The organism is Burkholderia sp. Bp8986 (assembly GCF_003854225.1).
In the GTDB taxonomy this organism is placed as follows: Bacteria; Pseudomonadota; Gammaproteobacteria; order Burkholderiales; family Burkholderiaceae; genus Burkholderia.
The window spans coordinates 1-113,207 of the sequence record NZ_QTQM01000006.1 but is presented as its reverse complement, the minus strand read 5'-3'; the positions used below and the strand labels follow the sequence as shown (position 1 = coordinate 113,207).

102 protein-coding genes and 1 pseudogene (2 of these 103 only partly in view) are annotated in these 113,207 nt (G+C 69.0%); 58 read left to right on the top strand and 45 right to left on the bottom strand.

Annotated features, from left to right (window positions below; all coding sequences use genetic code 11):
- Positions 1-13, top strand: the 3' end of a protein-coding gene (locus DID99_RS08710) for a transcriptional regulator GcvA (protein WP_044846754.1). 977 nt of this gene lie to the left of the window's left edge; only the last 13 of its 990 coding nucleotides appear in the window; the start codon falls outside the window, past its left edge; its stop codon occupies positions 11-13.
- Here the strand turns inward: DID99_RS08710 and DID99_RS08705 are convergent.
- The 10 genes from DID99_RS08705 to DID99_RS08660 form a co-directional block, all read right to left on the bottom strand.
- A protein-coding gene (locus DID99_RS08705) for a YbeD family protein (protein ID WP_044846755.1) crosses the window boundary here: on the bottom strand, positions 1-305 show its 5' portion. It extends 4 nt beyond the left edge of the window; only the first 305 of its 309 coding nucleotides appear in the window; it begins with the start codon at positions 303-305; the stop codon falls past the left edge of the window. The two genes, DID99_RS08710 and DID99_RS08705, sit on opposite strands and share 17 nt — an antisense overlap.
- On the bottom strand, positions 305-1,231 hold the full coding sequence (locus DID99_RS08700; protein WP_124486555.1) for a D-amino acid aminotransferase: 927 nt from the start codon (positions 1,229-1,231) through the stop codon (positions 305-307). The genes DID99_RS08705 and DID99_RS08700 overlap by 1 nt, the downstream gene beginning before the upstream one ends.
- Positions 1,232-1,279: 48 nt before the next feature.
- Entirely contained in the window at positions 1,280-2,596 is a 1,317-nt protein-coding gene (locus tag DID99_RS08695) for a D-alanyl-D-alanine carboxypeptidase family protein (RefSeq protein WP_044846757.1), read from the bottom strand.
- A gap of 485 nt (positions 2,597-3,081) precedes the next feature.
- Positions 3,082-3,726, bottom strand: coding sequence for an alpha/beta hydrolase (locus tag DID99_RS08690; protein ID WP_124486557.1), 645 nt, complete (start codon positions 3,724-3,726; stop codon positions 3,082-3,084).
- A gap of 13 nt (positions 3,727-3,739) precedes the next feature.
- Entirely contained in the window at positions 3,740-4,057 is a 318-nt protein-coding gene (locus DID99_RS08685) for a ferredoxin (RefSeq protein WP_044846759.1), read from the bottom strand.
- A gap of 146 nt (positions 4,058-4,203) precedes the next feature.
- Complete coding sequence (locus DID99_RS08680) at positions 4,204-5,355, bottom strand: VanZ family protein (protein ID WP_124571348.1); 1,152 nt, start codon at positions 5,353-5,355, stop codon at positions 4,204-4,206.
- Positions 5,356-5,374: 19 nt separating this feature from the next.
- Entirely contained in the window at positions 5,375-5,998 is a 624-nt protein-coding gene (locus DID99_RS08675; RefSeq protein ID WP_044846778.1) for an ABC-type transport auxiliary lipoprotein family protein, read from the bottom strand.
- Between the two features lie 89 nt (positions 5,999-6,087).
- Positions 6,088-7,023: an MlaD family protein gene (locus DID99_RS08670; RefSeq protein WP_044846761.1), complete on the bottom strand. Its 936-nt coding sequence runs from the start codon at positions 7,021-7,023 to the stop codon at positions 6,088-6,090.
- Positions 7,024-7,050: 27 nt separating this feature from the next.
- Positions 7,051-7,980 carry an ABC transporter ATP-binding protein gene (locus DID99_RS08665; protein WP_124571349.1) on the bottom strand — a complete coding sequence of 310 codons (930 nt, stop codon included), beginning with the start codon at positions 7,978-7,980 and terminating at the stop codon, positions 7,051-7,053.
- Complete coding sequence (locus DID99_RS08660) at positions 7,977-9,101, bottom strand: ABC transporter permease (RefSeq protein WP_044846763.1); 1,125 nt, start codon at positions 9,099-9,101, stop codon at positions 7,977-7,979. The genes DID99_RS08665 and DID99_RS08660 overlap by 4 nt, the downstream gene beginning before the upstream one ends.
- A 331-nt stretch (positions 9,102-9,432) precedes the next feature.
- Between DID99_RS08660 and DID99_RS08655 the strand changes: the two genes are divergently transcribed.
- Positions 9,433-11,502 carry a bifunctional 2',3'-cyclic-nucleotide 2'-phosphodiesterase/3'-nucleotidase gene (locus DID99_RS08655; protein ID WP_124486561.1) on the top strand — a complete coding sequence of 690 codons (2,070 nt, stop codon included), beginning with the start codon at positions 9,433-9,435 and terminating at the stop codon, positions 11,500-11,502.
- Positions 11,503-11,516: 14 nt separating this feature from the next.
- The gene (locus tag DID99_RS08650) at positions 11,517-12,362 is read left to right on the top strand and encodes a tetratricopeptide repeat protein (RefSeq protein WP_124571350.1); all 846 of its coding nucleotides are present in this window, start codon (positions 11,517-11,519) and stop codon (positions 12,360-12,362) included.
- 43 nt (positions 12,363-12,405) lie between these two features.
- Here the strand turns inward: DID99_RS08650 and DID99_RS08645 are convergent, their stop codons facing one another.
- Positions 12,406-12,915, bottom strand: coding sequence for a hypothetical protein (locus tag DID99_RS08645; RefSeq protein ID WP_044846766.1), 510 nt, complete (start codon positions 12,913-12,915; stop codon positions 12,406-12,408).
- Between the two features lie 568 nt (positions 12,916-13,483).
- On the opposite strand from DID99_RS08645, the gene DID99_RS08640 reads away from it, so the two are divergent.
- The 3 genes from DID99_RS08640 (at position 13,484) to DID99_RS08630 (ending at position 15,665) form a co-directional block, all read left to right on the top strand.
- On the top strand, positions 13,484-14,404 hold the full coding sequence (locus DID99_RS08640; RefSeq protein WP_124520671.1) for a biotin--[acetyl-CoA-carboxylase] ligase: 921 nt from the start codon (positions 13,484-13,486) through the stop codon (positions 14,402-14,404).
- A complete protein-coding gene (locus DID99_RS08635; RefSeq protein WP_124666505.1) occupies positions 14,401-15,189 on the top strand; it encodes a type III pantothenate kinase in 789 nt (262 codons plus the stop codon). Before DID99_RS08640 ends, DID99_RS08635 begins: the two co-directional genes overlap by 4 nt.
- Before the next feature lie 233 nt (positions 15,190-15,422).
- Positions 15,423-15,665 (top strand): hypothetical protein, encoded by a 243-nt coding sequence (locus DID99_RS08630; RefSeq protein ID WP_124571358.1) that lies wholly within the window; start codon positions 15,423-15,425, stop codon positions 15,663-15,665.
- A 16-nt stretch (positions 15,666-15,681) separates the two neighbouring features.
- Here DID99_RS08630 and rfaE2 read toward each other — a convergent pair whose 3' ends face one another.
- From rfaE2 to DID99_RS08595, 6 genes are all read right to left on the bottom strand, one after another.
- Complete coding sequence (gene rfaE2, locus DID99_RS08625; protein ID WP_060110665.1) at positions 15,682-16,167, bottom strand: D-glycero-beta-D-manno-heptose 1-phosphate adenylyltransferase; 486 nt, start codon at positions 16,165-16,167, stop codon at positions 15,682-15,684.
- Positions 16,168-16,329: 162 nt separating this feature from the next.
- Entirely contained in the window at positions 16,330-17,208 is an 879-nt protein-coding gene (locus DID99_RS08620; protein WP_059451551.1) for a ferritin, read from the bottom strand.
- Between the two features lie 486 nt (positions 17,209-17,694).
- Positions 17,695-18,921 carry a patatin-like phospholipase family protein gene (locus tag DID99_RS08610; RefSeq protein WP_124666503.1) on the bottom strand — a complete coding sequence of 409 codons (1,227 nt, stop codon included), beginning with the start codon at positions 18,919-18,921 and terminating at the stop codon, positions 17,695-17,697.
- A gap of 24 nt (positions 18,922-18,945) precedes the next feature.
- Positions 18,946-19,698 carry a PhaM family polyhydroxyalkanoate granule multifunctional regulatory protein gene (locus tag DID99_RS08605; RefSeq protein ID WP_124666502.1) on the bottom strand — a complete coding sequence of 251 codons (753 nt, stop codon included), beginning with the start codon at positions 19,696-19,698 and terminating at the stop codon, positions 18,946-18,948.
- Between the two features lie 79 nt (positions 19,699-19,777).
- A complete protein-coding gene (locus DID99_RS08600; protein WP_124666501.1) occupies positions 19,778-20,605 on the bottom strand; it encodes an enoyl-CoA hydratase/isomerase family protein in 828 nt (275 codons plus the stop codon).
- Positions 20,606-20,735: 130 nt separating this feature from the next.
- Positions 20,736-21,728 carry a fumarylacetoacetate hydrolase family protein gene (locus DID99_RS08595; protein WP_059465886.1) on the bottom strand — a complete coding sequence of 331 codons (993 nt, stop codon included), beginning with the start codon at positions 21,726-21,728 and terminating at the stop codon, positions 20,736-20,738.
- A gap of 127 nt (positions 21,729-21,855) precedes the next feature.
- Between DID99_RS08595 and DID99_RS08590 the strand changes: the two genes are divergently transcribed.
- The 5 genes from DID99_RS08590 (at position 21,856) to metH (ending at position 28,805) form a co-directional block, all read left to right on the top strand.
- The gene (locus tag DID99_RS08590) at positions 21,856-22,731 is read left to right on the top strand and encodes an IclR family transcriptional regulator (protein ID WP_044846196.1); all 876 of its coding nucleotides are present in this window, start codon (positions 21,856-21,858) and stop codon (positions 22,729-22,731) included.
- A 137-nt stretch (positions 22,732-22,868) separates the two neighbouring features.
- A complete protein-coding gene (locus DID99_RS08585; protein WP_124666500.1) occupies positions 22,869-24,152 on the top strand; it encodes a DUF3108 domain-containing protein in 1,284 nt (427 codons plus the stop codon).
- Between the two features lie 244 nt (positions 24,153-24,396).
- Positions 24,397-24,654 (top strand): DUF3567 domain-containing protein, encoded by a 258-nt coding sequence (locus DID99_RS08575; RefSeq protein WP_006477667.1) that lies wholly within the window; start codon positions 24,397-24,399, stop codon positions 24,652-24,654.
- A 319-nt stretch (positions 24,655-24,973) separates the two neighbouring features.
- Complete coding sequence (locus DID99_RS08570) at positions 24,974-26,041, top strand: homocysteine S-methyltransferase family protein (protein ID WP_044846194.1); 1,068 nt, start codon at positions 24,974-24,976, stop codon at positions 26,039-26,041.
- 46 nt (positions 26,042-26,087) lie between these two features.
- Positions 26,088-28,805: a methionine synthase gene (gene metH / locus DID99_RS08565; protein ID WP_185733748.1), complete on the top strand. Its 2,718-nt coding sequence runs from the start codon at positions 26,088-26,090 to the stop codon at positions 28,803-28,805.
- Between the two features lie 121 nt (positions 28,806-28,926).
- Here the strand turns inward: metH and DID99_RS08560 are convergent, their stop codons facing one another.
- Entirely contained in the window at positions 28,927-29,250 is a 324-nt protein-coding gene (locus DID99_RS08560; RefSeq protein ID WP_044846191.1) for a DUF1840 domain-containing protein, read from the bottom strand.
- A 200-nt stretch (positions 29,251-29,450) separates the two neighbouring features.
- On the opposite strand from DID99_RS08560, the gene argS reads away from it, so the two are divergent.
- The 6 genes from argS to DID99_RS08530 all read left to right on the top strand — a co-directional run bounded on the left by argS (position 29,451) and on the right by DID99_RS08530 (position 37,618).
- Entirely contained in the window at positions 29,451-31,232 is a 1,782-nt protein-coding gene (argS, locus tag DID99_RS08555; protein WP_124520661.1) for an arginine--tRNA ligase, read from the top strand.
- 113 nt (positions 31,233-31,345) lie between these two features.
- Positions 31,346-32,257, top strand: coding sequence for an SPOR domain-containing protein (locus DID99_RS08550; protein ID WP_044846189.1), 912 nt, complete (start codon positions 31,346-31,348; stop codon positions 32,255-32,257).
- Positions 32,258-32,326: 69 nt separating this feature from the next.
- The gene (locus DID99_RS08545; protein ID WP_044846188.1) at positions 32,327-32,968 is read left to right on the top strand and encodes a thiol:disulfide interchange protein DsbA/DsbL; all 642 of its coding nucleotides are present in this window, start codon (positions 32,327-32,329) and stop codon (positions 32,966-32,968) included.
- A gap of 19 nt (positions 32,969-32,987) precedes the next feature.
- Positions 32,988-33,761, top strand: coding sequence for an SDR family oxidoreductase (locus tag DID99_RS08540; protein ID WP_044846187.1), 774 nt, complete (start codon positions 32,988-32,990; stop codon positions 33,759-33,761).
- A gap of 428 nt (positions 33,762-34,189) precedes the next feature.
- Positions 34,190-35,785 (top strand): ABC transporter substrate-binding protein, encoded by a 1,596-nt coding sequence (locus tag DID99_RS08535; protein ID WP_124666499.1) that lies wholly within the window; start codon positions 34,190-34,192, stop codon positions 35,783-35,785.
- Positions 35,786-35,977: 192 nt separating this feature from the next.
- A complete protein-coding gene (locus DID99_RS08530) occupies positions 35,978-37,618 on the top strand; it encodes an ABC-F family ATP-binding cassette domain-containing protein (protein ID WP_124666498.1) in 1,641 nt (546 codons plus the stop codon).
- A 175-nt stretch (positions 37,619-37,793) separates the two neighbouring features.
- Here the strand turns inward: DID99_RS08530 and DID99_RS08525 are convergent, their stop codons facing one another.
- Positions 37,794-38,870, bottom strand: a complete 1,077-nt coding sequence (locus DID99_RS08525) for an MBL fold metallo-hydrolase (RefSeq protein ID WP_044846184.1) — start codon at positions 38,868-38,870, stop codon at positions 37,794-37,796.
- 337 nt (positions 38,871-39,207) lie between these two features.
- Here DID99_RS08525 and aceK point away from each other — a divergent pair, with 337 nt between their 5' ends.
- The 9 genes from aceK to bioB all read left to right on the top strand — a co-directional run bounded on the left by aceK (position 39,208) and on the right by bioB (position 49,628).
- Positions 39,208-41,037, top strand: coding sequence for a bifunctional isocitrate dehydrogenase kinase/phosphatase (gene aceK, locus DID99_RS08515; RefSeq protein WP_124571788.1), 1,830 nt, complete (start codon positions 39,208-39,210; stop codon positions 41,035-41,037).
- A 62-nt stretch (positions 41,038-41,099) separates the two neighbouring features.
- Complete coding sequence (gene can, locus DID99_RS08510; RefSeq protein WP_124486578.1) at positions 41,100-41,867, top strand: carbonate dehydratase; 768 nt, start codon at positions 41,100-41,102, stop codon at positions 41,865-41,867.
- 243 nt (positions 41,868-42,110) lie between these two features.
- The gene (locus tag DID99_RS08505) at positions 42,111-42,788 is read left to right on the top strand and encodes an SDR family oxidoreductase (RefSeq protein ID WP_044846181.1); all 678 of its coding nucleotides are present in this window, start codon (positions 42,111-42,113) and stop codon (positions 42,786-42,788) included.
- 39 nt (positions 42,789-42,827) lie between these two features.
- Positions 42,828-43,265 carry a YchJ family protein gene (locus DID99_RS08500; RefSeq protein WP_044846180.1) on the top strand — a complete coding sequence of 146 codons (438 nt, stop codon included), beginning with the start codon at positions 42,828-42,830 and terminating at the stop codon, positions 43,263-43,265.
- A gap of 107 nt (positions 43,266-43,372) precedes the next feature.
- Entirely contained in the window at positions 43,373-44,632 is a 1,260-nt protein-coding gene (locus DID99_RS08495; protein ID WP_124520652.1) for a dienelactone hydrolase family protein, read from the top strand.
- Positions 44,633-45,301: 669 nt separating this feature from the next.
- Positions 45,302-46,648: an adenosylmethionine--8-amino-7-oxononanoate transaminase gene (gene bioA, locus DID99_RS08480; RefSeq protein ID WP_124666497.1), complete on the top strand. Its 1,347-nt coding sequence runs from the start codon at positions 45,302-45,304 to the stop codon at positions 46,646-46,648.
- Positions 46,645-47,856 carry an 8-amino-7-oxononanoate synthase gene (gene bioF, locus DID99_RS08475; protein ID WP_124571786.1) on the top strand — a complete coding sequence of 404 codons (1,212 nt, stop codon included), beginning with the start codon at positions 46,645-46,647 and terminating at the stop codon, positions 47,854-47,856. The genes bioA and bioF overlap by 4 nt, the downstream gene beginning before the upstream one ends.
- The gene (gene bioD / locus DID99_RS08470) at positions 47,853-48,572 is read left to right on the top strand and encodes a dethiobiotin synthase (RefSeq protein WP_124571785.1); all 720 of its coding nucleotides are present in this window, start codon (positions 47,853-47,855) and stop codon (positions 48,570-48,572) included. The genes bioF and bioD overlap by 4 nt, the downstream gene beginning before the upstream one ends.
- Positions 48,573-48,608: 36 nt before the next feature.
- Entirely contained in the window at positions 48,609-49,628 is a 1,020-nt protein-coding gene (gene bioB / locus DID99_RS08465) for a biotin synthase BioB (protein ID WP_124520646.1), read from the top strand.
- Positions 49,629-49,815: 187 nt separating this feature from the next.
- On the opposite strand, the gene DID99_RS08460 is transcribed toward bioB, so the two are convergent.
- Complete coding sequence (locus DID99_RS08460) at positions 49,816-50,541, bottom strand: copper homeostasis protein CutC (RefSeq protein WP_124520644.1); 726 nt, start codon at positions 50,539-50,541, stop codon at positions 49,816-49,818.
- A 76-nt stretch (positions 50,542-50,617) separates the two neighbouring features.
- Positions 50,618-51,904 (bottom strand): EAL domain-containing protein, encoded by a 1,287-nt coding sequence (locus DID99_RS08455; RefSeq protein WP_044846173.1) that lies wholly within the window; start codon positions 51,902-51,904, stop codon positions 50,618-50,620.
- A gap of 291 nt (positions 51,905-52,195) precedes the next feature.
- Between DID99_RS08455 and DID99_RS08450 the strand changes: the two genes are divergently transcribed.
- Entirely contained in the window at positions 52,196-53,863 is a 1,668-nt protein-coding gene (locus DID99_RS08450; protein ID WP_124486591.1) for a Na+/H+ antiporter, read from the top strand.
- A gap of 88 nt (positions 53,864-53,951) precedes the next feature.
- On the opposite strand, the gene DID99_RS08445 is transcribed toward DID99_RS08450, so the two are convergent.
- The gene (locus DID99_RS08445; RefSeq protein WP_124666496.1) at positions 53,952-57,524 is read right to left on the bottom strand and encodes an indolepyruvate ferredoxin oxidoreductase family protein; all 3,573 of its coding nucleotides are present in this window, start codon (positions 57,522-57,524) and stop codon (positions 53,952-53,954) included.
- A gap of 2,300 nt (positions 57,525-59,824) precedes the next feature.
- A complete protein-coding gene (locus tag DID99_RS08435; protein WP_124666494.1) occupies positions 59,825-60,382 on the bottom strand; it encodes a sugar O-acetyltransferase in 558 nt (185 codons plus the stop codon).
- Between the two features lie 464 nt (positions 60,383-60,846).
- On the opposite strand from DID99_RS08435, the gene DID99_RS08430 reads away from it, so the two are divergent.
- Positions 60,847-61,461 (top strand): glutathione S-transferase family protein, encoded by a 615-nt coding sequence (locus DID99_RS08430; RefSeq protein WP_044846169.1) that lies wholly within the window; start codon positions 60,847-60,849, stop codon positions 61,459-61,461.
- A gap of 74 nt (positions 61,462-61,535) precedes the next feature.
- Here DID99_RS08430 and DID99_RS08425 read toward each other — a convergent pair whose 3' ends face one another.
- Positions 61,536-62,504 carry an ion channel gene (locus tag DID99_RS08425; RefSeq protein WP_124486595.1) on the bottom strand — a complete coding sequence of 323 codons (969 nt, stop codon included), beginning with the start codon at positions 62,502-62,504 and terminating at the stop codon, positions 61,536-61,538.
- A 186-nt stretch (positions 62,505-62,690) separates the two neighbouring features.
- Positions 62,691-63,710: a sulfate ABC transporter substrate-binding protein gene (locus tag DID99_RS08420; RefSeq protein ID WP_044846167.1), complete on the bottom strand. Its 1,020-nt coding sequence runs from the start codon at positions 63,708-63,710 to the stop codon at positions 62,691-62,693.
- A 452-nt stretch (positions 63,711-64,162) separates the two neighbouring features.
- On the opposite strand from DID99_RS08420, the gene dapA reads away from it, so the two are divergent.
- Entirely contained in the window at positions 64,163-65,056 is an 894-nt protein-coding gene (dapA, locus tag DID99_RS08410; RefSeq protein WP_124571781.1) for a 4-hydroxy-tetrahydrodipicolinate synthase, read from the top strand.
- Between the two features lie 21 nt (positions 65,057-65,077).
- Here dapA and DID99_RS08405 read toward each other — a convergent pair whose 3' ends face one another.
- From DID99_RS08405 to DID99_RS08395, 3 genes are all read right to left on the bottom strand, one after another.
- Positions 65,078-65,458 carry a type II toxin-antitoxin system VapC family toxin gene (locus DID99_RS08405; RefSeq protein WP_014895868.1) on the bottom strand — a complete coding sequence of 127 codons (381 nt, stop codon included), beginning with the start codon at positions 65,456-65,458 and terminating at the stop codon, positions 65,078-65,080.
- A complete protein-coding gene (locus DID99_RS08400; protein ID WP_124486598.1) occupies positions 65,458-65,685 on the bottom strand; it encodes a type II toxin-antitoxin system Phd/YefM family antitoxin in 228 nt (75 codons plus the stop codon). The genes DID99_RS08405 and DID99_RS08400 overlap by 1 nt, the downstream gene beginning before the upstream one ends.
- 96 nt (positions 65,686-65,781) lie before the next feature.
- Positions 65,782-66,828, bottom strand: coding sequence for a LysR substrate-binding domain-containing protein (locus DID99_RS08395; protein ID WP_124666493.1), 1,047 nt, complete (start codon positions 66,826-66,828; stop codon positions 65,782-65,784).
- 107 nt (positions 66,829-66,935) lie between these two features.
- Between DID99_RS08395 and DID99_RS08390 the strand changes: the two genes are divergently transcribed.
- Positions 66,936-68,210 (top strand): MFS transporter, encoded by a 1,275-nt coding sequence (locus tag DID99_RS08390; protein ID WP_124666492.1) that lies wholly within the window; start codon positions 66,936-66,938, stop codon positions 68,208-68,210.
- Between the two features lie 55 nt (positions 68,211-68,265).
- Here DID99_RS08390 and DID99_RS08385 read toward each other — a convergent pair whose 3' ends face one another.
- Together DID99_RS08385 and DID99_RS08380 are read right to left on the bottom strand one after the other, a co-directional pair.
- Positions 68,266-70,467: a TonB-dependent siderophore receptor gene (locus DID99_RS08385; protein WP_124666491.1), complete on the bottom strand. Its 2,202-nt coding sequence runs from the start codon at positions 70,465-70,467 to the stop codon at positions 68,266-68,268.
- 305 nt (positions 70,468-70,772) lie between these two features.
- Positions 70,773-71,411: a glutathione S-transferase family protein gene (locus tag DID99_RS08380; protein WP_124666490.1), complete on the bottom strand. Its 639-nt coding sequence runs from the start codon at positions 71,409-71,411 to the stop codon at positions 70,773-70,775.
- Between the two features lie 111 nt (positions 71,412-71,522).
- Between DID99_RS08380 and DID99_RS08375 the strand changes: the two genes are divergently transcribed.
- Positions 71,523-72,443 carry a LysR substrate-binding domain-containing protein gene (locus tag DID99_RS08375; protein ID WP_124486603.1) on the top strand — a complete coding sequence of 307 codons (921 nt, stop codon included), beginning with the start codon at positions 71,523-71,525 and terminating at the stop codon, positions 72,441-72,443.
- Positions 72,444-72,458: 15 nt separating this feature from the next.
- On the opposite strand, the gene DID99_RS08370 is transcribed toward DID99_RS08375, so the two are convergent.
- From DID99_RS08370 to DID99_RS08360, 3 genes are read right to left on the bottom strand one after another with little or no spacing between them, the layout of a single operon-like run.
- On the bottom strand, positions 72,459-74,684 hold the full coding sequence (locus DID99_RS08370) for a xanthine dehydrogenase family protein molybdopterin-binding subunit (protein WP_124666489.1): 2,226 nt from the start codon (positions 74,682-74,684) through the stop codon (positions 72,459-72,461).
- A complete protein-coding gene (locus DID99_RS08365) occupies positions 74,681-75,682 on the bottom strand; it encodes a xanthine dehydrogenase family protein subunit M (RefSeq protein WP_124486605.1) in 1,002 nt (333 codons plus the stop codon). Before DID99_RS08365 ends, DID99_RS08370 begins: the two co-directional genes overlap by 4 nt.
- Positions 75,683-75,699: 17 nt before the next feature.
- The gene (locus DID99_RS08360; protein WP_124666488.1) at positions 75,700-76,455 is read right to left on the bottom strand and encodes a (2Fe-2S)-binding protein; all 756 of its coding nucleotides are present in this window, start codon (positions 76,453-76,455) and stop codon (positions 75,700-75,702) included.
- Between the two features lie 558 nt (positions 76,456-77,013).
- Here DID99_RS08360 and DID99_RS08355 point away from each other — a divergent pair.
- The gene (locus DID99_RS08355; RefSeq protein WP_124486607.1) at positions 77,014-77,298 is read left to right on the top strand and encodes a hypothetical protein; all 285 of its coding nucleotides are present in this window, start codon (positions 77,014-77,016) and stop codon (positions 77,296-77,298) included.
- Between the two features lie 57 nt (positions 77,299-77,355).
- Positions 77,356-79,476 carry a phosphocholine-specific phospholipase C gene (locus tag DID99_RS08350; protein ID WP_124666487.1) on the top strand — a complete coding sequence of 707 codons (2,121 nt, stop codon included), beginning with the start codon at positions 77,356-77,358 and terminating at the stop codon, positions 79,474-79,476.
- A 54-nt stretch (positions 79,477-79,530) separates the two neighbouring features.
- On the opposite strand, the gene DID99_RS08345 is transcribed toward DID99_RS08350, so the two are convergent.
- Positions 79,531-80,154: an alpha/beta hydrolase gene (locus tag DID99_RS08345; RefSeq protein ID WP_124486609.1), complete on the bottom strand. Its 624-nt coding sequence runs from the start codon at positions 80,152-80,154 to the stop codon at positions 79,531-79,533.
- A 256-nt stretch (positions 80,155-80,410) separates the two neighbouring features.
- On the opposite strand from DID99_RS08345, the gene DID99_RS08340 reads away from it, so the two are divergent.
- Genes DID99_RS08340 through DID99_RS08320 form a run of 5 tightly spaced genes read left to right on the top strand, consistent with a single transcriptional unit; the run spans position 80,411 to position 83,489 of the window.
- Positions 80,411-80,848 carry a VOC family protein gene (locus tag DID99_RS08340; RefSeq protein ID WP_185733747.1) on the top strand — a complete coding sequence of 146 codons (438 nt, stop codon included), beginning with the start codon at positions 80,411-80,413 and terminating at the stop codon, positions 80,846-80,848.
- A gap of 4 nt (positions 80,849-80,852) precedes the next feature.
- Positions 80,853-81,794, top strand: a complete 942-nt coding sequence (locus tag DID99_RS08335; protein ID WP_124666486.1) for a glyoxylate/hydroxypyruvate reductase A — start codon at positions 80,853-80,855, stop codon at positions 81,792-81,794.
- A gap of 29 nt (positions 81,795-81,823) precedes the next feature.
- The gene (locus tag DID99_RS08330) at positions 81,824-82,756 is read left to right on the top strand and encodes a hydroxymethylglutaryl-CoA lyase (RefSeq protein WP_124486611.1); all 933 of its coding nucleotides are present in this window, start codon (positions 81,824-81,826) and stop codon (positions 82,754-82,756) included.
- A gap of 23 nt (positions 82,757-82,779) precedes the next feature.
- Positions 82,780-83,286, top strand: coding sequence for a YbaK/EbsC family protein (locus DID99_RS08325; protein WP_044846152.1), 507 nt, complete (start codon positions 82,780-82,782; stop codon positions 83,284-83,286).
- Complete coding sequence (locus tag DID99_RS08320; protein ID WP_124486612.1) at positions 83,283-83,489, top strand: DUF1289 domain-containing protein; 207 nt, start codon at positions 83,283-83,285, stop codon at positions 83,487-83,489. The genes DID99_RS08325 and DID99_RS08320 overlap by 4 nt, the downstream gene beginning before the upstream one ends.
- Before the next feature lie 218 nt (positions 83,490-83,707).
- On the opposite strand, the gene DID99_RS08315 is transcribed toward DID99_RS08320, so the two are convergent.
- On the bottom strand, positions 83,708-84,610 hold the full coding sequence (locus DID99_RS08315) for a DMT family transporter (protein ID WP_124666485.1): 903 nt from the start codon (positions 84,608-84,610) through the stop codon (positions 83,708-83,710).
- 113 nt (positions 84,611-84,723) lie between these two features.
- Between DID99_RS08315 and DID99_RS08310 the strand changes: the two genes are divergently transcribed.
- The gene (locus DID99_RS08310) at positions 84,724-85,215 is read left to right on the top strand and encodes an Lrp/AsnC family transcriptional regulator (RefSeq protein ID WP_124666484.1); all 492 of its coding nucleotides are present in this window, start codon (positions 84,724-84,726) and stop codon (positions 85,213-85,215) included.
- Between the two features lie 62 nt (positions 85,216-85,277).
- Here DID99_RS08310 and DID99_RS08305 read toward each other — a convergent pair whose 3' ends face one another.
- Positions 85,278-86,174 (bottom strand): alpha/beta fold hydrolase, encoded by an 897-nt coding sequence (locus DID99_RS08305; protein WP_124666483.1) that lies wholly within the window; start codon positions 86,172-86,174, stop codon positions 85,278-85,280.
- Positions 86,175-86,454: 280 nt separating this feature from the next.
- On the opposite strand from DID99_RS08305, the gene DID99_RS08300 reads away from it, so the two are divergent.
- Complete coding sequence (locus tag DID99_RS08300) at positions 86,455-87,414, top strand: nitronate monooxygenase family protein (RefSeq protein ID WP_124486615.1); 960 nt, start codon at positions 86,455-86,457, stop codon at positions 87,412-87,414.
- Between the two features lie 112 nt (positions 87,415-87,526).
- Here DID99_RS08300 and DID99_RS08295 read toward each other — a convergent pair whose 3' ends face one another.
- From DID99_RS08295 to DID99_RS08285, 3 genes are all read right to left on the bottom strand, one after another.
- On the bottom strand, positions 87,527-88,489 hold the full coding sequence (locus DID99_RS08295) for a LysR family transcriptional regulator (protein ID WP_044846148.1): 963 nt from the start codon (positions 88,487-88,489) through the stop codon (positions 87,527-87,529).
- A 174-nt stretch (positions 88,490-88,663) separates the two neighbouring features.
- Entirely contained in the window at positions 88,664-89,740 is a 1,077-nt protein-coding gene (locus DID99_RS08290; RefSeq protein ID WP_044846147.1) for a porin, read from the bottom strand.
- A gap of 391 nt (positions 89,741-90,131) precedes the next feature.
- Positions 90,132-90,629: a hypothetical protein gene (locus tag DID99_RS08285; RefSeq protein WP_044846200.1), complete on the bottom strand. Its 498-nt coding sequence runs from the start codon at positions 90,627-90,629 to the stop codon at positions 90,132-90,134.
- Positions 90,630-90,987: 358 nt separating this feature from the next.
- Here DID99_RS08285 and DID99_RS08280 point away from each other — a divergent pair, with 358 nt between their 5' ends.
- From DID99_RS08280 to DID99_RS08250, 6 genes are all read left to right on the top strand, one after another.
- Positions 90,988-92,031 (top strand): bile acid:sodium symporter family protein, encoded by a 1,044-nt coding sequence (locus tag DID99_RS08280; RefSeq protein WP_124520621.1) that lies wholly within the window; start codon positions 90,988-90,990, stop codon positions 92,029-92,031.
- Between the two features lie 378 nt (positions 92,032-92,409).
- Entirely contained in the window at positions 92,410-94,248 is a 1,839-nt protein-coding gene (locus DID99_RS08270; RefSeq protein WP_124666481.1) for a phosphodiesterase, read from the top strand.
- Positions 94,249-94,599: 351 nt separating this feature from the next.
- Entirely contained in the window at positions 94,600-95,619 is a 1,020-nt protein-coding gene (locus tag DID99_RS08265; protein ID WP_124666480.1) for a LacI family DNA-binding transcriptional regulator, read from the top strand.
- Positions 95,616-96,896 carry an AGE family epimerase/isomerase gene (locus DID99_RS08260; RefSeq protein ID WP_124571765.1) on the top strand — a complete coding sequence of 427 codons (1,281 nt, stop codon included), beginning with the start codon at positions 95,616-95,618 and terminating at the stop codon, positions 96,894-96,896. Before DID99_RS08265 ends, DID99_RS08260 begins: the two co-directional genes overlap by 4 nt.
- The gene (locus DID99_RS08255) at positions 96,893-97,801 is read left to right on the top strand and encodes a carbohydrate kinase (RefSeq protein ID WP_124666479.1); all 909 of its coding nucleotides are present in this window, start codon (positions 96,893-96,895) and stop codon (positions 97,799-97,801) included. The genes DID99_RS08260 and DID99_RS08255 overlap by 4 nt, the downstream gene beginning before the upstream one ends.
- A gap of 98 nt (positions 97,802-97,899) precedes the next feature.
- A complete protein-coding gene (locus DID99_RS08250; protein ID WP_044849082.1) occupies positions 97,900-98,121 on the top strand; it encodes a hypothetical protein in 222 nt (73 codons plus the stop codon).
- Positions 98,122-98,224: 103 nt separating this feature from the next.
- Here DID99_RS08250 and DID99_RS08245 read toward each other — a convergent pair whose 3' ends face one another.
- Both DID99_RS08245 and DID99_RS08240 read right to left on the bottom strand, forming a co-directional pair.
- Positions 98,225-98,419 (bottom strand): DUF2905 domain-containing protein, encoded by a 195-nt coding sequence (locus DID99_RS08245; RefSeq protein ID WP_124486620.1) that lies wholly within the window; start codon positions 98,417-98,419, stop codon positions 98,225-98,227.
- A gap of 14 nt (positions 98,420-98,433) precedes the next feature.
- Entirely contained in the window at positions 98,434-99,624 is a 1,191-nt protein-coding gene (locus tag DID99_RS08240; RefSeq protein WP_124571763.1) for a class I SAM-dependent methyltransferase, read from the bottom strand.
- Between the two features lie 13 nt (positions 99,625-99,637).
- Here DID99_RS08240 and DID99_RS08235 point away from each other — a divergent pair, with 13 nt between their 5' ends.
- From DID99_RS08235 to DID99_RS08205, 7 genes are all read left to right on the top strand, one after another.
- Entirely contained in the window at positions 99,638-100,381 is a 744-nt protein-coding gene (locus DID99_RS08235; protein WP_124571762.1) for an SDR family oxidoreductase, read from the top strand.
- Positions 100,382-100,459: 78 nt separating this feature from the next.
- Positions 100,460-100,864: a dihydroneopterin aldolase gene (locus DID99_RS08230; protein ID WP_124486622.1), complete on the top strand. Its 405-nt coding sequence runs from the start codon at positions 100,460-100,462 to the stop codon at positions 100,862-100,864.
- The gene (gene ttcA, locus DID99_RS08225) at positions 100,861-101,856 is read left to right on the top strand and encodes a tRNA 2-thiocytidine(32) synthetase TtcA (RefSeq protein ID WP_124666478.1); all 996 of its coding nucleotides are present in this window, start codon (positions 100,861-100,863) and stop codon (positions 101,854-101,856) included. The genes DID99_RS08230 and ttcA overlap by 4 nt, the downstream gene beginning before the upstream one ends.
- Before the next feature lie 135 nt (positions 101,857-101,991).
- Entirely contained in the window at positions 101,992-103,353 is a 1,362-nt protein-coding gene (gene glmU / locus DID99_RS08220; RefSeq protein ID WP_124666477.1) for a bifunctional UDP-N-acetylglucosamine diphosphorylase/glucosamine-1-phosphate N-acetyltransferase GlmU, read from the top strand.
- Between the two features lie 54 nt (positions 103,354-103,407).
- Entirely contained in the window at positions 103,408-105,225 is a 1,818-nt protein-coding gene (gene glmS, locus DID99_RS08215) for a glutamine--fructose-6-phosphate transaminase (isomerizing) (protein ID WP_124520615.1), read from the top strand.
- Between the two features lie 50 nt (positions 105,226-105,275).
- On the top strand, positions 105,276-105,731 hold the full coding sequence (locus DID99_RS08210; RefSeq protein ID WP_124520614.1) for a hypothetical protein: 456 nt from the start codon (positions 105,276-105,278) through the stop codon (positions 105,729-105,731).
- Positions 105,731-105,949, top strand: coding sequence for a hypothetical protein (locus tag DID99_RS08205; RefSeq protein WP_040142345.1), 219 nt, complete (start codon positions 105,731-105,733; stop codon positions 105,947-105,949). Before DID99_RS08210 ends, DID99_RS08205 begins: the two co-directional genes overlap by 1 nt.
- 73 nt (positions 105,950-106,022) lie before the next feature.
- Here the strand turns inward: DID99_RS08205 and DID99_RS08200 are convergent, their stop codons facing one another.
- Both DID99_RS08200 and DID99_RS08195 read right to left on the bottom strand, forming a co-directional pair.
- On the bottom strand, positions 106,023-106,859 hold the full coding sequence (locus tag DID99_RS08200) for an FTR1 family protein (RefSeq protein WP_044849093.1): 837 nt from the start codon (positions 106,857-106,859) through the stop codon (positions 106,023-106,025).
- Positions 106,860-106,871: 12 nt separating this feature from the next.
- Positions 106,872-107,204 (bottom strand): cupredoxin domain-containing protein, encoded by a 333-nt coding sequence (locus DID99_RS08195; RefSeq protein ID WP_124520613.1) that lies wholly within the window; start codon positions 107,202-107,204, stop codon positions 106,872-106,874.
- Positions 107,205-107,537: 333 nt separating this feature from the next.
- Here DID99_RS08195 and DID99_RS08185 point away from each other — a divergent pair, with 333 nt between their 5' ends.
- On the top strand, positions 107,538-107,738 hold the full coding sequence (locus DID99_RS08185; protein ID WP_044849094.1) for a heavy-metal-associated domain-containing protein: 201 nt from the start codon (positions 107,538-107,540) through the stop codon (positions 107,736-107,738).
- A 60-nt stretch (positions 107,739-107,798) separates the two neighbouring features.
- On the opposite strand, the gene DID99_RS08180 is transcribed toward DID99_RS08185, so the two are convergent.
- A complete protein-coding gene (locus DID99_RS08180; RefSeq protein ID WP_124666476.1) occupies positions 107,799-109,289 on the bottom strand; it encodes an aldehyde dehydrogenase in 1,491 nt (496 codons plus the stop codon).
- 89 nt (positions 109,290-109,378) lie between these two features.
- A complete protein-coding gene (locus DID99_RS08175) occupies positions 109,379-109,930 on the bottom strand; it encodes a cupin domain-containing protein (RefSeq protein ID WP_044849101.1) in 552 nt (183 codons plus the stop codon).
- 468 nt (positions 109,931-110,398) lie between these two features.
- Here DID99_RS08175 and DID99_RS37780 point away from each other — a divergent pair, with 468 nt between their 5' ends.
- The 4 genes and pseudogenes from DID99_RS37780 to DID99_RS08155 form a co-directional block, all read left to right on the top strand.
- Entirely contained in the window at positions 110,399-110,581 is a 183-nt protein-coding gene (locus DID99_RS37780) for a hypothetical protein (protein ID WP_006402789.1), read from the top strand.
- 285 nt (positions 110,582-110,866) lie between these two features.
- A complete protein-coding gene (locus DID99_RS08165; protein WP_124486629.1) occupies positions 110,867-111,652 on the top strand; it encodes a gamma-glutamyl-gamma-aminobutyrate hydrolase family protein in 786 nt (261 codons plus the stop codon).
- Between the two features lie 29 nt (positions 111,653-111,681).
- Positions 111,682-113,019: a glutamine synthetase family protein gene (locus tag DID99_RS08160; protein ID WP_044849097.1), complete on the top strand. Its 1,338-nt coding sequence runs from the start codon at positions 111,682-111,684 to the stop codon at positions 113,017-113,019.
- Between the two features lie 37 nt (positions 113,020-113,056).
- Positions 113,057-113,207, top strand: a pseudogene (locus tag DID99_RS08155) (aspartate aminotransferase family protein); the annotation flags it as partial.

Sequence of the window (113,207 nt, the reverse complement as noted above, 5' to 3'; positions counted from 1 at the left end):
AGCACGACCTTGACCATCGGATGGCCGGTCAGTGCGCGGTAGATGTCGTCGAGCTGTTGCTGGCTCGTGGCGCGCACGGTGATCGTGAGGCCGGTGTAGTTGCCGCCGCTCGAGGCACGCTCCTCGATCTTCTCGACGTCGATCTCGTTGTCGTGGACGGCCACGACCTTGAAGATCGTATCCTTGAATTCCGGGTGCGCCTTGCCCATGATCTTGATCGGGAAATCGCACGGAAACTCCAGCAGCGACTCCTTCCGGGCATCGATCGCGCCGGTGACCTCGATGGTTTTGGTCGGTTCGCTCATCACTTTCTCCGGGTTAGGTCAAACTGTTCAAACTCGCGTGCCTTCGCACGCTGGTACGCGTCGTACAACGCCGCGAACACGGGGCCCGGCTTGCCGCCCTGCACGGGCAGGTCGTCGAGCGACGTGACGGGCAAAATCTCCTTCGTGGCCGACGTGATCATGATCTCGTCCGCCGAGCGCAGCTCGGCTTCGCTGATCTCGCGCGCGACGAACGGAATGCCACATTCGTCGGCCAGCTGCTCGACCAGCGCGTAGCGGATCCCTTCGAGGATCCTGTTGCTGCGCGGCGGCGCGTACAGCTCGCCGTTCTTCACGACCCACACGTTCGACGACGAACCTTCGGTCACGTTGTCGTCGCGCAGCTGGATCGTCTCGAACGCGTCGCGTTCGGCCGCATGCTGCGCCATCAACACGTTGCCGAGCAGCGAAATCGACTTGATGTCGCAATGCAGCCAGCGGCGATCCTCGGCCGTCACGCAGCGCACGCCCTGCGCGCGCTCCTCGTCCGACGGCAGGCGCAGCGGGCTCGTCATCGCGAACACCGTCGGCACCGTATTCGCCGGGAACGCGTGGCCGCGCTTCGCGACACCGCGCGTCACCTGCAGGTAGACGAGCGCATGGCCGTCGCCGAGGCCTTCCGCATTCGCGGCGACCACGCGCTCGATCAGCGCGCGCCAGCCGGCCGCGTCATGCGGATTGTCGATGCCGATCTTCTTCAGGCTGCGCGCGAGCCGGTCCAGATGCTGTTCGATCCGGAACGGCACGTGCGCGCCGTCATGCGCATAAACGGGGACGACTTCATACACGCCATCGCCGAAGATGAACCCGCGGTCGAGCACCGGCACGCGGGCTTCCGACAGCGGCACCAGTTCCTCGTGCGACGACACGCTGAGGTAGACGATCGGTTCGAATTCGGCTTGGCTCATGGCAATGACAGATGGGGATGAAGTCGTGAAAACAAAGGCCCGTCGCGCTTACTTCTTCTTGCTGAACATCAGCAGGATCGAGTCCCAGATACGGCCGAAGATACCCGCTTCCGGCACGGCCTGCAGCGCGACGACCGGGAACTCCGACAGCGTCTTGCCGTCGGCGACGATCTTCACGGTACCGACCTGCTGGCCTTCCGCGAGCGGCGCGATCAGCGGCGCGTTGACCTCGACTTCCGGCTTGACCTTGTCGCCCAGGCCGCGCGGCACGGTCACCCACTGGTCGCCCTTCACGCCGACCTGCACGGTGTTTTCCTTGCCCTTGTAGATGCGCGGCGTCGACATCGCCTGGCCACCCTTGAACAGGCGCACCGCGTCGAACGCGCTATAGCCGTAGTTCAGCATCTTCATGCTGTCCTGCGTGCGCTCGCCTTCCTTCTGCTCGCCCATCATCACCGACACGAGACGCCGCTGGCTGTCGACACCCGGGATCGCGCGCTTCGCCGACGCGATCAGGCAGTAGCCGGCCGCCTGCGTATGGCCCGTCTTCAGGCCGTCGACCGTCGGATCCAGCCACAGCAGGCGGTTGCGGTTGCCCTGGCGGATGTTGTTGTACTTGAATTCCTTCTCCGAGAAGATGCTGTAGTACTGCGGAAAATCGCGGATCAGGTGCGCGGACAGCTTCGCGAGGTCGCCGGCCGTCGTGTAGTGGTTCGGGTCGGGCATGCCGTTCACGTCGGCGAAGTGGGTGCCCTTCATGCCGAGGCGCGCCGCCTCGTCGTTCATCAGCGTGACGAACTGCCCTTCGCTGCCGCCGACGAGTTCGGCCAGCGCGATCGCGGCGTCGTTGCCCGACTGGATGATCATCCCGTACACGAGGTCGTGCACCGACACCGGCTTGTTCGCCTCGATGAACATGCGCGACTCGTCGGTGCCGACGCGGCGTACCGCGACGCTCGGCGTGACGATCTGCTCCATCGAGATCTTCTTCTTGTCGAGCGCCTCGAACACCAGGTAGGCCGTCATCAGCTTCGTCAGCGATGCGGGCTCGACGCGTTCGTCGGCGTTGCCCGAGGCGAGCACCGTGTTGCTCGTCGCATCGACGAGCACCCACGAGCGCGCGTTCACGCCCGGCGGCGGCACCGCGCCCGGCATGAAGGTCGCGGGCGCGCCGGTGAACTGCTCGGCGGCGGCGGCCGGCGCGGCATGCGCGGCCTTGGCCTTGGCGGCCGGCTTCGCCTCGGCGACGACGATCGTCGACGCGAGCGCGACGGGCAGCATCACGCCGAGCGCGACGTTGCGCGCGGCGGTGCCGAAGGCGATGGAAGAAGCGAGGGACTTGAGGCCTTGGGGAGACAGACGCATGATCGATTCAGGCTGATGGCAGAAAGTGCGGCGCGAAACGCGCAAGGGTTGAACGGCAAGGCGGCGGGCGTTCCGGCGTTCGTCCGACTGCGTCGGACGGCGCGAAACGCGCCGGTTGGACTCGTGCGGACGCGTTCGGTTCGCGGCCGTCGCGAGCGGGCGGACAGGCGGCGAAACGAGCGCCGCATGGGCCCAGCCGGGCCGCGGGCGACGCGAATTGCGGCCATTATACGTGGCTGCGAACGGCGTTTTCGGGAACCGTGGCCCGGGCGGCCGCACGCCGACTTCGAGAGGATGGCGAGGCTTCGCTGCGAGAGAGGGTGATCGAAGCCGCGCGAAAGGCGTGCGCAGGCGCCGTGCAAGTCGGATTGCGCCGCGCCGCAGCGGGCATGTGCGACCGTGCCGTGACACGATGCGGCGCGATGTCGCGCGAGCGGCGACATCGCACGCGTGCGGCAGCGGCGCCGCACGCCGGGTTCAGCGCATCAACGCCACGCGTCGACGATGATGCGCTTCAGCACGTGCAGCTTGCGATGGAAGAAATGCTCGGCGCCGGGGATCACGACGACCGGCAGTTCCTGCGGCCGCGCCCAGTCGTACACCGACGCGATCGGCACCGTGTCGTCGGTTTCGCCGTGGATCACCAGCGTGTTCTCCGGCACCTCGGCGACCTGCCAGCGGCTCGCGGCCGTGCCGACGAATACCATCCGCTCGATCGTCTCGCCCGCGTCGCGCAGCCGCTTCGCGACATGCGACAGCACGAAGGTGCCGAACGAGAAGCCCGCGAGCACGAGCGGCAGGTCCGCACACGCGGGCTGCGCGCGCATGTGCGCGAGCACGGCGAGCAGGTCGTCGGCCTCGCCGATGCCGTTGTCGTGCACGCCCTCGGTCGCGCCGACGCCGCGGAAGTTGGACCGGTACACCACGTAGCCGAGCTGGACCAGCGTGCGCGCAAGGGTTTGCGCGACCTTGTTGTCCATCGTGCCGCCGAACAGCGGATGCGGGTGCGCGACGAGCGCGATGCCGCGCGGCGCGGCGCTGCCGTCGCGCATGGCGTCCGGCAGGTCGACCGCGATTTCGATCTGCCCGACCGGGCCGGCGATCAGCGACTTCTGCGTATGAACGTTCATTCTGCCGGCCCGCTCAGATCTTCAGGCGCTCGACGACCTTGCCGTCGCGCAGGTGCGATTCGACGATCTCGTCGATGTCGGCCTGGTCGACGTACGTGTACCACGTGCCTTCCGGATACACGACCATCACGGGCCCTTCCTCGCAGCGGTCGAGGCAGCCGGCCTTGTTGATGCGGACCTTGCCGGGCCCCGCGAGGCCGAGTTCCTTCACGCGCTTTTTCGCGTATTCCTGCATGGTCTGCGCATCGCATTGCGCGCAGCTCGGACGCTCGGCGCCCGGGTCGCGCTGGTTCAGGCAGAAGAAGACGTGGTGCTGGTAGTAGGAATCCATGATGGTGACGAGCGGCCCGGCGCGGTGCCGGGCGGAAAGATGGGCGATCGCCGTTGCGCGCGGCAACGGATGTGCGGACGATTATAACGAGCGGCGCGCGCCGCTGCCCGCGACCGAACCGTGGCCGCCCTGCCCGGCGTGCCGCGTCAGCGCCGCGGCGCGGCCGGCAGCCACGCGTGCTCGACGCGCTGGCCGAGCCAGATCAGCGCCGCGTAGGGCCAGATCCACGCGAGCCAGCGCGCGATGCTGTTGAAGTGCACGTAGCGGCCCTGCCGCCAGCCCGACAGCGTGAAGTCGAAGAACGGGTTGACGGGCAGCAGGTTGACGAGCGCCACGCCGGCCAGCAGCGCGAGCGCCGCGAGCAGCGCGCGCCACGCGGCCGGCACGCGCAATGCGAGCAGGGCCGCCGCGAAGCCGAGCTCGATGCCGAGCCGCGCACCGGGCGTCGCCCACACGACGACGAGGCCGGTGCTCGACTGCATGAAGGTCGCAGCCGCCTTCAGCGCGAGCGTCGCGACGACGAACCCGATCAGGAGCCGCACGCGCGGCGCGCGCTCGCGCATCGCGAGCGACGCGATCGCCAGCGCGGCGAACAGCATCAGGCCACCGAGCGCGGCTTCCCACGCGGAGTCGGACAGCCAGCCGTCGACACGCTCGGGCCATTCGCTCACGCGCCACGCGGCCGGCAGCCACGCGAGCAGCGCGTCCTGCATCGAGCCGTCGGCGCGTTCCCACAGCGCGGCCGGCCAGTCGCCGATGCCGAACAGGAACGGCGACGGAAACAGGATCGCGAACGGCCACAGTCCGGCGAGCAGCAGCGGCGTCGCGCCGTCGGGCTCGAACCACGCGAAGCGCAGCCGGCGCAGCGCGCCGCGCTCGAGCAGCGCGCCGGTGGCCGGTGCCGCGAGCGCCGCGCCGAGCAGCGCGCCGAGCGCGTTGGCCGCGAGGTCGAGATTCGACGCGACACGCGTCGGCAGGTAGGTCTGCAGCGCCTCCATCGACCCCGACAGCAGCACGCCGAGGCCGCCGATGATCAGCGTCGCGACCACGCCGCGCCAGCGCGGATGCAGCGCGAGCACGCCGAGCGCGCCGAACGGCAGGTAGCCGAGCACGTTGGTGACCACGTCGAACGCGGTCACATAGCGCTGCATCGGCGCGAACAGGTAGTCGAACGGCCCGATGCCGAGCGACACCCAGCCGTCGAACGGATACAGCGATGCATAGACGACGAGCGCCGCATACGCGGCGAACGCCTGCCGCGCCAGCGACGACGCGCGCGACGTGCCCGGCGCGCTCATCGCGGCTGCGCGTGGTGCGTCACGGGTTGCCCGCGTACGCCTGCACGCCGACCCACGCGGCGATCTGCGACACGAGCTCGTCGCTCGCGGCCGCGAGCGCACGCGCGCCGCCTTCCGCATCGGGCGTGCTCGACGGCGCGCGCGCGACGAAGGTGCGCTGGCCGAGCACCTTGCCGTCCTGCATCAGCGTCGCGCGCGCGGTGACCGCGCCGTGGCTCTGCGACTGCCCGTCGAACACCTGCTCGAATTCGTTCAGGTCGACCTTCAGCGTCGGCGCGCGCACGCCGTCGGTACCTTCGAGCACCGCGCCGCGCGACGACAGCGCGCCGCGCAGCCGCTGCGTGAGCAGTTGCGCGGGTGGCGCGGTCCAGCGGCTGTCGCGATAGACGGCCATGCGCTGCGCATCCGCATACGCGAGGCGGTAGACGAACTTGTCCGTGTCGAGCGCGTCGGGCGCGGCGACGTCGAGCACCTTCAGCGCGGGCCCGGTGCCGGCCGTGACGACCGATGCGGCCGGCCCGAGGTCGTAGCGGACGTTCGACAGCGCCGCGGCGTTGCCGGCGCAGCCGGCGGCGAACGCGAGCGTCAGCACCGCGAGCGCGGTCGCTGCCGGACGCAGCGCGCGGTCAAGGATTCGTGGCATGGCATGTTCCTGCATGATGTTTCCGGTTTCGATGGCGTGATGGCCCGGTCTCGCGCCGGGCCGGTCGAGCGGCGGGCTGGCGATGCGCTTCATTTCCCGGCCGCGGCACCCGCCCCCGGCCAGACGAAGCCCGCCTCGCCGGGCCCGGGCGCGGAGCCGGGCGAGCCGAACAACAGACTGCGCGGGTTGCGGCCGAGTTCACCGGCGACGTCCTTCAATTGCCGCGACGCATCGCCGACGCTGCCGGCCAGCGCGTTGAAACGCGGCAGCGTGTCGTACTGGACCCGCGCGTTCAGGTCGTTCAGCGCGACGCCGACCTGCTCGGCAGCCGAGCCGGCCTTGTTCAGGTTCGACACGAGCGGCCCGTTCGGCTGCAGCAGCGTGTTCGCCGACGCCATCGCGCGATCGACCTGGTGCATCGTCTCCGGCAGCGCGGCCACCGCCGGCGCGAGCTGCTTCGACAGCGTCGCCGCGCCGTCCGCCGCGTGCTGCAGGCTTTCGGCCGTCGCGCGCAGCTGCTCGCGCATCTCCGGCGACATCAGCGCGTTCGCGCTTTTCGCCGCCAGCTCGAGCTGCCGCAGCAGCACGTCGCCGCGCTCCTGGATCTGGTCGAACAGGCTCGGCCGCATCGGGATCTGCGCGATCGCCTTCGGCGACGACGGCAGCGGCGCCAGGTCGCGCCCCGTATCCTCGAGCTGCACGAACGCGATGCCCGTCACGCCCTGGAAGCCGAGGCTGCCGTAGGTCGACTGCGTGATCGGCGCGTCGCGATCGACGAGGATCCGGATCCGGATCTGGCCCGGATGCGCGCGATCGAAGCCGATCGACTGCACCTTGCCGACGTCGAGGCCGCGAAAACGCACGGCCGCATCGGGGAACAGGCCCGTCACGTTGGTGCGCGCGAGCAGGTCGTACGGCACGCGCACGGTACGGTCGACGTTGAACCAGAACACGGTGCCCGCGATCGCGAGCGTCAGCGCGATCGTGAACAGGCCGGCCCAGAACGCATGTGATTTGTTTTCCATTCGCGGGTTCCTTGCTTCTTGCCTTGCTTACAGATCGACGCTCGACGGCGCCGGTTCGAGGGCCGCCTGCGGCAGCTTCGCGCGCCGCTCGGGCGGCAGCGCCTGCAGTGCGCGGCGCCCGCGCAGCCCCAGGAAATATTCGTGGATGAACGGATGGTCGACGTTCGCGGCCTCCTCGACGGGGGCCGCGACCAGCACCTTGCGGTCGGCCAGCACCGCGACGCGCGTCGACAGCGCGACCATCGTGTCGAGATCGTGCGTCACCATCACGACCGTCAGCCCGAGCGTGCGGTGCAGCGTCGCGATCAGCTCGACGAATTCGTCGGACGCCTGCGGGTCGAGGCCGGCGGTCGGCTCGTCGAGGAACAGCAGTTCCGGCTCGAGCGCGATCGCGCGCGCGATGCCGACCCGCTTCACCATCCCGCCCGACAGCGCGGCCGGCATCTTCGACGCGTGCTTGCACGGCAGCCCGACCATCTCGAGCTTCAGCATCACGATGTCGTGCAGCAGGTCGGGCGGCACGCGGCCGAGCTCGCGCAACGGCTGCGCGACGTTGTCGAACACCGTCATCGACGAAAACAGCGCGCCCTGCTGGAACAGCATCCCCGAGCGCGTGCGCATCATCCGCGCGGTCGCGTCGTCGATCTTCGACGTGTCCTCGCCGAACACCTTGATCGTGCCCGACGTCGGCCGCTCGAGGCCGAGGATCTGCCGCACCAGCGTCGTCTTGCCCGAGCCCGAGCCGCCGACGATCGCCACGATCTCGCCGCGCCGCACGTCGAAATCGAGCTTCTGGTGAATGATGTTGCGCCCGTAGCGCTTCGTCAGGTTGCGCACCTCGATCACGAGGTCGTCGCCGGGCACGGCGGCGCCCGGCGGCGTGCCGACCGAGCCTGCGCCGATTGCCGCGGCATGCGCGCTGGCGGCACCGGCCGCCGGTTCGTTCGACGCGTTCATCCGAGCCCCACGTTCTGGAACAGGATCGCGAACACCGCGTCGGCGAGGATCACGACCGTGATCGACGAGACGACCGAGGTCGTCGTCCCTTCGCCGAGGCTCTGCGAGTTCGCCTTGATCCGGAAACCGAAATGACAGGCGACCAGCGCGATCAGCATGCCGAACACGACACCCTTGCCGATGCCGATGTACAGGTTCGCGATCGGCACGACGCCCGGCAGCGAGCGCACGAAATAGTTGACGTCGATGCCGAGCACCAGCTTCGCGGCGAGCGCGCCGCCGGTGAGCGCGATGATGTTGGTCCACATCACGAGCAGCGGCATCGCGACGCCGAGCGCGAGCACGCGCGGCAGGATCAGCCGCAACCCGTGCGGGATGCCCATCACGCGCATCGCGTCGAGCTCCTCGGTCACGCGCATCACGCCGATCTGCGCGGTGATCGCCGAGCCCGAGCGGCCCGCGACGAGGATCGCCGACAGCACGGGCCCCAGCTCGCGGATCACCGACAGCCCGAGGATGTTCACGATGTAGCGGTTCGCGCCGAACATCTGCAGCTGCTGCGCGGACAGGTAGCTCAGCACGATGCCGATCAGGAACGCGACCAGCGCGGTGATCGGCAGCGCCTGGGCGCCGGCGCTGTAGATGTTCGCCGAGGTTTCCTTCCACGGCATCGTCTGTGGGCGGCGCAGCACCGACAGCGCATCGAGGATCACGAGGCCGAACATCGCGATGCCGCCCTGCAGGTGTTCGGCGAACGCGAAGATCGCCTGGCCGAGGCGCGTGACGGGATCGAACCGCACGACGCGCTCGGGCGCCTCGCGCTGGCTGTCGAGGCGTTCGATCCGCTCGAAGATCGTGCGCTGCGTGGCGGACAGCTCGACGCCGGCCGGCAGCTTGCGGCCCCACACGCGCCACAGCGCCTGGCCGCCGACGTGGTCGAGTCGCTCGATGCCGGACAGATCCCATTCGTTCACGCGCCCGGACGCGATGCCCGCGATGCGGCGCGCGACCGCGCCGCGGTTGCGCGCAAGCGCGAGTGCGGTCCATTGGCCGTACAGGCGCACCGTCTGACCCTGGCCGCCGGCGTCGACCGACAGGCCGGGAGGAGTCTCGAAGTCCAAGGGCGGATTGTTTGCAAAAGGATGACAGCGGCCATTGTAGCGAACCGCCCGGCGCCGCGACGTGAGGATTGCCGTCGGGGCGCGCGGCCGGGAGCGCGTGGCGGGGCACGCGTGGCCGGCGCGTCGGGCCGCGGGCATCCAGTTGCGGGTGCCCGGCCCGCCACGGCGCACCGTTCGCCGCCGGACCGGCATGCCGGGCGCGACCTTTCATTCTTCCGTCACGTTTCCTTTCGATACTCTCACGCGCCGCACATCAGGCCGTCGGCGCCCGCGCCGCCATCTCGCGGCGCGCCTCGCGATTCATAGAACAGAACACCGAACAGGACAATCGATGCGTCTCCCCCCGCTTTCCCGCCGCCGCGCGACCGCCGCCGCCGCGCTCGCCAGCCTCGCCTTCGCCCTCGCCGGTTGCGGCGGCGACGACGTCACCGCTCCGCCGTCGTCGCAGACGCAGGCCCAGGCGCCCGCCGGCACGACCGCCACGCTCGCGCTGCTCGAAACGACCGACCTGCACACCAACGTGCTGTCGTACGACTATTTCAAGCTCGCCGCCGACAAGTCGCTCGGTTTCGAGCGCGTGTCGACGCTGATCGCGCAGGCGCGCGCGCAGTACCCGAACACGCTGCTGCTCGACAACGGCGACACGATCCAGGGCACCGCGCTGTCGGACTACCAGGCGCTCGTGAACCCGATCGGCTGCGACCAGACGCTCGCGATCTACAAGGTGATGAACGCCGCGAAGTTCGACGGCGGCGGGATCGGCAACCATGAGTTCAACTACGGGCTGCCGTACCTGTCGCAGGTGACCGGCAACACGTTCGACGTCGACGGGCTGCCGGCCCCCGCACAGCAGAAGAAGTGCGCGGGCCCGAACTTCCCGCAGGTGCTCGCGAACGTGATCAGCGCGAGGACCAACGCGCCGCTGTTCACGCCGTACACGATCCTCACCCGCACGGTGACGGCCGTCACGCCCGACGGCAAGACCGTCAGCGCGCCGGTGAAGATCGGCATCATCGGCTTCACGCCGCCCGCGATCATGAGCTGGGACAAGCGCTGGCTCGACGGCAAGGTCTACACGACCGGCCTGAAGGAAGCGGCCGAGAAGTACGTTCCGGAGATGCGCGCGAAGGGCGCCGACCTCGTCGTCGCGATCTCGCACGGCGGCCTCGACAACACCGCGTACTCGCCGACGATGGAGAACGGCAGCTGGTGGCTGTCGAAGGTGCCCGGCATCGACGCGATGCTGATCGGCCACTCGCACCAGGTGTTCCCGGACGCGAACAGCACCGTCGCGCAGTTCAACCTGCCGGGCGTCGACAAGGCGAAGGGCACCGTCAACGGCGTGCCGACCGTGATGGCCAACTACTGGGGCAAGCATCTCGGCGTGATCAAGCTCGGTCTTGAGTTCGACGGCAAGACGTGGACCGTCGACAAGTCGCAGACGACCGTCGAGGCGCGGCCGATCCAGAACGCGGACAAGAGCTACGTCGCCGCCGATCCGTCGGTGTCCGCCGCGATCGCCGCCGAGCACCAGGCGACGATCGACTACGTGAAGACGCCGATCGGCTCGACCGACTACCGGATGAACTCGTACTTCGCCGACGTCGGCGATCCGGGCGCGATCCAGATCGTCAACGAGGCGCAGGCCGACTACGTGAAGACCTACGTGCAGGCGAACCTGCCGCAATACGCGTCGCTGCCGGTGCTGTCGGTCAGCGCGCCGTTCAAGAGCGGCTTCGGCGGCGGCAGCGACTACACCGACGTCGCGCCCGGCGCGCTCGCGATCAACAACGCGGCCGACCTGTACCTGTATCCGAACACCGTGTACGCGGTGAAGGTGAGCGGCAGCGACGTGAAGAACTGGCTCGAGACGGCCGCGAAACGCTTCAACACGATCGACCCGACCCAGGCGACCGTGCAGCCGCTCGTCAGCAGCTTCCCCGGCTACAACTTCGACATGTTCACGTCCGCCGATCTCGCGTACGAGATCGACGTCACGCAGCCGGTCGGCAGCCGCATCAGGAACCTGACGTACAAGGGCGCGCCGATCGACCCGAACGCGCAGTTCATCGTCGCGACCAACAACTACCGCGCGAGCGGCGGCGGCAACTTCCCGGGCCTCGACGGCAGCAAGACGATCTTCGCGTCGCCCGACGCGAACCGCGACGTGCTGATCGCATTCATCAAGAAACGCGGCGCGATCACGCGCGCGGCCGACGGCGCGCAGCGCAGCTGGCGCTTCACGAAGCTCGCGAGCTCGGTCGCGCACGTGCGGTTCACGTCCGCGCCGAACCGGCTCGGCGACGCGGCGGCTGCCGGCCTGAGCGGCCTCACGCAGGTTGCGGCCGACGACGGCTCGGGCAAGAACCTCGCCGTCTACGAGATCGACCTCACGCAATGACCATGAGACCCGCGATGCAACCGATCCGGACGATGCGGCCGGCCGAGGCCGGCTTCGCCGCCGCCGCGCGGCGCGTGCTGCGCGCGAAACTCCCGCCGGCCGCGTTGCTCGCGGCGGCGGCCGTGACCGTCGCGGCCGTGGTCGCCGCGACCGGCTGGCGCGCCGCCGGCCCCGCCCCGAGCGCCGCGCAGCTCGACGAATGGCAGGCGATGGTCGCGCAGGCCGTCGAGCCGCACGCGCTCGCGCAGTTGCGCGCCCTCGCGCGCCGCGGTTCGGGCGACGCGCAGGCGGCGCTCGGCATCGCGCTCGTCGATGCGCGCGAGCCGGGGCTGCGCGACGAGGGACGCGGCTGGCTGGAAACCGCCGCGCAGGCGGACACGAAAGCCGGCACGCACGCCGCACGGCGCGCGCGGCTCGCACTCGGCAAGGCATTGCTGCTGGGCAGCGGCGACATCCCGAAGGACTATGTGCGCGCCCGCGCGCTGCTCGGCGAAGCGGCCGGACAGGGCGATCCGGCCGCCGCGTATTACCTCGGGCTGATCTATCGCAGCGGCTACGGCACCGCCGCGGACGCCGTGCAGGCCGCGCACTGGTTCGAGCTCGCGTCGCGCGCGGACCTCCCGGCCGCGGACTTCATGCTCGCGAACGCGTACCGCGAAGGCAGCGGCGTGCCGCGCGACGAAGCGCGCGCGCTCGCGCTGTATCGCCGGGCGGCGGAACACGAGCTGCCGGAAGCCGTGCAGACGCTCGCGATGGCGTATCGCAACGGCGAGCTGGGGCTCAAGCCCGACGCGGACGAATTCCACGCGCAGTGGATCGAAACCGCGCATGCGCTGAAGCACCCGGTCATCGCGCCGTGATGCGCGCGAGCCGCCTGGCCGGGTGCCGTCGCGGCATCCGGCGTCAGGCGGCGCCGCTCCGCGCGGGTCGTTCCAGGCGCATGTACGAGTCGGACACGATCAGTCCGAAGACGATGTGATCGAGCGCGCTCACCCAGCCTCGCGCGTCGGCGAACCACGGAAACAACTGCGTCATCCCGTAGTAGTTGACGACGTACAGCAGCACGCCGAACACGGCCCCCGCCACGCTGGCCATCCCGATGCTCGAATCCAGGCTGAAACACGCAATGATCACGGCCAGGACCAGCGCAAATACGATCGACAACGCGAAGTGCACGCCCAGCGCGGCCAGCAGCGTCCCCACTTCGACCGTGGCCGACGGCGCGAGCGCGTCATCGCCGAAGTAGATGGCCGCGATCATGCGCAGCGGCGCCCACGCGTCGTGTCCGATGATTGCCGCCGCGACGACCTGGACGACGAGGAAAACCGCACCGGCCACGCACCCGCCGATCACGGCGGCTCGCCACACCGGAATGCGGCGCACGTAATGGTGCGAATGCATGTGGAGTTGCATGGCCACCTCCTTGAAAACGGTCGGCCGCCGCATCAGCGCCGGTGCCTATGCTACGTACCCGCTCGCACCGCCGACCATGCCGACTCGAGCGAGTTCATCAGCCGGCGACAGGCACACGTCGTCGGGAGCCCGGCGGCATCGGCGATCCGGCGCGTCCTGCGGTGAAGGCGCGCGAACAGGCTGGACGGGCTCGAACCCGAATGAAGCGGGTTCATCGCCATTTCCGTCGATGCGGCAACGACGAGGACGCGCCGGCGCGCGCCGATTCGTCTGCGTTACTGCCGGCAACACCGTCGAACGCGCCGCCAGAGCGGATACTTCGAACGTAGTCGTGCCGGTCTCCAAATTCAAGATGCCGGCCGGCGGCGGTACGCGACTGTGCCGGGTTCGGCAGGCGAAAGCGGCAACAGGCCCGCGGTCAAGCAGGACACCGACCGCGAGCATTCGCGCGTCCGTGCAAGCCGAGCCTGAAAAACAGGTAGCCGCGCCGGATGCGCGGCCATCATCGTCGATATTGCTGCCGGTGCTTCCACGCGCCCCTTGCGCCCCTGTCGCTACAATAGCCACCATGAACGCCCCCACCTCCTCCGACACGCCCGATTCCGGCGACGCGCACATCGCGCGCAACCGGCTCGAGGCGCACCTGGATGCCGCGCCGCGCGCGTGGCCGCTCGACATCGTTGCCGCCACCGGCTCGACCAACGCCGACGTCGCGACGCGCCTCAAGGCGCTGCCGCGCGCCGCGAACGCGCTGCCCGCGCCGCTCGTGCGCGTCGCGTTCGAGCAGACGGCCGGCCGCGGCCGGCAAGGCCGCCCGTGGTTCGCGCAGCCCGGCAACGCGCTGCTGTGCTCGGTCGGCTGCATCGTGCCGCGCCCCGTGGACGCGCTCGGCGGCCTCAGCATCGCGATCGGCGTCGCGCTCGCGGAAGGGCTCGCCGCGCTGCCGCTCGACGCCCGCACGCGCGTCGCGCTGAAATGGCCGAACGACCTGCTGCTGACGGTCACCGACGACGGCACGCCGCGCATCGTCGGCAAGCTCGCTGGGATCCTGATCGAAACCGTCTGGACCACCGCCGACGCGACCGCCGTCGTGATCGGCTTCGGCATCAACGTGCGCGGCGCGGAAGCCGTCGCCGCGCAGGTCGACGCGCTGCGCGCGCGCGAAGCGACGCTCGCGAGCGGGCTGCCGCCGGCCGCGCTGTCGGCCGCGTGCGCATCGGCCAACCTCACCGATACGCTCGCCGCGGCGCTGAACGCGCTCACCCCCGCCCTCGCGCAGTTCGGCACCGACGGGCTCGCGCCGTTCCTGCCGCGCTGGCACGCGCTGCACGCATACGCGGGGCGCGAAGTCGTGCTGCTCGAACAGGGTGTCGAACGCGCGCGCGGCATCGCGACCGGCATCGACGCGACCGGCCAGTTGCTGCTCGACACGCCCGATGGCGTGCGGGCGATCGCGGCCGGCGACGTATCGCTGCGCGAAGCGCAATGAACGAACCGCATCTGCTGATCGACGCCGGCAACAGCCGGATCAAGTGGGCGCTCGCCGACGCGCAGCGCACGCTCGTCGACACCGGCGCGTTCGGCCATACGCGCGACGGCGGCGCCGACCCCGACTGGTCGGCCGTGCCGCGTCCGCGCGGCGCATGGATCTCGAACGTCGCGGGTGCCGACGTGGCCGCCCGGCTCGACGCGCTGCTCGACGCCCGTTGGCCCGGCCTGCCGCGCACGACGATCCGCTCGCGGCCCGCGCAATGCGGCGTGACGAACGGCTATACGACGCCCGAACAGCTCGGCAGCGATCGCTGGGCCGGTTTGATCGGCGCGCATGCGGCGTTTCCGTGCGAGCATCTGCTGATCGCGACGTTCGGCACGGCGACGACGCTCGAAGCGCTGCGTGCGGACGGTCGTTTCACCGGCGGGCTGATCGCGCCGGGCTGGGCGTTGATGATGCGCGCGCTCGGCACGCACACCGCGCAATTGCCGACGCTGACCACCGACATCGCGAGCGGGCTGCTCGCGGGTGCGCAGGCCGAGCCGTTCCAGGTCGATACGCCGCGCTCGCTGTCGGCCGGTTGCCTGTACGCGCAGGCGGGGCTGATCGAACGCGCGTGGCGCGATCTCGCCGATGCGTGGCAGGCCCCCGTGCGGCTCGTGCTGGCAGGCGGTGCGGCCGACGACGTCGCGCGTGCGCTGACGCTGCCGCATACGCGGCACGATGCGCTGATCCTGTCCGGGCTTGCGCTGATCGCCGTGGAAGCGGCGGCGCAGGATTGACGTAAAACCGGCCGGCATCGCGCCGGCCGCATCGACGGATGCCCGGCTGCGGGCTTCGTCGCGGTGACGATGGAAAAACGGGCGCCGGTGCCTGGCGCCCCTGCGGAGAGCCCGGCCGCATGCGGCCCCGGCCGACGCGAACGATCGCCGGCGACGACGACGCCCGCCGTGCGACCGTCCCGACTGAACGACTGAACGACTGAACGACTGAACGACGACGAGGAGTGTCGACGATGCTGCGCTGGCTGATCGCTGTTCTCTTTCTCGCGAACCTGCTCGCGTTCGTCGCCGTGCGCGGCGTGTTCGGGCCGCTGCCGGCGGCCGGTCCGCGCGAACCGGGCGTGCTGTCCCGGCAGGTGCGGCCCGAGGCGCTGCATGCGATGCCGCTCGCGCAGGCGGCCGATCAGCCGGTGATCGGCGGCCCGATCGGCGCGCCGGCCGTCACGGCCGAGCCGTTCGCGGCATCCGCGCCCTGACGGCGCGGCACCCGCATCAGGACTGCTGCGCGCGCACCTTTTTCAGCAGCGCGGTGGTCGAGCGGTCGTGCTCGAACGGAATCGCGAGCGCCCGCCCGCCCCAGCCGCGCACGATCGCCGATTCCGGCAGCGCGTCCATGTCGTAGTCGCCGCCCTTCACGAGAATGTCCGGACGGACGGCCTCGATCAGCGACACCGGCGTCTTCTCCTCGAACTTCACGACCCAGTCGACGCTTTCCAGCGCCGCGAGCAGCGCCATGCGGTCGTCCTCGCGGTTGATCGGCCGGTCGTCGCCCTTGCCGAGCATGCGCACCGACGCATCGCTGTTCACGCCGACGATCAGGCATGCGCCGAGCGCCTTCGCATCGGCGAGATAGGTGACGTGGCCACGGTGCAGGATGTCGAACACGCCGTTCGTGAACACGACGGGCGAAGGCAGCGAAGCGCGCAGCGCAACCAGGGCGTCACGGGTGATCAGCTTGCGTTCGAAGGTAGCGGACATGATGGATTTCGGATGGCGTGAGCGGCGCGCGGTGCACGTCGCGACGGAACACGGCGGCGCCAGATAAAAAGCCCGCCGGATCGCCGGGCGGGCTTCATGCGGGAATACGGGGCGGCGAGCGCGGCCGGCGGCGCTTCACGCCGGCTGCGACGCCGCGCGGCCTCAGGCCGGTTGCGCGGCCGACGACGGGCCGCTTTCGGACTGCAGGCGGCCGGTGACTTCCTTGCGATAGCGGTTCAGTTCCTGCGCGGTCGCGAAGGTGCGCTCGAACAGGATCGACAGGTTGTGCAGGATCCGCTCGACGACCTTCTTTTCCCACTCGCCGTCGAAACGGATCTGCTCGTCGAGCCAGCGCTCGAGCCATTCCGGATCGGGCAGGCGCGACTGCACGGTGTCGCGCGGGAACAGCGCCTGGTTCACGTGCAGGTTGGTCGGGTGCAGCGGCTTCTCGGTGCGGCGCGCCGACGCCATCAGCACGCCGATCTTCGCGAACGCCGCGCGCGCGACGTCGCCGCAGTTGTTCAGCGCCTTCTTCATGTAGCGCAGGTAAGCGCCGCCGTGGCGCGCTTCATCGCGCGAGATCGTTTCGTAGATGTGCTTGATGACCGGCTCGGTGTGCCAGTCGGCCGCGCAGCGATACCAGTGGTTCAGGCGGATCTCGCCGCAGAAGTGCAGCATCAGCGTCTCGAGCGGCGGCGCCGGGTCGAACTCGAAGCGCACCGCGTGCAGTTCCTCTTCGGTCGGCACCATTTCCGGCCGGAAGCGGCGCAGGTATTCCATCAGCACGAGCGAATGCTTCTGCTCCTCGAAGAACCACACGCTCATGAACGCTGAGAAGTCGCTGTCGTGCTGGTTGTCGCGCAGGAACATTTCCGTCGCGGGCAGCGCCGACCATTCGGTGATCGCGTTCATCTTGATCGTCTTCGCCTGCTCGTCGGTGAGCAGCGAAGCGTCGAACTTGTCCCACGGAATGTCCTTCTCCATGTCCCAGCGGACAGCTTCGAGCGACCTGTAAAGTTCCGGATAAAGCATGGTGTTCATGATGGTCCCACCCCTGTTCTGCGCAATGCGACTTCTCTAAACGTGACTGTTGCCGCGCGGGCGCGCGAACGCGCTTTTTGCAGCCAAGACTGTAATTTTACGCGTGAATCCAGCCCCCGGACGCAGATTCCGCGTTCGGCAGCCGGGCGGCCGCGTAGCCGCCTTGAAGCACGCCGCGACCCCGCTCCGCTCGAACGGAACCGACCGCGCGTGCCTGATGTGGGGGCCGGCGCAGGCCGGCTCGGTGGCGAGCCCGCCCGGCGCCACGCGGTCCCCGGACGGGTTCCCGTGCGACCGCCGGACCGGCGGGCTGCTCGATATGGTGTATACGGCGGCGGCCATGATAGCACGCACACATGACGGTTCCGAGACGCGGAACCGGTCGCGGGCCGCCAACGGCGGTGCGGCGATCGGTCGCAGGCCCCGTCGCGAAAACGCAACCGAAATGTAAGCTGAGTCGCTTTCGGGCCTGCCCGGGCCTGTCGGTCAGACCCGTATTTCGCCTGTCGCGAGACCGCCTTCGGGCGGCGTGCCGGCCGCCGGCGCGCTGCCGCCGTCGGCCCGGGCGATCCAGTCCGCCAGCGTGTCGCGCTGCGCGCGTCCGTCGCGGTAGCCGAGTTCGATCAGCTCGCGCGTGAACGCCTCCTCGAACAACAGGTAGCTCGCGAACGACGCGCCGGCGGGCTGGCTGCCGCCGATCGCGCCGAGCAGCCCGCGCATCGTCGCCGGCATCTGCTTCAGGTGTTTCGCGGCGATCAGCTCGATGCGCTCGGACGGCGCGATCGCGAGCACGTCGACGTGCCGCCAGCCGCTGTCGACTTCGACCTGGTGCGGCAAATGCTCGATCATCCGGTTGATGTGCTCGATCCGCTCGATGTCCGAGCCGATCGAGTCGAGAAACACGCTCGCGAGCACCTGCTGGCCGATCTGCGCGGGCGTCGGGTAACCGCGCACCAGCCCCGAGCCGTTCGCGGCGGGAATTTCGGGCCGCGGATCGGCCGCGCCGACGACGACGATCCGGTCCGCGCCGAAGTGGATCGCCGGCGACAGCGGCGCGACCTGGCGGATCGACCCGTCGCCGAAGTATTCGATCTGGCCGTCGAGCACGAGCGGCACGGCCGGGAACACGAACGGAATGGCCGACGACGCGAGCAGGTGCGACGCCGACAGATCGACGAGCCGTGCGGTGCGCTGCGCGCGCCGCCATGCCTGGATCGGCTCGGCGGCCTGGTAGAAGGTCAGGTGCCGGCCGCTCGAATAGCTGAGCGCCGTCACCGACAGCGCATGCAGCAGGCGGGCCTCGAGCATCTGCTCGATCCGGTGGAAGCTCAGCTCGCGCTGCAGCAGGTGCGCGAGCGGCGCGTTGTCGAGCAGCCCGCGCGGCGAGCGGCGCGCCGCCCAGCCGAAGGTCATCGTCGCGAGCCAGCGTGCGCCCGCCGCGGCGATGCCGAGCCAGTCGGTGCGATACACGTAGTCCGCGCGCAGCGGCTCCCAGAATTCGAGCAGGCGCCGCACGCCGTGCGAAAAGTCGTCCGCGTGGCTTGCGATCGACGTCGCATTGATCGCGCCGGCCGATGACCCGCAGACCACCGTGAACGGCACCGTATGCCGGTTCGGATCGGCCTCGCGCGCGATTTCGGCCAGCGCCTTCAGCACGCCGACCTGATAGGCGGCGCGTGCGCCGCCTCCCATCAGCACGAGCGCGAGCCGCATGATCGACCTGCTATCCGGTTCGCATCACGTCGAGCGCTTCGGCGGACGCGTTTCGGGCGACGAAGCGGCTGCCGCGCGCGCCGCGGCCGAATCGGCCGGCTTCGCGCGCTTCGCGGCCGGCTTGCGCGGCGCGGCGGCCGCGGCCGGCGCGGGCTGTGCCGCCCGCGCGGCCGGTGCGGCCTGCTCGGGCGGTGCGGCGTCGTCCGGTGCCGTGGGCTGCGCCCCCGGCTGCGTCATCGCGAGGCTCGCGAGCTGGTTGAACTGCGCCTGCAGCAGATTCCACCAGCCGGCCGGATCGAACGCCTGTTGCTCGGCGTCGCCAGCCGGCGGCGCGTCCGCGGCGGCGGCGTCCGGCGCTTGCTGCGCGTCGGCGCGCGGCGCGGACGCCGCTTGCGCTGCCGCAACCGCGGCCTCCTCGGCCGCCGACATCGAGCTTTGCGCGAACGCGCCGAACGCGCGCAGCGTCGCGAGCGTCGCGCGCTGCACCTCGAGTGCCTGGATCGCGGACTGCAGCATCCCGAGATTGAGCTTGAGCCATTGCTCGACCGCACGCAGATCGGTGATCCGCTTGTCGAGTTCCTCGACGCTCGTGAGCGGCGCCATCATGTCGGACATGCTCGACAGCGAAGGCGGCAGCCCCGACGCGGTGCCGGGAAACGACGCCATCCCGCCGAACGGCGTCATCCGCATCATGTCCCACATCCGGTCGAGCATGTCGGCAGGCTTGAAACCGGCAAAGCCGGCGAAAGGATTGGAGCCGGGGGCATCGGTCGTCATACGGGCGTCCTGGTTGACTGGGGGAGCGAAGCGGCCGGCACGGATCGAGCGGCCGCCTTTGGTTCGATCATAACGCGCGTCAGAACGGTGCGTCGCCGGGGAAGTCGGGCGGGCGCCGCTCGCGCAGCGAGCGGATGCCTTCCTGCACGTCGGGCCCGGAGAAGCCCATGAATTCGAGTGCGAGCGACGTATCGAACGTCGGCCCGGCGCTGCGCAGCCAGTTGTTCAGCGCGTACTTGGTCCAGCGGATCGCCGACTGCGATCCGTGCACGAGCCGCTCGGCAACCTCGTACGCCTTCGGCAGCAGGTCGGCCGGCTCGACCGCGAGCGACACGAGGCCGATCCGCTCGGCCTCCTCGCCGCTCACCGGTTCGCACAGCAGCAGGTAGTACTTCGCCTTCGCCATCCCGCACAACAGCGGCCACACGATCGCCGCGTGATCGCCGGCCGCGACGCCGAGTCGCGTATGGCCGTCGATGATGCGCGCGTCCTTCGCCGCGATCGAGATGTCGGCGAGCAGCCCGGCGACGAGCCCCGCGCCGACGGCCGGGCCGTGCATCGCGGACACGATCGGCTTGCTGCAGTTGATCACGTTGTAGACGAGGTCGCGCGCCTCGCGCCACACGCGCGCGCGCACGTCGAAGTCGTTCGCCATCGCCTCGACGAGCGCGAGATCGCCGCCCGCCGAAAAGCCCTTGCCCTCGCCGCGGATCACCGCGACGCGCGTGTCGGGATCGCGGTCAACGTCGCGCCAGATGTCGGCGAGCTCGCGATGCATGCGCTCGTTCGCAGTCGCGAGGCCGCTGCGGTTCGCGCCCTCGCCGCTCATCACGATGTCGAGCACGCCGTGATCGCGGCGTGTCACCTTCAGTGCTTCGTAACCGCCGTATGCGGCGAGATCGGCCATGCGCAGCTCCCGGGTTCTCGAGACGCCTGAAGCGCCTGAATCGAGTGTAGCCAAGCCCGCGCGGGCAAACATCAGGCGAAACCCGGCGCGCGGGCCGGGGCAGGGTTTCGCGTCAACTGGCGCGTTTGCGTCAGGCCGCGCCGTCGGGCGGCGCGACCGCCTGCTCGATCGCGCCGAAGATCGACTTGCCGGCCGCGTCGAACATCTCGATGCGCACGGTGTCGCCGTAGCGCATGAATTCGGTCTGCGGCGCGCCGTGCTCGATCGTCTCGAGGCAGCGCTTCTCGGCGATGCAGCAGTAGCCGCGCTTCGCGTCCTTGTTCGACACCGTGCCCGAGCCGACGATCGAGCCGGCACGCAGGTTACGCGTCTTCGCCGCGTGCGCGATCAACTGGCCGAAGTGGAACACCATGTCGGTGCCCGCGTCGGGCTGGCCAACCTTCCTGCCGTTCCAGTGGACGATCATCGGCCGGTGCACGCGGCCTTCGCGCCATTCGTCGCCGAGCTCGTCGAGCGTCACCGCGACCGGTGCGAACGCGGTGGCCGGCTTGCTCTGGAAGAAGCCGAAGCCCTTCGCGAGCTCGGCCGGAATCAGGTTGCGCAGCGACACGTCGTTCACGAGCGTGACGAGCCGCACGGCCTTCAGCGCGTCGTCCGGCGACGCGCTCATCGGCACGTCGCCGGTGATCACCGCGACTTCGGCCTCGAAGTCGATGCCCCATTCCTCGGACGGACACACGATGTCGTCGCGCGCGCCGAGGAAATCGTCGCTGCCGCCCTGGTACATCAGCGGATCGGTCCAGAACTCCGGCGGCATCTCGGCGCCGCGCGCGCGACGCACGAGCTCGACGTGGTTCACGTACGCGGAGCCGTCGGCCCACTGGAACGCGCGCGGCAGCGGCGCCATGCAGTTCGCCGGATCGAACGCGAATGCGTTGCGTGCGCGGCCGTGGTTCAGCGCGTCGTAAAGGTCGCGCAGTTGCGGCGCGTAGAACGCCCAGTCGTCGAGGACGCGCTGCAGCGTCGGTGCGATCGCATCGGCGATCGCCGCGGTGTGCAGGTCGCGCGACACGACGATCAGCTGGCCGTCGCGCGTGCCGTCCTTCAGCGATGCAAGTTTCATGGGGTATCTGCCGTTTTAGTGACGATGGAGGGAATCTATTTTACGATGGTGAATCCGTGCGGCGCGCCACGATCGTGCGCGCCGTTTTCGTCCCGACCCTTGCCGCCTTGTCGCGCCCCCGTTGCCCATGCCTGCCAGCCCGCTTCCCGACGACGATCCCGCCGATTCCGACACCGACGACACCGGCGCCGGCGAACACGGTGAAGGCGGCGAGAAGCTCCGTTCCGGCATCCAGTCGATCGAGGTCGGCTTCCGCCTGCTCGATGTGCTCACGAGCGAGCCGCGCGCGATGATGCTGCGCGACCTCGCGCAGCGCGCGGGCATGAGCCCGGCGAAGGCGCACCGCTACCTGGTCAGCTTCTCGCGGCTCGGCGTCGTGTCGCAGGATCCCGTGTCGGGCCGCTACGAGCTCGGCGGCTTCGCGCTGCAAATGGGGCTCGCGCGGCTCGCGCGCGTCGACGGCGTGAAGCTCGCGCGGATCGCGCTGACGGAGCTGCGCGACCGCGTCGACCAGACGGTCGGCATCGCGGTGTGGGGCAACCAGGGGCCGACGATCGTGCACTGGATGGAATCGAGCCATCCCGCGAAGGCGTCGCTGAAGCTCGGCGACGTGATGCCGCTGCTCGGCTCCGCGACGGGCCTGCTGTTCGCCGCGTACCTGCCGCGCAGCAAGACCGCGGCGATGCTCGAACGCGAGCTCGCCGACACGCGCCGCTCGCCGCATCACGGCGGCCCGCGCACGCTCGACGAGGTCGAGGCGGTGCTCGCCGACGTGCGTGCGCATCAGGCCGCGCGCGTCGAAGGGATGCTGCTGCCGACGATCCATGCGTTCTGCATGCCGGTGTTCGACGCGGTCGGCGAACTCGCGCTCGCGATCGTCGCGCTCGGCCAGGAAGGCATGTTCGACATCGCGTGGGGCGGCGAAATCGACACCGCGCTGCGTGCCTGCGCGCAGAAACTGTCCTACGAACTCGGCTATAGTCCGGACGCGCGCGACGCCTGACACGCCTGACACGCCGGGCGCGCTACACACGTGCGACACCCGCGCGATGTACCGCGAACGCGCGGCGCATCCGGCGGTCCGACGGCTGTGACGCGCGCTGCGCGCCGCGACCGCCCCAACCCTGTACCGTTTCGCCGATGCCGCCTGCCGACACCCGTCCTCGTCACGCCCCGCCCCGCCGCTGGCTGCGCGTGGGCATCGCGCTCGTGGTCGTGCTGGTGCTGCACGCGCTTGCGGCCTTGTGGCTGACGCGCAGCCGCGACGCGTTCACGCCGCCCGCGCCCGCCGCGATACCGGTGCAGATCGAATTGCTGAAGCCGCAACCGATCGAGCGCCAGCCTGCACCCAAGCCGGCCGAACATCCGATAGAACATCCGGCCGAGCAGGCGCCGGCGAAACCGGCTCCCGCCACGCCGAAGCCTGCACCGAAGCCCGCGCCGTCGCCCGAGCCGGTCCTCACGTCGACGCAGACGGCCGAGCACGGCGAGCCGCCGCCGGCCGCCGCCTCCGCCGCGAGCGGCACGACAGGCGCATCCGGCGCGCACGCGGCATCGTCCGGCGATGCCGCCGGTGGCGCCAGTGCCGCGACGCCGGGCCCCGCGACGAGCGGCGTGAAGTTCGCGGCGCCGCCGCCCGGCGACCTGCAGTACGACACGTTCTACAACGGGATGCAGAACATGATCGGCACGATCCACTGGCGCACCGACGGGCGCACCTACGATCTGTCGGTGTCGATGCCGGTGCCGTTCGTCGGCCCGTTCTCCTACCACAGCGAAGGCCGCATCGACGCATTCGGCGTCGCGCCCGACCGCTATGTCGAGAAGCGCGGCAAGCGGCCCGAGGACATCGCGATCTTCAACCGCGAGATCCGCCAGGTGGTCTTCACGCGCACGCCGAACAACGCGCCGCTGCCCGACGGCGTGCAGGATCGCTTCAGCATGCTGATGCAGCTGTCGGGGCTCGTGCGCGGCAATCCGGCCATGTACAAGCCGGGCGTCACGCAACAGTTCTTCGTGATCGACAACAACAGCGGCGAGACCTGGCCGATCACGGTGATCGGCGACGAGGACGTGCAGACGCAGGCCGGCATCATCCGGGCACGCCATTTCATGCGGCTGCCACGCCGCGACGGCGACACGCGCCGCATCGACATGTGGCTCGCGCCGTCGCTCGACTGGCTGCCCGCGAGGCTCGTACAATCGGAACCGAATGGTTCGCAGATCGAGCTGCTGTGGCACGGCCGGCTCGCCCCGCCGGATGCACCGACCGCCGGCGCGACGCAAGGCGCAACGAAGGAAGGCGCAACCAACGCGCCTGCCAGCACACCGGCCGCGGAGCCGGCACAACCCGCGCCGCCGCCCGCCGTGCAACCGCCCGCGCCAGCGTCTGCACTGCCGGCCTCGGCGCCGTCCGCGCCGTGACGATCGACCAATCGGCAATTTCGACCGATTAAAGGACTCGCCGAAATGGCCGATGACACTCTTTAACAACTATTTCAGTCCACCGGATCACAATAAGAAACGTTTGATAGACATTGGTTTCTAACCGATACACCCCACGCAAACGGGAGAACGGGGTGTGCAGCGCAAGCCCCTTGAAACCGGCACAGCCCGCCCCACCTACGGGACAACAAGGCCAGATGCCACTGCGAAGAGGAGTGCCGCCATGCAAATGATCTACAACAGCCCCAACTACTGCGTCGTCGAATTTGCGCCGCAGGCCGGCCACCATCTGATGAATGCCGGCGGATACGAAATCGTCGACAAGAACGCCCAGCGCGAGATCTTCATCGACGGCGAGCTCGCCGAACGATTCCGCGCACACGTGAAGCAGCTGATCGAGGATGAACCGTCGCTCGACGAAGTGGACGAATTCCTCGGACAGTTCGACAGCCTGATGATGATGCCCGTCGTCCTGCACTGACGACCCGCGGCCCGGCGCATCGCCGGGCCATTCGCCGCACTGAAGCGGCGCCGCGAGCACTCCGATCCAAGCCCCCGTCCGGTTCGCCGGGCGGGGGTTTTCGTTTGATGCGGCCGGTGCGCGACCCGCATACGGGTACGCACGTTCATTGCGCGCAGACCGCACGCACGCAGGCATCGGGCCCGCACCGTTGCCTGCACCACGACCGTGCGCGCCACCCGCATGCCGCGCCGGCCGGCTGCGCGCCGCGCGAGGCCGGGCGGCGCCCCGGCGCACCGGCTACAATGACGGTTTTCCCGTCTTCGCCGGTCTCTCGCCCATGTCTGCGACTCCTCTCGCCGCTTCCGCCCCGCTCGACGCGCCCTACACGCGTGGCGCCGCACTGCCCGCGCTGCTGAAATCGCGCATCCTGATCCTCGACGGCGCGATGGGCACGATGATCCAGCGCTACAAGCTCGACGAGGCCGCGTATCGCGGCGAGCGCTTCAAGGATTTCCCGCGCGACATCAAGGGCAACAACGAACTGCTGTCGCTCACGCAGCCGCAGATCATCAGCGAGATCCACGACCAGTACTTCGCGGCCGGCGCGGACATCGTCGAAACCAACACCTTCGGCGCGACGACGGTCGCTCAGGCCGACTACGGGATGGAAGACCTCGTCGTCGAGATGAACGTCGAATCGGCGCGGCTCGCGCGCGAATCGGCGGCCCGCTACGCGACGCCCGACAAACCGCGCTTCGTCGCGGGCGCGATCGGGCCGACGCCGAAGACGGCGAGCATCTCGCCGGACGTCAACGACCCGGGCGCGCGCAACGTCACGTTCGACGAGCTGCGCGACGCGTATTACCAGCAGGCGAAGGCGCTGCTCGACGGCGGCGTCGACCTGTTCCTCGTCGAGACGATCTTCGACACGCTGAACGCGAAGGCCGCCCTCTTCGCGCTCGACGAACTGTTCGAAGACACCGGCGAGCGCCTGCCGATCATGATCTCGGGCACCGTCACCGACGCATCTGGCCGCATCCTGTCGGGCCAGACGGTCGAGGCGTTCTGGAATTCGCTGCGCCACGCGAAGCCGCTCACGTTCGGCCTGAACTGCGCGCTCGGCGCGGCGCTGATGCGCCCGTACATCGCCGAGCTCGCGAAGCTGTGCGACACCTACGTGTCGTGCTACCCGAACGCGGGCCTGCCGAACCCGATGAGCGACACCGGCTTCGACGAGACGCCGGACGTCACGTCGGGCCTCCTGAAGGAATTCGCGCAGGCCGGGCTCGTGAATCTCGCGGGCGGCTGCTGCGGCACGACGCCCGAGCACATCGCCGAGATCGCGAAGGCGCTCGCCGACGTGAAACCGCGCCGCTGGCCGAGCCAGTACAGCGACGCCGCCTGACCGACCGCATCAACGCCCGCCCTACCTCATACGAATTCGCACCGCCATGACCGATCACATGATGCGCCTTGCCGGCCTCGAGCCGTTCAACGTCACGTCCGGAACGCTCTTCATCAACGTCGGTGAACGCACCAACGTCACCGGCTCGAAGGCATTCGCGCGGATGATCCTCAACGGCCAGTTCGACGAGGCGCTCGCGGTCGCGCGCCAGCAGGTCGAGAACGGCGCGCAGGTGATCGACATCAACATGGACGAGGCGATGCTCGATTCGAAGGCGGCGATGGTGCGCTTCCTGAACCTGATCGCGTCCGAGCCGGACATCGCGCGCGTGCCGATCATGATCGACTCGTCGAAGTGGGAAGTCATCGAAGCCGGCCTCAAGTGCGTGCAGGGCAAGGCGATCGTGAACTCGATCTCGCTGAAGGAAGGCGAGGACGCGTTCCGCCGCCACGCGAACCTGATCCGCCGCTACGGCGCGGCCGCGGTCGTGATGGCATTCGACGAGACGGGCCAGGCCGATACCTACGCACGCAAGACCGAGATCTGCAAGCGCTCGTACGACTTCCTCGTGAACGAAGTCGGCTTCCCGCCGGAAGACATCATCTTCGATCCGAACATCTTCGCGGTCGCGACCGGCATCGAGGAGCACAACAACTACGCGGTCGACTTCATCGAGGCGACCCGCTGGATCAAGCGGAACCTGCCGTACGCGAAGGTGAGCGGCGGCGTGTCGAACGTGTCGTTCTCGTTCCGCGGCAACGACCCGGTGCGCGAGGCGATCCACACCGTGTTCCTGTATCACGCGATCCAGGCGGGCATGGACATGGGTATCGTGAACGCGGGCCAGCTCGGCGTGTACGCCGATCTCGACCCGGAGCTGCGCGAGCGCGTCGAGGACGTGATCCTGAACCGCCGCGACGATTCGACCGACCGACTGCTCGAGATCGCCGACAAGTTCAAGGCGGGCGGCGCGAAGAAGGAAGAGAACCTCGAGTGGCGCAACCAGCCGGTCGAGAAGCGGCTTTCGCATGCGCTCGTGCACGGCATCACGAACTTCATCGTCGAGGATACCGAGGAAGTCCGCGCGAAGATCGCCGCGGCCGGCGGACGCCCGATCAACGTGATCGAAGGCCCGCTGATGGACGGGATGAACATCGTCGGCGACCTGTTCGGCCAGGGCAAGATGTTCCTGCCGCAGGTCGTGAAGTCGGCGCGTGTGATGAAGCAGGCCGTCGCACACCTGATCCCGTTCATCGAGGAAGAAAAGCGCCTGCTCGCGGAAGCGGGCGGCGACGTGCGCGCGAAGGGCAAGATCGTCATCGCGACCGTGAAGGGCGACGTGCACGACATCGGCAAGAACATCGTGTCGGTCGTGCTCCAGTGCAACAACTTCGAAGTGGTCAACATGGGCGTGATGGTCCCGTGCAACGAGATCCTCGCGAAGGCGAAGGTCGAGGGCGCGGACATCATCGGGCTGTCGGGCCTCATCACGCCGAGCCTCGAGGAAATGGCGTACGTCGCGTCCGAAATGCAGCGCGACGACTACTTCCGCGTGAAGAAGATCCCGCTGCTGATCGGCGGCGCGACGACCTCGCGCGTGCACACGGCCGTGAAGATCGCGCCGCACTACGAAGGCCCGGTCGTCTACGTGCCGGACGCGTCGCGCTCGGTGTCGGTCGCGTCGAACCTGCTGTCGGACGAAGGCGCGGCGAAGTACCTCGACGAGCTGAAGTCCGATTACGAACGGATCCGCGACCAGCACGCAAACCGCAAGGCGCAGCCGATGGTCACGCTCGAGCAGGCGCGCGCGAACAAGACGAAGATCGACTGGGCGGGCTACCAGCCCGTGAAGCCGAAGTTCATCGGCCGCCGCGTGTTCAAGAATTACGACCTGAACGAACTCGCGAACTACATCGACTGGGGCCCGTTCTTCCAGACCTGGGATCTCGCGGGGCCGTACCCGGCGATCCTGAACGACGAGATCGTCGGCGAATCGGCGCGGCGCGTGTTCTCCGACGCGAAGTCGATGCTTGCGCGCCTGATCCAGGGCCGCTGGCTGACCGCGAACGGCGTGATCTCGCTGCTGCCGGCGAACACGGTCAACGACGACGACATCGAAATCTACACCGACGAATCGCGCTCGGAAGTGCTGATGACGTGGCGCAACCTGCGCCAGCAGAGCGTGCGTCCGGTGGTCGACGGCGTGATGCGCCCGAACCGCTCGCTTGCCGACTTCATCGCGCCGAAGGAATCGGGCGTCGCCGACTACATCGGCATGTTCGCGGTGACGGCCGGCCTCGGCGTCGACGTGAAGGAAAAGCAGTTCGAAGCCGACCACGACGACTACAGCGCGATCATGCTGAAGGCGCTCGCCGACCGCTTCGCGGAAGCGTTCGCCGAAGCGATGCACGCGCGCGTGCGCCGCGAGCTGTGGGGCTATGCGAGCGGCGAGACGCTCGACAACGACGCGCTGATCGCCGAAAAGTACGCGGGCATCCGCCCGGCGCCCGGCTACCCGGCCTGCCCCGACCATCTCGTGAAACGCGACATGTTCGCCGCGCTGCACGCGGACGAAATCGGGATGAGCGTGACCGATTCGCTGGCGATGCTGCCGGCGGCGAGCGTGTCGGGTTTCTATCTCGCGCATCCGGACAGCCGCTACTTCTCGGTCGGCAAAATCGGGCAGGATCAGCTCGACGACTACGCGCAACGAATGCAGCTGTCGCTCGACGACGCGCGCCGCGCGCTCGCGCCGCAACTCTGATCCGGGCACGACCGGGGCGGTTCGCCGCCCTTTTGATCAGACGAAATCAAAAAGCCCGCATCGAGCGGGCTTTTTCATGCGCCTTTGCGATCTCGCGATCGGGTCAGGCGGGCAACGCGGCTCAGAAGCCCCAGTGCACGTCGGCCTGACCGGCCTTCGCTTCGCGCAGCATCGTCAGGAACGGTGCGACGCGCTGCGCCAGGCTCGGCGGCACTTCGTGGTGCGCGTGGTCGTCTTCGTCCTCGTGGAAATGGCCGGCGTGCTCGGCACGCTCCTGCTTCGCCTGCGCGACCGCGCCTTCCAGCTTCGCGATCGCGTGGTCCAGTTCGTCGTGCGTAATGACACCGCGTTCGCCCAATTGCTTGCCGACGAGGCCCAGCACGTATACGGCGAAATCCTTCAGCACGTCGAGATCCTGTGCCGCCTTGCTCTTGAACGTAATCATGACTATTCCCTTTTCATCTTGTTGTGCCTGCGCGGCGCGGTTGGGGGACGCCGGCAGGCCGGCGTCCGGCCTCGCGGACGCGGGGCGCCTGAGCGGCATATTAGCACCTGTTAAAATTCTGCGATCCCTGAAACGCGCGCTTAAAAGGCGCGCCGGCCGGCCGGCGTTTCCGGCCGCCACCAACGAAGCCTTCTACCAGCATGCTGCCAGCTCACAAACAGACCCTCGAAGCCCTGCTCGCGGATAGCGTCACGCAGGTCGCACACGCGCTGAAAGGCGCCGACGCAGCGTTCGTCGCCCCGGCCATCACGCTCGAGCGCCCGAAGGTCGCCGCGCACGGCGACGTCGCGTGCAACGTCGCGATGCAGCTCGCCAAGCCGCTCGGCACGAACCCGCGCCAGCTCGCCGAGCAGATCGTCGCCGCGCTCACGGCCCAGCCGGCCGCGCAAGGGCTCGTCGACGCGGCCGAAATCGCCGGCCCCGGCTTCATCAACCTGCGCCTGACGGCCGCCGCGAAGCAGGCGGTGATCGCCGCCGTGTTCGACCAGGGCCGCGCGTTCGGCACGTCGGATCGCGAAAAGGGCAAGCAGGTGCTGCTCGAATTCGTGTCGGCCAACCCGACAGGCCCGCTGCACGTCGGCCACGGCCGCCAGGCGGCGCTCGGCGACGTGCTCGCGAACGTGATCGCGAGCCAGGGCTACGCGGTGCACCGCGAGTTCTACTACAACGACGCCGGCGTGCAGATCGGCAACCTCGCGATCTCGACGCAGGCGCGCGCGCGCGGCCTGAAGCCGGGCGACGCGGGCTGGCCGGAAGCCGCGTACAACGGCGAATACATCGCCGACATCGCACGCGACTACCTGAACCGCGAGACGGTTGCCGCGAAGGACGGCGAGCCGGTCACCGGCGCGGGCGACATCGACGATCTCGACGCGATCCGCAAGTTCGCGGTCGCGTACCTGCGTCACGAGCAGGACATGGACCTGCAGGCGTTCGGCGTGAAATTCGACCAGTACTACCTCGAGTCGTCGCTGTACAGCGAAGGCCGGGTCGAGAAGACGGTCGACGCGCTGATCAAGGCCGGCATGACCTACGAGCAGGACGGCGCGCTGTGGCTGCGCACGACCGACGAGGGCGACGACAAGGATCGCGTGATGCGCAAGACGGACGGCACGTATACGTACTTCGTGCCGGACGTCGCGTACCACGTGACGAAGTGGGAGCGCGGCTTCTCGAAGGTGATCAACATCCAGGGTTCGGACCACCACGGCACGATCGCGCGCGTGCGCGCGGGCCTGCAGGGCCTGCACATCGGCATCCCGAAGGGCTATCCCGACTACGTGCTGCACAAGATGGTCACCGTGATGCGTGACGGCCAGGAAGTGAAGCTGTCGAAGCGCGCGGGCAGCTACGTGACGGTGCGCGACCTGATCGAATGGTCGGGCGGCGCGACGCCGGGCCAGGAAGCAGCCCCCGACCTGATCGACGAGGCGACCATCACGCGTGGCCGCGACGCGGTCCGTTTCTTCCTGATCTCCCGCAAGGCCGACACCGAATTCGTGTTCGACATCGACCTCGCGCTGAAACAGAACGACGAGAACCCGGTCTATTACGTCCAGTACGCGCATGCGCGGATCTGCTCGGTGCTCAACGAACTGAAGTCCCGCTACAACGTCGAAGCGGCGCAGCTGCCGGGTGCCGACCTGTCGCAGCTCACGAGCCCGCAGGCCGTGTCGCTGATGCAGAAGCTCGCCGAGTATCCGGACATGCTCACGCACGCGGCGAACGAACTGGCGCCGCACGCGGTCGCGTTCTACCTGCGCGATCTCGCTGGTGAATTCCACTCGTTCTACAATGCGGAGCGCGTGCTGGTCGACGACGAAGCGCCGCGCAACGCGCGCGCCGCGCTCCTCGCCGCGACCCGGCAAGTGCTCGAGAACGGCCTGGCGGTGCTCGGTGTGTCCGCGCCCGCCAAGATGTAAGCGGCCCGGACCGGGCAGCGAATGGCTGCGGCAGGCGCGCCTGCGACGGGAGCACCCGCCGCCGGATGCCCGTCGCAGCCTTTTCACGATTCTTTTTGCAGGTGACTCAAGCAATGGCACAACCACGCCGAACTTCGAAGCAATCGAAACAAGCCGGAGGGACATTTCTTGGAATCGTGCTGGGCCTGATCGTCGGCCTCGCGATCGCGGTGGTGGTGGCGCTCTACATCACGCGGTCGCCGTCGCCGTTCGTGTCGAAGGTCGCGCCGCCGCCGGCCGACAACGCCGCGAGCCAGCCGCAGCAGTTCGACCCGAACCGCGCGCTGCAAGGCAAGACGCCCGGCCAGCCGGTGCCGCAGGCCGCGCAATCCGCGCCGCCCAACACCGCGCCGGGCCAGGCCGCGAACCAGACCCAGGGCGGCCTGCTGCCCGAACCGCAGATCGTCGAAGTGCCGCCGTCGGGCAACACGAACGGCTCCGGCAACACCAGCGGCTCGAGCAACACCACCGCATCGAACAACGCGTCGTCGGGCAACGGCGTCGCCGTCGCGCCGAAGCCGGCCGACAACCCGCCGCCGCCGAAGAAGACGCAACAGGCGCAGCAACAGCAGCAACAGCAGCAGCAAGGCGGCGAGGACGACCTCGCGCGCTTCGCCGCGCAGAAGCAGGCGCAGCAGGCTGCCGCGCAGAAACAGCAGCAACAGCAACTGGCCGCGAACACGCCGAAGCCGGCGCCGTCCGCGACGTCCGCCGCGGCAGCGAAGCCGCCGACCGCAAGCGACGCGAACACCGGCTACTTCCTGCAGGTCGGTGCGTACAAGACGGAAGGCGACGCCGAGCAGCAGCGCGCGCGGCTGGGCTTCCAGGGCTTCGAGTCGAAGGTGTCGAAGCGCGATGTCAGCGGCGTGACCTATTTCCGCGTGCGCGTCGGCCCGTTCTCGAAATTCGAGGATATGAACTCGGCCCGCCAGCGCCTGTCCGATGCAGGTGTCGACACGGCGGTGATCCGTTTCACGAAGCAGTAAGCAACCGGCCGCGCCCACGCAGAACCCGTTACGTTTCGTAACCCGAGCAACTGATTCGACGTCCACAACATGAAAAAACTGCTTAGCACGCTCCTTCTGTCCCTCGGCCTGGCCGCAGCCGGCTTCGCCCAGGCTTCGCCCGCGGCACCGGTGTCCGGCAAGGACTTCGAGGTGATGAAGTCGCCGCAGCCGGTGTCCGCGCCGGCCGGCAAGGTCGAAGTCATCGAGTTCTTCTGGTACGGCTGCCCGCACTGCTACGAATTCGAGCCGACGGTCGAGGCCTGGGTGAAGAAGCAGGGCAACAACATCGACTTCAAGCGCGTGCCGGTCGCCTTCCGCGACGATTTCCTCCCGCACTCGAAGCTGTTCTACGCGGTGTCGGCGCTCGGCATTTCGGAGAAGGTCACGCCGGCGATCTTCAACGCGATCCACAAGCAGAAGAACTACCTGCTGACGCCGCAGGCGCAGGCCGACTTCCTGGCGACGCAGGGCGTCGACAAGAAGCAGTTCATGGACGCGTACAACTCGTTCAGCGTGCAGGGCCAGGTGAAGCAGTCGGCCGAGCTGCTGAAGAACTACGCGATCGACGGCGTGCCGACGATCGTGGTCCAGGGCAAGTACAAGACGGGCCCGGCTTACACGAACAGCATCCCGGGTACCGCGCAGGTGCTCGACTACCTCGTGAAGCAGGTTCAGGACAAGAAGCTCTGATCCCCGCCCGCGCGCCGGCATGACTACTCCGCTGAAGGTCTTCATCACCGGCGCGTCGAGCGGGCTCGGCCTCGCGATGGCCGAGGAATACGCCCGCCAGGGCGCCACGCTCGCCCTCGTCGCGCGCCGCACCGATGCCCTCGATGCGTTCGCGCGACGCTTTCCCAAGCTGTCCGTCTCCGTCTATTCCGCCGACGTGCGCGACGCCGACGCGCTCGCGACGGCCGCCGCGTCGTTCATCGCCGCGCACGGCTGCCCCGACGTCGTGATCGCGAACGCGGGCATCAGCCAGGGCGCCGTCACGGGCCAGGGCGATCTCGCCACGTTCCGCAACGTGATGGACATCAACTACTACGGGATGGTCGCGACGTTCGAGCCGTTCGTCGGCCCGATGACGGCCGCGCGCCACGGCACGCTGGTCGGCGTCGCGAGCGTCGCCGGCGTGCGCGGCCTGCCCGGATCAGGTGCGTACAGCGCGTCCAAATCGGCCGCGATCAAGTATCTCGAGGCGCTGCGCGTCGAACTGCGCCCGGCCGGTGTCGGCGTCGTGACGATTGCGCCCGGCTACATCCGCACGCCGATGACCGCGCACAACCCGTACCGGATGCCGTTCCTGATGGACGCCGACCGCTTCGCGGCCCGCGCCGCGCGCGCGATCGCGCGGCAGCACGCGTTCCGCGTGATTCCGTGGCAGATGGGCGTCGTCGCGAAGGTGCTGCACGTGCTGCCGCGCTGGCTCTACGACCGCCTGTTCGAGAAGGCGCCGCGCAAGCCGAAGGCCGGTGCGCATTGAGTGCGGCGCCAACGTCGCACGCACCGCTCCTCCTTCCACACGACTCGCCGCAGCCGGCGCGGCGATTCTGGTGATTCTGCCGATTCTGGTGATTCGGTGATTCGGTGATTCGGTGATCCAGCCGATTCGCGTCGATCAGCACCGATCCTCGCCGATCCGCTTTGGCCTGCGCTCTCCCCGCCCCCCATCTCGGCCGCCGGTCGTTCGCCGTCGCGCCTGTCTCATCTCCCCGCCGCTGCGCCGCCCCAGCACGCATTCCGTCGCGAACGCAGCCGTTTCTCGCTCAATTCGCTGCGTTCCGGCGCCTTTTTTCACGCACCGCGCGCTTTGACGGTATGCTATCCGCCAGCCGCGCCGGCCCCGCCTGTTACCGGGCCACGCCCGCATTCCGACACCCAGCAAAAATCACAAGCAACGTGGGAGAACCTATGCACGTCAAGCTGTTCGCCGCGGCCGCCGTCGCCGCCGCCCTCGCCGCCCACGGCCTCGCCGCCGCCAAGCCGCTCACCGTCTGCACGGAATCGAGCCCGGACGGCTTCGACGTCGTGCAGTACAACTCGCTCGTCACGACCAACGCATCGGCCGACGTGATCTTCAACACGCTCGTGTCGTACGACGAAGCGGCGAAGAAGGTCGTGCCCGCGCTCGCCGACAAATGGGAAGCGAGCGCCGACGGCCTCACGTACACGTTCCATCTGCGCCCGAACGTCGCGTTCCAGACCACCGACTACTTCAAGCCGGGCCGCCCGCTGAACGCGGACGACGTCGTGTTCACGTTCTCGCGGATGCTCGACGATGCGAACCCGTGGCACAAGGTGGCCGGCGCGAGCGGCTTCCCGCACGCGCAGTCGATGGGCCTCGTGAAACTCGTGAAGTCGGTCACGAAGGTCGACGACAACACGGTGAAGTTCGTGCTGAACGAGCCGAACGCGACGTTCGTGCCGATCCTGACGATGGGCTTCGCGTCGATCTACTCGGCCGAATACGCGGACCAGCTGCTGAAGGCCGGCAAGCAGGCCGACCTGAACGCGAAGCCGATCGGCACCGGCCCGTTCGTGCTGAAGAGCTACACGAAGGACGCGCTGATCCGCTACGACGTGAACCCGGCCTACTGGGGCGCGAAGCCGAAGGTCGACCGGCTGATCTACGCGATCACGCCCGACCCGTCGGTGCGCATGCAGAAGGTGAAGGCCGGCGAATGCCAGATCGCGCTGTCGCCGAAACCGCAGGACGTGCTCGCCGCGAAGGGCGAAGGCGCGCTGAAGGTCGTGCAGACGCCCGCGTTCATGACCGCGTTCGTCGCGCTGAACACGCAGAAGAAGCCGCTCGACAACGACAAGGTGCGCGAGGCGCTGAACCTCGCGTTCGATCGCGCGACCTACCTGAAGGTGGTGTTCGACAACACGGCGACGGCCGCGAACAACCCGTATCCGCCGAACACGTGGAGCTACGCGAAGGACGTCGCGCCGTATGCGTACGATCCCGCGAAGGCGAAGCAGCTGCTCGCGTCGGCCGGTTTCCCGAACGGCTTCTCGACGACGATCTGGACGCGCCCGACCGGCAGCGTGCTGAACCCCAACCCGAAGGCCGGCGCGGAACTGCTGCAGGCCGACCTCGCGAAGATCGGTGTGAAGGCCGAGGTGAAGGTGATCGAGTGGGGCGAGCTGATCAAGCAGGCGAAGCTCGGCCAGCATGACATGCTGTTCATGGGCTGGGCCGGCGACAACGGCGATCCGGACAACTACCTGTCGCCGCTGTTCAGCTGCAACGCGGTGAAGTCGGGCATCAACTTCGCGCGCTTCTGCGACGCGCAGCTCGACAAGCTGATCGCCGACGGCAAGTCGACCGCCGACCAGGGCAAGCGCGCGAAGCTGTACGAATCGGCGCAGAAGATCATCCATGACGAGGCGCTGTGGATTCCGCTCGGCTACCCGACCGCGGCCGCGCTCACGCGTGCGAACGTGAGCGGCTATCACGTCAGCCCGTTCGGCCGGCAGAACTTCGCGGCAGTCGCCGTGCAGTAACCGCGCGTGGCGCGCAAGCGACGGCGCCCCGGCCCGTCGCTTGCGGCCCGCGCGCCGCGCTTGCTACACTGCGCGCTCATTCCTCATACCGGACGCCAGCCGAAGTGAACAACTAAGCCTTCCCAAAAATGTTTTCGCCGCCGTGCCTCGCACGCCGCGCGCGAAGGGTTTCACGCATTTTCGGAGGTGCTTATGGCTGCTGCCACGCCGACCGGCGCGCTCGTCGCGCTTCATCACGTTTCCTTCCGCTTCGACGACGGCGTCACGCTGTTCGATTCGCTCGACCTTTCCATCGACCGCACGCCGACGGGCATCGTCGGCCGCAACGGCGCCGGCAAGAGCCTGCTCGCGCAACTGATCGCCGGCCGGCGCACGCCGAGCGCGGGCGCGATCGACCGGCAGACGTCGGTCGTCTACGTCGCGCAGCAGCACGACGACGCACCGGCCGGCACGCAGACCGTCGCAGCCATCGCCACACTCGATGCGCCGCTCGCGGCCCTCGCGCGCCTCGCGGACGGCCGCGCGAGCGCACACGACTTCGACCTGATCGGCGATCGCTGGGACCTCGCCGAGCGGCTGCGCGCGGCGCTCGACGCGGCCGGCCTGCACGACGTGCGCGCCGATACACCGGCACATGCGTTGAGCGGCGGCCAGAGGGCGCGCGTCGCGCTGATCGGCGCGTTGCTGTCGGAGGCCGGGCTGCTGGTGCTCGACGAACCGACCAACCACCTCGACGCGCCGGGCCGCGCGTGGCTGCGCACGGCGCTCGACGGCTGGCGCGGCGGCATCGTGATCGTCAGCCATGACCGCGCGCTGCTCGCGCACGTGCAGCGCATCGTCGAGCTGACGCCGCACGGCGTGCGTACTTACGGCGGCAACTACGCGCTGTATCGCGCGCAACGCGACGCGGAACAGGATGCCGCGCAGGCCGCGCTCGAGCATGCGCGCACCGAGCGCGGGCGCGCCAGGCGCCGGCTCGAACAGGAACACGACACGATCCAGCGCCACGCGGCCGGCTCGCTGCGCGATGCGAAGACGGCCAACCTGTCGTCGGGCGCGAAGCAGCGGCGCAAGGGCGCCGCGCGCAACATCATGGGGCAGATGCGCCGCGACCAGAGCGCGTTCAAGGCGACGCTCGACGAACGCGTGCAGGACGCAGCCGCGCGCGTCGAAGCCGACGCGCCGGTGCTCGTGTCGCTGCCGGGCACCGAGGTCAGCGCGCGCCGCCAGCTGTTCACGCTCGAGCGCGCCCGACTGCCGTGGCGCACCGCCGGGCGCGCGGACGCGATCACGTGGTCGGCCAGCGGCCCGGTGCGCATCGCGCTGACGGGCCCGAACGGCTGCGGAAAATCGACGTTGCTGCGCATGCTCGCCGGCGAACTCGCGCCGCGCGCGGGCACCTGCGCGACGCACGTGAGCGCCGCGTATCTCGACCAGCGGCTCGCGCTGCTCGATCCCGAGCGCTCGATCGTCGAGCAGCTGGGCGGCCTCGCTACGCCGCTCGCCGAAGGCGAGCTGCGCAGCCGGCTCGCGCTGCTGCAGCTCGATGCCGCGCGCGCGACGCAGCCGGTGCAGCGCCTGAGCGGCGGCGAGCGGTTGAAGGCCGCGCTTGCGTGCGCGTTGTGGCGCGGCACGCCCGCGCAGCTGCTGCTGCTCGACGAGCCGACCAATCACCTCGATCTCGAATCGGTGCGCGCGATCGAAGCCGCGCTGGCCGGCTTCCCCGGTGCGCTCGTGGTCGCGTCGCACGACGCCGCGTTTCTCGCGGCGCTCGCGCCGACGCACACGATGCAATGGCAGCGCGACGGGTGGCGTTACGAACCCGTCGCGTGATTGACGCTCACGGCCGTTCGTCGTTTCGCGTGATGTCCGATTCGACGAACCGCTGCCTGAGGAGCCGCTCCGATTCGAGCAAGCCTTTGCCGGTCGGGACGACGGATTTCGCGTTGTTGGAACGGCACGGACCGGGTTGAACGCTGAAAACGAGGGAACGTCGGGCCGGCAACGCTCAGGCCCGCGCGAAGCGAATCACGCCGTCGTCGCCCTGCTCGCGCACAAGCTCGCCCGCAAGCCACAGCAGGTTCAGGTGCGCGAGCGCCTCGCCGAGCGCGAACGTCATCTGATGGATGTCGAGCTCGCGGCGGCGGAACATGATCGGCACGATGTCGGCGGCGCTCGCCGGCTTCTCCGCGCAGGCGACGCGTACTTCGTCGAGCCGCGCGTCGTGGTGCGCGCGCAGTTGCGCGATGCGGGTACGCACGCCGCGGAACGGCTTGCCGTGCGACGGCAGCACGAGCGTGTCGGGCGCCATCGTCTCGTAGCGGCCGAGCGATTCGAGGTACAGCGCGAGCGGGTTCGCTTCCGGCTCGAGATCGAACACGGACACGTTGGTCGAGATGCGCGGCAGCACCATGTCGCCGGAGATCAGCACGCCGTCCGCTTCGCTGTAGAGCGCGCAATGTTCAGGCGAATGGCCGTAGCCGGTGACGACGCGCCACGTGCGCGCGCCGATCGTCACCGGGTCGCCTTCGCGCAGGCGCCGGTAGCGCGGCGGCACGGCCGGCACGAGGTCCGAGTAATAGCTGCGACGGTTGCGCAGCTTGTCGAGCGCGGCCGGATCGGTCAGCCCGTGACGCGCGAAGTGATCGGCGGCGGCCGCGCCGCCGGCGTTCGAGCCGTTGCCGGCCGCCATCAGGCAGCCGAACATGTATTCGCCGAGCGTCATCCACAGCCGCACGTTCCAGCGGCGCCGGTCGCCGCCTTCGCAGATCCAGTTCGCCAGGCCGAAGTGATCGGGATGGCAATGCGTGACGAGCACGCGCAGCACCGGCAGCCCGTCGAGATGCGTGTCGAAGATCTGTTCCCAGTGCGTACGGATCGCATCCGACGAGATACCGCAGTCGACGATCGTCCAGCCGGCCTGTCCGTCGATCTCGTCGCGCAGCAGCCAGAGATTGATGTGATCGAGCGAAAACGGCAGCGGCATGCGCAGCCAGCGCACGCCGGGCGCGACCTCGAACGTGTCGCCCGCGGCGGGCAGCGTGTCGGCGAAGGGATAGTCGAGTTGGTGTTCCAGTGCGTTCATCGGTGGGGTGTCTCGTCGTTATCGGTGCGAATGCGAATGCGGGCGCGGGTGCGAATGCAAGTGCAGGAGCGCGCGGCATGCCGCGGCGGGCATCGCGTCGATTCTATCGCCGTCGCGCGAAACGCGTGCCGGCGCGCGCCGGACGGCCAAAAAAAGTTCGTGTCAGAATCGGTTCCGTACCCGTATCTTTACGCGAAGATGCATCGAACGGCATGCAACGGCGAGCAACCCGCCCATTGACGGCGCTTGGGCGCCGGACCCCGAAAGTCCTTGAAACGCCGACTTGGGCGCTAAAATGGCGAGTGCTTACAGCCCCTCTTCAACGAGCCTGCACGCGATGAATCACTTCCCCAAACTGCTGTCGTCGCAAATCGGCTTCGACGTCGCGCAGACGATGCTCGAGTACTTCGACCGCCACTACCGGATCTTCCGGGAAGCCGCCGTCGAGGCGAAGACGCTATTCGAGCGCGCCGACTGGCACGGCCTGCAGCGGCTCGCGCGCGAGCGGATCACGTCGTACGACGATCGCGTCCAGGAGTGCGTCGAGCTGCTGGAGGACGAATACGACGCCGAGAACATCGACGACGAGGTGTGGCAGCAGATCAAGCTGCACTACATCGGCCTGCTCACGTCGCACCGCCAGCCCGAGTGCGCGGAAACGTTCTTCAATTCGGTGTGCTGCAAGATCCTGCACCGCTCGTATTTCAGCAACGATTTCATCTTCGTGCGGCCCGCGATCTCGACCGAATACCTCGAGAACGACGAGCCGGCCGCGAAGCCGACCTATCGCGCGTACTACCCGGGCACCGACGGGCTCGCGGCCACGCTCGAGCGCATCGTCACGAACTTCCAGCTCGAGCCGCCGTTCGAGGATCTCACGCGCGACATCGGCTGCGTGATGCAGGCGATCAGCGACGAATTCGGCCAGTTCGACGCCGCGCCGAATTTCCAGATCCACGTGCTGTCGTCGCTGTTCTTCCGCAACAAGAGCGCGTACATCGTCGGCCGCATCATCAACGCCGATCGCGTGCTGCCGTTCGCGGTGCCGATCCGCCACGTGCGCGCGGGCCTGCTCGCGCTCGACACCGTGCTGCTGCGCCGCGACCTGCTGCAGATCATCTTCAGCTTCTCGCACTCGTATTTCCTCGTCGACATGGGCGTGCCCTCCGCGTACGTGGATTTTCTCTGCACGATCATGCCGGGCAAGCCGAAGGCCGAGATCTACACGTCGGTCGGCCTGCAGAAGCAGGGCAAGAACCTGTTCTACCGCGACCTGCTGCACCACCTGTCGCATTCGAGCGACCGCTTCATCATCGCGCCCGGGATCAAGGGCCTCGTGATGCTCGTGTTCACGCTGCCGTCGTTCCCGTACGTGTTCAAGATCATCAAGGATCAGTTCCCGCCGCCGAAGGAAACGACGCGCGCGCAGATCATGGAGAAGTACCAGCTCGTGAAGCGCCACGACCGTCTCGGGCGGATGGCCGATACGCTCGAGTATTCGAGCGTCGCGCTGCCGCTGTCGCGGCTCGACCATGCGCTCGTGCGCGAGCTGGAAAAGGAAGTGCCGTCGCTGCTCGAATACGAGGACGACAACCTCGTGATCAAGCACCTGTACATCGAGCGCCGCATGACGCCGCTCAACCTGTACCTGCAGAACGGCACCGACGCGGACGTCGAGCACGGCGTGAAGGAGTACGGCAACGCGGTGAAGGAGTTGATGAAGGCCAACATCTTCCCCGGCGACATGCTTTACAAGAACTTCGGCGTCACGCGCCACGGCCGCGTCGTGTTCTACGACTACGACGAGATCGAGTACCTGACCGACTGCAACGTGCGGCGCGTGCCGCCGCCGCGCAACGAGGAAGACGAGCTGTCCGGCGAACCGTGGTATACCGTCGGCCCGCACGACATCTTTCCGGAAACCTACGGACCGTTCCTGCTCGGCGACCCGCGCGTGCGGACGGTCTTCATGAAGCATCACGCGGACTTTTTCGAACCCGCGCTGTGGCAGGCCAGCAAGGACAAGCTGCTGCAGGGCGAGTTGCCCGATTTTTACCCGTACGACGTGTCGCTGCGCTTCAGCGTGCGCTACCCCGAGCGCTTCGACGCGACGCCGGACGCCGGTGACGCCGGCGACGACGCAAGCGACGCGCAGCGCGCCGCCTGACGCACCGTCCGATCGAACCAAACCCGTTATCGACCTGACTTCCGCCAACGGAATCCACACCGATGAATACCCAAGACAATCCGCTTTCACACCTGTTCGACAACAACGACGCCTGGGTCAAGCGCCAGCTCGCCGACGATCCCGACTTCTTTGCGCGTCTCGCCGACCAGCAGGCGCCGGAATATCTGTGGATCGGCTGCTCGGATTCGCGCGTGCCCGCGAACCAGATCATCGGCCTGCCGCCGGGCGAAGTGTTCGTGCACCGCAACATCGCGAACGTCGTCGTGCACAGCGACCTGAACTGCCTGTCGGTGATCCAGTTCGCGGTCGACATCCTGCGCGTGAAGCACATCATGGTCGTCGGCCACTACGGCTGCTCGGGCGTGAACGCGGCGCTGCACAACCGCCGCGTCGGCCTCGCGGACAACTGGCTGCATCACGTGCAGGACGTGCGCGAACGCCACGCCGCACTGCTCGACGAATGGCCGGTCGGCGAAGCGCGCTATCGCCGCCTGATCGAGCTGAACTCGATCGAGCAGGTCGTCAACGTATGCCGCACGACGATCGTCAACGACGCATGGGCGCGCGGCCAGTCGCTCACCGTGCACGGGCTCGTGTACGGCGTGCACGACGGGCGGATGCGCAACCTCGGGATGGCCGTGTCGAGCTTCGACGCGCTGGATGCAACCTACAAGCGCTGCGTCGCGGCGTTGACCGCGCGCGGCCAGCACGCGCCCGACAACGACATGGTCGCGGCGGACGCCGCGCGGCTCGACGACGTCGCGCAGGCGGTCGCCGCCACGCTGAAGCCGTGCGACGACGCGAAGTAACCGACTCGAAGTAGCCGACGTGCGCGGCCACGCGGGCGCGGCACGCCAGCGCCCCGCCGCGCGCCATCCGGCTGAAGGTGCATCATGGTGGCGGGGCCGCGCCCCCTGCATCCCGTCGCGCGACGGGTGCGCCGTGCGCACACGCCAGCCGGCGCAACGGCGGTCATGCGGCCGCGACGGCCGTCGAACTGATCTGACACCGGCACTGCCGCGACGGCGGTGCAATGCAAAGGAGCGGCGAACATGAAAACCGTACTGATCGTCGGCGCATCGCGCGGCCTCGGACGCGAATTCGTCCGGCAATACCGGCGCGACGGCTGGAACGTGATCGCGACCGCGCGCGACGACGCATCGCTTGCCGCACTGCGCGAACGCGGCGCGCACGCGCATGCGCTCGACATCGCGCAGCCCGAACAGATCGCGGCGCTCGGCTGGAAGCTCGACGGCGAACGGCTCGACGCGGCGGTGCTCGTGTCGGGCGTGTACGGGCCGCGCACCGAAGGGGTCGAAACGATCGGCGCCGAGGATTTCGACACGGTGATGCATACGAACGTGCGCGGGCCGATGCAACTGCTGCCGATCCTGCTGCCGCTCGTCGAGGACGCGCGCGGGGTGCTGGCGGTGGTCTCGAGCCGGATGGGCAGCATCGCCGAGGCGACCGGCACGACCGGCTGGCTGTACCGCGCGAGCAAGGCCGCGCTGAACGACGTGCTGCGCATCGCATCGCTGCAGACGCGCCACGCCGCCTGCATCTCGCTCCATCCCGGCTGGGTGCGCACCGACATGGGCGGCGCGCAGGCCGCGATCGATCCGGAGACCAGCGTGACCGGCATGCGCCGCGTGATCGCGGAAGCCGGCGCGGACGTGTCGCAGGCCAACGGCCGTTTCTTCCAGTACGACGGCGTCGAGCTCAGCTGGTGAGCCGGCATGACAACCCGGCGTCGTTAATTCCCGAATCGCATGATTTTGAACCGACCTGACGCGTGCCCGTGCGGCGGCGCGTCCCCCGTCCCTGCCGGCAAAGCCCCGGCGCCACGCTATGCGGCCTGTTGCGGCCGATTCATCGACGGCGGCGAAGCCGCGCCGACCGCCCTCGAATTGATGCGCTCGCGGTACAGCGCGTACGTGCTCGGCGCGACCGACTATCTGCGCGCGACCTGGGACGCGCGCACCTGCCCGGCCGATCTCGATGCGGACCCGAATGCGCCCGACGCGCCTCGCTGGCTCGGCCTCGCCGTCAAACGCCATGCCCGGCTCGACGAACAGCACGCGGAGGTCGAATTCGTGGCCCGCTACAAGGTCGGCGGCCGGGCGTACCGGCTCCACGAGACGAGTCGTTTCACACGCGACGAGCACGGTTTCTGGCGCTATGTCGACGGCGAAGTAAGTGAACGCTGACAAATAGTTGCCATGTCAGACGCCGGGTAATTCCCGCATTGCACAACCTGAATTTGTCGGGCTAGGATGGCCGTCAGATTGGTCATGTTGCATGGCAGGGCTTACGAATGGCGTTCAGCAAGGTATTGGTGGGATGGATGGCGGCCTGCGCGCTGTCGGCCGCTCAGGCCGGTACGGCGCCGAACGCGCAATCTGGCGCGGCCACGGCCAGCGGCTCGCTCGCCCACGCCGAGCGCTTCGATTACGGCGATTCGGGCCTCCCGCAGGTCGCCGCGAACCTCAACGAACAAATCGTCAGCATTCCGGCCGATGCTTCGGGCGCCGTGATGCTCGAGGCCACGCTGTTCAAGCCGAACGGCCCCGGCCCGTTCCCGCTCGTCGTCTTCAACCACGGCAAGAACACCGGCGATCTTCACCAGCAGCCGCGCAGCCGGCCGCTCGCGTTCGCGCGTGAATTCGTGCGCCGCGGCTATGCGGTGATCGCGCCGAACCGCCAGGGCTTCGCCGGTTCGGGCGGCGCGTACCAGCAGGAAGGCTGCAACGTCGGCAAGAACGGCCTCGTGCAGGCCGCCGACGTCGACGCGACGGTCCGCTACATGTCGCGTCAGTCGTACATCGATGCGTCGCGCATCGTCGTCGCGGGCACGTCGCACGGCGGCCTCGTGTCGGTCGCATACGGTACCGAGGCGGCGCCCGGCGTGCGCGGCATCATCAACTTCTCCGGCGGGCTGCGCCAGGACCTCTGCGACGGCTGGCAGCGCAATCTCGTCGACGCGTTCGACCAGTACGGCGCGCATACGGCCGTGCGGTCGCTGTGGCTGTACGGCGACAACGATTCGGTGTGGACGCCCGCGCTCGTCGCGCAGATGCACGACGCCTACGTGTCGCACGGCACGCAGGCGCAGTTCATCGATTTCGGCCGCTACAAGGACGACGCGCACCGGCTGATCGTCGATCGCGACGGCGTGCCCGTGTGGTGGCCGGCCGTGCATGCGTTCCTCGCGGAACTGAACCTGCCGACCTCGGTGCGCTATGCGGTCGCGAACCCGCACGAGCCGAATGCGACCGGCTATGCGTCGATCGACGCGGTCGAGGCGGTGCCGTTCCTCGACGCAGCCGGCCGCGAAGGCTATCGCCGTTTCCTGAGCCAGCATCCGAGCCGTGCGTTCGCGGTGTCGGCTGAAGGCGCATGGTCGTGGGCCGAAGGCGGCGACGATCCGATGGCGCTCGCGCTCGACAACTGCTCGAAGCAGGGCGCGGGCGCATGCAAGCTGTATGCGGTCAACGACCGCGTCGTGTGGAACGCGAACGCGACGCAGACGGCCGACAACGGCGACGCCGACGCGCGCGCCTTGGCTTCGCGCTGACGCGCGCGGGTCGCGACGCGCGTCAGGATCGCGTTCTACCCGTGTCTCTTTCCCCTCTTCCGTTTCGTGAGCGCGCGGTCCGCAACGGCGTTCGCATGCCCGTTCTCGCGCTCTTGTGAGTCCGCGGGCTGAGCACCCCGCTCGTAACATCCTCTGAGAGCCTTTGCGGGACTTTTCCCGCGTTTTCCGAACGCCAGCGGCGCCTGATTCAACGCGCCATTTGCCGGTCGCCGGTCGCCGGTCGCCGGTCGCGGGTCGCCGGTCGCCGGTCGCCGGTCGCCGGTCGCCGGTCGCCGGTCGCTAGTCGCTAGTCGCTAGTCGCTAGTCGCTAGTCGCCATTCGCCATTCGCCGGTCGCATTGCGCCACACTTCGCGCCCCTTTTCCCTTCCCGCCCCGATTTTTCACCCCTCCCGCGCCCGCCCGCCCGACGATTTTTTCTGTCGGGGGGTGTCACTCGAACGTCGTCATCTGCGGTCATTTCGGGGCATCTGGCGCGTACCGTCCCGAGCACCCCGGATCTGCGCCGAACTTCCCCCGGCAAGGCTTTGCGGTGTTTGTAACCGGTAGTGCAACGCGCGGCGGAACACGCTAATCTCAGCGCGTTTTCCGTCTGTCGCCGCGCGGTGTCCCGTTCGATACCCGCCGCCGTTTTACTCCCCGGAGTCGCCTTGAGTACGCCAGCCACCGATGACTGGGTCGCGCGCAGCCTGCGCGCGGTCTGGCATCCCTGCACCCAGATGAAGCACCACGAGCGCCTGCCGCTCATTCCCGTCGCGCGCGGCGCGGGCCTGTGGCTGTACGACCGCGACGGCCGCCGTTACTTCGACGCGATCAGCTCGTGGTGGGTGAACCTGTTCGGCCACGCGAACCCGGACATCAACGCGGCGCTGAAGGAGCAGCTCGACACGCTCGAGCACGCGATGCTCGCCGGCTGCACGCACGAGCCGGCGATCGAGCTCGCCGAGCGGCTGCACGCGCTCACCGCGCGCACGCTCGGCCATGCGTTCTTCGCGTCGGACGGCGCGTCGGCGGTCGAGATCGCGCTGAAGATGAGCTTCCACGCGTGGCGCAACCGCGGCCGCGCGGACAAGCGCGAGTTCGTGTGCGTCGCGAACAGCTATCACGGCGAGACCATCGGCGCGCTCGGCGTGACCGACGTCGCGCTGTTCAAGGACGCGTACGACCCGCTGATCCGCAACGCACACGTGGTCGCGTCGCCCGACGCGCGCGGCGCGCTGCCGGGCGAGACGGCCGCCGACGTCGCGGGCCGCGCGCTCGACGACGTGCGGCGCCTGTTCGCCGAACGCGCCGACCGGATCGCCGCGCTGATCGTCGAGCCGCTCGTGCAATGCGCGGCCGGCATGGCGATGCACGATCCGTCGTACGTGCGCGGGCTGCGCGCGCTGTGCGACGAATTCGGCGTGCACCTGATCGCCGACGAGATCGCGGTCGGCTGCGGCCGCACCGGCACCTTCTTCGCGTGCGAGCAGGCCGGCGTGTGGCCCGATTTCCTGTGCCTGTCGAAAGGCATCAGCGGCGGCTACCTGCCGCTGTCGCTCGTGCTCACGCGCGACGACGTGTTCGCGGCGTTCTACGACGACGACACCACGCGCGGCTTCCTGCATTCGCATTCGTACACCGGCAACCCGCTCGCGTGCCGCGCGGCCGTCGCGACGCTCGACCTGTTCGCGCGCGACGACGTGCTCGCCGCCAACGCGCGCAAGTCGGCCGCGATGCGCGCCGCGCTCGCGCCGCTCGGCGCGCACCCGCAGGTGCGTCACCTGCGCGAGCGCGGCACATTGTTCGCGTTCGACGTCGCGCTCGACGGCGACGCGGCACGCGGCTTCTCGCGACGCTTCTTCGAGCGCGCGCTCGAACGCGAACTGCTGCTGCGCCCGATCGGCACGACCGTGTACCTGATGCCGCCGTACGTGATGAGCGACGACGACATCGCGTGGCTCGCGCAACGCACGCGCGACACGCTCGACGCGACACTCGCGGAGGCGGCGCGATGAAACAGCCGTCGCAGAAAACGACCGCGCCGCTGCTCGACACGCTGCAGCGCGGCCTCGCCGAACTCGATACGCAGGGCCTGCGCCGCGTGCGCCGCACCGCCGACACCGCGTGCGACGCACACATGCGCGTCGACGGCCGCGACATCGTCGGCTTCGCGAGCAACGACTATCTCGGCCTCGCCGCGCATCCGGCGCTCGTCGCCGCGTTCGCGGAAGGCGCGCGGCGCTATGGCTCCGGGAGCGGCGGCTCGCATCTGCTCGGCGGCCATTCGCGCGCGCACGCGACGCTCGAGGACGAACTCGCCGGCTTCGCGGGCGGCTTCTCCGATGCGCCGCGCGCGCTGTACTTCAGCACCGGCTACATGGCGAACCTCGCCGCGATGACGGCCCTCACCGGCAAACACGCGACGATCTTCTCCGACGCGCTGAACCACGCGTCGCTGATCGACGGGATCCGGCTGTCGCGCGCGAACGTGCAGGTCTATCCGCATGCGGACATGGCGGCGCTCGCCGCGCTGCTCGATGCGTCGGAGGCCGAAACGAAGCTGATCGTCAGCGATACGGTGTTCAGCATGGACGGTGACCTCGCGCCGCTCGCCGAACTCGTCGCGCTGGCCGAACGCCACGGCGCGTGGCTCGTCGTCGACGACGCGCACGGCTTCGGCGTGCTCGGCCCGCAGGGCCGCGGCGCGCTCGCGGCCGCCGCGCTGCGCTCGCCGAACCTCGTGTACGTCGGCACGCTCGGCAAGGCCGCCGGCGTCGCGGGCGCGTTCGTCATCGCGCACGAGACCGTGATCGAATGGATGATCCAGCGCGCGCGCAGCTACATCTTCACGACGGCGGCGCCGCCCGCGGTCGCGCATGCGGTATCGGCAAGCCTGAAGGTGATCGCCGGCGACGAAGGCGATGCGCGACGCGCGCACCTCGCCGCGCTGATCGAGCGCACGCGCGCGCTGCTGCGCATGACACGCTGGCAGCCGGTCGACTCGCACACGGCCGTGCAGCCGCTCGTGATCGGCAGCAACGACGCGACGCTCGCGGCGATGCGCTCGCTCGACGCGCACGGCCTGTGGGTGCCCGCGATCCGGCCCCCGACGGTGCCCGCCGGCACGTCGCGCCTGCGCATCTCGCTGTCGGCCGCGCATTCGTTCGACGATCTCGCGCGGCTGGAAACCGCACTCATCGAAGCCAGCGAGCAAACCGCATGAACGCACCGCTTTCCGTTTTCGTCACCGGCACCGACACCGAGATCGGCAAGACCTTCGTGTCGGCCGCGATGCTGCACGGCTTCGCACGTCACGGCCTGCGCGCGGCCGCGCTGAAGCCCGTCGCGGCCGGCGCGTATGAACGCGACGGCGTCTGGCGCAACGAGGACGCCGACCAGCTCGACGCGGCCGCGAACGTCGTGCTGCCGCCCGAGCTGCGCACGCCGTTCCTGCTGAAGGCGCCGGCCGCCCCGCACATCGTCGCCGCGCAGGAAGGCGTGACGATCGACCTCGACACGATCGTCGCGAGCCACCGCGAGGCGCTGACGCGCGCGGACGTCGTCGTCGTCGAAGGCGTCGGCGGCTTCCGCGTGCCGCTGAACGACACGCAGGACACGGCCGATCTCGCGGTCGCGCTCGGCCTGCCGGTCGTGCTCGTGGTCGGCATGCGGCTCGGCTGCATCAGCCACGCGCTGCTGACGGCCGACGCGATTCGCCAGCGCGGCCTCACGCTCGCCGGCTGGGTCGCGAACCACGTCGACCCGGCCATGCCGTACGCCGACGAGAACGTCGCGACGATCCGCGACTGGCTCGCGCGCGAACATCGCGCGCCGCTGCTTGGCCGCATCGCGCACTTGGCGCCGGCCGCCCCCGAATCCGCCGCGGCGATGCTCGACATCGCCGCGCTCGTCGACACGCTGCGCCGCGCGCAGCATTGACGCCCCGATCCCCGCATTCACGACAGGAAAACCACCATGACCCAAGCCCAGACCGCCGCCGTGCAACCCGACGCGATCCCCGTGGCCGCCCCGACGTCGCAGCGCTGGCGCGTCGCCGACGTCGTCGCGCTGTTCGAGCTGCCGTTCAACGACCTGATGTTCCGCGCGCAGCAGGTGCATCGCGAGCACTTCGACGCGAACGCGGTGCAGCTGTCGACGCTGCTGTCGATCAAGACGGGCGGTTGCGAGGAGGATTGCGGCTACTGCTCGCAGTCGTCGCACCACGAGACGGGCCTGAAGGCCGAGAAGCTGATGGACGTCGACGCGGTGCTCGACGCCGCACGCGCGGCCAAGGCGAACGGCGCGAGCCGCTTCTGCATGGGCGCCGCATGGCGCAACCCGAAGGAGCGCCACATGCCTGCGCTGACCGAGATGGTGCGCGGCGTGAAGGAACTGGGCCTCGAGACCTGCATGACGCTCGGCATGCTGGAGGACGAGCAAGCCAAGGAACTCGCCGACGCGGGCCTCGATTACTACAACCACAATCTCGACACGTCGCCGGAGTTCTACGGCCAGGTGATCTCGACGCGCACCTACCAGGATCGTCTCGACACGCTCGACCGCGTGCGCGACGCGGGCATCAACGTGTGCTGCGGCGGCATCATCGGGATGGGCGAATCGCGCCGCGAACGCGCGGGCCTGATCTCGCAGCTCGCGAACCTGAACCCGTATCCGGAGTCGGTGCCGATCAACAACCTCGTCGCGATCGAGGGCACGCCGCTCGAAGGCACCGCACCGCTCGACCCGTTCGAGTTCGTGCGCACGATCGCGGTCGCGCGCATCACGATGCCGAAGGCCGTCGTGCGGCTGTCGGCCGGCCGCGAGCAGCTCGACGACGCGATGCAGGCGATGTGCTTCCTCGCGGGCGCGAACTCGATGTTCTACGGCGACCAGCTGCTGACCACGAGCAACCCGCAGACGCAGCGCGACCGCGCGCTGTTCGAGCGCCTCGGCATCCGCGCGAGCCAGGCCGACGCGCTGGCGGAGAACGCGTAAGCGCCGGCCTCGCGTCGTTCTGCGAAGGTTGCAGACGAAAAAACCGGGGCATGCCCCGGTTTTTTTTCGTCCGATCGTCTGCGCCGGGCCGGCCTGCGCGTCGCGCATCGCGGTCTTGCCCGCGCGCCGGATCGAAGCGTCGAGCCCGATCGTCAGCGTGCGCGTCGGCGCGACTTCCGCCTGCGCGTCACACGTGTGCGGCCGCGCCGTCGAGCGCCGCGCGCACGCGCGCGACGCGCTGTTCGTCGACCGGCGCCAGCACCTCGCCGCGCGGCCGCACGCCCGAGCCGAAGTGCACCGCGCGCACGCCGGTCGCGCGAACGAAATCGCCGACCGCGTCGATCGTGAGGCCCGAGCCGGCCAGCACCGTGCAGGTCGAGCCTGCCGCCTGGCGCACCAGCCGCGTGATCGTCGCGACCGCGTCGAGCACCGACGGATGGCCGCCCGAGGTCAGCACCGACGTGACCGCCGGCACGCGCAGCAGCGCGTCGAACGCGGCATTGAGGTCGCGCGACACGTCGAACGCGCGATGGAACGTCAGGTCGCGCCCGTCCGCGGCCGCCGCGATGCGCTGGAGCGCATCGAGATCGACGTCGCCGCGCGCATCGAGCGCGCCGAACACGACGCCGTTCGCACCAGCCGCGACGGCCGCGCGCACGTCGCGCTCGATCACGCGCAGGTCGTCGGCTTCGTAGATGAACGCGCGGCTGTGCGGGCGCACGATCACGTTCACCGGGATCGCCACGGCGGCCACGACGGCCTCGATCAGGCCGACGCTCGGCGTGAGCCCGCCTTCGCTGATCGCGGTCACGAGTTCGAGCCGGTCGGCGCCCGCGCGGGCAGCGGCCTTCGCGTCGCCGACGGTGGTGGCGATCACTTCGAGGAGAACGGAGGAAGCGGCGGTGCGGTTCATCGGCGGCTCGCGAATCGTCAGGACAATTCGCGCATCCTAGCCGAGCGGCATGAACCGCGCCAGCGCGACGCCGTCGCTATGCGCCGCCCGCTTCCTCGTCGATCCAGTCGATATCGCCGCACAGCACGTGCTGCGCATCGCCGATGCGCACCGCCACCGACAGCGTCACGCACGGCTGCGCCTCGTTGATCGACAGGTACGGGCGCGTCACCTGCACGCGTCCGGGCTCGGCGATCGCCGTGCGGAAATACGGCCGGCGCAGCCAGTTCGCACCCTGCGCATCCGACAGCGGCGAGAAGCGCGCCTCGGCGAGCGCGCGGTCCGCGCGCAGCACGACGTTGCGGCCGGCCTGCCGGCCGCGCGCGTCGAGCAGGAAGCAGCGCGCGGCATCGTCGAGCGCGAGGAAGTTCCAGCACACCTCGTCGAGCGGCTCGCCGGCCGCCACCCGCTCGGCCGCGCGCTCGAACGCGCGCAGGTATGGCGCGAGCCGCTGCGCGTCGCGCCGCTCGCGCGCTTCGGTCTGCTGGCGAAAGCGCTCGGTCAGCTCGCCGATGCAACCGGTCGCGGCCGCGCTGTCAGGTAGCCCGGGGGCCGGGCGGCCGAAGAAATAGCCCTGCACGAAATCGGCCTCGCACGACAGCGCGATCTGCGCGTCGTGCTCGGTCTCGATCCCCTCGACGAGCACCAGCTTGCCGGCCTCGTGCAGCAGCGTGACGAGCCCGTGCAGGATCGCGGTGAGCCCCGTGCGGTGCGCCGCGTGGGACAGCATGATCCGGTCGAGCTTCACGATGTCCGGGTTCAACTGCCAGATCCGCTCGAGGTTCGAGTGCCCGGCGCCGAAATCGTCGAGCGCGATCAGGAAACCCTGCGCGCGGAATTCGCGCACGGCCTCGGCGAGCCGCTCGACGTCTTCCGCGCGCTGTTCGAGCACTTCGAGCACGACGCGGCGCGGCGGCATGCCGATCCGCTTCAGGTTCGCGAACAGCGCGGCGGCCTGGAACGGGTCGGTCAGCACGCCCGGATGCACGTTGAGGAACAGCCACTCGCGCTCGGCGCCGAGCAGCGCGAAGTTCTCGAGATGCAGCGCCTGCGCGAGCCGGTCGAGCTGCAGCAACTCGCCCTGGCGCGCGGCCTCGCCGAACACGTCGAGCGGCGACACCGCGCGGTCGAGCGCGTCATGCGCGCGCAGCAGCGCCTCGTAGCCCACCGCGCGCTGGTGCGACAGGCTGAAGATCGGCTGGAACACGGTCGTGAGCGACAGGTCGTGATGCTGCGTCGCCAGGCGCTCGAGGCCGGAGCTCATCTCCCGCTCGAAACGATACGGCGATGCGGTGGCCGGACGCTCCTGTTGCGCGATCGTCATGGCGCCCTCCTGGTGATGCAGCCGAACGCGGCGGTTGGTTGAGACGGCGCGCGCAATGTCATGGTGGAATCCTCGGTTGTCCGGCCGGTGCCGGACGGTAGGCAAGCATCAAGCAAGGTCCGTGCAAGGGCCGAACACGCGCGCCGCGCCTGCGTGCGGCGCCGCCGCACCAGCATGGCGCAGGCCGGATGCACCGTTCACGTGCATGCGCACCGGCGCACTCGAACGCACCCGCCGCGTCGTCACGCTAAACTCCGTACGGTCGTTTCATTCTCCGCAATCGCCGTCTCGATGGAAATCGTCTTCACAGTCCTGATCCTGCTGCTGACCGTCGCGCTGTCCGGCGCGGTCACACGCATCCTGCCGTTGCAGCTTCCGCTGCCGCTGATGCAGATCGCGTTCGGCGCGATGCTCGCGTGGCCGAAGCTGAACCTGCACGTCACGTTCGATCCCGAAATCTTCATGCTGCTGTTCATTCCGCCGCTGCTGTTCGCGGACGGCTGGCGGATTCCGAAACGCGAGCTGTACCTGCAGCGCCGCGCGATCCTGATGCTCGCGTTCGGGCTCGTGTTCATGACGGTACTCGCAGTCGGCTACTTCGCGCACTGGCTGATACCCGAGTTGCCGCTGCCGATCGCGTTCGCGCTCGCGGCCGTGCTGTCGCCCACCGACGCGGTCGCGCTGTCGGGCATCGCCGGCAAGGGACGGATCCCGCCGCAACTGATGCACATCCTCGAAGGCGAGGCGCTGATGAACGACGCGTCGGGCTTGGTCGCGCTGAAGTTCGCGGTCGCGGCCGCGCTCACCGGCATGTTCTCGCTGCGCGATGCGTCGATCACGTTCGTGATCGTCGCCGCCGGCGGGCTCGCGACGGGCGCGCTCGTGTCGTGGGGGTTCAGCGCGCTGTCGACGCGCTTCCTGAACGCCGAGCAGGAAGGCGATCCGGCCCCCGGCATCGTGATGACGCTGCTCGTGCCGTTCGCCGCCTATCTGTTCGCCGAGCATCTCGACCTGTCGGGCGTGCTCGCGGCCGTGTCGGCGGGGATGATGATGAACTACACGAGCTTCTCCCGCAAAAGCACCGTCGCGTCGCGCGTGCGGGCCGAAAGCACGTGGGCGATGATCGAGTTCGTGTTCAACGGCATGGTGTTCATCATGCTCGGGCTGCAGTTGCCGCACATCATCGGCCGCGCGCTCGTCGACGCGCACCACACGAGCGACGCGCTCGTCGGCCGGATGATCTTCAACGTGTGCGCGATGATGATCGCGCTGTATGCGATCCGCTTCCTGTGGGTCTGGCTGCTGCGCTGGATCGCGAGCCGCCGCGCCGCGCGCCACGGCCTCGCGGGCACGATGGCCGGCGTGCGCACGATCGCGGTGATGACGGTCGGCGGCGTGCGCGGCGCGGTCACGCTCGCGGGCGTGCTGTCGATCCCCGTCGCGCTGTCCGACGGCGCGCCGCTGCCCGGGCGCGACACCGCGATCTTCGTCGCATCGGCGGTGATTCTCGGTTCGCTGATCGTCGCGGTGATCGGCCTGCCGCTGCTGCTGCGCGGCGTGCGCTCGACGCGCAACCCGCTCGCCGACGAGGAGCGCACCGCGCGCGCGGCCGCCGCGCAGGCCGCGATCCGCGCGATCGACTCGTCGCACGACGCGATCTCGGCCGATCTCGACGAATCGGGCGCCGCGCGCTGCGCGGACATCTCGGCGCGCGTGATGGACCAGTACCGCCGCCGCCTCGCCGCGCTCGCCGACGACGGCCCGACCCCGCGCGCGCAAGCCAAGCAGGCGGAGACGATGGAACTGCAGATGCGGATCGCGGCGGTGCGCGCGGAACGTTCGGTGCTGTACCGGATGCGCAGCGAAAGCAGGATTTCCGACGAGACGCTGACGAAGCTGATCCGCGAGATCGACCTGTCGGAAACGGCACTGTCGACGCGCAAGAAAGGACTCGTCTGAGCGGCTGCGCCGCGGTGCGATTGCACGGCCGCTCAAAAAAAACGGCGACGCACGAGCGTCGCCGTTTTCACATCCGCCCGCCGCGGCGTTACTTCGCGACGACGACCGGAATCCCCTTCAGCATTCCCGCGCCCTTCATCTCGTCGAGCGCGTGCTGCACTGCCGCACTCGTCGCCGCGTCAATGCCGAGCTGCAGCGCGAGCTCGCGCTCCGCACGCTTCACGCCCGCGAGGTTGCGCACCTTCACGTGACCGAAGCCGCGCACGCGGGCATGCAGATCGGCCAGTTGCGCGACCTGCGCCGCATTGCCGGCGGTCACCGCGGCGAGCGCGCGCGTGAGCGTGGTTTCGTAGTCGTCCGCGAGCGCGCGCTCCATCCTGCGCTCGGCCGTGCGGCCGAACGGATCGAGCCACGTGCCGCGCAGGCTGCGCACGCGCGCGAGCGTGCCGAGCACCGGCCACATCCACTGGCCGAACACGCGCTTCTTCGGCACGCTGCCGTCGCGGCCGGCCTTCGCGACCGTCGGCGGCGCCAGGTTGAACTTCACGCGATAGTCCTGCCCCGGCACGCCTTCGAACTGCGCTTCGAGCGCCGTGCGGAACGCGCCGTCCGCATACAGCCGGGCAACCTCGTATTCGTCCTTCACCGCGAGCAGCCGGTAGAACGTCGTCGCGACCGCACGCGTCAGCGCATCGTCGCCCTTCGCGCGTGCCGCGTTCACCAGTGCGCGGTAGCGCTCGACGTAACGCACGCCGCCGTAGGCGTCGAGGCGCGCCTCGCGATCGGCGATCAGCTCGGCGAGCGTCTCCGGCGCGGCGTGCACGGCCACCGCGTGACGCGCGTTCCACAATGCGTCGAGGCCCGCCGCGTCGCCGGCCGCCATCCGGCCGATCGCGAACGCGAGCTTGTTCATCGGCACCGCGACGTTGTTCAGCTCGATCGCGCGCATCATCGCGGCGAGCGACACCGGCACGAGGCCGAGCTGCCACGCGTAGCCGAGCATCAGGATGTTCGCGCCGATCGAGTCGCCGAGGAATTTCGCGGCGAGCGCCTGCGCGTCGCAGCTCGACAGGTAGCCGTCGCCGGCCGCGTGATGCATTTTTTCGAGCAGCGCATCCGCGTGCAGGTTCGCGTCGGGGTTCTGCACGAACGACGCGTTCGGAATCCGGTGCGTGTTGACCACGATCCGCGTGCGCTCGTGGCGCACCGTCTGCAGCGCCTCGGCGCTCGCGCCGACGACCATGTCGCACGCGAGCAGCACGTCGGCCTGCTGCGTGTCGATGCGCACCTGGTTCAGCCACCGGTCGCTCGACGCGATCCGCACGAACGACAGCACCGAGCCGCCCTTCTGCGCGAAGCCCATGAAGTCGAGCACCGACGCGCTCTTGCCTTCGAGGTGCGCGGCCATGCTGATCAGCGCGCCGACCGTCACGACGCCCGTGCCGCCCACGCCCGTGACCAGCATGTCGTACGGCGCCGCGTCGAGATGGGTCGCGGGCACCGGCAGCGCATCGACGCGCACGGCGAGCGCGGCTTCGTCGAACGCCGCGCCCGCGGCCTTCTTCAGCGCCGCGCCTTCGACCGTCACGAAGCTCGGGCAGAAGCCGTTCACGCACGAGTAGTCCTTGTTGCACGACGACTGGTCGATGCGGCGCTTGCGGCCGAGCGGCGTCTCGAGCGGTTCGACCGACAGGCAGTTCGACTGCACGCCGCAGTCGCCGCAGCCTTCGCATACCGCGTCGTTGATGAACAGCCGCTTGTCCGGGTCGGGGAATTCGCCCTTCTTGCGGCGGCGGCGCTTCTCGGCCGCGCAGGTCTGGTCGTAGATCAGCACGGTGACGCCCGGCGTCTCGCGCAGCTCGCGCTGCACCGCGTCGAGTTCGCTGCGGTGATGGAACGTCGTGCCCTTCGGGAACAGCCCGTGATGACCGTCGTACTTCTCCGGTTCGTCGGACACCACGACGAAGCGCGACACGCCTTCCGCCTCGACCTGCCGCGCGATCTGCGGCACCGAGATGCTGCCGTCGACCGGCTGGCCGCCCGTCATCGCGACCGCGTCGTTGTAGAGGATCTTGTACGTGATGTTCGCTTTCGCGGCGACCGCCTGGCGGATCGCGAGAATGCCCGAATGGAAGTAGGTGCCGTCGCCGAGGTTCTGGAACACGTGCTTCGTGTTGGTGAACATCGCGTGCGCGGCCCAGTCGACGCCCTCGCCGCCCATCTGGATCAGGCCCGTCGTGTCGCGCTCCATCCACGACGCCATGAAGTGGCAGCCGATGCCGGCCTGCGCGATCGAGCCTTCCGGCACCTTCGTCGACGTGTTGTGCGGGCAGCCCGAGCAGAAGTACGGCGTGCGCTTCACCGCGTCCGCCTCGTTCGACAGTATCTGCGGCGCGACGAGATCGACGACGCGCTCGCGCCGGTCGAGCGCCGGCTTGTGCCGCGCGAGCCAGGTGGCGAACACCGGCAGGATCCGCGACGGGCGCAGCTCGCCGAGCTCGGACAGCAGGCACGCGCCTTCGGCGTCGTGCTTGCCGAGCACGCGCGGGCGCGCACCGTCCGCGCGGTTGTACAGGTAGTCCTTGATCTGCTGCTCGATCACCGGGCCCTTCTCTTCGATGACGAGCACTTCCGACAGGCCGTCGACGAAGGTTTCGATCCGTGTCATTTCGAGCGGATACGACAGGCCGACCTTGTAGATCCGCACGCCGGCCGCTTCCAGGTCGGCGACGGTGAGGTCGAGCCGGCGCAGCGCCTCCATCAGGTCGAGGTGCGCCTTGCCGCACGTGACGATGCCGACGTTCGCGTGCGCGCTCGGCGCGATCCATTTGTCGATGCTGTTGGTGCGCGCGAAGTGGCGCACCGCGTCGAGCTTCGCGGCGAGGCGCGCTTCGATCGTGAGGCTCGGCAGGTCGGGCCAGCGGTTGTGCAGGCCGCCCGCCGGCGGTGTGAAGCCCGCCGGCGCCGGCCATTGCGTCTGCAGCGCGTCGAGATCGACGGTCGAGCCCGACTCGACGGTTTCCGAGATCGCCTTGAAGCCGACCCATGCGCCCGAGTAGCGCGACAGCGCCCAGCCGTACAGGCCGAACTCCAGCATGTCGGCGATGTTCGACGGGTTCACGACCGGCATGTGCCACGCGATCATCGCGAAGTCGCTCTGGTGCGGCATCGACGACGACACGCAGCCATGGTCGTCGCCGGCCACCACCAGCACGCCGCCGTGCGGCGACGAACCGTATGCGTTGCCGTGCTTCAGCGCGTCGCCGGCGCGGTCGACGCCGGGGCCCTTGCCGTACCACATCGCGTACACGCCATCGACGGTGCGCTCCGGGTCCGCCTCGACGCGCTGCGTGCCGAGCACGGCGGTGCCGCCGAGTTCCTCGTTGATCGCGGGCAGGAAGCGCACGCCGCTGCCGTCGAGCAGTTTCTTCGCCTTCCACAGCTGCTGGTCGACCATCCCGAGCGGCGAGCCGCGGTAGCCGCTGACGAAGCCGGCCGTGTTCAGGCCCTGCGCGGTATCGGCTGCGCGCTGCATCAGCAGCAGGCGGACCAGCGCCTGCGTGCCGGTCAGGAAGATCCGGCCGCGCGTGGCGGTCAGGTTGTCGGTCAGGCGGTAGTCGGATAGAGCGGGCGTGCCGTCGACGGGCAGGCGGGCGGTCATGGGGATGTCTCCTGATTGTGTGTTCTGGGCCGCGCACGGGGCGTCGGGCGACGCCGGCCGGGGCTGCGGCTGGATGGCTCTATTTTTTCGCGGGGAGACGAGAAAGTTTTTTCTCATCTTGCTCGGATGACGCCGGAGCGAGAAAAACTGCGCAGGTTTCGGTCGGAAATCGAGAGATTTTTCGCGCGGGGTAGCGGGGGGCTGTTCGGGGCGTGTCGGGGTGGGCAGGCGGGTTGCCTCGAAAAGGCCGGAATGCGCGGGAGGCGGACCGCGGGCGCGGCGGCGGGCGCTCGCAGGCCGTGCGGCAAGGGCTCGGGGGGCGGAACGGGCGAGCCCTCACCCATCGAATGCACAGCGTTCGGATTGGTCGCGGGTGCGGGATGTCCACAATGCCGGGGCTGCGTCCCGGGCTGGCCCGCGCGCTCACCATTCGGTTGCACAGGGTTTCGAGTCGCGCCGGAGGCCGGATGTCCACACCTCGATCGGTCCGCGGTTCGAGCGGATGCCGACGCTCACCGTCGAAATTCACAGCGCGGCGAGTCGATGTTGGCGGGAGATATCCACACCGTCGGATTCCTGCCCCGATGAGGCGGCGTTCGTCCTCACCTGTGGGATGCACAGGTTTGCGAGTCGATTCGGCGGCACGATATCCACACCGCCGTCCGCCCTCGCGACGTTTCGGAGCGTCCGGGCGACGCGGGACAGCGCGCTTCAGTGTGGATGGGCCCGCCTCCGCAAGCGCCCGCACGGCCTTGGCGTTCGTCGGCGCATGCAGTCGCGTCGCCGGACGAGGTGCCGGCACGGGTTTGGATATCGCCCACACCAGGCGCTGAAAATCCAGTGAATTTCGATGATGAGCATCGGCACGCAATCGAACAAGGATGCCGATCCGGGTGTGGACAGCCCAACCCGCGACGACTCGAAACGCTGTGCATTTCGACGGTGAGCGCCGGCACCCGATCAAACGCGAGCGCCGATCCGGATGCGAACAGCCCACCCCACGACAACGCCAAACGCCGTGATTTGCAACGGCGAGTGACTGCACGGCGATTGAACGAGGGTGCCGATTCAGGTGTGGATAGTTCGATCCGCGACCACTCGAGACGCTGTGACTTGCAACGGTGAGCGACGGCACGGCAGTCGAACGAGGGTGCCGATTCGGGTGTGGACAGCTCGATCCGCAACCACTCGGAACACTGTGAAATTCAACGGTGAGCGACGGCACTGCAGTCGAACTAGGACACCGATTCGGTTCGGATAGCTCGATCCACGACCACTCTGAACACTGTGAAATTCGACGGTGAGCGACGGCATGGCAGTCGAACGCGGGCGCCGATTCGAGTGTGGATAGCTCGATTCGCTACCACTCGGAACACTGTGAAATTCGACAGTGAGCGACGGAATTGCAGTCGAACGCGGGTGCCGATTCGGGTGTGGATAGCTCGATCCGCGACCACTCGGAACGCTGTGAAATTCCACGGTGAGCGAAGGCACGGTATCGCACGAAAGCGCCGATTCAGGCGTGACCGGCAGCACCTGCAACCACGCCGAGGCCCACGCATCCGCAGTCGCACCGACGCGGCAGAGCAGCACGCGCGCGCCCTCTCCACCGAAAGACACAGCACGTCGACTGCTTTAGGCGACCGGATATCCACATCGCGGCAAGCACGCGAATGGCACGCGCGATCGCGTGTGCGGTTAGAATGCGCGACCCCGAAGCCGCGTCGAAGATCGGGAACGGGCACGCAAGGCGGCACCTGGCCCGTCCGGGTACCGACGCTCACCATTGAAATACACAGCGCTTCGAGTGAATTCCACGGCAGGATATCCACACCGCGATGAGCGCGCGGCTCTATCGCCGCTCCGCACTCGCCGTTAGAATGCGCGGCGCTCCGGAATTCGCGCGACGCCCGAAAGTCCGCACCAGGCAAGTCTCCCGCGCGATCGGTCGGCGGCGCTCACCGGTCAAAGGCACAGCATTTTTCGTCGTCGCGATTCCCGGTTGTCCACACCCTGCATCGCGCATCCGGCCGCATCCGGTCGCACTCACCGGTGAAATGCACAGTCTGCCGAGTGGTTTCGAGGCCGGGATATCCACAACCGACGCGGCGAAAAAATTCATCGCGGGCGCTGCGGCAACGGCGGTTCACGCACCTGCCCGCGATCGGCGCCGGATGCCGGAAAGCCCCGCAAATTCGGCCTCCGGACGCACGCTCACCGTTCGAATCCACAGCATTTCGAGTGGGCGGAAACCCGGTTGTCCACATCCGCGCCGAAGCGGACGGCGCCCGCAAGCGCGGTCATTCGGCAATCGAACGGATGATCCGCGCCGGGTTTCCGCCAACCAGCGTATTCGGCGGAACGTCGCGCGTCACGACGGCACCCGCGCCGACAACCGAGTTCTCGCCGACCGTCACGCCGCCGATGATCGTCGCACCCGCGCCGATCCACACGTTGCTCCCGATCACGATCGGCCGGGCGACGACGGCGTCGCGCCGGCGGGACGGCTCGACCGGATGGCCCGACGTGATGAGACTGACGTTCGGCCCGATCATCACGTCGTCGCCGATGTCGAGGCCGCCGAGGTCATAGAACGTGCAGTTCTGGTTGATGAACACGTTGCGGCCGATCCGCGTATCGGCGCCGCCCGTCGCATAAAACGGCGGGATCAGCAGAAAACCGTCGTCCATCGCCCTTCCGATCAGTTCTCCGAACAGTGTCCGGACGTCGTTCGCATCGTCGAACGTCAGACGGTTGAGCCGCGCGGTGATCGCCATCGTCCGCCCGAGCTCGGCGCGCATCGCGGCCGATTCCGGCGTGCGCCGGGGAATGATCGTGGTGCGATCGTCGCTCGCCATTCGTTGCCGTTCTCCGTGCGCGATCGAACCGGCAACCCCGCGCATCACGCAGCGCCTGACTCGCCGAATACGATCGCATCGCCTTGAATTCAGTCAGTCGGTCGACCCGCGCAGGGTCACCCGGTTTCCACGTTTCGCGCCCCGCCGACGGCCATCGACCGGACTCGTGCGGGCAGCCGCCGACGCTGCTGCAAAGCCAGCGGAACAGCAGGTCGCGACCGCTGCAGCCGAGCACGCATACGTCAATCTCAAACTAGTTGTTTCATGACTAGTTAATTCATGAACTTCCGCCATACAAGGCTTTCCGGGAAATTCCCTACCCGCCCGCATCCGCCCGGACACGCTCGACACGCGCCCGCGCCAGGTTCCGCCATTCTCGCCGTCCGCCCCTGTCCGAACCTCTCCCGCTCGGGTACGCTTGAGCATCCACCGACCCGACACGCACACCCATACGCGGAGGCGCGATGAAGCTCTACTACTGGCCGAAGACCCGGGCATTCCGGGCGCTGTGGATGCTGGAGGAAATCGGCGCCGTCTACGAGCTCGTGCCGATCGACTTGCGATCGCACGAACAGGGTAGCGACGCGTTCGTCCAGGTCAATCCGATGGCCAAGCTGCCCGCGCTCGACGACGGCAGCGAACCGTTCGCCGAATCCGGCGCCGTGCTGCTCTATCTCGCCGATCGCTGCCCGGGCGCCGGGCTCGGCATTGCACCGGACGATCCGCTGCGCGGCCGCTTCCTGCAGTGGATGTTCTTCACGCCCACCTGCCTCGAGCCGGCGATGGCCGAGAAATTCACCGGCGCGTCGGGCAATCCGGTCGCCTTCGGTTGGGGCAACATCACGCGCGTGCAGCGTGCGCTCGCGCAAACGCTCGCCCACAGCCGCTGGCTCGTCGGCGATCACTTCACCGCGGCCGACCTGCTGCTCGCCAGCACGCTGAAGATCGCGTTCGACGCGCACCTGCTGCCGCACGAAGGCGTGCTCGGCGACTACGTCGCGCGCGCCGAGGATCGCGACGGCCATCGCCGCGCGGTCGCGGTCGAACAGCGCGAAGCGGCGCGCCTGCTGCATGCGTGACGCGTGAACGGCCCGGCCTTCCGGCGCGGCAGCCGCGCCCGGAGGCCGGCGCCCGCTCGCGCCGCGCACGGCCGTCATGCAGCCGGCCCGGGCGTCTGCGCGGCCGTGCCGGCCTCGACCACCACGCCCGGCGAGCCGCGCTCGTCCGTATCGGTGTCGACCGGCACGACTTCGTGAAAATGCGTGTAGTCGATGTGCGTGATGCCGCCTTCGTCGTGCATCAGGTCGACATAGCGGTGACGCCAGCGGATCTCCGCATGCGTCCATGAGTAGCGCGCCTGCATGACTTGCGCGGTCGTCTCGTCGGAGCCCTCGATCGTGATCAGCAGCGACGCGTCGCGCGCGGCGAGCGACTCGGCCGTCTCGCCGAACAGCGGGCTCGTTTCGTCGATCACGTGCATCAGGTTCCAGCCGAGCAGGAAGATCGGATGCTCGTTGCGCACGAGCGGCAAGTCGTGGATCTTGCGCAGCATATAACCCTCGTGCGTGCCTTCGACGCGCATCAGCCGCAGTTTCGCCTGCGCTTCGGCGATCACGTTCTGGCGCGCATTCGCGGCGCGCACCATCAGCGTCATCCGCCCGTTCAGCGGCCGCACGATCGCGTAACGTGCGAACAGGATCTTCGCCTGCGGCCGCGAGAAGCGCGCGAACACGAGGCCGGTCGCGAGCGCGATGCCCGACATCCCGATGAAGATCTCGAAGGTCGAGACGACGTGCGCGTAGACGGTCTGCGGATGCATGTCGCCATAACCGACCGTCGCGAGTGTCTCGACGCTGAAGAAGAACGCGCCGGCGAACCCGGCCGGCGACTGGTTCGCGATCGGCGCGTGGCCGAGCAGGTAGAGCGTCGCGAAGCCGCCGTTGAGCAGCAGAAACAGCACCGCGAGCGACAGGAAGAATACGGGCCAGCTCACCGTCAGCGCGCGGTGATAGAGGTCGCGCCAGCCGAGCGGCGGCATCCCGTACGCGATCACGGGGCGGGTGCCCGACCAGATCTTGCGGCCGCGGCCGCGGGAGGCTGGGGAGGACGAATCGACGTTCATCGCGCAAGGGCCTGGAGCAAGGAGGCGATGAGCGTAGCACGCGCGGGCGGCGGCCGGGAATGCGCAGCGATGCGGAGCGGGCCTTGCGCGTGCGGCGCGAAAAAAAGCCGGCCGCATGGGCGGCCGGCTTCGCGGTCGTTCGGCGTGCTCGCGGCGCGGCCTGGGGCTTGCCGCCTGCCGCCGAACTTACTTGCGGTCGACGATCACGCGGTCGAACGTGCCGCCGTCGGCGAAGTGGGTCTTCTGCGCATTCGCCCAGCTGCCGAAAACCTGCTCGACGCTGAACGTCTTCAGCGGCTTGAACTCGGCCGCATGCTTCTTCAGCACGGTCGCGTCGCGCGGGCGCAGATGGTGCTGCGCGATGATCTCCTGCGCCTGCGGCGTGTACAGGTAGTCGAGATACGCCTGCGCGACCTTGCGCGTGCCCTTCTTGTCGACGACCTTGTCGACGACGGCGACGGGCGGCTCCGCGAGGATGCTCGCCGACGGATACACGGCGTCGAATTCCGCCCCCGACGCACCGGTGTCCATCAGCGCGACTTCGTTCTCGAACGTGACGAGCACGTCGCCGATGCCGCGCTGCGTGAAGGTCGTCGTCGCGCCGCGGCCGCCCGAGTCCAGCACCGGCACGTTGCGGAAGATCGCCTTCTCGAAGTCGAGCGCCTGCTGGTCGGTCGCGCCTTTCTGCTTCTGGTAGCCCCACGCGGCGAGGTACGCGTAGCGGCCGTTGCCCGACGTCTTCGGGTTCGCGATGATCACCTGCACGCCCGGCTTCGCGAGATCGCTCCAGTCCTTGATCGCCTTCGGATTGCCCTTGCGCACGAGGAACACCATCGTCGTCGAGTACGGCGAGCTGCCGTCGGGGAAGCGCGCGCGCCAATCCTTCGGCAGCAGCTGGCCGCGCTCGGCGAGCAGGTCGATGTCGTTCGGCTGGTTCATCGTCACGACGTCGGCCTGCAGCCCCTGCAATACCGACAGCGCCTGCGCGCTCGACGCGCCGTGCGACTGCTTGATCGTCACCGTTTCACCCGTCTGCTGCTTGTAGGCGGCGGCGAAGCTCGTGTTGATGTCCTTGTACAGCTCGCGCGTCACGTCGTACGACACGTTCAGGATCGACGTGTCCGCATGCGCGGCCGTGGCCGCCACGACCAGCGCCGCCGCGGCGCCCGTGTGCAGCCAGCGGCCGATCCCCTTGATGCTTGCCATCGTGATATGCCCCGTTTCCAGTGGTGATGGATATGCGTGACGGCACGCGTACGCGCTGTCATCGAAACGTAAGCGGGCATTTTAACGGCCGGGCGCGACGCACTTTCCAATCTGTCGTGGAAAGCAAATCTCTAATTCTGCTAAGCGGCGCGCGTCGCTCGCGTACGCGCCGGATCCGGTGTTAAGATCGCCGTTCAGCCCCTTTCACGGTTCATCCATGTCCGTTGCCCCGCGTTCGCCGTCGATCCTTGCCGCCATCGCGGCAGGCGCGCCCGCGGCCGGGCTGAAACTGAAAAAACGACACCTCGACTGACGGGGGCGTCGCGTCCCGTCAGGCGAATGCCGGACGGGATGCCCGCAGGTCGTTTCTTTCTCCTTGCTCGCACGCCTCGCTCCGGCACCCCGCCGGCGGAACGGTTCCTTCCCACTCCGTTTCCACCATGAGGCTTTGCATGTACACACGTTTCGAAGGTATCTGGCTGCCGCTCGTCACGCCGTTCCACGACGGCGAGGTCGACCACGGCGCGCTCGCGCGGCTCGCGCGTCACTATGCGGCGGTGGGCGTCGCCGGGTTCGTCGCGGGCGCGACGACCGGTGAAGGCGTGCTGCTCGACGCGCGCGAACAGGACGCCGTGTTCGCGACGCTGCGCGATGCGGTGCCCGACCTGCCGATCGTCGTCGGCCTCACCGCGAGCGCGACGCACTTCGCGGCCGCCCGCGCACGCGAACTCGCCGCGCTGCGGCCCGACGGGCTGCTCGTCACGCCGCCCGTCTACGTTCGGCCGACGCAAGACGGGATCCGCCGCCACATTGAGGCGATCGTCGAGGCGGCCGACCTGCCGGTCCTCGTCTACAACATCCCGTATCGCACCGGCGTGAACGTCGAACTGGAGACGCTGCAGGCGCTCGCGCGCGATCCGCGCGTCGCGGGCATCAAGGAATGCGGCGGGACGCTCGACCGGATGAGCCGGCTCGTGCACGAGACGCCGCTCGCGATCCTCTCCGGCGACGACAACCAGAACTTCGCCGCGCTGTGTGCCGGCGCGCATGGCGCGATCGCCAGCAGCGCGCACGTGCTGCCCGAATGGCACGTGCGCATCCACGCGCTCCTGCGCGACGGCCGGCTCGCCGACGCGCGACGGCTGTCGGTCGCGCTGCAGCCGCTCGTCGCGGCGCTGTTCGCGGAGCCGAATCCGGCGCCGGTGAAGGCGGTGCTGGCTGCGCAGGGGTGGTGCGAGGACGGGCTGCGGTTGCCGTTCGTGCCGGCGAGCGCGGGGTTGCGGGAGAGGCTCGGCAAGCTGTGCGCGGCGCTGGAGGCTTCGGCGCAGGGGGTCGCGGCAGCGTAGGATTTCGCTCCGAAAACTGTTTCAGACCGTCAGAATCCGCGACGCGCCATACTGCGCAAGATGGCCGTCGGCGGTGATGAGCAGCATCGGTTCGGACCAGGCCTGCGCGACCAGCAAGCGGTCGAACGGATCGCGATGGTAGTGGGGCAGATAGCGCACGGCCGCGCCGTGCGCGGCCCGAACCGGCAGCTCCCGATATCGGCTCATCGCAATCGCTTCGACCATCCGGTCCACATCCACGTCCAGCTTTCCCGTCCCGGCCTTGATCGCGACTTCCCAGATGCTCGCGCTGCTGATGAACACCTCGTCGGCTTCGGCAATCAGATTGCGCGCGCGAGCGCTCAATTTCGGATCATTGGCCCACATCCAGAGAAAGATGTGCGTATCGAATAGCAGCCGCATCACTTTCCTTCGAACGCATCCAGCAAATCATCGGGAAGCGGTGCGTCGAAGTCGTCCGCGATCCATATCTGCCCCTCGAGGAGCCCGTAATGATGAATCGGCTTGAGCGGCACGAGCCGGACCGACTGCTTGCCGTCCTGCATGATCACGACGCGTTCGCCGGCGATCGCGGCATCGAGAAGCCGCTGAAGATCGAGCGCGGCTTCCGGGACAGTGGCAACTTGCATGATGGCCTCCGTTGAGTGATCCACCATTGTCACGACATTCGCCCCGTCCCTCCAATAGGCCGAACGCCCAGCCGGGCGCAGGCGCGTCGATCGCCATCACGCCGCCAGCGCCCCCGCGTCCCCTCGCGTCGCGTCCCGCACCGCCTGCGTGACGATCCGCGCGAGCCGCTCGACGGTCGGCGTCGCCGACGACGTCCGCCGCAGCAGCATCAGCGGCAGGCCCGGCAGTGCCGGCAGCCCGGACGACGCCGCGTCGAGCACACGCACCGACGCGGGCAGCCCGTAGTGCGAGCGCACGGTCAGCCCGAGGCCGGCCGCCGCCGCCGCCCACAGCCCGGCCAGGCTCGGCGTCGTGAACGCGACGCGCCACGGCACGCCCGCACGGTCGAGCGCATCGGTCGCCGCGCCGAAGAAGCGGCACGGCCGGTCGAACACGACGAGCGGCAACGGCTCGCCCGATGCGCGCATCGCACGCAGACGCGCGGCGCCGTCGTCGACCGCATCCGCCGGTCCGTCGGCGTCCGGCACGCCGAAACCGTTCACGCCGCCCGCCGCGATCCACTGCATCGGCACCTGCGCGATCGCGTCGCTGTCGATGCCCGCGCGCGACACCAGCGCCGCCGACGCCGGGTCGCCCCACACGAGCGCGAGATCGAGCTGGTTCGCGTCGAGCCGCTCGAGCAACTCGGCATTGCGTGCGACGCGCGCCTCGATCCTCACCTTCGGGTGCGCACGCGCGAAACGCCCGAGCACGTCGGGCAGGATCGCTTCGCCGAAGTCCTCCTGAAGGCCGACCCGCACCCAGCCGTCGAGATTCACGCCGCGCACGGCCGCGGCCGCTTCGTCGTTCAGCTCGATCATCCGCCGCGCATAGCGCAGCATCGCGTCGCCGGCGTCGGTCAGCGCGAGCCCGCGGCCGGCCTTCACGAACAGCGGCGTGCCGGCCTGCTCCTCGAGCTTGCGGATCTGCGCACTCACCGCCGACGACGAACGCGCGACGCGATCGGCGGCCTTCGCGAAGCTGCCGAGATCCACACCCGCGACCAGGCTGCGCAGCGCCGCGACGTCGAAGTTCGGCCGGGCCAGCGTGGCGTCGGGTGCCACGAGCGACACCTCGCCGTGGGCAGGGTCTTGTCCGGACATCTCAATCATCCCGTTTTATCGAACGATTCATCAAAAACTTTCCGATTTTCAGGATGAATGTAGGCCGCCACACTGGCGATGTCAATTTCCACACGGGCCCTGTCGCCATGGATACCTCCTGCCTAGCATCCCCGTCCTCGTCCTTGCCAGCGCGCGACGCGCGCGGCCCGGCCCATCGCTGGCGCGTGCTCGCGGCCGGCGTCGCCGCGAACATGAGCTTTTCCGCCGCCGCGGCGGGCATTCCGACCACCGCCGTGTGGATGCGCTCGGCCTATCACCTCGACAACGGCGCGCTGGGCCTCGTGCTCGGCGCGCTCGGCTTCGGCGTCGCACTGTCCGAACTGCCGTGGGGGATCGCCGCCGACCGCTTCGGCGATCGTCGCGTACTGCTCACCGGCCTCGTCGCGACCGCCGCGATGCTGGCGCTGATGGTGGCCACAATCGTCCCGGCCGCGCACGCGGTGCCGCCGCTCATGCGCGTCGTCGCTGCGATGTGCTGCGTCGGCCTGCTCGGCGGCAGCGTGAACGGCTCGAGCGGACGCGCGGTGATGCGCTGGTTCGGCGAGCGCGAACGCGGGCTCGCGATGAGCATCCGCCAGACGGCCGTGCCGCTCGGCGGCGGCGTCGGCGCGGCGCTGCTGCCGTCGCTCGCGTCGCATGCGGGCTTCGCCGCGGTGTACGGCGCGCTGATGCTGCTGTGTGCCGGATCGGCCGCGCTCACGTGGCGCTGGCTGCACGAACCGCCCGACGCGGCGGCCACCGCGCCCGCCGACGCGAACCGCGCCGTCGGGCACCAATCGCCGGCCGCGCCCGCGCGCAGTCCGCTCGCGAGCGGCCGCGTCTGGCGCATCGTGCTCGGCATCGGCGCGCTGTGTACACCACAGTTCGCGGTACTCACGTTCGCGACCGTGTTCCTGCACGATTTCGGCCGGCTCGGCCTCGCCGGCATCAGCGCGGCGATGGTCGCGCTGCAGTTGGGCGCGATGGTGATGCGCGTGTGGAGCGGCCGCCATACCGACCGGCACGGCAACCGGCGTGCGTACCTGCGCGGGTCGGTCTGCGTCGCGTCCGGATCGTTCGCGCTGCTCGCGGCCGCGACCGCCGGCAGCCCGCACGTGCCGCTCGCCGCGATCGTCGCGATCCTCGTGTTCGCCGGCATCTGCGTGTCGGCCTGGCACGGCGTCGCGTACACCGAACTCGCGACGCTCGCGGGCGCGAATCACGCAGGCACCGCCCTCGGGATGGCGAACACGGTCGTCTATCTCGGGCTGTTCGCGACGCCGCTCGCGATTCCGCCGCTACTCGCCGTCAGCTCGTGGAGCGTGGTGTGGCTCGCGACCGCGCTGATCGCGGCGGCAACGTACCCGTTGTTTGCCCGCTAGCCAGCAAGCGGGCGCCAGCGGCGACGCCCGTCCTGCCGACCGCATGGCGCGGCATTCAGAACTTGTACACGGCCGACAGCATCGCCGAGCGGCCGTCGCCGAACTCGACGGCCGACGATTGCGATGCGTTTCCCGCCACCTGCCGCACACGTTCGACATAGGCGCGATCGAACAGGTTGTCGACGTTCAGCTGGAAGCGCAGCCTGCGGCTCACGTCGTACGACGCCATCAGGTTGTGCACCCAGTACGCGCCGAGCTTGCCGTCGCCTTGCGACGTCACGTTGCGCCGGCCGACGAAGTGCGAACCGTAGCCGACCGTCCAGCCGGCCGGCAACCGATAGGTCGTCCACAGGTTGAACGCGTGCCGCGGCGTGTTGCCGAGCGCCTGTCCGTCGCGGCGCGGCGTGGCCGGTGAACTGAGCGTGACGCTCGCGAGATACGTGTAGTTGGCGAACACGTCCCATTGCGGCGTCACCTTGCCGGCGACCCCGAGCTCGATGCCGCGAACGCGCTGCCGGCCCACGAGCGCGTAGCTGCCGTCAGCCATGCGTTCGCGCGCGTTGTTCTTTTCGGTCTGGAACAGCGCGCCGTTCAGCGCGACGCCCGCGAGCCCCTCCCATTTCGCGCCGAGCTCCAAACTCTCGTTCGTCTCGGGCGCGAGCGCACCGGTCGCCGCGCTCACGCCGGAGCCGGAGGTCGCGAGAAATTCGGCGGACGGGTTGAACGACGTGCCGTACGCGAAATACGCGCGACCGTTGTCGGTCGGCTTGAACACGAGCCCCGCGCGCGTGCTCAGGTGACGGTCGGAACTGTCCGCGCGCTCGGCGGGCTTGCCGGCCGCGGCCCCTTCCGCCCAGCCGTCGATCCAGTCGTGCCGCAGCCCGACGTCGATGTCCCAGTAGCGGCCGACCGAGATCGTGTCGAACGCGTACAGCGCCTTCACGACCAGCGCGGTGTCCTGGCGGGCACTGTCCTCGCGCTGCGCCGGGCCGCGCCACACGCCGGGCGGCGCCGCGAGCGCAAAGCCGTCGGCCGGGTAGAACCGGTTGAGCCCGTACGAATAGGTCGTGCGGCCGTACGTTTCGCGCGAGATCTCGAAGCCCGTGACGAGCGTATGCCCGACGCCGAACGTCGTGAACGTGCTCGTCACGTTCGTCTGGTTCGCCCACATCGCGGTCGACGCGTCGCGGCCGTAGCCTTGCGGCCCGGCCGGCTTGTAACGCCCGGGCGGCAGCCCTTCCAGGCTCACGCGCGCTCCCGAAATCACCGTATCGCGATTCAGGTGCGCGTAGCGGCTCAGGTTCTGCACCTTCAGGCCGGACGACACGTCGTGCTCGGCCTTCACGGTGACGGCATCCGCAGCGATCCGTTCGCGATCCAGATTGCGCCAGCCGAAATAGCGGTCGCGCGACATGCCGGCCAGCACCTGGCCGTTGTGCGCAGGCAGCCCGTAGTCGGGCAGGTTGTTGTCGTACTGGTGAAAATAGCCGAGCGTGACGCGCGTCGGCGTGCCGAGGCCTAACGCGAGCGACGGCGCGACGCCCCAGCGGCGCTTGCGGATGTCGTTGCGGCCCGGCACGTCGTTCACATGCGCCATCGCGTTCAGGCGGAACGCGGCCCGGCCTTCGGTGCCGGGCACCGGCCGGTTCGCATCGAGCGTCACGCGGCGGTAGCCGGACGTACCGAGCATCGTGCCGGCCTCCGTCAGCGCGCCGGCTTTCGGCGTCTTGCTGATCAGGTTCACCGAGCCGCCCGTCGTGCCCGCGCCGCCGAATACCGAGTTCGGCCCCTTGATCACCTCGACCGCCTCGATGTTGAACAGGTCGCTGCGATTGTTCTGCGCACTGTCGCGCAACCCGTCGAGCTGCAGGTTCGCGTTCGCGCCGAAGCCGCGGATATTGAACATGTCGCCCGACCCGCCGCCGCCTTCTCCAGCGTTGAACGTGATGCCCGCGACGTTCGACAGCGCGTCGCGCAGGCTCAGCGCCTGCTGTTCGTCGAGCACCGCGCGCGGCACGACGGTGATCGTCTGCGGCACGTCGAGCAGCGGCGTCGCGTATTTGGCGGAACCCGACCGGTCGACGCGCGTACCGGCGTCGCGATTGCCGTGGACGAAGATCGGGCTCAGGTGCGGCGCGTGGCGCGGCTCGTCCTCTTCCGCGCACGCAGGCGCGGCGGCACAGGTCACCATCGCGAACGCAACGGACGCGGTCGCGCGACGCGGCGGCGTCGCGCTCGACAGAATGCAACGACTCATGTTCACTCCACCCCATTAACGAGAATGGTTCTCATTCAATAGAAATGGAGTCGACGTGGCAATTGGACACGTACGAACTTCGGGATCCGAATGAATCGTCGAACGACGCGGGCACGGCGCAGGCCAGCATGACACAGTGTGGCGTCTCGATCATTCGCACGGAGCGTGCGACAGCTGGCTGCGCGCGGTCTTCGCGTTCAGGAGGCCGCCGACGCTGTACACGCCACCGATGCGCGGCACCGTGAAATGGCAGCCGTTCGTCACACGCGGGCGGCGCAGCACGCCCCACGGCGCCCGCGCATTCGTCAGGCCGCCTCGCGCGCCAGCGCGCGCCGCGCGGCCGGCCGCTCGGCCTCGCGCTGCGCGTGGGCTGTCCACGCCGCATGCTGCGTCATGTCGAGTCCGATCGCGACACCCCAGCGATACAGCACCAACAGGAACGGATCGACGATCGAATGCGCACCCGGTTCAGCCCACGTTCGGCCATCGGCGAGCGCGGCCTCGATCGAAGCGTTCGCGGCTTCGATCGTGCCGCGCCCGTGTGCGCTGACCGCGCCGTGCAGCGCCGGATCGCCGATGAAGCGGCCCGGCCGCCACAACGCGCCGTAGCCGACGCCGTGCACCCAGCCGACCAGCCAGGCGAGCCATTCATGACACCGCGCCTCGCGCAGCGGTTCGCCGAGCGGCAGCAATTGCGCATCCGGATAGCGGTGCGCGAGATACGTGAGGATCGCTGGCGTTTCGGTCAGCACGCTCGGCTCGCCCGGAATCGCGAGCACGGGCACGCGCGCCTTCGCGTTGACCGCCAGATAGGGCGCTGCGAGGTTCTGCTGCTTCTGCACCGAGACGATCTCGACGTCGAACGGCGCGCCGGTTTCCTCCAGCGCGATATGAGCGGCTAGCGAGCAGGCGCCCGGCGAAAGATAGAGACGATATGCGTTCATGGTGTGTGGCCCGACGGCGCTGTGGAAGACGGAACCGAGTGTAGGAACGCATCCCGATGCGCGGCAAACGAAGAATTGTCGTGCTTGAGCATTAGTGTTACTAATACCCGCATGCGACGCATCCACCTCCCCCCGCTCCAGACGCTGCGTGCGTTCGAAGCCGCCGTGCGGCTGCAGAGCTTCACGCGCGCGGCCGATGCGCTTGCGCTCACGCAAGGCGCCGTCAGCCAGCACATCCGCGCGCTCGAGGCGCAGCTCGGCTACCCGCTCTTCACGCGCGAACGCAACGGCGCAACGCCAACGCATGCCGCGCATGCGCTCGCGCTACAGGTGCGCCAGGGCCTGAGCGTGCTCGAACGCGCGTTCGAGCCGGCGCTCGCCGTACGCAGCCGCCCGCGTACCTGCGACGTGACGCTGAACGTCAGCGTGCTGCCAAGTGTCGCCGAGCGCTGGCTCGCACCACGCCTGCCGCGCTTCACGGCCGCGCATCCGCACATCGCGATCGCGCTGCACCCGGACGTGGCGCTCGCGCCGCTGCGCAAGCGCGACCGCATCGACGTCGCGCTGCGCTACGGGCCCGGCAGCTGGCCGGGCGTCGTCGCCGAAAAGCTGATGAACGAGACGATCTTCCCGGTCGCGAGCCCCGCGTACCGCAATCGCGACGGCATTGCGCCGCGCGTGCCGGCCGATCTCGTGCGCGCGACGTTGCTGCGCCATCCCGCGCAGCCATGGGAACCGTGGCTCCAGGCTGCGCGGCTCGACCTCACCGAATCCGCTCGCGCGCCGCGTTTCACCGATGCGAATGCGCTGATCGACGCGACGCTGAAAGGGCGCGGCGTCGCACTCGCGCGCCGCTCGCTGATCGAGCCCGAGCTCGCGGACGGCACGCTCGTGCGCGTATCGACGGTGCGCGTGACCGACGTGTATGCGCACTACGTCGTATGGCGCCCCGGCCATCCGCAGGAAGCGGCGATCCGCACGTGGCTCGACTGGCTGCGCAGCGAAGCGCGGCGCAGAACGCCGCGCCGCTGACGCTGCGGCTGACGCTCACGCGCGCGTCGGCATCGCCACCTTGTCGAGCGTGATCGGCAGATCGCGCACGCGCACGCCCGTTGCGTGATAGATCGCATTCGCGATCGCCGCCGGCACGCCCGTGATCCCTATTTCGCCGATGCCGCGGATGCCGAGCGGGTTGAAATGCGTGTCGCGTTCGTCGACGAAGCTCACGTCGAGATCGCCGATATCCGCATTCACGGGTACGTGATATTCGGCGAGGTTCGCATTCGTGAAGCGGCCATGCCGCACGTCGAGGAACGAGCCTTCCTCGAGCGCGGTGCCGAGCCCCCACACCATCCCGCCGATCAGCTGGCTGCGTGCGGTCTTCGCATTCAGCAGGCTGCCGACGCTGTACACGCCGACGATGCGCGGCACCCGGATCGTGCCGAGTTCGGCATCGACGTGTACTTCGGCGAACACCGCGCCGAACGAATGAGATGCATAGCGCGACTTCTCGTCGCCCGGCTTCGCGGTCGCCTGCGCTTCGAGCGGCCGTCCGCCCGCGCGCGCGATCACCGCGGCGGCCGGATCGCGCCGCGACGTTTCGCCGCGATGCACGAGCCAGCCGTCGTCGACCGTCACGTCGTCCGCCGCGACGCCGTGCAGCGGCGAGCCCCGATCGGCGACCGCCAGCGCGATCAGCATCGCGCGCGCCCGCAGCGCGGCGTCGCGCACGGCCGGCGCGACGCTCGCCGCCGATTGCGAGCCGCCCGACACCGGCGCGCGCGGCAGGCTCGAATCGCCGAGCACGAAGCGCACGTTCTGCAGCGCGAAGCCGAGCGCATCGGCGGCGACCTGCGTCATGACCGTGTAGGTGCCGGTGCCGATGTCCTGCGTGCCCGACGCGACTTCGGCCGTGCCGTCCGGCAGGATGCGCGCACGCGCAGACGCCTCGCTGCGATTCGCCGGATACGTCGCGGCGGCCATCCCGAGACCGACCAGCGTGTCGCCGTCGCGCATCGTGCGCGGCCCGCCGGTGCGCCGCGACCAGCCGAAGCGTTGCGCGCCGGCCTGGTAGCACTCGCGCAGCTTGTTGCTCGACCACGGCTTCCCGTCCTCCGGATCGACTTCCGCGTAATTCGCGAGCCGCAGCGCGACCGGATCCATGCCGAGCCGCCACGCGAGCTCGTCCATCGCCGATTCCAGCGCGAACGAACCGGACGCCTCGCCGGGCGCGCGCATGAACGTCGGCGTGCCGACGTTCAGCGACACGATCCGGTGCGTGGTCGCCTGGTTCGGCACCGCATACATGATCCGCGACGGCATCCCGCACATCTCCGTCCAGTCCTCGAACGTCGACGTGGTGACGATCGAGTCGTGGCGCAGCGCGGTCAGCGTGCCGTCGGCGCGCGCGGCCAGCACGACGCGCTGCTCGGTGAACGGGCGGCCGCCGACCGGGCCGAACATCTGCGGCCGCGTCAGCGCAAGGCGCACCGGGCGGCCCACCTGGCGCGCGGCCATCGCGCACAACGACACGTGCGACCACGACGATCCCTTGCAGCCGAAGCCGCCGCCGAGGAACGGCGAGATCACGCGCACCTGCTCCGGCGCGATGCCGAACACCGCGGCCACCGCCGTGCTGGCGCCCGACACGCCCTGCGTCGCGTCGTGCAGCGTAAGCGTCGGGCCGTCCCAGTGCGCCATCGTCGCGTGCGGCTCGAGCGGGTTGTGATGCTGCATCGGCGTCGTGTAGGTGGCGTCGATGCGCACCGCGCCCTCGCGCAGGCCTGCATCGACGTCGCCGCGCTGCGTGTCCATCGCGCGCCCCTGCTGCTTCGGCGGCACGCGCGCGCCGCGCTTCGCGCGCGCGAAATCGAGCGCGGCATCGCTCGCGCGATAGCGCACCTGCACGGCATTCGCGGCGTCGGTCGCCTGCTCGAGCGTTTCGGCGACGACGACCGCGACAGGTTCGTTGCTGTAGCGCACCGTGTCGTCCTGCAACAGCGTGAGCCGGCGCCCGGCCGGCGGCGACAGCGGCGTGCGGCCGCCGTTGGGCAACCGCATCGCGTTCTCGTGCGTCATCACGAGCAGCACGCCGGGCATCGCGCGTGCGCGTGCCGCGTCAATCGATTCGATGCGCCCCGCTGCGATCGTGCTCGTCACGAGCACCGCGTGCGCGAGGCGCGTATCGGCGAATTCGGCCGCATAGCGCGCGCCGCCCGTCACTTTGAGTACGCCGTCGACACGGTCGAGCGGCTGTCCGGTCACCGTGTTCATGCCGCATCTCCCGTCGTGCCAGCGGCCGCATGCACCGCACGGACGATCGCGCGCTGCGCGAGCGCGACCTTGAATCGATTGCCGTCGAGCGGCCGCGCGTCGCGCAACGCGAGCGCAGCCGCCTCGCGCAGCGCCGCATCGGTCGGCGCGCGGCCGACGAGATGCCGTTCCGCGGCCGTCGCACGCAGCGGCTTGTGCGCCACGCCGCCGAGCGCGATGCGCGCCTCCGTCACCTGCGCACCGTCCAGCCGCAACGCGGCGGCCACCGCGACCAGCGCGAACGCGTAACTCGCGCGGTCGCGCACCTTCAGGTAGTGCGCATGGTCCGCAAAGCGCGGCGGCGGCAGATCCACCGACGTAATCAGTTCGCCCGGTTCGAGCGTCGTGTCGAGGTCGGGCCGATCGCCGGGCAACCGGTGAAACGACGCGAACGGAATCTGCCGCGCGCCGCGTGGGCCGCTCACCTGTACGACCGCGTCGAGCGCCGCGAGCGCAACACTCATGTCCGACGGGTTCACCGCGACGCACTGCTGGCTGGCGCCGAGAATCGCGTGCATCCGGTTGTGCCCGCCGATCGCCGCGCAGCCGCTGCCCGGCTCGCGCTTGTTGCATTGCGCGAACGCGGGATCGTAGAAATACGGGCAGCGCGTGCGCTGCATCAGGTTGCCGCCGACGGTCGCCATGTTGCGCAATTGCGCGGACGCCCCGGCGAGCAGCGCCTGTGACAGCAGCGGATAGTCCGCGCGGATACGCGGATGAGCGGCCGCATCGCTGTTGCGCACGAGCGCACCGATACGCAGTCCGCCATCCGGCAACGCGTCGACCGTATCGAGGCCCGCGATGCGCGTGATGTCGATGAGCGTGACGGGCCGCGCGACGCCGCCCTTCATCAGGTCCAGCAGGTTCGTGCCGCCGCCGATGAAGGCCGCGCCCGGCCGCTGCGCCGCCCGCACGGCGCCCGCGACGTCGGTTGCCCGTTCGTAGGAGATCGCTTCCATGGCCGGGGCCTCCCGCGCTAGCCGTTCGCCGCGTGCGCGGCGCGCACGGCGGCGACGATGTTCGGGTACGCACCGCAGCGGCACAGATTGCCGCTCATGCGCTCGCGGATCTCGTCGTCCGACAGTTGTGCGGGCCGGCGTCGCACGTCGTCGGTGACGGCGCTCGCCGCGCCCGCCGAAAACTCGTCGAGCAGCGCGGTCGCAGAACACAGCTGGCCGGGCGTGCAGTAGCCGCACTGGAATGCATCGTGATCGACGAACGCACGCTGCATCGGGCTCAGCACGCCGCCGCGCGCGAGCCCCTCGACGGTCGTGATCCGCTCGCCTTCGTGCATCACCGCGAGCGTCAGGCACGCGTTGATGCGCCGCCCGTCGACGAGCACCGTGCACGCGCCGCATTGCCCGCGGTCGCAGCCCTTCTTCGTGCCGGTGAGGCCCGCGTATTCGCGCAGCGCGTCGAGCAGCGTGACGCGCGGTTCGAGCTGCAGCGTGTATTCGCGCCCGTTGATGTCGAGCCGCACGGGGTGCGCCGGGACCGTATCGCGATGTGTCGCCGCAGGCGTGAATGTCGTGTGCGGCTGCTGCGGATGAACGTGCGATGCGGCGCCGACGGTCGCGGCCGCCGCCGCCGATTGCAGAAAGCGGCGCCGCGCGGCGCTGGAGGGCGTATCGTGCGGCAACGGCGGCGACGCCGCATGGCCGGCCGCGAGCGGCGATGGGGCAGCATCGCTCGCGGGTCCGGTGGACGGGGGGATGGGTCGATCGCTGGACATGGCTTCTGCTCGCTCCCTGGTTGATGGATGCGGATACGCCGCCCGTGCCCGGTTGGCCGCGCGGGACAGCGCTGCATCGGCGCTGCGAGCAATTCCGGTGCCGCAAGCCGACACGGGTCTTCGCCTGCGCCGGGCAGATTGCGTTCATGCGTTGCGAACGGACCGCACGCAGGTATCGGTTACCGCTCCTGTCACGTGCGTGCCGCTACGCTGGCGCGTGGCTGACCGCCGGCTGTCGATGCGGTAAAAAACACGCATTCGGCAGTGGCGCGGGCGACACATCGACCGACGCTGGCCAAAGGCGTCCGCAACGCCGTGCACGACACGTCGCATCGCGTGCATGGTTCGTCGCGTTGCACGCGCGTGTAAATGCGCGCGGCCACTACATCCGCCATGAAAATTCGGCGGGTCGACCCGGCTCCGCCGCCGTGAAAGCATATGGTCAGCATCACGAAAGCCGTTCGCGATCACGCGCCGGTCGCAAACGATTCACCGAATCGTCGCATCGCACGGGCATACTCGAAAACGTTTCCCGATCCGCCTGCCAGGAGAGAAGTGATGCGTCGTGTTGCCCTCGTCGTCGTTCTATGTGCCGCCGCATTCGCCGCCGCCTGCAGCGACGACGCGCCGCACGACGCGCACGCGACCGACGCCTCGCAACAGGCCGGCGCATCGTCCGGCGCCGCGAGCGCGTTCAACAGCGGCGCGGGCGCGAAAGCCGCCGCGTCCGATGCCGCGCCGCTCGCGCCGCCCGTCGTCCACTACCCGCCCGACGATGACGACGACGCGAAGCCCGCGACGAACGCGGGCGCGTCCGCCATCGCCGCGTCGTCGCCGCACTGATCCCGCCGTTCCTGTTGGTGTCCCCAGTCCCCAATCGCAGAACCGAGGTGAAATAACATGACGTCATCCAGCCGCCGCCGTTTCCTGCATACCGTCGCACAGTCGGCGGGCGCGGCCGTCGCGCTCAACGCGTTCCCCGAATCGATCCGCCGCGCGCTCGCGATTCCGGCCGCGCGCGGCACCGGCACGATCCGCGATGTCCAGCACATCGTCGTGTTCATGCAGGAGAACCGCTCGTTCGACCATTACTTCGGACACCTGCGCGGCGTGCGCGGCTACAACGACCGCTTCCCGATTCCGCTGCCGAACGGCAAGCCGGTGTGGTACCAGCCGTCGAAGGAAGACCCGGCGAAGCCCGTGCTGCCGTTCCGGCTCGACACGAAGACGACCAGCGCGCAGTGCCTGGGCGCGCTCGACCACTCGTGGGCGAAGACCCACGCGGCGATCGACGGCGGCCGCTACGACCAGTGGCCCGCGAACAAGACCGACATGACGATGGGCTATCACGTGCGCGAGGACATCCCGTTCCATTACGCGCTCGCCGATGCATTCACCGTGTGCGACAACTACTTCTGCTCGCTGCCGGGGCCGACGCACCCGAACCGTTCGTACCTGATGACGGGCACGGTCGACCCGACCGGCAAGTTCGGCGGCCCGCTGCTCGACAACGCCGACTACGTCGACGGCGACCTGCCGCCCGCGTACCAGCTGCTGTCGTGGACGACCTTCCCCGAACGGCTCGAGGCGCGCGGCGTGTCGTGGCAGATCTACCAGCAGGGGCTCACGTGGGCCGATCCGTACAACGGCAACTACGGCACGAACATCCTGCAGAACTTCACGAACTTCATCAACGCGAAGCCGGGCTCGTCGCTGTACCAGCGCGCGCAGACGGTGCGCACGCTCGACAACCTGAAGGACGACGTGATCAACGACCGGCTGCCGCAGGTATCGTGGCTGCTGCCGCCCGCCGTGTTCTCCGAGCATCCGAAATACACGCCGGCGTACGGCGCGAACTACACGTCGCAGATCCTCGACGCGCTGACGTCGAACCCGGACGTGTGGGCGAAGACGGTGCTGTTCATCATGTACGACGAAAACGACGGCTTCTTCGATCACGTCGTGCCGCCGCAGCCGCCGACCTCGGCCGCGCAGGGCGCATCGACCGTGACCACCGACGGCGAGCTGCATACGGTCGTGAATCCCGGCCGCGGCGGCAGCTACACGGCCGACGGGCTGCCGTACGGCCTCGGGCCGCGCGTGCCGATGACGGTCGTGTCGCCGTGGTCGAAGGGCGGCTTCGTGTGCTCGCAGGTATTCGACCACACGTCGGTGATCCGCTTCATCGGCGAGCGCTTCGGCGTCGACGAGCCGAACATCACGCCGTGGCGCCGGACCGTCTGCGGCGATCTCACCGCCGCGTTCGACTTCCGCTCGTCCGACGCGACGTTCCCGACGCTGCCCGATACGAGCCAGTACCGCTCGATCGCCGACCAGCAATGCACGTCGCAACCCGCGCCGAGCGTGCCCGCGACGCCGTTGCCGATCGACCCGCAGGAACCCGGCGTGCGCCCGGCGCGCGCGCTGCCGTACGAACTGCACGTGAACGCGAGCCTCTACGGCGGCAACACGCTGCGCATCGAGTTCGCGAACCGCGGCAACCAGGGCGCGCACTTCCAGGTGTACGCGACCAACCGCACCGACGGCCCGTGGCGCTACACGGTCGGCGCGCGCCGCGTGCTGCACGCGGACTTCGACGTGATGGAGACGAACGGCGCGTATGCGTTCTCGGTGTACGGGCCGAACGGCTTCGTGCGGATGTTCGCGGGCAACGTGTCGGCCGCGACGGCGCGCCGGCGCAACCAGGCGCAGCCGGAGGTGAAAGCCGGCTACGACATCGCGAACGGCAACCTGTACCTGAAGCTGCGCAACCACGGCAGCGGTCACGTGACGCTGACGCTGACCGACAACGCGTACGGCACGCCCGCGCGCCAGGTGACCCTGCACGGCGGCGACGAACGCGTCGAGCAATGGGCGCTCGCGTCGAGCCACCACTGGTATGACGTGACGGTGAGCGACGGCGTGAACGGCACGTTCTCGCGCCGCTTCGCGGGCCACGTCGAGAACGGCCGGTCGAGCTACTCGGATCCGGCCGCGGTGCGCCCGGTCTCCGCGCCGTAAGCGCGGCGGCACGACGGCGCGCGGCGTCGGCCGCGCGGCGCGTGCCGTCGAATCTCAGATCGCGTGCGCGAGCGCGCGCTCGACGGGCGCGACGTCGAAGCCGTCGTCCGCGTCGCGAAAGCGCAGCGGCGCCGCGCAGTGCACCAGCGTGTCGATGAAGTACTTCGCGCGCGGCCACGGCCCGAAGCCGGCCGCGGTGTTGATGTGCCCCGCGTCGCCGAGGTTCACGAATGCGCTGCCGAGCCGCTGCGCGAGCGTGCGCGCATCGGCGAGCGGCATCCACGGATCGGTTTCGCTGCCGATCACGATCGACGGCACCGCTAGCCGGCGCGCGTCGAACGGCCCCGCGAACGTGAATTTCTTCGGACTGGCGGGCGCGACGAGCAGCACGCCCGCGACGTCGGCCTCCTGCGGCCATTGCGCGAGCGCATGCGCGGCCGCGAGGCAGCCGAAGCTGTGCGCGGCCAGCACGAACGGGCCGCGCTCGCGTTCGAGCAGCACGCGCACGGACTGCGCCCAGCGCGCGAGATCGGGGGCGTCCCAATCGGCCTGCTCGACCCGCAGGGCACGCGGGAACTGCCGCTCCAGCCAGGTCTGCCAGTGGGCGCCTTCGCTGCCGTGCAGGCCCGGAACGGTCACGAGCCGCGGCGGCCACGCCGATTTGCTGCATGCGCGCATGATTGCCCTCGCTTGCTTTGCTTGGAGACGAGGTTCGATTGTGGCGTGGCGTGCGCGGCGGCCGAACCAATATTTTGTGCTTTGCTTTTGCGCGGGACGGTAGCCGGGCGACCGCCGGCGCGGGCCTCGCGGTGCGGGCCGGCGGCCTCGCGGCGGCGCAATGCGCCGCGAAACCGTAGAATGTGGGCTTCCCGCTTGCCTTGCATCGGATCGAACCGGGCTCCCCGCGCCGGTTCCGATCGACAGGAGACGCCCGATGTCCGCTACGCCCGCCGGCGCGCTGCGCCCGTTCCATCTCGCCTTCCCCGTGTCGAGCCTCGCCGGCGCGCGCGCGTTCTACGGCGGCCTGCTCGGCTGCCCAGAGGGCCGCAGCTCGGAACACTGGGTCGACTTCGACTTCTTCGGCCATCAGCTCGTCGCGCACCTCGCGCCGGACGAAACCGGCAAAAGCGCGGTGAACCCGGTCGACGGCGACGACGTGCCCGTGCGCCATTTCGGCGTCGTGCTGTCGATGGACGAATGGCATGCGCTCGCCGACAAACTGAAGGCCGCGCATACGCGCTTCGTGATCGAGCCGCATATCCGCTTCAAGGGCGAGGTCGGCGAGCAGGCGACGATGTTCTTCCTCGATCCGTGCGGCAACGCGCTCGAGTTCAAGGCGTTCGCCGACATCGGCCAGCTGTTCTCGAAGTAAGCGCATGAAGATCCTGTTCTACTCGCCGCACCAGGAAGCCGGCGCCTGGCGCGACGCGATCGCGCAGGCGCTGCCCGAGGCCGAGCTGCGCGCGTGGCAGCCGGGCGACACGGCCGCCGCCGACTACGCGCTCGTGTGGCGCGCGCCGCGCGAGCTGTTCGCGCCGCGCGACGGCCTGCGCGCGATCTTCAACCTCGGCGCGGGCGTCGATGCGCTGCTCGCGCTCGATCGCGCGCATCCCGGCACGCTGCCGCGCGACGTGCCGCTGGTGCGCCTCGAGGATTCGGGCATGGCGCGGCAGATGATCGAATACGTGACGCACGCGGTGCTGCGCTACCTGCGCCGCTTCGACGAATACGACGCGTTGCAGCGCGAGCGCCGCTGGCAGGTGCTGGAGCCGCATCCGCGCGCGAGCTTCACCGTCGCGGTGCTCGGCCTCGGCGTGCTCGGCGCGCAGGTCGCGCAGGCGCTCGCCGCGCTCGGCCTGCCGGTGCGCGGCTACAGCCGTAGCCCGAAACGGCTCGACGGCGTCGCGACCTTCGCGGGCGACGACGCGTTCGACGCGTGCGTCGACGGCGCGAAGGTGCTCGTCAACCTGCTGCCGAGCACGCACGATACCGACGGGATCCTGTCGGCGCGGACCTTCGCGAAGCTGGCGCCGGGCGCATACCTGGTGAACGTCGCACGCGGCGCGCATCTCGTCGAAGCCGACCTGCTCGACGCGCTCGCGAGCGGCCAGGTCGCCGCCGCGACGCTCGACGTGTTCCAGCACGAGCCGCTGCCGGTCGACCACCCGTTCTGGCACGCGCCGCGCATCACGATCACGCCGCACAGCTCGGCCGAGACGCTGCGCGACGAAGCCGTCGAGCAGATCGCCGGCAAGATCCGCGCGCTCGAGCGCGGCGAGCGCGTCGGCGGCATCGTCGACTACGCGCGCGGCTACTGAATTCCACCTATACGAGACCGGAGACAACCATGACGTTCCCCACCGCCGTCAAGATCGTCGAAGTCGGCCCGCGCGACGGGCTGCAGAACGAAAAGACCTTCGTACCGACCGACGTGAAGATCGCGCTCGTCGACCGGCTGTCGCGCGCCGGCTTCCGCAATATCGAGGCCGCATCGTTCGTGTCGCCGAAATGGGTGCCGCAGATGGCCGACGGCGCCGACGTGATGGCCGGCATCGAGCGTCGCCCGGGCACCGTGTATTCGGTGCTCACGCCGAACCTGAAAGGCTTCGAGAACGCGCTCGCCGCACGCGCCGACGAAGTGGTGATCTTCGGCGCGGCGAGCGAGGCATTCTCGCAGCGCAACATCAACTGCAGCATCGCGGAGAGCATCGCGCGCTTCGAGCCGGTCGCGAAGGCCGCGAAGGATGCCGGCCTGCGGCTGCGCGGCAGCGTGTCGTGCACGCTCGGCTGCCCGTACCAGGGCGAGGTGCCGGTCGCGTCGGTCGTCGACGTCGTCGAACGCTTCGCCGCGCTCGGCTGCGACGAGATCGACATCGCCGACACCATCGGCGTCGGCACGCCGAAGCGCACGCGCGAAGTGCTGTCGGCCGTCACGCGCGTGTTCCCGCGCGAACGGCTGTCGGGCCACTTCCACGACACCTACGGCCAGGCGCTCGCGAACATCTACGCGGCGCTGCTCGAAGGGATCGAGATCTTCCACGCGTCGGTCGCCGGCCTCGGCGGCTGCCCGTACGCGAAGGGCGCGACCGGCAACGTCGCGACCGAGGACGTGCTGTACCTGATGCAGGGCCTCGGCATCGACACCGGCATCGATCTCGCGCAGGTGGTCGCCGCCGGCGACTTCATCTCGAACGCGATCGGCCGCGCGAACGTGTCGCGCGCCGGTCGCGCGCTGCTCGCCAAGGCGCAGAGCGCGGCCGACGCGCCGAGCTGCGCGTGACCCCGACACTCACCGGACTCCCCATGACGACACCCGCTTCATTCGACTCTCTCCCCGATTCCGCGCGACGCGTCGCGCTGCTGCTGCGCGAACGCGGGCATGCGAAAGGGATCGTGATGCTCGCCGAAACCGGCAAGACCTCCGCCGAAGCCGCGGCCGGGCTCGGCTGCTCGGTCGCGCAGATCGCGAAGTCGATCCTGTTTCGCCGCGAATCCGACGGCCTGCCGGTGCTCGTCGTCGCGAGCGGCGTGAATCGCGTCGACGAGAAGAAGGTCGCCGCCCAGGTCGGCGCGGTCGGCCGCGCCGATGCGAAGTTCGTGCGCGACCATACCGGCTACGCGATCGGCGGCGTGTGCCCGATCGGCCATCTCGTCGAACCGGTCACGCTGATCGACGCCGACCTGCTCGAGCTCGACAGCCTGTGGGCCGCCGCCGGCCATCCGCACGCGGTGTTCAACCTGTCGCCGCAGGAACTCGTCGCGCTGACGGGTGCGCCGGTCGCCGACGTCGCATTGCGTAACGACGCATGAGCGACGCGCCGGTACCGGTCGGCACGGTCGCCTCGCCGTGCACCGACGTCTGCAGGATCGATCCGCGCACCGACTGGTGCGCGGGCTGCCTGCGCACGCGTGACGAGATCAAGGGATGGCGCGCGTCGGACGACGACGCGAGACGCGTGTTGCTCGCGCGGCTCGACGCGCGGCGGCGCCTGCTCGCGCGGAGCGGCGCATAAAAAAATGCCGTTCGGCCTGCTTGGCGAACGGCATGAGATCGGAATCCTGTGAACGTGATCAACGTCACAGCCGCATCATACGAGCGACGCTGCAGCGTCGCATCGGGTGTTTCCCTACAACTCCTTACGGCCTGTCTGGCGCGCAATCCGCGTGCCCGGAGGCGACGCCGACGGGCCTGGCGGCAGGCCGTAGCGGCAAGTCGAATCGCACGACCGTTTCAGTTGCCGACCGCCGCGCGACGCGCCGGCACGATGCGCCAGCCGAGGTTCACGCCGGCCGCCGCGAGCAGGATCAGCAGCGCGCCGAGCACCTGCGTCCACGCGAGCGTCTGCCCGAACGCGATGCGATCGACGATGATCGCGACGACCGGATAGACGAACGACAGCGCGCCCGTCATCGCGACCGGCAGCTTCTGGATCGCGCCGTACAGCAGCACGTACATCAGGCCGGTGTTGACGACGCCGAGCACGACGAGATCGAGCCACTGCGCGGCCGTCGCCGGCAGCGTGTCGAAGTGCGCGAACGGCGCGAGCAGCACGATGCCGAGGCCGGCCTGCAGCAGTGCCAGCAGGTGCGGCGGCGTGCCCTTCAGGTGCTTCGTGACGATCGACGACACCGCGTACAGGAACGCCGCGCCGAGCGACAGCGCGACGCCTTCGAGATATTCGCCGGGCACCGCGAGCACGGCCGGCTCGACCCGCACCACGCAGACGAGCCCGATGAAGGCGAGCGCGAGCCACGCGATCGTCGACGCGCTGATCCGTTCGCGGAACACGAGTGCGCCGAGCGCGACGAGCATGAACGGCTGCGTGTTGTAGACGGCGGTCGCCATCGAGATCGACGCGCGCGAATACGCGGCGAACAGCAGCAGCCAGTTCGCGACGATCGCGACGCTGCCGAGCGTCGCGAGCACGAGCATGCGCGGCGAGAACAGCGCGCGCCGCAGCAAGCCGAGCGCCGCGCAGACGATCGCGAGCGTCGCGGCGCCGAACAGGCAGCGGAAGAACACGACGTTGGTGAGCGGTTGCTGCGACGACATCACGAGCCAGCCGATCGTGCCGGACATCAGCATCGCGACGATCATCTCGGCGGCACCGCGGCGGATTTCGTTCGAGGCCATCATGGACTCCGTTTGGCGAGAGAAGATGACTTCGATTCTAGAAACTTGCTTTCCGTGCATCCACGGCTAAACTGAAGCGAAACGACCGATTCACCTTCGAAAGCAAAGCGATCATGTCGAAACGCCTTTTCCCGCCCGCCGTCGCGTCGCTGGACGCGACCGACCGCGCGATCCTCGCGGCGCTCGCCGAGGATGCGCGCATCGCCACCAGCGAGCTGGCGCGACAGATCGGGCTGTCGGCGCCCGCGACCGCCGATCGCGTGCGGCGGCTCGAGGCGCAGGGCGTGATCGCGGGCTTCACCGTCGAGCTCGATCCGCGCGCGCTCGGCTACACGCTGCAGGCGATCGTCCGCGTGAAGCCGCTGCCGGGACAGCTGCATCTGGTCGAGGAGGTGTTGCGGCGGATTCCGGAATTCGTCGAGTGCGACAAGGTGACCGGCGAGGACTGCTTCATCTGCCGGCTCTACCTGCGCACGATCGAGCACCTCGACGACATCCTGTCGAAGGTGACGGAGCGCGCGGAAACGAGCACGGCGATCGTGAAATCGACGCCCGTGCCGCGCCGCCTGCCGCCGCTGGTCGAAGACGACGCCGCGCGCCGCTGATCCTCGAACGCTGACCGTCGACGCGCAGCAAGCGCCGCGCGACCGGCCGCGGCCGGCCCCGCTCACGCGGCCGCGTCGCGCGCTTCGAAGAACGCGAGCAGCTCGTCGATCAGCGCGACGGGCGCCTCTTCCGGAATGTAGTGCCCGCAATCGAGCGCGCGGCCGCTGACGTCGCGCGCGACGCGCCGCCATTCGTCGAGCGGATCGAAGCAGCGGCCGACGATCCCGTGCTCGCCCCACAGCACGCGCAGCGGGCACGCGACCTTGTTGCCGCGCTCGAGATCCGCGCGGTCGTGTTCGAGATCGATCGTCGCCGACGCGCGGTAGTCCTCGCACATCGCGTGTACGGCGCCCGGCTGCGCGAGCGCGGCGCGATACGCGGCGAGCGCCTCCGGCGCGAACGGCGCGAGCCCGGCCGAGCGGTTGCCCATCACGCGCTCGATGTACGCATCGGTGCGGCCTTCGATCAGCGTTTCGGGCAGCGGAGCCGGCTGGATCAGGAAGAACCAGTGGAAATACGCGGTCGCGAACGCACGGTCGGTCTGCTCGTACATCGCGAGCGTCGGCGCGATGTCGAGCAGCATCATCCGCTCGACGGCCGCCGGATGATCGAGCGCGAGCCGGTGCGCGACGCGCGCGCCGCGATCGTGCGCGCACACATGGAATTGCTCGAAACCGAAATGGCGCATCACGGCGACCTGGTCGGCCGCCATCGCGCGTTTCGAATACGGCGCGTGCCGCGCGTCGCTCGGCGGCTTGCCCGACGCGCCATAGCCGCGCAGGTCGGTCGCGATCACCGTGAAGTGATTCGCCAGCGTCGCGGCGACGCGATGCCAGATCATGTGGGTCTGCGGGTGGCCGTGCAGCAGCAGAAGCGGCGGCCCCGCGCCTCCTTTGACACCGAAGATGTCGGTGTCCTGCACCGTCACGCGAAACGGAGCAAACGCCTCAAACGACATGGTTTGTTTCTCGTTGGTTTGTTATGGCGGATATTGTAGGAGCGCCCGGCCGGCTGCTGCGCGCGCCAGATGCCCGAACGCGTAGAAAGAGAACACTCACTCGATTGTCGCCACGCCGCGCGGTTTGTTAAGCTCGCGTAGAATCGCACGACCGTTCGTATTAATATGAACGCGCGGCTGTACCGCTACACTCGAAGCACCGTTCGACCGCCAAGCATGCATGCCGGCGTCGGCGCGACCCGCGCCGGGCCCGGCCGCCCCTCGAGACTGGAGACATCACATGGCATTGCCCGCCGTCCTGCAGAACCTGACGCTGCCCGTCATCGCGTCGCCGATGTTCATCGTCAGCTACCCCGAACTCGTGCTCGCGCAATGCAAGGCGGGTATCGTCGGATCCTTCCCCGCGCTCAACGCCCGTCCGGCCGAACTGCTCGACGAATGGCTCACGCAGATCCAGTCCGAACTCGCCGACCACAAGGCGAAGCACCCGGACGCGGTGATCGGCCCGATCGCGGTCAACCAGATCGTCCACCAGTCGAACGCACGGCTCGAGCACGACGTGCGCGTGTGCGTCGAGCACAAGGTGCCGATCTTCATCACGAGCCTGCGCGCGCCGGCGCGCGAGATCGTCGACGCGGTGCACAGCTACGGTGGCATCGTGCTGCACGACGTGATCAACCTGCGCCACGCGCAGAAGGCGCTCGAAGCGGGCGTCGACGGACTGATCCTCGTCGCGGCCGGCGCCGGCGGCCATGCGGGCACGACGTCGCCGTTCGCGCTCGTCGGCGAAGTGCGCAAGATGTTCGACGGCCCGATCGTGCTGTCCGGCGCGATCGCCAACGGCGGCTCGATCCTCGCCGCGCAGGCGATGGGCGCCGACTTCGCGTACATGGGCACGCGCTTCATCGCGACGCAGGAAGCGCACGCGGTCGAGGACTACAAGCACGCGATCCTCAACGCGAAATCGTCCGACATCGTCTACACGAACCTCTTCACCGGCGTGCACGGCAACTACATCCGCGAGAGCATCGAGAAGGCCGGCCTCGATCCGGACGCACTGCCGGAATCGGACAAGTCGAAGATGAATTTCGGCGGCGACAAGGCGAAGGCGTGGAAGGACATCTGGGGTGCCGGCCAGGGTGTCGGCCTGATGGACGACCTGCCGAGCGTCGGCGCGCTCGTCGAGCGCCTGAAGCGCGAGTACGACGACGCGAAGGCACGACTCGGCATCGCGCGCTGACGCGGGCGGCGGGTTGCGCCACCGGCGCGCACGACGTCGGACCAAACAAAAAAGCGCGAACCGCAACGGCTCGCGCTTTTTTCATGTCCGCCACGCGGCCGGCCGGCGCCGGTCAGCCCGCGCGCTTGATCCGCGTGATCGGCAGCACGCGCAGGCGCGACTCGATCGACGGGCACAGCGACTGCCCTTCGAATCGTGCCGCGAGGAAGTCGACGAACGAGCGCACCTTCGCGGATACGTGGCGACGGCTCGCGTACACAGCATAGATCGGCGCCTCGTGCGGCGGCACGGCGTCGAGCAGCACCGGCACGAGCCGGCCGGATTCGATGTCGTCGCCGACCACCTCGGTGCCGAGCAGCGCGATGCCCGCGCCCGCGAGCACGGCTGCGCGCAGCCCCTCGAGATGGTTCACGATCAGGTTGCCGTTCAGGTTCACGCGCGACGCGGCGGCCGCGTCGATCACCAGCGAATCGAGCATCGTCGAATTCGAATCGCGACGCAGGTAGTTGTGGTGCGCGAGATCGGCGATCGTCTGTGGCGTGCCGTGCTTGTCGAGATACTCGGGCGACGCGACCAGCAGGATGTGCGCGGTCGCGATCTGCCGCGCGACCAGCGACGACGATTTCAGCCCGTTCGGCGCCGCGCGCACCGCGACGTCGTAGCCTTCCTCGATCAGGTCGACCACGCGATCGGACAGCGTCACGTCGACGGTCACGTCCGGGAACCGACCCGCATAATCGGTGACGGCCTGCATCACGTGCCGCAATCCGAACGCGGACAGCGACGTCACGCGCAGGCGGCCCTGCGGCACCACGCTCGCGGCGCCGACCGCCTGTCCGGCTTCGTCGAGTTCCGACAGCGCCTGCACGAGGCGCTCATAGTATTCGCGTCCCGCCTCGGTCGGCGCGACACGTCGTGTCGTGCGATGCAGCAGCCGCGCGCCGAGCTGCTGCTCGAGATGCATCACGTGCTTGCTCGCCATCGCGGCCGACATCTGCATGCGCTCGGCCGCGCCGACGAAGCTGCCCACTTCGACGACGTAGCGAAACACATTCATGCTGACGAGGGTATCCATCGAACTAGCTCGCAATTCCTGGGAATTATGCAATTACGAGATAGGGTAACAAAGGCGAGGAAACAAAAAGGTCAACAAAGGCAAAACGGCGCCGCGAATAGCGGCGCCGTTTTTTCGGGGCGCAATGCCGGCACATGCGACGCGCGTTGTGTGCGCGTCCGAACCGACGAATCGTCAGAACTTCGCGCGGATGCCTGCGCCGAACGTATTGCCGCTCGACAGGCCGCTGATGTGGTCGTTCATGTACGCAGCGTAGACGTCGGTGCGCTTGGACAACGGATAGTCGTAGCCGACGGCCCAGGTCTGGCGCGTCTGGTCGAGGCCGCCGCCGTCGCGCGAGTACGCGTACGACGCCATTGCGTTGCCGACGCCGAGCGGCACCGACACGCCGCCCTGCGCGGTGTTCACGTGCCAGCTGCCGGCGACCTGGTCGTTCTTCGTATACATGTACTGGCCGAACAGCTTCACGTATTTCAGGTCGTAGGTCGCGCCGACCAGCCCGATGCCCTGGCTCTTCATGCCGGTCACGAGCGAGCTCAGGTCCTGCGGGCCGTTGTTGAAGTTCACGTACTGGTAGACAGCGGTCGCCGCGAACGGGCCGTTCGCGTAGTTGAACTGCGCGCTCCACTTCTTCGAGCGGTTGTCGCCGGCCGTGTTGCCGAGCGCGTACATCGCCGCGAAATTCAGGCCCCCGAACGAAGGTGACGTGTAGGACAGTGCGTTGTTCCAGCCCGAATCGCCGACCGCGCCCTGGTCGCTCGGATAGGTCGGGAACGTGCCGAGGCCGAGGAACACGTGGTACACCATCGGCGAGAAGGTGTACGAATCGTAGAACGGGTTGAACAGGATCGTCGACAGGAACAGGTGCGTGGTCAGGCGGCCCGCCGTCACCGTGCCGTACGGCGAGCTGACGCCGACGTATGCGTTGCGCGCGAAGAACGTGTCGCCCTGGAAGCGGCCGAACTGGCCGTTCTGCGCACGGAAGAAGCTCTCCAGCGTGAAGATCGCCTTGTAGCCGTCGCCGAGATCCTCGGCGCCGTGCAGGCCCCAGTAGGACGTCGACATCCCGCCGCCCGACACGTTCCATGCGCGATCGCCGCCCGGGAACTTGGTGGCGCCGACCCATTCGTCGACCTGACCGTAGAGCGAGACGCTCGACTGCGCGTGAACGGGTGCGGTTGCGGCCACGCAGGCGGCCGCGGCGATCAGCTTGACGGACGTGCGCGACGCACGGCGAGCGAATGCTTTCATGGGATCTCCAGGGTTTTGTCGAATGTCGATAAGTGGCGCGAGCGTTGTTGTTTGGAGCCGATTGCTTGCGTCGTATGGGGCGCAGCCATCTTTACGGAACCTGCGTCCCGTCAAAATTGCGCACACTTATTGCGGGTATAGCGGCAGCATTAACTTCGCGGAATCGGCACATGGCCAGGCGCGCCGCAGCGGCCCCGCGCGGTGCGGGCACGCGACGGGACGGCCGCGAGGGGCGCGCGTGCCGGGCGCGAAAGATAGCGCAATGCGACGGGAAAATCAGCGGAAATCTATGCGCGACTGTGGCGAATTCGCATCACAGCCGGCGGGGGAACGAACGCGCGAGGCGCGCTCGGCGAACGCGCGAGGCGCGCTCGGCGAACGCGCGGGGCGCTCAGTTTCGGTAGAACGGGGAGAAAAACGGCGAGTGGGAAGGCTCTTCCTGCGCGCGGGGCGGCGGCATCGGACGGCCGCCACGCTCTTCGTTGTAGCGCGCGACGTCGGCGCGGATCGAGCCGGCCCGCAACGGAACGTTGCCGCCGCCCGGCGGGCGCGGCATCTGGCGGGACTCGGCGCTGATCGGACGATACGGGCTCTGCGCGGCGTAGTGCCCGTAAGACGGCGTCGGACGCAGGCCCCAGCGGGAACCATAGCCGCTCACGCCGCCGGCACGCGCGCCGCCCGGCGGCAGCGCCCGGCGCCATACCTGCGCGTTGCCGGCCGGCTGGCCGTACATGCGCATGTCGCCGCCACCGAAACCGTGACCGAAGCCATGACCGCCGCCGAACGCCTGACCGCCATGCGGCGGTTGCGCGAGCGCGAGCGGCATCAGCAGCGCGCCGAGCACGCCTGCCACCCATCGTCCGACCTTCAGTTTCACCCGTTCCGTCATCATTCAGTGCCTGTTGCCGCTCGCCGCCGGCTGTTTCCAGCCGACGCAAGCCTTTCAGCAGTAATTTATGAGCGGTCCCAAACGGTGTCGAGCCAAAAAGTGTTATGTCGCGGGCATCGGTGTAACACCATGTTACTGCTAGGTTTTTTCACTTCAGGGTGGGATCGCGACAGAACATTCTTCTGCCGCTTCGCGCGTCGCCGGGCCGCCGCGGGTGTGCCGTGTTGCGCAGCCGCATCATGCAATTGATTCATCAATGGATTCGTACAATGAATTTGTTTATTGAATGACCAACCGGGACAATACCGGCTTCGCGCGCGCGACATGTGCGTCCGCCGTTTCCGAATCGAGTTCCCCGATGGCCCGTCCCCGTTTTCTTCCCGACAACTTCACGCTCGCGCTCGTCGGCACCGTCGTGCTCGCGAGCCTGCTGCCGTGCCGCGGCCCGGCCGCCCATGCGTTCAATTGGGCGACCAACATCGCGGTCGGCCTGCTGTTCTTCCTGCACGGCGCGAAGCTGTCGCGCGAAGCCGTCGTCGCGGGCGCGACCCACTGGCGGCTGCATGCGGTCGTGCTGCTCAGCACGTTCGCGCTGTTCCCGCTGCTCGGCCTCGCGCTGAAGCCCGTGCTGCAGCCGCTCGTCACGCCGACGCTGTATGCCGGCGTGCTGTTCCTGTGCACGCTGCCGTCGACCGTCCAGTCGTCGATCGCGTTCACGTCGATCGCGAAGGGCAACGTGCCGGCCGCCGTGTGCGCGGCATCGGCGTCGAGCCTGCTCGGGATCTTCGTGACGCCGGCGCTCGTCGGGCTGATGATCACGTCGCAGTCGGCCGCGGCCGCGTCGCCGTGGAGCACCATCGGCAGCATCGTGATGCAGCTGCTCGTGCCGTTCATCGCCGGCCAGCTGCTGCGGCCCGTGATCGGCGGCTGGATCGAACGCAACCGCGGCGTGCTGCGCTTCGTCGACCAGGGCTCGATCCTGCTCGTCGTCTACGTCGCGTTCAGCGAGGCCGTGAACCAGGGGCTGTGGCACCAGATTCCGGCGCGCGCGCTCGGCGGCCTGCTGATCGTCAACGTCGTGCTGCTCGTGATCGCGCTGGGGCTGACCGCGTTCGTCAGCAAGCGGCTCGGCTTCAACCGCGCCGACCAGATCACGATCATTTTCTGCGGGTCGAAGAAGAGCCTCGCGGCCGGCGTGCCGATGGCGAAGGTGATCTTCTCCGCGCAGGCGGTCGGCGCGATCGTGCTGCCGCTGATGCTGTTCCACCAGATCCAGCTGATGGCCTGCGCGGCGCTCGCGCAACGCTGGGGCGCGCGCGACACGAGCGGCGAGCGCGACGGCGACGCGGGTGCGGCCGGTGCCGCACGCGGGCGCGGTGCGCTGAGCGCGGGCAAGCGCTGACGCGGGAGGCTGCGCGGCCGGCATGACTGGCCGCGCTGGGGTGTTCGTCTTGTTCCTTTCGTCCCTGCCTCTCGCCTCTCGCCTCTCGCCTCTCGCCTCTCGCCTCTCGCCTCTCGCCTCTCGCCTCTCGCCTCTCGCCTCTCGCTTCCCGCTTCCCGCTTCCCGCCTCCCGCCTCCCGCCTCCCGCCTCCCGCCTCCCGCCTCCCGCCTCCCGCCTCCCGCTTCCCGCCTCCCGCTTCCCACTTCCCGCCTCCCCGCCGCGCAGCCCGCCGCGACGCATGCACCATCGACGCGCATCGCGTCACGAAATCTTCATTCAATTCTCCGCACGCACTGCCGTTAAAGTCGGGCGTCCCGTCGTCTCGGCCGCCCCCCTCCATGCCCGCGCCCCATCCCGACTCGTCCGCCGCCCCGACCACCCGCCTGATCGCGGAACGCGCGCTCGCGGCCGTGTTCCAGCCGATCGTCGATCTCGGATCGGGCACGGTCGTCGGTTACGAAGGCCTGATCCGGGGCCCGCGCGGCACCGACCTCGAGCCGCCGGCCGCACTGTTCGCGCAGGCCGCCCGCGACGGCACGACCGTCGCGCTCGAACAGGCGGCCGCGCGCACCTGCCTCGACGCATTCGCGGCGCTCGGCTGCGACGGCAAGCTGTTCCTCAACTTCAGCGCGGGCACGATCCTGCAACTCGCGCGCGAACGCGAGCGCGCGCGGCAACTGCTCGTGCGCGCGCGGATCGGCGCCGAGCGCATCGTGATCGAGCTGACCGAGCAGACCGCGCTGCCGGACGTCGCACGCATCGGGCCGGCGGTCGCCTCGCTGCGCGACGCCGGCATCCAGTTCGCGCTCGACGACTACGGCACCGCGAACGCGAGCATGAACCTGTGGCTGCGCCTGCACCCGGATGTCGTGAAGATCGACCGCTTCTTCATCCACGACATCGCGCGCGATCCGCTCAAGTTCGAGGCGGTCAGGGCGATGCAGCACTTCGCGCAGGCAAGCGGCGCGCAACTGATCGCGGAAGGGATCGAGAACGAGTGCGACCTGCTCGTCGTGCGCGACATGGGCATCGGCTGCGTGCAGGGCTTCCTGCTCGGGCGGCCGGACGCGCAACCCTCGCCGGTCGTCGCGCCGGCCGCGCGCGACGCGATCCGCGCCCCGCACATCGCGGTGTTTCCCGGTGCGACCCGCGCCGTGCGGCCGGCCGGCACGATCGCGGCGAAGATGCTCGTCGCCGCGCCGGCGCTGCCGCGCGACGCGACCAGCAACGACGTGCTCGACCTGTTCAACCGGATGCCCGCGCTGCACGCGGTCGCGCTCGTCGAACGCGACCGGCCGGTCGCGCTCGTGAACCGGCGCGGCTTCATCGACCGCTTCGCGCTGCCGTACCACCGCGAGGTGTTCGGGAAGAAGCCGTGCCTGCAGTTCGCGAACGACGCGCCGCTGATGATCGACAACGCGACGACGGTCGAGCAGCTCGCGATGCTGCTCGCGAGCCACGACCAGCGCTACCTCGCGGACGGCTTCGTGATCACCGAACACGGCCGCTACGTCGGGCTCGGCACCGGCGAAAGCCTCGTGCGCGCGGTGACCGAAATGCGCATCGAGGCCGCGCGCTACGCGAATCCGCTGACGTTCCTGCCCGGCAACATCCCGATCAGCGCGCATATCGAGCGCCTGCTGGCGCGCGACGCCGGCTTCCACGCGTGCTACGTCGACCTGAACCAGTTCAAGCCGTTCAACGACCAGTACGGCTACTGGCAAGGCGACGAAGTGCTGAAGTTCGCGGCGACGGTGCTGGCCGGCGTGTGCGATCCGCAACGCGACTTTCTCGGACACGTCGGCGGCGACGATTTCCTCGTGCTGTTCCAGCGCGACGACTGGCACGCGCGCGCGGCCGACGCGATCGCGCGCTTCAACGACGGCGCGCAGCGCTTCTACACGCAGGCCGACCGGCTGGCGGGCGGGCTGCGCGGCGAGGACCGCTACGGCAACCCCGCGTTCTTCGGCTTCGTGACGATGGCGATCGGTGTGGTCGGCGTGCCGGCCGGCGCGAACGGCGCGATACGCTACGGCAGCGACGAGATCGCGTCGGTCGCGGCGCTCGCCAAGCGGCGCGCGAAACAGCAGCCGGGCGGGCTCGCGGTCGTCGATCTGGACGCGGGCCGCGCGGCGCTGCGCGATCGCGGCGAGCCGCCACTCGCGGCGGCAGGCTGAGTGGCGGCCCGTTGCCGGTCGCAGGCAGGTCGCCGGCCCGCCCGAGCGACGGTGCCGGTGCCGCGCCAGCCCGGCCGGGCCGCGCCCCGGCAACCGCCGGCCGATCGCCCCGCCGGCTCCGTTCACGCCGGGCAGCGGAACGTGCCGGACGCTCCACCTGCCGGCACCGCCACATTCCGCGCGATCACCTTGCCTTTTCCGCGTTTTGTTTAGTATTTTTAGTAACGGCGTTTTCGCAGATTAGCTCGCAAAAACCCGCTATTTCCGGGTATTCCCCGGTTATCCGGCCCGAATTAGGCGCCGCGTTTACTATACAATCGCCGTCACCCTAAACAAACCGGATCCCGAACGATGGGCACCACCATTCGCGACGTAGCGCGGGCGGCAGAGGTCTCGATCGGCACCGTCTCCCGCGCGCTGAAAAACCAGCCGGGCCTGTCCGAAGCCACGCGGGCGCGCATCGTCGAGATCGCGCAGCGGCTCGGCTACGACCCGGCCCAGTTGCGGCTGCGCATCCGCCGGCTCACCTTCCTGCTGCACCGCCAGCACAACCGCTTTCCCGCCAGCCCGTTCTTCTCGCACGTGCTGCACGGCGTCGAGGACGCGTGCCGCGAGCGCGGCATCGTGCCGACGCTGCTCACGGTCGGCCCGAACGACGACGTGCTGCGCCAGATGCGCCCGCACGCGCCCGACGCGATCGCGGTGGCCGGCTTCATCGAGCCCGAGACGATCGAGGCGCTCGCCGCGACCGGCCGGCCGCTCGTGCTGATCGACCTGTGGGCGCCCGGCCTGCGCTCGGTGAACATCGACAACGCGACGGGCGCGGCGCTCGCGATGCGCCACCTGCTCGCGATCGGCCGCTCGCGGATCGCGTTCATCGGCGGCTCGGCCGCGCACTACAGCATCGCGCAGCGCGCGATCGGCTACCGGCGCGCGTTCTTCGAGGCCGGGCGGCTGTTCGATCCCGCGTACGAAGTGACGATCGACGCCGGGCTCGACCCCGACACCGGCGCCGCGCGGGCGATGCAGCAGCTGCTCGACGCGCCGGGCCCGCGCCCGGACGCCGTGTTCGCGTACAACGACGCCGCCGCGCTGGCCGCGCAGCGCGTGTGCCTCGCGCGCGGCGTGCGGATTCCGGAAGACATCGCGATCGTCGGCTTCGACGACATCCCGGCCGCCGCGCACGCGAACCCGCCGCTCACGACGCTCGCCGTCGACAAGGAAGCGCTCGGCCGCCGCGGCGTCGAACTGCTGCTCGCGGAAGCCCCCGAGCGCACCGAGATCTCCCTGCCCGTCGAGCTGATCGTACGGGCCAGCAGCCAGCCCGCCGGCTCACCGGCGCTCGATACCGCCACGGTCACCGAATCATGAACATGCCCCCGGCCCAATCCCGCACGGCCACGCCGGCCAACCACACGCAAGCGGCACCGTTCGTCGCGAGCTTCCGCGATCCGTCGTTCCTGCTGTCGCACATCGAGGACACGCTGCGGTTCTACGCGACGAACGCGTTCGACCCGACGGGCGGCTTCCACCACTATTTCCGCGACGACGGCAGCGTCTACAACCGCACGTCGCGGCACCTGGTCAGCAGTTGCCGGTTCGTCTTCAACTACGCGATGGCGTACCGGCATTTCGGCGATCCGCGCCATCTCGACTACGCGCGCCACGGGCTGCGCTTCCTGCGCGACGCGCACTGGGACGAGGCGCTGCAAGGCTACGACTGGGAGCTCGACTGGCGCGACGGCACGAAGCACGCGACGCTCGACGGCACGCGCCATTGCTACGGGCTCGCGTTCGTGCTGCTGGCCGCCGCGCACGCGACGATGGCCGGCATCGACGAAGCGCGCGCGCTGATCGCGTCGACCTACGAGCTCGCCGAACACCGCTTCTGGGATGCGGCCGCCGGCCTCTACGCGGACGACGCGACGCCGAACTGGATCGTGTCGTCGTACCGCGGCCAGAACGCGAACATGCACATGACGGAAGCGCTGCTCGCGGCATACGAGGCGACCGGCCACCTCACCTACCTCGATCGCGCGGAAAAGCTCGCGACCCACATCACGCAGCGCCAGGCCGCGCTGTCGGGCGGCCTCGTGTGGGAGCACTACCACGCGGACTGGTCGGTCGACTGGGACTACAACAAGGAAGACAGCTCGAACATCTTCCGTCCGTGGGGCTTCCAGCCCGGGCACCAGACCGAATGGGCGAAGCTGCTGCTGATCCTGGAGCGGCACCGCCCGCTCGACTGGCTCGTGCCGCGCGCGGCCGAGCTGTTCGACGCGGCGCTCACGCACGCATGGGACGCCGATCATGGCGGCCTCTGCTACGGCTTCGGCCCCGACTTCACGATCTGCGACCACAACAAGTATTTCTGGGTGCAGGCGGAGACCTTCGCGGCGGCCGCGATGCTCGGCGCGCGCACCGGCAGCGAGCGTTTCTGGGATTGGTACGACGAGATCTGGCGCTACAGCTGGGCGCATTTCGTCGATCACCGCTACGGCGCGTGGTATCGGATCCTCACCTGCGACAACCGCAAGTACAGCGACGAGAAAAGCCCGGCCGGCAAGACCGACTATCACACGATGGGCGCGTGCTACGACGTGCTCGCGACCCTCGCGCGGGCGGCGCGCAGCGAGCCGACGCAATGAGCGGCGGCACCTTTCCGGCCTTCGTGTCGGCGGGCGACATCCTGACCGACATGGTGCGCGCAGGCGACGCGCAGTGGACCTCGGTGCCGGGCGGCGCCGGCTGGAACGTCGCGCGCGCGGTCGCGCGGCTCGGCCTGTCGAGCGCGCTCGCGGGCGCGATCGGCGAGGACTGCTTCTCCGACGTGCTGTGGCGCACCAGCGAGGCCGCCGGGCTCGACCTGCGCTTCCTGCAGCGGGTCCCGCGTGCGCCGCTGCTCGCGATCGTCCACGAGACGCGGCCGCCCGCGTACTTCTTCATCGGCGAAGCGAGCGCGGACCTCGCGTTCGACCCGGCGCGGCTGCCGGCCGGCTGGGCCGCTCACGTGAAATGGGCGCACTTCGGCTGCATCAGCCTGGTGCGCGAGCCGCTCGCGGGCACGCTCGTCGCGCTCGCGGCCGACCTGCACGCGCGCGGCGTGAAGATCAGCTTCGATCCGAACTACCGGAACCTGATGACGGCCGCGTACCGGCCGACGCTGGAGAAGATGGCCGCGCTCGCCGACCTGATCAAGGTCTCCGACGAGGACCTGCGCCACCTGTTCGGCGGCGACGGCCCCGACGCGGTCGCGGCGGTGCGCGCGCTGAATCCGCGCGCGGCCGTGCTCGTCACACGCGGCGCGCAGGCGGCGACGCTGTACGCGGACGGCGACGTGCTCGAGGCCAGCCCGCCGCGCGTCGAGGTGGTCGACACCGTCGGCGCCGGCGACGCGTCGATCGGCGGCATGCTGTTCAGCCTGATGGCCGCGCCGCAGCGGTCGTGGCGCGAGCATCTCGCGTTCGCGCTCGCGGCGGGCGCCGCCGCATGCCGGCACACGGGCGCGCACGCGCCGACGCTCGACGAGGTCGTCGCGCTGCTCGAAGGGTGACGGGATGATGACGGCGCGCTGATCGGTCGCCGATATGCGGCGCTGTACATGCTGCGCCGCAGTGCTACGATGAAGTGTCCTATTGCGGGAGAGGCACGATGGACACGAACACGTTCACGAAGGGCATCTACACGGCCAAGGCGCATACGCAGCACGCCGCCAACGGACAGTTCCAGGGCTACGTGATCCTCGCCCGGGACGACGGCGACGAGACGGAGAACGTGCGCTACGACGTCCACACGACGAGTCCGAGCGAGGAAGAGGCGTTCGACGAGGCGAAGGCGCTCGCGCACCGGATCCTCGGCGAAATCGAGCTGTAATGCGCGAGCTTCAATGCACGAGCCGTCATGCACGAACTACCCCGCGCCGAACCCGTCACGTGCGCGCCGCGGCCGGACCGCGACGCGCCGTCTTCGGCACGGCTCAGAGCAGCCGCGCCACCAGCGACACCAGCATCGTCAGCACCAGCGTCGACATGAACGGGAACGGATAACGCCGCCCGCCGAGCGTCAGCGTGACGTCGCCCGGCATCCGCCCGATGCCGAACTTGCCGAGCCACGGCCAGCAGCGCGTCAGGATCATCACCGCAACGAACGACGCCATGAACCAGCGCAGCATCCCGGTCTCCGCCGTCAGAGCGCGTGCGAGCGGTCGCCGCGCGCGAACGCGTCGAGCGTGCCGTCGATGCCGCGCGAGAACGCGATCACCTTGAACAGCTCGCCCATCTCGGCTTCCGAGATCAGCTTCTGCACCGCGTTCGCGGCCGGCAGGAACCGGTGGATGTCGGACGGATCGATCGCGGCGAGCGCGTCGGTGATGCCCGCGTTCAACAGGAAACGCGCCTGCGACGTGTAGCCGAGCAGGTCCGCGCCGGTCGCGACGCCCGCGTCGTAGATGCCGGTGAATTCGACGTGCGCGGTGATGTCCTGCAGGCCCGGGTAAAGGAATGCGTCGTCGTGCGCGTGGTGGCGGTAGTGGCACATCAGCGTGCCGCGGTCGCGCTGCGGGTGGTAGTACTCGTGCGCGGGGAAGCCGTAGTCGACCAGCAGCACCGCGCCGCGCCCGAGCATCGTGCACACGGTGCGCGTGAACGCCAGCGCGGCTTCATGTGTTTCGGTCACGTAGCCGTCGTCGACGTCGAGCGTCGCGAGCACCGGCGGCAGGCCGGCCGCGCCCACGGGCCGGTCGTCGAACACGAACGCGTGCCGCGCGTCGAGCGCGACGCCGCGCTCGCGCCACGCGCCGCCCGCCTTCGCAAAGAGGCGCACCGGCATCGCGTCGAGCACCTCGTTGCCGACCACGACGCCGTCGAAGCGCTCGGGCAGCGCGTCGAGCCAGCGTACTTTCCCCGCAAGCGCCGGCGCAGCCGCCGCGATCGTGTCGCGCTGCCGTTCGCGCAGTTCGCCGGACAGGTCGACGATCAGGTATTCGTCGAGCTCGACGCCGAGCGCATCGAGCGCCGCGAGCAGCCCGGCCGCGAGCTTGCCGGTGCCCGCGCCGAATTCCATCACGCGGCGCGTGCCGCTCGCCGCGAGCGCGTCGGCGACGGGATTCGCGAGCGTCTGCGCGAACAGCGGCGACAGCTCGGGGGCCGTCACGAAGTCGCTGCCGTCGTCGGCGCGGCGCCCGAACTTGCGCGCGCCGCCGCTGTAATAGCCGAGGCCGGGCGCGTACAGCGCGCGCTCCATGAAGCGATCGAACGGCAGCCAGCCGCCGGCCGCCGCGATCTCGTCGCGCAGTTGCGCGGCGAGGGTTTCGGACTGCGCGAGCGCGTCAGGGCCGGGAGCAGGTAAACTAGCGGGTTCGTGAGCTTTCGGGTTCATCCCGGCATTGTAAATGACCGTTTCAGCCGATACGTCGCCCCCGCGCATCGCGCTCGTCGCGGGCGCGCTGGGCAGCGCGGCCGACGCCGCGTCGCTCGGCCGTGCGCTCGCGACCGGATTCGCGCAGCGCGGCTGGGACGTCGCGCTGCAGCGCAGCCCCGGCGCGCCGCGCGCGGCTGGCGACGCGCTGGTCGCCGAAGTCGCCGCACTGGGCCGCCGCGCGGCCGTGCTCGATGCCGATCTGGCCCTGGAAGCCGATGCGGCCGCGCTCGTTGCCGCGTGCGGCGTGGCACTCGGCCGGCCCGCCTGTGCGGTGTTCGTGAGCGCTTGCGCCGGCACCGACGACGCGCATACCGTGGACGGCGCGTCGCTCGCCGGCGCGCTCGCGCGCAACGTGACGGCGCCGCTCGCGCTGGCCCGCGCGCTCGCCGACGCGACGCCCGATGCCGCGCGCGACGACGAATCGCTGCGCGCCTGCGCGATCCACGTGCTGGACCAGGCCCTGTTTCACCCGGCGCCGGCGCAGCTGTCGCACGCGCTGATGCAGGCCGCGCTGAACCGCGCGACCTCGGCGCTCGCGCTGGCGCTGGCGCCGAAGGTGCGCGTCGCGGCGCTCGTGCGCGGCCACGCGCCGCACGCGAACGACATCGCGGCGGCGGCCTGCTATCTCGCGAGCGCGCCCGGCGTCACGGGCGCGACGCTGACCGTCGACGGCGGCGAGCACCTGGTGCCGCCCGCCGCCGGCCCGAATGACTGAACTGCGCGGAGCGCGCGGCCCGACCGCCGCCGCCCGCGCCGCTTTGCGTGCACGCACGCCAATTTGACTGGGACGACCATGTTTTCCGCTCTCCTGCACCCCCGCCTCGCGGACTGCCGCAGGCTCTACCTGCGCGACTACGAGGTGCACATCAACATCGGGGCCTTCGAACACGAGAAGCGCGGCGAGCAGCGCGTCGTCATCAACATCGACCTGTTCGTGCCGCTCGCGCTGTCCACCCCCGTCGACGACCGGCTGCATGAAGTCGTCGACTACGACCTGATGAAGCAGAGCGTCGCGCAGTGCCTGGCGCGCGGCCACATCCACCTGCAGGAAACGCTGTGCGACGCGATCGCCGCGAACCTGCTGGCGCACGACAGCGTGCGCGCGGTACGCGTCTGTACCGAGAAACCGGACGCCTATCCGGACTGCGACGCCGTCGGCGTCGAAGTCTTTCGCATCAAGGACGAGGAGCGCGCATGAACGCCCCCCACATGAACCACACGGCGGCCGATGGCGCCGCCGCCGAAGCCACCGTCGCCGACACCGGCCGCCGCGCGCTGACGCGCCGCGAGCAGAAGGAAGCGTACGAGAACAACAAGCTGTTCAAGCGGATCGTGCGCCAGGTCGGCCAGGCGATCGGCGACTACAACATGATCGAGCAGGGCGACAAGGTGATGGTGTGCCTGTCGGGCGGCAAGGACAGCTACGCGATGCTCGACGTGCTGCTGCGCCTGCGCGAGCGCGCGCCGATCGACTTCGACATCGTCGCGGTCAACCTCGACCAGAAGCAGCCGGGCTTCCCCGAGCACGTGCTGCCCGAGTACCTGACGCAGGTCGGCGTGCCGTTCCACATCGAGAACCAGGACACCTACAGCATCGTCAAGCGGCTCGTGCCCGAAGGCAAGACGACCTGCTCGCTGTGCTCGCGGCTGCGCCGCGGGATCCTGTACCGCGTGGCGGGCGAGCTCGGCGCGACCAAGATCGCGCTCGGCCACCACCGTGACGACATCCTGCAAACCTTGCTGCTCAACATGTTCTACGGCGGCAAGCTGAAGGGGATGCCGCCGAAGCTGCAGTCGGACGACGGCCGGAACGTCGTGATCCGCCCGCTCGCGTACGTGAAGGAAACCGATCTCGAGAAATACGCGGAGCTGCGCGAATTCCCGATCATCCCGTGCAACCTGTGCGGCAGCCAGCCGAACCTGAAGCGCGCGGAAATGAAGGCGCTGATCCGCGAATGGGACAAGCGCTTCCCGGGCCGCGTCGACAACATGTTCAGCGCGCTCGCGAACGTCGTGCCGTCGCACCTGATGGATACGACCCAGTTCCCGTTCGCGTCGCTGCGCGCGACCGGAGAAGCCGATCCGCAGGGCGACATCGCGTTCGACGAGGAGCCGTGCGCGTCCGGCGAAGACACCGCCGTGCCGGGTGCCGCGAAACCGATCTCGATCGTCCAGTTCGACGACCTGTAAGCAGGGTCCGAACATCGCCGGAACGGGGCCCAGCGTGCCCTGTTCCGGCACTGTCGCCCGGTCGCGACAGGCCAGGAATGCCAGGGGCCGCATGCTAAAATGGACGGCTACGAACTCCTCTGACAAGCTGGCGCCATGAATATCGTGATTTTGGCGGCAGGCACCGGCAAGCGCATGCGTTCCGCGCTGCCGAAAGTGCTCCATCCCCTGGCCGGCAGGCCGCTCCTCTCCCACGTCATCGCCACCGCGCGCACGCTGCAGCCGTCGCGGCTCGTCGTCGTCGTCGGTCATGGCGCCGAGCAGGTCCAGGCCGCCGTCGCCGCGCCCGACGTCCAGTTCGCGGTACAAGCCGAGCAGCTCGGCACCGGCCACGCGGTGCGCCAGGCGCTGCCGCTGCTCGATCCCGCGCAACCGACGCTGGTGCTGTACGGCGACGTGCCGCTCACCCGCGCGTCGACGCTGCGGCGTCTGGTCGACGCCGCGCGCGAGGGCCGCTACGGGATTCTGACGGTCACGCTCGACGATCCGACCGGCTACGGCCGCATCGTGCGCGACGCGTCCGGCTTCGTCACGCGCATCGTCGAGCAGAAGGATGCGTCGCCCGAGCAACTGAAGATCGCCGAGATCAACACCGGCATCATCGTCACGCCGACGGCCCAGCTGTCGATGTGGCTCGGCGCGCTGAAGAACGAGAACGCGCAGGGCGAGTACTACCTGACCGACGTCGTCGAACTCGCGATCGAGGCCGGCTTCGAGATCGTCACGGCGCAGCCCGACGAGGACTGGGAAACGCTCGGCGTGAACAGCAAGGCGCAGCTCGCGGAACTCGAGCGCATCCATCAGCGCAACGTCGCCGATGCGCTGCTCGTCGACGGCGTCACGCTCGCCGATCCGGCGCGCCTCGACGTGCGCGGCACGCTCCGGTGCGGCCGCGACGTGTCGATCGACGTGAACTGCGTGTTCGAAGGCAACGTGACGCTCGCCGACAACGTGACGATCGGCGCGAACTGCGTGATCCGCAACGCGTCGATCGGCGCGGGCACGCGCATCGACGCGTTCACGCACATCGACGGCGCCGAACTCGGCGCGCACACCGTGATCGGCCCGTACGCGCGGCTGCGCCCGGGCGCGCAGCTCGCGGACGAAGCGCACGTCGGCAACTTCGTCGAGGTGAAGAACGCGGTGATCGGCCACGGTTCGAAGGCGAACCACCTGACCTACATCGGCGACGCCGACATCGGCGCGCGCGTGAACATCGGCGCCGGCACGATCACCTGCAACTACGACGGCGCGAACAAGTTCCGCACCGTGATCGAGGACGACGTGTTCGTCGGCTCGGACACGCAGCTCGTCGCGCCGGTGCGCGTCGGCCGCGGCGTGACGATCGCGGCCGGCACGACGATCTGGAAGGACGTCGCCGAGGGCGTCCTCGCCTTGAACGAGAAGACGCAGACCGCGAAAAGCGGCTACGTCCGACCGGTCAAGAAGAAGAGCTGAACCTTTTGCGGGCGCCCGAACGGCGCCCGCGTCGACTTACAGGATTGACCATTCATGTGCGGCATTGTCGGCGCAGTTGCGCAGCGTAATATCGTTCCGGTGCTGATCGAAGGATTGCGGCGCCTCGAATACCGTGGCTACGACTCGTGCGGCGTCGCCGTGCTCGAGCCGGACGCACCGAAGCGCGCGCGCAGCGTCGCGCGCGTCGCCGATCTCGACGCGCAGGTGCAGGAATCGCACCTCGCAGGCACGACCGGCGTCGCGCACACGCGCTGGGCGACGCACGGTGCGCCCGTCACGCACAACGCGCACCCGATCTTCTCGTCGAACGCGCTCGCGCTGGTGCACAACGGCATCATCGAGAACTTCGAGACGCTGCGCGACGCGCTGCGCGCGAAGGGCTACGAATTCGTGTCGCAGACCGACACCGAAGTGATCGCGCACCTCGTGCACAGCCTGTATCGCGGCGACCTGTTCGAGGCCGTGCGCGAAGCCGTGCAGCAGCTGCACGGCGCGTATGCGATCGCGGTGACCCACAAGGACCAGCCGCACATCGTCGTCGGCGCGCGCCAGGGTTCGCCGCTCGTCGTCGGCCACGGCGACGGCGAGAACTTCCTCGCCTCCGACGCACTGGCGCTGGCCGGCAGCACCGACCATTTCACGTTCCTCGAGGAAGGCGACATGTGCGAGCTGTCGCTCGACGGCGTGAAGATCGTCGACCGCCACGGCGCGCTCGCGCAGCGCGAGATCCGCGTGGTCAGCGCATACGGCGGCGCGGTCGAGCTGGGCCCGTATCGCCACTTCATGCAGAAGGAAATCTTCGAGCAGCCGCGCGCGATCAGCGACACGGTGCCGCAAACCGAAGCGTTCGACGCAACGCTGTTCGGCGACGCGGCGCCCGCCGCGTTCGCGGACATCGACAGCCTGCTGATCCTCGCGTGCGGCACGAGCTACTACTCGGGCCTCACCGCGAAGTACTGGCTCGAATCGATCGCGAAGATTCCGACCCAGGTCGAGATCGCGAGCGAATACCGCTATCGCGAATCGGTGCCGAACCCGCGCCAGCTCGTGCTGGTGATCTCGCAGTCGGGCGAGACGGCAGACACGCTCGCCGCGCTCAAGCACGCGCAGTCTCTCGGCCACACGCATACGCTCGCGGTCTGCAACGTCGCGACGAGCGCGATGGTGCGCCTCACCGAGATGCAGTTCCTCACGCACGCGGGCACCGAGATCGGCGTCGCGTCGACCAAGGCGTTCACGACCCAGCTCGTCGCGCTGTTCGTGCTGGCCGCGACGCTCGGCAAGCTGCGCGGGCACGTCGACGCCGCGCAGGAAGCGCAATTCCTGAAGGAGCTGCGCCACCTGCCGGCCGCGCTGAACAGCGTGCTCGCGCTCGAGCCGCAGATCATCGCGTGGTCGGAGGAATTCGCGCGCAAGGAAAACGCGCTGTTCCTCGGCCGCGGGCTGCACTACCCGATCGCGCTCGAAGGCGCGCTGAAGCTGAAGGAAATCTCGTACATCCACGCCGAGGCCTATCCGGCCGGCGAACTGAAGCACGGCCCGCTCGCGCTCGTCACGGAAGCGATGCCGGTCGTCACGGTCGCGCCGAACGACACGCTGCTCGAGAAGCTGAAGTCGAACATGCAGGAAGTGCGCGCGCGCGGCGGCGAGCTGTACGTGTTCGCGGATGCCGACACGCAGATCGTCAACGACGACGGCCTGCACGTGATCCGGATGCCGGAACACTACGGCCAGCTGTCGCCGATCCTGCACGTCGTGCCGCTGCAGCTGCTCGCATATCACACCGCGTGCGCGCGCGGCACCGACGTCGACAAGCCGCGCAACCTCGCGAAGTCGGTGACGGTGGAGTAAGCAATCGGCGCAGCGCAGTCCGGCGCGCCGGCGAGACTGACGGAGAGACCATGGTAAGACTGTTTGGATGCGGATTGCTGGCGCTGAGCTTCGCGTCGACGGGCTGGGCGACCGAGCACTACGTCGAAGTCTGGAACCCGCCCGAGGCGCGCGTGCCGGCGGCACGTACGCCGCCCCCGCGCGCGGCCGCCGACGCGCACGCCGGCAACAAGACCGCGGAAAAGCACGCGAGCGTGCAGCCGAAGGTCGCCGTCAAGCCGCACAAGCGCCGCGTCGCACAAGCCGTGAAAGCCGCGCCGCATCGACCGACCGCCGCGACGGTCGATGCGCCGGCCGCACCGCGCCCCGTCGCGCAGCCCGCGCCGGGCCGGCTCACCGTGATGCAGCCGACCGTGCCCGACACGCCGCACGCACTCAAATTCTCCGATATCCCACGGCAATACACGCCGGACGGCAACGTGCTGCGTGTCGGCGCGAGCCGCCGTTCCGCGGAGGTGACGCGATAATGGAAGCGCAGACCTATCACGGCTACCAGATCTGGGGCCATTCGATCCTGCAGCAAGACGAAATCCTGCAGCCCGAGCGCTTCGCGGCGAGCGGCACGATCACGCAGAACAACCGGCTCGTCGAAGCGTCAGGCGTGCTCGGCGTGTTCGATACCGAGGACGAAGCGCGCGAAGCGGGGCTCGAATGGGCCCGCGCGTGGATCGACAGCCATCGCTGAACGGAGCGCGAACCGTCAACGCAAGTAACAAGGGGCGTCCACGACGCCCCTTTTTGCATTCGGCCCCGCCCGCTCAGGCGACGGGCCGCGGCGGCGGCACGACCGTCCGCGGCCGGCCGACGAGCCGCGCCAGCACGACGATCGCAACCAGCGTGACCAGGTACGCGGCGATCTGGATCCCCGCCGGACGCGCGGTATAGCCGATCAACGTATGCAGCGCCTTGCCGACGATGCTCGTTTCCTTGAGCAGCCACGAGGTATCCCAGACCGCGTCGCCCCACGACGGCACGAGGCCCGCGGCAAGCAGGAAGCCGACGCACTGGCTCGCCATCCCCGCCGCGAGCAGCACGATCAGCGCATTGGTGACGGAAAACAGGCGCTTGAGCGGAATCTGCAGCAGGCCCGCATACATCGCATAGCCGAGCCCGGCGCCACCCAGCACGCCGAGCAGCCCGCCGACGATCATCTGCGGCGTCTGTCCCGGATCGCCCGCCGCGATGCCGTACAGGAACAGCACGGCCTCGGAGCCTTCGCGCAATACCGCGACGCCGACCACGATCGCGAGCCCCGTGAGCGGCCGGCTGCCGGCCGCGACGGCCCGCCCGACCTCGCCCATGTGCAGCGCCATCTCGCGGCCGTGGCGGCTCATCCAGATGCAATGCCACGCGAGCATCAGCGTCGCGACGAACATCACGCCCGCGTTGAAGACTTCCTGCCCCATGCCGGATGCCCACTGCGAGATCACGTCGGCGAACGCGGCGATCAGGCCGGCGCCGATCACGCCGCCGACGAGCCCGCCGCCGACCCACCAGCCGCGCCGCGGCACGCCCTTCGTGGCGGCCATCACGATCGAGACCACCAGCGCGGCCTCGAGCACTTCACGAAAGACGATCAGGGCAGTAGACAGCATGGCGATATCCGCTTACTTGACGGTCAGGTGCGTCTTCGACTGCGCTTCGTGATACTCGTCGTGGAACTCGTAGGTGCCGGCCTTCAGCGGCCCGACGAGGATCTCGACCGACTTGCCGGCCGGCACGACCTTCTCTGCCTTGAAATCGTCGCTTTCGAATTCCGCGGGCGTCGCGTCGAGATTCTTCACGACGAACTTCACCTTCTTGCCGGCCGGAATCGTCACGCCGTCGGGCGAGAACTTGTGGTCCTTCAGGGTCAGGTTGACGACGTCGTCGGCAGCGAAGGCGGACGATGCCGATACGCCCAGCAGGGCCAGTGCGAAACCGAAAGCGAAGCGATTCATATGGGTAACGAAATGAAATATCGAGGGGGAACCGATAGTAAGATCGATTCGCATTTCCCTCTCGAAGTACCCTTACTGATGGCATGGGCATCGGGCGTCGTCGACGCGACACGCACCTTTTCGTGCAAGGCTCCGCCAGATTTCGCCGACAATGCGCGACCGTCAATCGGGAAAAATTCCGACTGACGTACATCGGCGCATCACGATTCGTCTGACTTATGCTTTACAAATAGCTTTCGCGATGCCGAACGCGACGAATCGCTTGACCTTCCCACCATGGCAAGCTTCATGCTGGCGACGTTTGTGAATCGCCACCCAACCCAGGAGAACACGATGGAATTCGAAGTCCAGGACATGACCTGCGGCGGCTGCGCCAACGCCATCACGCGTGCCGTGACGGCAGCCGACCCCGCTGCGAAGCTCGACATCGACGTGGCCGCGAAGACGGTCAAGGTCGAATCGGCGCAAGGCGCCGAACGCGTGCAGTCGATCATCGAAGCCGCGGGCTTCCACCCGGCGCTGCGCACGGCCTGACGCGCGCATGCGCAGCACGGGCGCGGCGCCCGTCGGCACCGCGCCCGCACACCGGCCGCGTCAGCGCAGCCGGATCAGCGTCGACTTCAGTTCGGTGTACTTCTCGAGCGCATGCAGCGACTTGTCGCGGCCGTTGCCCGACTGCTTGTAGCCGCCGAACGGGAAGTTCATGTCGCCGCCTTCGTCGTAGCAGTTCACCCACACCGTGCCCGCCCGCAGCCGGCGCGACACGTCGTGCGCGGTCGTCAGGTCCGACGTCCACACCGCCGCCGCGAGCCCGTACTCGGTATCGTTCGCGATCCGCACCGCCTCGTCGACATCGTCGAACACGATCACCGACAGCACGGGACCGAAGATCTCCTCGCGCGCGATCTTCGCATCGGGCTTCACCTCGAACACCGTCGGCTCGACGTAGAAGCCGCCCGTCTCCGCCTTCACGCGCGCACCGCCCGTGACGAGCGTGCCTTCCTTGCGCCCGGCGTCGATGTAGCCGAGCACGCGCTCGAGCTGGATGCCGTCGACGATCGCGCCCATCGATACCGACGGATCGAGCGGGTTGCCCGGCACGTACGCACGCGCGGCCGCGACCAGCTTCTCGATGAACGCGTCCTTGATGTCGCGATGCACGAGCAGGCGCGAGCCGGCCGTGCACATCTCGCCCATGTTGTAGAAGATCGCGCCGGCCGCGGCCTGCGCGGCGCGGTCGAGATCCGGGCAATCGGGCAGCACGATGTTCGGCGACTTGCCGCCGAGTTCGAGCCATGCGCGCTTCAGGTTCGACTGCGCGGCGTACTGCATGATCAGCTTGCCGACTGCCGTGGAGCCGGTGAACGCGATGCAGTCGACGTCGCGATGCAGCGCGAGCAGCCTGCCCGGTTCGCCCGCGCCCGGCACGACGTTGAACACGCCGGCCGGGATGCCGGCCTCGTAGGCGAGCTGCGCGACGCGGATCGCGGTCAGCGGCGATTTCTCCGACGGTTTCAGCACGACGCTGTTGCCGGCCGCGAGCGCCGGGCCGAACTTCCATGCGGCCATCAGGATCGGGAAGTTCCACGGCACGACGGCCGCGACCACGCCGACCGGCTCGCGCGTGACGAGGCCGACGAGATGATGGTCGGCCGGCGCGACTTCGCCGCCGACCTTGTCGATCGCCTCGGCGAACCACTCGACGCAATACGCGGCGCCCGGCACGTCGACCGTCGTCGTGTCGCCGATCGGCTTGCCGGCGTCGAGCGTCTCGAGCAGCGACAGTTCGTCGAGATGCTCGCGCATCAGTGCGGCCCAGCGCAGCAGCACGGCCTTGCGCGCGCGCGGGTTCAGTCCGGCCCACACGCCGGCGTCGAACGCGCGGCGGGCGGCCGCGACGGCGGCGTTCACGTCGGCCTCGCCGCAATCGGCCACCTTCGCGAGCACGCGGCCGTCGATCGGGCTCACGCAGTCGAACGTCTTGCCGCCGTGCGCGTCGCGCGACGCGCCGTCGATGAATGCGCGCCCCTCGATCTCGAGCGACGCCGCCTTGTCCTGCCAGTCAGCCAAAGTCAACTTGTTCATTCAGGATGCCTCAACGGTTGTGGCATTCGCGCTGCGGCACGCCGTGCAACGGCAACGCTGCCGGCGGTGGCGAATGCGGTGATGCGCGGTCAGAAGGTGGCCGGCGAATTGGCCGACACGACCTCGCAGAGCTGTTCCGCGCTGGGATTGCGAAAACGGTGCGGCAAACGGCTTTCGAAGTAGTAGCCGTCTCCGGGGTCGAGCAGCCAGGTCGCGCCGTCGACGGTGAGCTCGAGCCGACCCGACACGACCACGCCACCCTCGTGCCCCGCGTGCACGAGCATCTCGGGCCCCGTATCGGCGAGCGGCTGGTAGACCTCGCGCATGATGCACATGTTGCGGTCCTTCACGCCCGCGCCGACGAGGTGAAACGCGAGCGCGTCGTTGCCGAGGTTCGGCATCTCGTCACGTCGCGACACGACCGAGCGCGATTCGACCAGCTCGAACGTGAAGAACTCCGCGAGACTCATCGGGATGCATTCGAGCAGTTTCTTCAGCGAGCCGACCGACGGGCTCACGCGCCCCTGTTCGATCAGCGAGATCGTGCCGTTGGTCACGCCGGCCCGCTTCGCGAGTTCGCGCTGCGACAGGCCATGCTTGTTGCGCACGAAACGCAGGCGCTCGGCGACTTCGGTGGACATCGATTCGGTTTCGGACACGATAGAAGTGCGGTGAAAAAGTGAAACGACGCGTTGGACAGCGTTGAGCAGCCGTTGAATATTCTAATCACTTTATGCCACACATCAGCGGGGAAAACCCTGAAAGGCGTTCGAAATAATGAACACCCCGCGCGTCATTCCATTTACGAATATTTTGTTCGCAATGCCTCGGGAAAGCCCTGACACGAGACCGTCAAAAAACATTTGACGCCGTTTTTGGCTCGTATATGCTGGCTCTCAGGTCAGCGTCATTGGCCATTCATCGGCACCGAAAAACGTTATTGCAACGTAAAAATTGATGCCCATCAATGTAAATGACGCAGGCCGGGCACCTTGATTATTTTAAACGCCTCGCGCGCCGAAACGATCAGGTGTTCAATACTTTCAACAAACCAGTCGAGTGTAATCGTGAGAGTCCGTGGCCCTCTGGTGAGGTGGGATCGAGGCGATGTGCGAAGTTTGCGCAGCGCTGCTCCCGCTTCCGATGGCAGTTGCGGCTGGCATAGTCCTCGCCTGCTGCATCTGTCGATCTACACCATCCTGTCCCGTCGTTCCGTTCGCCGTCACAACGCCGTTTCCGCACGCGCGTTCGTGGCCGTCGATACCGACGAAGTCGCGTCGCTGCTGCCATAGCGCCTCTCCTCCTTTTCTCGTCGTTCGTTTCAACTGCCTGTTCGTCAGCCGCGTCGTCTGCGCGGTGACGGAACGCGTTCGCGCATTCATTGCCGCGTCGCACGGCACGACGAAACGAACGATGGCCTGACCGTCGCGCGCAGCGCGGATCGCCATGCGAACCCGTTGCGCCCATTCACCAGCGGCCTTGCGCGCTTCGCGAGGCTGCGGGGCCGTGTCGCGCCTGCATTTTGCGGTTTTCCCGCGTGATGCACGCAACGGTCCTACGGACAACTGATTGACGTCATGGAAAGGAAACCCCTCGTCGGCATCACCGCCGACTTCACGCAGATCGGCGCACATGCGTCGCACACGGTCGGCGACAAGTACGTCGCGGCGATCGTCGACGGCGCACACGCGCTCGCGATGGTGCTGCCCGCGCTCGGCGATCGCCAGTCGGTCGACGACGTGCTCTCAACGGTCGACGGCCTGTTGTTTACCGGCAGCTATTCGAACGTCGAGCCGCACCTGTATGGCGGCGAGCCGAGCGCGCCCGGCACGAAGCACGATCCCGCACGCGACGCGACGACGCTGCCGCTGCTGCGCGCGGCGATCGTCGCGGGCGTGCCCGTGCTGGCCGTGTGCCGCGGCTTCCAGGAGCTGAACGTCGTTTGCGGCGGCACGCTGCATCAGCGCGTGCACGACGTGCCGGGCCTCGCCGATCACCGCGAGGACGACGACGCGCCGATGGACACGCAATACGGCCCCGCGCACGTCGTGCGCCTGACGCCCGGCGGCGTGCTGCACACGCTCGCCGGCGGCCGCGACGACGTGCACGTGAACTCGCTGCACAAGCAGGGCATCGCGCAGCTCGGTTCCGGCCTCGCCGTCGAAGCCGTCGCGCCGGACGGCCTGATCGAGGCCGTCAGCGTCGTCGATGCCCCGGCCTTCGCCCTCGCCGTGCAGTGGCACCCGGAATGGCGGCATGCGCATGACCCGCTGTCGAGCGCGATCTTCCGCGCCTTCGGCGACGCCTGCCGCGCGCGCCGCGACGCCCGCACACGTGCCACGGCCGCCGCCGCGCTCGCCTGAGCGCGCCGACCCACATAACGAGAACAGACATGCAAGACATCGAAGACTTTCTGAAGCAGCACCGGATCACCGAGATCGAAGCGATCATTCCCGACATGGCCGGCATCGCGCGCGGCAAGATCACGCCGCGCAACAAGTTCACGTCCGGCGAATCGATGCGGCTGCCGCAGGCCGTGATGGTGCAGACCGTCACCGGCGACTATCCGGAAGACGGCTCGCTGACCGGCGTGACCGATCCCGACATGGTGTGCGTGCCCGACACGTCGACCATTCGCCTGATCCCGTGGGCCGTCGATCCGACCGCGCAGGTGATCCACGATTGCGTGCACTTCGACGGCTCGCCGGTCGAGATCTCGCCGCGCTACGTGCTGCGCCGCGTGCTCGACCTCTACAAGGCGAAGGGCTGGAAGCCGGTCGTCGCGCCGGAGCTCGAGTTCTACCTGGTCGACATGAACAAGGACCCGGACCTGCCGCTGCGTCCGCCGGTCGGCCGCACGGGCCGCCCCGAAACGGGCCGCCAGTCGTATTCGATCGAGGCGGTCAACGAGTTCGACCCGCTGTTCGAGGACATCTACGAGTACTGCGAAGCGCAGAACCTCGACATCGACACGCTGATCCACGAAGTCGGCGCCGCGCAGATGGAGATCAACTTCATGCACGGCGACGCGCTGTCGCTGGCCGACCAGGTGTTCCTGTTCAAGCGCACGGTGCGCGAGGCCGCGTTGCGCCACAACATGTACTCGACCTTCATGGCCAAGCCGATGGAAAACGAGCCGGGCTCGGCGATGCACGTGCACCAGAGCATCGTCGACGAGGAAACGGGCCGCAACCTGTTCACGTCGCCGGAAACGGGCGGCGCGACCTCGCTGTTCTACAACTACCTCGCGGGGCTGCAGAAGTACACGCCCGCCTTGATGCCGATCTTCGCGCCGTACATCAACTCGTATCGCCGGCTGTCGCGCTTCATGGCCGCGCCGATCAACGTGCAGTGGGGCTACGACAACCGCACGGTCGGCTTCCGCATCCCGCACTCGGGCCCGGCCGCGCGCCGCATCGAGAACCGGATTCCGGGCGTCGACTGCAACCCGTACCTCGCGCTCGCGGCGACGCTCGCGGCCGGCTATCTCGGCATGACGCAGCGTCTCGAGCCGACCGAACCGCTCGTCAGCGACGGCTACGAGCTGCCGTACCAGCTGCCGCGCAACCTCGAGGAAGGGCTCACGCTGATGGCCGCGTGCGAGCCGCTCGGCGAGATTCTCGGCCACAAGTTCCTGAAGGCGTATTTCGCGCTGAAGGAAACCGAATACGAAGCGTTCTTCCGCGTGATCAGTTCGTGGGAACGCCGCCATCTGCTGCTGCACGTCTGAGCGTGCGCACGACCGAATACGGAATCACGGAGGAAACATGACGTACCGCAACGAATCTGCCTGGATCCAGCCGGCCGCGCCGGCCACCGCACCGCGCACGACGCAGGCACGCTCGACCGCCGAATACCGCGCGCTCGACGCCGCGCATCACATCCATCCGTTCTCGGACATGGGTGCGCTCAATCGCG

Excerpts from the sequence above, each read along its gene's own strand:
- DID99_RS08700 (WP_124486555.1), bottom strand. The coding sequence starts at position 1,231 with ATGAGCCAAGCCGAATTCGAACCGATCGTCTACCTCAGCGTGTCGTCG.
- DID99_RS08695 (WP_044846757.1), bottom strand. The coding sequence starts at position 2,596 with ATGCGTCTGTCTCCCCAAGGCCTCAAGTCCCTCGCTTCTTCCATCGCC.
- DID99_RS08690 (WP_124486557.1), bottom strand. The coding sequence starts at position 3,726 with ATGAACGTTCATACGCAGAAGTCGCTGATCGCCGGCCCGGTCGGGCAG.
- DID99_RS08685 (WP_044846759.1), bottom strand. The coding sequence starts at position 4,057 with ATGGATTCCTACTACCAGCACCACGTCTTCTTCTGCCTGAACCAGCGC.
- DID99_RS08680 (WP_124571348.1), bottom strand. The coding sequence starts at position 5,355 with ATGAGCGCGCCGGGCACGTCGCGCGCGTCGTCGCTGGCGCGGCAGGCG.
- DID99_RS08675 (WP_044846778.1), bottom strand. The coding sequence starts at position 5,998 with ATGCCACGAATCCTTGACCGCGCGCTGCGTCCGGCAGCGACCGCGCTC.
- DID99_RS08670 (WP_044846761.1), bottom strand. The coding sequence starts at position 7,023 with ATGGAAAACAAATCACATGCGTTCTGGGCCGGCCTGTTCACGATCGCG.
- DID99_RS08665 (WP_124571349.1), bottom strand. The coding sequence starts at position 7,980 with ATGAACGCGTCGAACGAACCGGCGGCCGGTGCCGCCAGCGCGCATGCC.
- DID99_RS08655 (WP_124486561.1), top strand. The coding sequence starts at position 9,433 with ATGCGTCTCCCCCCGCTTTCCCGCCGCCGCGCGACCGCCGCCGCCGCG.
- DID99_RS08650 (WP_124571350.1), top strand. The coding sequence starts at position 11,517 with ATGCAACCGATCCGGACGATGCGGCCGGCCGAGGCCGGCTTCGCCGCC.
- DID99_RS08645 (WP_044846766.1), bottom strand. The coding sequence starts at position 12,915 with ATGCAACTCCACATGCATTCGCACCATTACGTGCGCCGCATTCCGGTG.
- DID99_RS08640 (WP_124520671.1), top strand. The coding sequence starts at position 13,484 with ATGAACGCCCCCACCTCCTCCGACACGCCCGATTCCGGCGACGCGCAC.
- DID99_RS08635 (WP_124666505.1), top strand. The coding sequence starts at position 14,401 with ATGAACGAACCGCATCTGCTGATCGACGCCGGCAACAGCCGGATCAAG.
- DID99_RS08630 (WP_124571358.1), top strand. The coding sequence starts at position 15,423 with ATGCTGCGCTGGCTGATCGCTGTTCTCTTTCTCGCGAACCTGCTCGCG.
- rfaE2 (WP_060110665.1), bottom strand. The coding sequence starts at position 16,167 with ATGTCCGCTACCTTCGAACGCAAGCTGATCACCCGTGACGCCCTGGTT.
- DID99_RS08620 (WP_059451551.1), bottom strand. The coding sequence starts at position 17,208 with ATGAACACCATGCTTTATCCGGAACTTTACAGGTCGCTCGAAGCTGTC.
- DID99_RS08610 (WP_124666503.1), bottom strand. The coding sequence starts at position 18,921 with ATGCGGCTCGCGCTCGTGCTGATGGGAGGCGGCGCACGCGCCGCCTAT.
- DID99_RS08605 (WP_124666502.1), bottom strand. The coding sequence starts at position 19,698 with ATGACGACCGATGCCCCCGGCTCCAATCCTTTCGCCGGCTTTGCCGGT.
- DID99_RS08600 (WP_124666501.1), bottom strand. The coding sequence starts at position 20,605 with ATGGCCGATCTCGCCGCATACGGCGGTTACGAAGCACTGAAGGTGACA.
- DID99_RS08595 (WP_059465886.1), bottom strand. The coding sequence starts at position 21,728 with ATGAAACTTGCATCGCTGAAGGACGGCACGCGCGACGGCCAGCTGATC.
- DID99_RS08590 (WP_044846196.1), top strand. The coding sequence starts at position 21,856 with ATGCCTGCCAGCCCGCTTCCCGACGACGATCCCGCCGATTCCGACACC.
- DID99_RS08585 (WP_124666500.1), top strand. The coding sequence starts at position 22,869 with ATGCCGCCTGCCGACACCCGTCCTCGTCACGCCCCGCCCCGCCGCTGG.
- DID99_RS08575 (WP_006477667.1), top strand. The coding sequence starts at position 24,397 with ATGCAAATGATCTACAACAGCCCCAACTACTGCGTCGTCGAATTTGCG.
- DID99_RS08570 (WP_044846194.1), top strand. The coding sequence starts at position 24,974 with ATGTCTGCGACTCCTCTCGCCGCTTCCGCCCCGCTCGACGCGCCCTAC.
- metH (WP_185733748.1), top strand. The coding sequence starts at position 26,088 with ATGACCGATCACATGATGCGCCTTGCCGGCCTCGAGCCGTTCAACGTC.
- DID99_RS08560 (WP_044846191.1), bottom strand. The coding sequence starts at position 29,250 with ATGATTACGTTCAAGAGCAAGGCGGCACAGGATCTCGACGTGCTGAAG.
- argS (WP_124520661.1), top strand. The coding sequence starts at position 29,451 with ATGCTGCCAGCTCACAAACAGACCCTCGAAGCCCTGCTCGCGGATAGC.
- DID99_RS08550 (WP_044846189.1), top strand. The coding sequence starts at position 31,346 with ATGGCACAACCACGCCGAACTTCGAAGCAATCGAAACAAGCCGGAGGG.
- DID99_RS08545 (WP_044846188.1), top strand. The coding sequence starts at position 32,327 with ATGAAAAAACTGCTTAGCACGCTCCTTCTGTCCCTCGGCCTGGCCGCA.
- DID99_RS08540 (WP_044846187.1), top strand. The coding sequence starts at position 32,988 with ATGACTACTCCGCTGAAGGTCTTCATCACCGGCGCGTCGAGCGGGCTC.
- DID99_RS08535 (WP_124666499.1), top strand. The coding sequence starts at position 34,190 with ATGCACGTCAAGCTGTTCGCCGCGGCCGCCGTCGCCGCCGCCCTCGCC.
- DID99_RS08530 (WP_124666498.1), top strand. The coding sequence starts at position 35,978 with ATGGCTGCTGCCACGCCGACCGGCGCGCTCGTCGCGCTTCATCACGTT.
- DID99_RS08525 (WP_044846184.1), bottom strand. The coding sequence starts at position 38,870 with ATGAACGCACTGGAACACCAACTCGACTATCCCTTCGCCGACACGCTG.
- aceK (WP_124571788.1), top strand. The coding sequence starts at position 39,208 with ATGAATCACTTCCCCAAACTGCTGTCGTCGCAAATCGGCTTCGACGTC.
- can (WP_124486578.1), top strand. The coding sequence starts at position 41,100 with ATGAATACCCAAGACAATCCGCTTTCACACCTGTTCGACAACAACGAC.
- DID99_RS08505 (WP_044846181.1), top strand. The coding sequence starts at position 42,111 with ATGAAAACCGTACTGATCGTCGGCGCATCGCGCGGCCTCGGACGCGAA.
- DID99_RS08500 (WP_044846180.1), top strand. The coding sequence starts at position 42,828 with ATGATTTTGAACCGACCTGACGCGTGCCCGTGCGGCGGCGCGTCCCCC.
- DID99_RS08495 (WP_124520652.1), top strand. The coding sequence starts at position 43,373 with ATGGCGTTCAGCAAGGTATTGGTGGGATGGATGGCGGCCTGCGCGCTG.
- bioF (WP_124571786.1), top strand. The coding sequence starts at position 46,645 with ATGAAACAGCCGTCGCAGAAAACGACCGCGCCGCTGCTCGACACGCTG.
- bioD (WP_124571785.1), top strand. The coding sequence starts at position 47,853 with ATGAACGCACCGCTTTCCGTTTTCGTCACCGGCACCGACACCGAGATC.
- bioB (WP_124520646.1), top strand. The coding sequence starts at position 48,609 with ATGACCCAAGCCCAGACCGCCGCCGTGCAACCCGACGCGATCCCCGTG.
- DID99_RS08460 (WP_124520644.1), bottom strand. The coding sequence starts at position 50,541 with ATGAACCGCACCGCCGCTTCCTCCGTTCTCCTCGAAGTGATCGCCACC.
- DID99_RS08455 (WP_044846173.1), bottom strand. The coding sequence starts at position 51,904 with ATGACGATCGCGCAACAGGAGCGTCCGGCCACCGCATCGCCGTATCGT.
- DID99_RS08450 (WP_124486591.1), top strand. The coding sequence starts at position 52,196 with ATGGAAATCGTCTTCACAGTCCTGATCCTGCTGCTGACCGTCGCGCTG.
- DID99_RS08445 (WP_124666496.1), bottom strand. The coding sequence starts at position 57,524 with ATGACCGCCCGCCTGCCCGTCGACGGCACGCCCGCTCTATCCGACTAC.
- DID99_RS08435 (WP_124666494.1), bottom strand. The coding sequence starts at position 60,382 with ATGGCGAGCGACGATCGCACCACGATCATTCCCCGGCGCACGCCGGAA.
- DID99_RS08430 (WP_044846169.1), top strand. The coding sequence starts at position 60,847 with ATGAAGCTCTACTACTGGCCGAAGACCCGGGCATTCCGGGCGCTGTGG.
- DID99_RS08425 (WP_124486595.1), bottom strand. The coding sequence starts at position 62,504 with ATGAACGTCGATTCGTCCTCCCCAGCCTCCCGCGGCCGCGGCCGCAAG.
- DID99_RS08420 (WP_044846167.1), bottom strand. The coding sequence starts at position 63,710 with ATGGCAAGCATCAAGGGGATCGGCCGCTGGCTGCACACGGGCGCCGCG.
- dapA (WP_124571781.1), top strand. The coding sequence starts at position 64,163 with ATGTACACACGTTTCGAAGGTATCTGGCTGCCGCTCGTCACGCCGTTC.
- DID99_RS08405 (WP_014895868.1), bottom strand. The coding sequence starts at position 65,458 with ATGCGGCTGCTATTCGATACGCACATCTTTCTCTGGATGTGGGCCAAT.
- DID99_RS08400 (WP_124486598.1), bottom strand. The coding sequence starts at position 65,685 with ATGCAAGTTGCCACTGTCCCGGAAGCCGCGCTCGATCTTCAGCGGCTT.
- DID99_RS08395 (WP_124666493.1), bottom strand. The coding sequence starts at position 66,828 with ATGTCCGGACAAGACCCTGCCCACGGCGAGGTGTCGCTCGTGGCACCC.
- DID99_RS08390 (WP_124666492.1), top strand. The coding sequence starts at position 66,936 with ATGGATACCTCCTGCCTAGCATCCCCGTCCTCGTCCTTGCCAGCGCGC.
- DID99_RS08385 (WP_124666491.1), bottom strand. The coding sequence starts at position 70,467 with ATGAGTCGTTGCATTCTGTCGAGCGCGACGCCGCCGCGTCGCGCGACC.
- DID99_RS08380 (WP_124666490.1), bottom strand. The coding sequence starts at position 71,411 with ATGAACGCATATCGTCTCTATCTTTCGCCGGGCGCCTGCTCGCTAGCC.
- DID99_RS08375 (WP_124486603.1), top strand. The coding sequence starts at position 71,523 with ATGCGACGCATCCACCTCCCCCCGCTCCAGACGCTGCGTGCGTTCGAA.
- DID99_RS08370 (WP_124666489.1), bottom strand. The coding sequence starts at position 74,684 with ATGAACACGGTGACCGGACAGCCGCTCGACCGTGTCGACGGCGTACTC.
- DID99_RS08365 (WP_124486605.1), bottom strand. The coding sequence starts at position 75,682 with ATGGAAGCGATCTCCTACGAACGGGCAACCGACGTCGCGGGCGCCGTG.
- DID99_RS08360 (WP_124666488.1), bottom strand. The coding sequence starts at position 76,455 with ATGTCCAGCGATCGACCCATCCCCCCGTCCACCGGACCCGCGAGCGAT.
- DID99_RS08355 (WP_124486607.1), top strand. The coding sequence starts at position 77,014 with ATGCGTCGTGTTGCCCTCGTCGTCGTTCTATGTGCCGCCGCATTCGCC.
- DID99_RS08350 (WP_124666487.1), top strand. The coding sequence starts at position 77,356 with ATGACGTCATCCAGCCGCCGCCGTTTCCTGCATACCGTCGCACAGTCG.
- DID99_RS08345 (WP_124486609.1), bottom strand. The coding sequence starts at position 80,154 with ATGCGCGCATGCAGCAAATCGGCGTGGCCGCCGCGGCTCGTGACCGTT.
- DID99_RS08340 (WP_185733747.1), top strand. The coding sequence starts at position 80,411 with ATGTCCGCTACGCCCGCCGGCGCGCTGCGCCCGTTCCATCTCGCCTTC.
- DID99_RS08335 (WP_124666486.1), top strand. The coding sequence starts at position 80,853 with ATGAAGATCCTGTTCTACTCGCCGCACCAGGAAGCCGGCGCCTGGCGC.
- DID99_RS08330 (WP_124486611.1), top strand. The coding sequence starts at position 81,824 with ATGACGTTCCCCACCGCCGTCAAGATCGTCGAAGTCGGCCCGCGCGAC.
- DID99_RS08325 (WP_044846152.1), top strand. The coding sequence starts at position 82,780 with ATGACGACACCCGCTTCATTCGACTCTCTCCCCGATTCCGCGCGACGC.
- DID99_RS08320 (WP_124486612.1), top strand. The coding sequence starts at position 83,283 with ATGAGCGACGCGCCGGTACCGGTCGGCACGGTCGCCTCGCCGTGCACC.
- DID99_RS08315 (WP_124666485.1), bottom strand. The coding sequence starts at position 84,610 with ATGGCCTCGAACGAAATCCGCCGCGGTGCCGCCGAGATGATCGTCGCG.
- DID99_RS08310 (WP_124666484.1), top strand. The coding sequence starts at position 84,724 with ATGTCGAAACGCCTTTTCCCGCCCGCCGTCGCGTCGCTGGACGCGACC.
- DID99_RS08305 (WP_124666483.1), bottom strand. The coding sequence starts at position 86,174 with ATGTCGTTTGAGGCGTTTGCTCCGTTTCGCGTGACGGTGCAGGACACC.
- DID99_RS08300 (WP_124486615.1), top strand. The coding sequence starts at position 86,455 with ATGGCATTGCCCGCCGTCCTGCAGAACCTGACGCTGCCCGTCATCGCG.
- DID99_RS08295 (WP_044846148.1), bottom strand. The coding sequence starts at position 88,489 with ATGGATACCCTCGTCAGCATGAATGTGTTTCGCTACGTCGTCGAAGTG.
- DID99_RS08290 (WP_044846147.1), bottom strand. The coding sequence starts at position 89,740 with ATGAAAGCATTCGCTCGCCGTGCGTCGCGCACGTCCGTCAAGCTGATC.
- DID99_RS08285 (WP_044846200.1), bottom strand. The coding sequence starts at position 90,629 with ATGACGGAACGGGTGAAACTGAAGGTCGGACGATGGGTGGCAGGCGTG.
- DID99_RS08280 (WP_124520621.1), top strand. The coding sequence starts at position 90,988 with ATGGCCCGTCCCCGTTTTCTTCCCGACAACTTCACGCTCGCGCTCGTC.
- DID99_RS08270 (WP_124666481.1), top strand. The coding sequence starts at position 92,410 with ATGCCCGCGCCCCATCCCGACTCGTCCGCCGCCCCGACCACCCGCCTG.
- DID99_RS08265 (WP_124666480.1), top strand. The coding sequence starts at position 94,600 with ATGGGCACCACCATTCGCGACGTAGCGCGGGCGGCAGAGGTCTCGATC.
- DID99_RS08260 (WP_124571765.1), top strand. The coding sequence starts at position 95,616 with ATGAACATGCCCCCGGCCCAATCCCGCACGGCCACGCCGGCCAACCAC.
- DID99_RS08255 (WP_124666479.1), top strand. The coding sequence starts at position 96,893 with ATGAGCGGCGGCACCTTTCCGGCCTTCGTGTCGGCGGGCGACATCCTG.
- DID99_RS08250 (WP_044849082.1), top strand. The coding sequence starts at position 97,900 with ATGGACACGAACACGTTCACGAAGGGCATCTACACGGCCAAGGCGCAT.
- DID99_RS08245 (WP_124486620.1), bottom strand. The coding sequence starts at position 98,419 with ATGCTGCGCTGGTTCATGGCGTCGTTCGTTGCGGTGATGATCCTGACG.
- DID99_RS08240 (WP_124571763.1), bottom strand. The coding sequence starts at position 99,624 with ATGAACCCGAAAGCTCACGAACCCGCTAGTTTACCTGCTCCCGGCCCT.
- DID99_RS08235 (WP_124571762.1), top strand. The coding sequence starts at position 99,638 with ATGACCGTTTCAGCCGATACGTCGCCCCCGCGCATCGCGCTCGTCGCG.
- DID99_RS08230 (WP_124486622.1), top strand. The coding sequence starts at position 100,460 with ATGTTTTCCGCTCTCCTGCACCCCCGCCTCGCGGACTGCCGCAGGCTC.
- ttcA (WP_124666478.1), top strand. The coding sequence starts at position 100,861 with ATGAACGCCCCCCACATGAACCACACGGCGGCCGATGGCGCCGCCGCC.
- glmU (WP_124666477.1), top strand. The coding sequence starts at position 101,992 with ATGAATATCGTGATTTTGGCGGCAGGCACCGGCAAGCGCATGCGTTCC.
- glmS (WP_124520615.1), top strand. The coding sequence starts at position 103,408 with ATGTGCGGCATTGTCGGCGCAGTTGCGCAGCGTAATATCGTTCCGGTG.
- DID99_RS08210 (WP_124520614.1), top strand. The coding sequence starts at position 105,276 with ATGGTAAGACTGTTTGGATGCGGATTGCTGGCGCTGAGCTTCGCGTCG.
- DID99_RS08205 (WP_040142345.1), top strand. The coding sequence starts at position 105,731 with ATGGAAGCGCAGACCTATCACGGCTACCAGATCTGGGGCCATTCGATC.
- DID99_RS08200 (WP_044849093.1), bottom strand. The coding sequence starts at position 106,859 with ATGCTGTCTACTGCCCTGATCGTCTTTCGTGAAGTGCTCGAGGCCGCG.
- DID99_RS08195 (WP_124520613.1), bottom strand. The coding sequence starts at position 107,204 with ATGAATCGCTTCGCTTTCGGTTTCGCACTGGCCCTGCTGGGCGTATCG.
- DID99_RS08185 (WP_044849094.1), top strand. The coding sequence starts at position 107,538 with ATGGAATTCGAAGTCCAGGACATGACCTGCGGCGGCTGCGCCAACGCC.
- DID99_RS08180 (WP_124666476.1), bottom strand. The coding sequence starts at position 109,289 with ATGAACAAGTTGACTTTGGCTGACTGGCAGGACAAGGCGGCGTCGCTC.
- DID99_RS08175 (WP_044849101.1), bottom strand. The coding sequence starts at position 109,930 with ATGTCCACCGAAGTCGCCGAGCGCCTGCGTTTCGTGCGCAACAAGCAT.
- DID99_RS08165 (WP_124486629.1), top strand. The coding sequence starts at position 110,867 with ATGGAAAGGAAACCCCTCGTCGGCATCACCGCCGACTTCACGCAGATC.
- DID99_RS08160 (WP_044849097.1), top strand. The coding sequence starts at position 111,682 with ATGCAAGACATCGAAGACTTTCTGAAGCAGCACCGGATCACCGAGATC.